This window comes from Microcoleus sp. ARI1-B5, assembly GCF_036705795.1.
Lineage (GTDB): Bacteria > Cyanobacteriota > Cyanobacteriia > Cyanobacteriales > Microcoleaceae > Microcoleus.
Map to the genome: position 1 here is coordinate 115,343 of NZ_JAUBVK010000007.1, position 115,343 is coordinate 230,685.

The window sequence follows — 115,343 nt, forward strand, 5'->3', positions numbered from 1 at the left end:
ATTTATCGTCCCGACGGACTGAAGTTTTTATCTTATGTGGAGTTGTCAAGACAAATGGAACAAGAAAGACAGGAGAAAGAGTTAGCACAGCAAAAAGCCGATCGCCTTTCTGAAAAACTGCGAGAAATGGGGATAAATCCTGAGCAAATTTGAAACTGAATTATCTCTAAAACGGTTTAATTTAACAGGAGTTACGCACTCCGATCGAGAAACCGGGTTTTTTCAGAATCGGTCGCCTACAGCGCGTCTTCTCAGCAAAAACCCGGTTTCTGCGCTGCCACTCCGACAAAGAAACCGGGTTTTTTCCGAACCTCTCACCTATCGCGAGTCTTCTCAGTAAAAACCCGGTTTCTGGACTCTGATGCGTAAGTCCTATTAAACCATTTTAAACAACCGCCGCAACCTTATCTACAGGCTTTACTTGAGTCAGGAAGTCGTGCAGTTTCTCACCTTCAATCACCTCAGTTTCCAAAAGTTGCGAGGTAATTGTTTCTAACAACTCTCGATTTTCCTTGAGAATATTTAAGGCTTGCTGGTGCGCCGTTTCGACAATTTCTTTGACTTCTTGGTCGATCGCCTCAGCAGTTTGGGCACTGACAGCGCGGCGGGCATTTCCCATACCGTCGTTGAGGAACATCGCCTGCTGGCCTCGATCGTAAGCTAGAGGCCCCAAAACCTTGCTCATACCGTAAGTTGTGACCATTCTTTCAGCTAAATCTGTGGCCCTTTGCAAGTCATTCGAGGCGCCGGTGGTGATGCTACCAAACACCACTTCCTCAGCCGATCGCCCACCCAACAGTGTAGCAATCTGACCGCGCAACTCCGACTCATCCAACAAGAAACGGTCTTCAGTCGGAACCTGTAACGTGTAACCCAATGCAGCCATACCGCGCGGGACGATCGAGATTTTCGCAACTTCGCCGCCGCCAGTCATCGCAGCCCCAACCATCGCGTGCCCGACTTCGTGGTAAGCCACAATCTTTTTCTCCTTCTCGTTGAGCACCCGGCTCTTCTTTTCCAAGCCAGCCACAACGCGCTCAAACGCCTCAAAAAAGTCTTCCTGCGCTATGGCGAGGCGCTTGTTGCGCGCAGCCAGCAAGGCAGCTTCATTGACCAAATTTGCCAAATCTGCGCCCGAAAAACCGGGGGTACGAGTGGCGATCGCCTTCAAGTCAATATCCGGGCCCAACTTGACTTTTTGAGAGTGAATGTTCAAAATTGCTTCGCGGCCAGATAAATCCGGGCGATCGACTAAAACTTGGCGATCGAAACGGCCCGGGCGCAACAAAGCAGCATCCAAACTTTCCGGGCGGTTAGTTGCAGCCAGGACAATTACCGTAGTATTACCCACAGCAAAACCGTCCATTTCAGTTAACAGTTGATTGAGAGTTTGTTCGCGTTCGTCATTCCCGCCGTACATACCGTTGCTGCTGCGAGATTTGCCGATCGCATCCAATTCATCTATGAAAATAATACAAGGAGCCTGTTTTTTTGCCTGCTCGAATAAATCTCTGACTCTCGCAGAACCGACACCCACAAACAGTTCCACAAACTCCGAACCGGAGATGCTAAAAAACGGCACGCCAGCTTCACCAGCCACAGCCTTTGCTAACAAAGTTTTGCCAGTTCCCGGAGGCCCGACTAACAGCACGCCCTTCGGAATGCGCGCGCCAATTGCGGTAAATTTGTCGGGAGTTTTCAGGAATTCCACAACTTCGACTAATTCAGTTTTAGCCTCTTCTACTCCGGCCACGTCAGCAAAAGTAATCTTAGCCGATTCGCCTTCTACGTAGACCTTAGCTTTGCTTTTGCCGATCGAGAGCGCACCCTGAGGCCCGCCACCGCCCCGGTTCATGAAAAATTGAAAAATCGCCACAAAAATCAGCGGCGGAACCACCCAGCTTAAAACACTGCCGATCCAGCCATTTTTAGCTGGGGGAGTTGCCGCAAATTCAACGCCTTTTTCTTCCAAAAGTTTAGGAAGTTCCAGGTCAAAAATCGGCGTAGTTGACAGCACTTGACCGGGTTTGTCCGCTTCGCCTTTAAGTTGGTAGCGAATTTCATTTTGGCCTACCGAAGCTCGCACTACATCTTGTTCTTGAACTTGGTGGACGAACAAGCTGTAAGGAACTTGCGGAATTTGCGGCCCGAACAAATTGGGCAAAAAGATATTTGCCAGCAGAAATAAGCTTGATAGCAATAACAAGACATTGCTAATTTGCCTAAAACGAGGCGGTTGGGGCTGGTCTTTAATTGCCATTGATAACTGTCATCCTTTAATTTTAAGCAGTTTAATTCATTTATTTTCTCATCAAATGCGGACGCGGTGTCAAGCGGATTTCCTCACTCGATCGGTTCGGTTAACTGGGCTGCACCTATTTGGTATTATTAAAAACGAAAGCAAGAAGACGCGAAGATGCGAAGGAAGAGAAGAGAAGAGCGTTATATTTATGAATAGTTGGTTGAGAGCTACTTAATGGTTATTATTTCCGAATCGTTTCAAGATTCTCTCGCTTTTTTCTGACTTCGCGTTCTTTGCGTCTTCTTGCTGTCGTTATATTATGCAGCTTCCGGGTTTAACTGAATCATTTCCCAAGTAGTATAAGTGCCGATCGCACCCCAAATCGCGTAAGGTAAGAGTAACAAAGCCGCAGTTTGAGAAATCGGCAAAACAGCCAGCAGCAGCACAACTCCCAAAATCTCGCCAACGCCCCCCAAAATTGTCCCTACTTTCAGACTTTTCGCTCTGAGAGTCGCGGGAATATAAGCAACTGTGACAATTTCTAAAAGCAAGTACAAAGCCATCAGCAGCCAAGTTGTGAGACTTCCCGGATCGCGTTCCCACACGAGGGTAGCGCTACCGGCCCCCATCGCAAAAATCACAGTCCAAATTAACGGAATCGCAGGCTCAAAAAACATCCAGTTTGGTCTTTGAAGTTTGACCGCCCAGTTAATATCGCGGAGTTTGAAAAATAGAGTGCCGAAGGCGACTGAGAAAGTCACGCCGCCGATAATCATCCAAGATTGCATCATGGTTCTTAACTTTCAAATTGGTCGATCGCTCATTAAGTCGATCGTGCCAACTCACACCCGAACTTCCATCCGCCTTTAGCAATAATTTTTGTAAATCCAGACGCAACAATAGCTAACCGCCCGAGACATTCTTAGCAAACTCTTCGCGTCCAGAAACTAAATTAGCTGGAACACCGTTAGGGAAATTTTGCGCGATTAAAGCTTGCAACTTTTCTACTCGGTTTTCAGGGTTCGGGTGAGAACTCAAAAACTCCGGCGGCGCTTCGCCATTCCTAGCAGAACCGAGAATTTGCATCACCTCAACAATACCTCTAGGATCGTAACCCGCTTCGGTCATAAACCGAAAACCGAGGCGATCGCTCTCAAGTTCATCTGCTCTACCGTACCGCAAACTAACAACTTGATTGACAGCTTGAGCAATTAATGCTGCTTGTTGTCCGCCACCGCGATCGTCGCTAGCAGCCACCCCAACCGCCGTTACCAAAGACCTGCCCAACTGCTGTTTTGCAAGGTGTTCCGCAGCGTGGCGCCCCACAACGTGACCGCTTTCGTGCCCCAGTACAGCGGCCAACTGAGCCTCGGAATTCAGCCGCCGCAGCAGTCCGGCGGTAATGAAAACTTGTCCGCCCGGGAGAGCAAAAGCATTGACAGTTTGGGGATCTCGCAGCAGGTGGAATTGAAACGGATAACCCGCTTTTTTCGCCTCCGAACCGTTGACAACTCGTTCTCCTACTCGATCGACATATTGCTGAATACTCTGGCTGGGATAAAGCCCGCCGTATTGAGCCGCCATTTTGTCTCGCGCCTCCAATCCCAAAACCACCTCTTGGCGCGGAGAAAGCTGCACCCGCTGTTTCTCTCCAGTTACAGGATTTTGTACGTTGCTGGTAAAATAGGTGATTGCCCCAAAAAATGCCATTAATAAGCCGATCGCGAATCGGAATAAAAATCTATTCACAGGCGTTTACCTAAAAAGTTTAGCCTGTACGCTACCAGACAGACAGCTACCTCCACATCTATCTGAAGTATCAATAATCGAAAGTTGTTAGAGATTTTTTTGGATGATTTGCAAACAAGGCTTTTTTGACGAACCGCGAAGACGCGAAGGACACGAAGGAAGAGAAGAAGAGAAGAACGTTATAGTTGTGAATGGTTCGTTAATAGTTACTTAATGATTATTAGTTCAGCATCGCTTGAAGATGATCTCGCTCTTCTCTTCCCTCTTCCTTCTTCCCTCTTCCTTCTTCCTTCTTCCTTCGCAATATGTTTCAAGCTACCCGCCGCCGCCTTGCTATTTGGTACACTGCTGTTACTGCTGTATTGTTACTTGTATTCGCCACGGGTTTCTATTTCTACGTTCGCAATACTTTAATCGATCGCATCGATGACACTCTCAATCACGTTGTGGAAATAGTCGAGCGAACTCTCGTGATCGAACCGCTAGCTTCCCCGAGTAGGGGAGATCAAACTAAGTTGCAAGTTAATATTCAAGCGAGTTTTCGAGACAGCAGCGATGCTGTAGAAGACGACCACATTGATTTAGAATGGTTCAGTCCTACGGGGGAGTTGCTGTGGTCTACTTTGTCGGAACCGCTGAATGTTCCGATTCACGCTAACCGCACGGGCGAAACGGTTTGGGTAATTAACAATAAGTTGCAGTCGGATCAAAACTATTCTCTCAGACAAGTTACGCAGCGTGTGGAAATCGGCCGCCAAGTTTTGGGATATTTGCGAGTCAGCCATCCTTGGTTTGAAGTGACAAAACCGATCCGACAATTAATTTTTGATTTGATTTTGGGTGCGGGTTTAACTTTAATTTGCGTGGCGGCTATTGGCTGGTTGCTTTCGGGATTGGCGATCGCACCTGTGCGGGAATCTTACGGGCGTCTCAAACAGTTTACGGCCGATGCTTCCCACGAACTCAGAAATCCGATCGCCACTATTCAAACTAACGTCCAAGTAGCTTTGGCGGAACCGGATATCGAACCGCAGCAACACCAACAGCTACAGGTTATCGAACGCCTGACGCGCCGTTTGGGGCGGTTGGTTGACGATTTGCTGTTTTTAGCCAGACAAGACAGCGGAATCGTCCAGCAGCAGTGGGTGGATGTTCCTCTGGATGCTTTGTTGATGGAGGTAATTGAAGAACAACTGGCGATCGCGACTACCCAAAATCTGTCTCTTTCCCTCGAAATTGTCGATTCGCCCGACGCTGAGGATAACTTTACAGTCTTAGGCGACTGGGATCAACTAGCGCGACTGTTTACCAATCTCGTCAGCAACGCCGTGCAGTACACGCCCTCTGGCGGCGAAATTGAAGTAGAATTGCAGCTTGCAGCTAAAAACAAAAGAAATTCGCCGATGTTAAATCCTGCACTGCAAATCAAAGTAACAGACACCGGCATCGGCATTTCCGCAGAAGCGCTACCGCATTTGTTCGATCGATTCTACCGCGCCGATCCCGCCCGCACCCACCGCAGCGCCGCCGGTTCCGGTTTGGGATTAGCTATCGCCAAAGCCATTGTCGAAAATCACCGCGGCCAAATCCGCATTGACAGCCAAGTCGATCGGGGAACTGCTGTTACCGTCACCCTCCCCGCCCACAAATCAGCAGAAATCCGCCTCTAAACCTCTCTTCCTCTGTGTCCTCTGCGCCCTCTGCGGTTCATCCAAAAAATCTATCCCTCAAACCCCGATCATTTCTACCTCTGGCCCAAACTCAGCTATTAAAATTCAATTCGGGCATAGATTAACATAAACTTTGTTGGAAATCTCGATCGAACTTGTGAGGAGTTATTTATGTTTCGCCACAATCTACCGTTGAAAAAAATCAGCTTGCTAGCAGCCACCTGCGGGTGTGTACTCGTCAGTCTGGCGACACTTTCCCAAGCAGGCGGCCCGCCGCCCCAACAAGGAAAACCCGTTTCCCAACCGAGTCCCGCAGCCACTCCGGGAACAGGAAAGCCCGTGGGCGAACCGAGTCCCGCTGTGAGTCCCAGCCCCAACGGGATGCCCTCTCCATCAGCAGACGCGCCTCCCCGCTTCCCGATGCCGAGTGCGCGAGTTACGCCGACAGAGGGCATGGTAGTAATTAAACTGGTGAATACCACCAATGCCCTCATCAATTATCAAGTCGTAGGCGTTACTCAACCGCGTACTCTGGGCGAACAATCGGAAATTTTGCTCACAAACATCAAAGTGCCAATCACCCTCACTTACCAGCGCCCAGACGGCGGATTGATGCTGGTTCGGCCGCAAGCCACGGCGATGCCGGGAATGTTGCAAGTCAGTTTTGGCGCGACAACTGACTTGGGCGCTGATACAAAATCGCTGGAAATTCAAGAAGACGGGAGAGTATTTTTGAATTAGTCATTGGTCATTAGTCATTGGTCATTAGTCCTGCCGTCATTAGTCATTAGTCATTGGTTATTACTCTTAAAGATATCCAATGTCCAATGTCTAATGTCTGACTTTCTACCAAATGAAATAGAGAAATAGAGGACACGGCAGTGCCGTTTCCCTACAGATGAAATAGAAAAATAACTGGTTCCTAGGCTCTGCCTGGGAACCGATATCACTCTTGCTCTGCCTCGCCGGGAAAGAGGAGGCTCTTCAAGAGTGATCTGCGTTCCCCGGCTCTGCGTGGGAACGAGTAATTACATATTATCAATCATCAAGAATCATCCCGATCGAACGGCAAATCCTGATTGACTAAATCAATTTCCTCCTGTTCCCTTTCATTAATTTGACCGATATAAGACTTAAGAATTTGCGCCAGACGGTTGTTGTAAAATCTGTGCAGACTGTAGTTGGGCATCGCAGGAAAACCGCGCCGTTTTTTGTGCCGCCCGCCCGCACCAGGATCGAAAGTTTGGATGCCGCGATCGATCGCCCATTCGATCGGCGTATAATAACAAGCATCGAAGTGCAAGCAGTCGATTTCCTGCAAACTGCCCCAATAACGCCCGTAAAGTCGATCGCCCTTATACAAACAAAACGACATACCCACAGGCTGTCTGTCATCTTCCTTGTCGTAGGCGGCTACAAACAAAACGCGATCGCGGTAATTGTGGTGCAACTGTTCAAAAAACCGCTTAGTCAGATACTTGCTGCCCCACCAACCAAATTTATCGCAAGTATTCTCATAAAAAGCATACATTTGACCAAACATCGGTTGGGGAATTTCATCGCCCGTCAGCGTTTTTACCAACAATCCCGCTTTGTCAACGGCTTTTCGTTCGCGTTTGATATTGCGGCGCTGGTTGGCATTAAATGCGCCTAAATAACCGTCAAAATTTTGATAGCCTTGATTTTGCCAAATATAGCTGTGGTGCAGCCAAGTGCTGAAACCGTGTTTTTCCATGCGCTGCCGCCATGCCGGATCGACATACAGGAAATTGCAGCCGGAGATATTGTGGCGATCGCAAAAATGGTCGATCGCGCTTACCATTACTCCCGTTAACTCATCCTCATCTTCCCCCGGCGCAATCAAAAACCGATAGCCTTCAGCGGGAGTAAACGGCGTCATTCCCATCAACTTCGGATAATATTTTACACCCAAACGCTGAGCTAAATCGGCCCACTGATTGTCAAACACAAATTCGCCGTAGCTGTGGCTTTTGACATAAAGCGGGGCGCAAGCAATCAACTGTTTGTCTCGCCACACAGTCAAGTGATGCGGCAGCCAGCCGGTTTTACCTGTCGCACTACCGGAGGTTTCGAGATTGTTAAGCCAATCCCATTCCAGAAATGGAGTTTTTAGCGGCATCGCCAAGGCATCCCACGAGGCTTGCGGGATTTCGCCTATTTTGCTAATCCAGGCTACAGAATATTGAGTTTTTGGCTGTTCCAGCATAGGGAGATTTGTGCGTAGAGCGATCGAACTTCATTTAAGTTAATACAATTATTCGATCGCTGGGAAAGCTGAGTGGCAATTGTTGTCAACTGAATCTTGAAACCTGACAAATCTCGCTTTTGTCCGAAACCTGATCCCCCTCGCATCCCCCTTAAGAAGGGGAGTAGGGGTCGACTTTGATCGGAAGGGGGACTTTGAGTACCTCTTGTCCCCCCCTTAAGAAGGGGGGCTAGGGGGGATCGGAGGCCTTAATCGTCAAACCCTAGTCTGGGAGTACGTTTGAGCTTCAGTTAGTTCGATCGACCTTATAATGCAAAAACACCTCTTGTCCCACCTGTTTTACCGCCAAAAGCTCCAATTTCGGAGCAAAATCCGCCAAAAAACCTTTCCCCTCAACAGGAGTGGGTGCATCCGCGCCGCCCAAAATTAACGGGCACACCGTCAGCCAAAGTTCGTCTACCAAGCCCGCAGCCAGCACAGACGCTATTAGTTTCCCCCCGCCCAGAATCGCCAACCGTTTGATACCCAAGCTGGCTAGCTGTTGAAACGCATCAATCCAATCAATCTCTCCACCTGCGGTTTTAGCATAGATTGTGCGATCGAACTTAGAAGGAAGAAGGAATGAGGAAGAAAGAAGAGGCGAATTAGTTGGAGTTTGACTCTCCCCCTCTCCCCCTCTCCCCCTCTCCCCATCTTCCCCTTCCGCAGTCAGCAGCCATCGAGGCACCGGTTGCTGGAAAAATCGCAAGTTTGGGTCAAATTTGGGCGATGGCGAACACACGATTTGCACGGGTTGTGGGGGCTTCCCTGCGAGTTCCCGCTGTTTGAGCAATTCCGGCGAAATTACTCGCATCGTCGTTCCATAAGCCTGTAAAGTGCCGTTGCCGAACAAAACGCCGTCGCTTGCTGCGACTTGTTGTTCGAGGTGGGCTTTGTCGTTGGCAGAACCGAATCTCGCGGGCGATCGTACTGCATCCGCAATTTTACCGTCAGCGCTGATCGCGAGTATTACTGTTGCGTAAGGTCGATCGATTTTATCTGTCATTAATTTATCAGTCCTGGACGCACCGGTGCTCAGAAACCGGGTTTTTTAGCAAATTCTTTCGTTGTCGCCCACAAATTAGGTAAAAAACCCGGTTTCTTTGGGAAAAATGCGTGAGTCCTGTTTATCAAATTTTCAACATCATAACGGCAAAAGAGGACAGGGCGGTGCCGTTTCCCTATCCCAAAAGAGCGATCGGCCGTTTGCCCAAAAGTGCGCGCGTAGCTATCCCGTAGGGAATCGCCCGTTTCCACTAAAACCTTTTGTATCTGTCGTCGATCGCTGAGGCCAGATCCCCCTAAATCCCCCTTAAGAAGGGGGACTTTGAGCGCTTCTTGTCCCCCCCTTTCTTAAGGGGGGCTAGGGGGGATCTGGCCTCAGCGGTAAACAGCAATCTATGAGTACGTTTGACCTTAAATTGACACTGGGCACTGCCCTGTCCTAATTTTCGGTAACTCCCTTTCCCAACAACTCCTGAAACCGAACATCGCCGCGAATCCCATCAAAATCGCTATCAGTTTTTGCCAATTCTCGACATCTTTCCGGTTTCAACTCAATCGCGCGCTGCAAATTTTCCAGCGCTAACTCAATCTGATTCTGCAATGCCCAATAGCAAGCTTTATTATAATAAGCACCTGTACAATTTGGATCTATTTGTAAAGCTTTATCGCAATTAGCCATTGCCTCCTCATGACGACCTAATTTTAATAAACAATAAGCTCGATGAGCCAAGATGTCAGCATCATCAGGCTGCAATTCTAAAGCGCGATCGTGGCTGGAGATTGCCTCCTCAGCGCGTCCGTTTTTTTGCAGGACGACACCGCGGGAATACCATAAATAGGCTTTATTTTGTTCGATTTTAATCGCTAAATCAAGACAGCAAATCGCTTGCTCGTAGCGTTCTGAATTGAATAGGGTCTTGGCTTTTTCCCACCAAAAATCCCAGTCATAGGGCTGAATGTTAATTGCAAAATCCCAGCTTTCTCGGGCTGCTTCTTGATTGTCGCACTTCATTTGTGCAAAGCCTTGGCAAAACCAAAAATTGCGGTCTTTGCCTGCTATTTTTTTTGCTTGGTCGAGACTGGCAACAGCTTCTGCATAACGCTCTAATTCATACAAAATCTGACATCGTTCTAGCAAACAAACGATCGGCGCATCCGGCCTCATTTCTGCAACTTCAGTTAATTTTGCTAGGGCGGCTTCATACTGCCCTTGTTTTGCCAACGCTAAACCACTGTAAAACAAAGAAACGGGATTATTTAGCCCAGCAGCATCGCCCAAATCCCCCATTCCCTCCAAACGCAGGAAATGCACCCGGCCCGACGCTTCGCCGGCTACAACTGTCACTCCATCAGGCGCAAAAGCACAGCCAGAAAACGCACCTTCTCCGCTGAAACTAGCAACCTCTTTACCTGTGAGCAAATCCCAGACTTTCAGGGTTCTATCATCGGAAGCGGAAATCGCTGTTTTTCCGTCGGGTGCGATCGCCACTGCTAGTACCCCGTTACTATGACCCGTGAGAGTTTTCAGTTCCCGGCCTGTCTCGGTGTCCCAGATTTTCATGGTTTTATCATATGAAGCCGAAATCGCTATTTTACCGTCGGGTGCGATCGCCACTGCCTTTACCCAGAAACTATGATTCGTGAGAGTTTTCAGTTTCCGGCCTGTTTCGGTGTCCCAGATTTTCAGGGTTTCATCCTCGGAAGCCGAAATCGCTATTTTACCGTCCGGCGCGATCGCAACAGCATTTACCCACTTACTATGACCCGTGAGAGTTTTCATTTCCCGGCCTGTCTCGGTGTCCCAGATTTTCAGCGTTTTATCATATGAAGCCGAAATCGCTGTTTTACCGTCGGGTGCGATCGCCACTGCTGTTACATTGGAACTATGACCCGTGAGAGTTTTCAGTTCCCGGCCTGTCTCGGTGTCCCAGATTTTCAGCGTTTTATCCCTTGATGCGGAAATCGCTGTTTTGCCGTTGGGTGCGATCGCCACGGCATTTACCCCGGAACTATGACCCGTGAGAGTTTGTAGTTCCCGGCCTGTCTCGGTGTCCCAGATTTTCAGGGTTTCATCGTTGGAAGCGGAAATCACTGTTTTTCCGTCGGGTGCGATCGTCACTGCTGTTACATACTCACTATGACCGGTGAAAGTTTTCAGTTCCCGGCCTGTCTCGGTGTCCCAGATTTTCAGAGTATTATTCTCGGAAGCGGAAATCACTGTTTTTCCGTCGGCTGCGAGCGCCACTGCTGTTCCATACTCACTAGGACCGGTGAAAGTTTTCAGTTCCCGGCCTGTCTCGGTGTCCCAGATTTTCATGGTTTTATCACATGAAGCCGAAATCGCTGTTTTTCCGTCGGCTGCGATCGCCACTGCAAATACCGATTCACTATGACCCGTGAGAGTTTTCAGTTCCCGGCCTGTCTCGGTGTCCCAGATTTTCATGGTTTTATCACATGAAGCCGAAATCGCTATTTTACCGTCCGGCGCGAGCGCCACTGCATTTACCCTGTCACTATGACCCGTGAGAGTTTTCAGCTCCCGGCCTGTCTCGGTGTCCCAGATTTTCAGCGTTTTATCCCTTGATGCGGAAATCGCGGTTTTTCCATCCGGTGCGATCGCCACTGCCCATACCGACTTACTATGACCGGTCAAAGTTTTCAGTTCCCGGCCTGTCTCGGTGTCCCAGATTTTCAGGGTGTTATCCCATGAAGCGGAAATCGCGGTTTTGCCGTCCGGTGCGATCGCCACTGCAAATACCAAGGAAGTATGAGCGACAAGCGTCCGCAGCGCACCCTCATTTGCCCTTTCTAGATTAGGCTTCAAAGGCCACAGGCAGGAACTATTTCTCGACTGCTTAGCTTGTTTCACGACCCCCTGAATTTCAGGTGTTTCAAAATCCACCAACCGACTCCACAAATGTACTGCAAGCTGAGTTTTATCTTTCTCCACAACGTGCGCCGACTTCCGAATTGCCGCTTGAATCAATCTCAGAGTTTGACTTTGCTCTTCCGACAGCAACACATCAGAATTTTTCGCCAAATCGTAATCATCAATTAGCGCTTGTACCCCCAACAATTCCAGTTTCGCCTCAATGAAATCGAAATCAGTTAACAACTGATGCAAACGTTGCCCTTTACTTCTCTCTGCTAGCGAACTCGGCAGAGTTTCCAGCGTATAACTCTGCTTTTCCGCCGAGATTCTTGCCAACCCATCTTTTAACTTACCCATCGCCGTACAAATCTCCCCACATATCATCTTCCAAATCGTCGTCTATATCTGACAGAGACACTCCAGCTTTTTTGACCGCCTCCTGACTGTGGAGAAATCTTTGAAAACTAGCATGATAAATACTGTATTTCGGGGGATTCTCGCTGCTGCGCCGCACAAATCCCTCCCACCCATCCAACACATCCTGCACATCTAATTCATCTTCCTTAGCAAAATTTGCCAACAACTCGCAGGATACAGGCTTGCGAGTTCTGCTCAACACATAAATGACTTTGAGCTTGCGACGGCGCGACTCTTTATCTTTTACATCCATCCGATCCAGATGCTTGTAATAATATTTCTCCAAACCCGCAGGCAAATCGTTCAAATTCACATCCCGATACGTGCCGCTGTTAATCTCCTTCAACACGTAGCGCAAATACATAAAATTGTTCTTGCTTCTTTCAGCAAGCACCCTCACAAACTGTTCCAGACTTAAATTTTGAGGCTTAATCCAATTCTCAATCCCCGCCGAATTTTTAGCGAAGTTGTGAATATAAGCCTTGACATCTTCCACACTTTCTGCGCTGTGCTGCATCAAATCAAACAAAAGGTAATTGTCATTTTCCGGCATAGGCAGCAATTCCGGCCGCTTCGAGACAATAAAGTAAACGTTATCGGGCAAATCATTAGGCAAATAAAGGACATTGCTACCGCTAGTTTGCTCCTTCAAATCAACTTCATCCAGCGCATCCACCACAAAAATCAACTTTTTGCTGCCCAACTTAGCGCTAACTTCCCCCAGCAACCTGCCTAGAAAGTTGCCGTTTTCCAGGGCATTTTCCGGCAGACGCGGGTACTTATCCTTAAGATTAAAACCTTCAATTAACTGAATGCAAGCATTTTCCAAAAAAGTTTTAGCGCTGACAATCCCGTCCGGTTGCGAGTTGAAATGAGTAACGCAGCGTCGCTTCAGCAGCACCACACAGGCTGCCATAATCGCGCTTTTCCCAACTCCCGGTTCCGCCTCCAAAACAAAATAGCCTTTCCGATTTGTCCTCAGAAACTCGTTAATTGCTTCAAACACAAATTTCCGACCGGTAAAGTCTTTAATTCTGTCCTGAATAATCGTTTCGGATTTGAGGGAAATCGGCAAACTCGGCGCAGCAGCATCGATATATCTTTCCAGCAATGCCCGAATCTGCGCCAAATCAGATCGGATGCCAATCTCCATCGATCCCAATTTCGCCATCACTTGACAAATCTGCTGCCCAGTTGCCACCGCCTCCAACTTGCCCAGAATCTCCCCATTTTGCAGCCCCAAATCCTTGAGTTGGGCCAAAGCAATTTGGTGCAGATTCAACAGCATCGCCGCAAACTTTTCTCCTCCCTTGGCTGCATCTTGTTTCAGCACTTCCCGGTACGCCTTCGGAAATGTTTCGTAGAGTCTTTGCGCCACAAATTCCACGATTTCTGCATCAAAAGATTTCCCCTCACTGGCCGCGAATTCCCCGATGAATCTTGCCCAATCTTCCGGTGTCAATCCCGTAACTCGATCGAACTCCGCAGCATCCGCCGAAAAAATCAGAGTCAGTTGGTCTTCCGAAATATTTAAACCCCTTGACAAATCAGCCGTTTGTGTGTTAATGTTCAGCCAATATTCAGGAGTCTTCTCGGCTAATTTATCTAAATCCCTGGCAGACGAATTTTTACTAAGGGCTAGTGCGATAAACTGAGGTGACTTAGCAACATCTTTCAAAATATAGCCGATCGCCTCACCCGCCGCCTTAATCAAATCGTGATTGTCGAGAATATTCGGATTTTTTGCCAACTTTTCGGCCATCCGATTCCCCAAATCGTTAGCCGCAATATTCCCCGCTATACCGCCGGCGATCGTTGCTAAAATCGAAATGCCCCCAACGGTTGGATTGGCCATTATACCCAATGCTGCAGTCACTCCCGGATTGGCGATCGCGCTGGCAATCATTGGCGCAACACCCATCACCGCACTGCATCCAATTACCCTAACTTTAGTATTAGCTAAATCAACTAACGACATACTTTAAATATTCCCCGCACTTTGCAATAGTTTAGCGCGGTCATATAATTAAATACAACCGTAATTAATATCAGCTATTCAGTCGTCTTTAGACGACTTTAGCTATGAGACAGGGGTTTTCAACCGACAGTCGGCCCCCGCAACCGACAGTCGGCCCCCGCAACCAACTGTCGGCCCCGGCAACCAACTGTCGGCCCCGGCAACCGACAGTCGGCCCCGGCAACGGTTTGTAAAGTTTTTTTTCAACTCGATCGCACAGCTTGTATATAACGGATAATGTCTGTTTATTTATTTTTGTCCCCAGCGATCGCCCCCAAAAAACTTTACTTTTCTTTACAAACCCGAACCCAAAAACGGCGACCAAAACAATAATTCCGTTACAGACTTTAAATGCGCCGCGCGATCGACTAAAGTAAAAAAAATGGCTTTATCCGTTTATTCATCGCAAAGGAAACAAAGCTCATGGTTCAACGCGGTTCGACAGTCCGGATTCTCCGCAAAGAATCCTACTGGTATCAACAAGTGGGCACCGTAGCAACGGTAGACCAAAGCGGCATTAAATACCCAGTTATCGTTCGCTTTAACAACGTAAATTATGCAGGCGTCAACACCAACAACTACGCCCAAAGCGAATTAGTGGAAGTGGCAGCACCCACAGCAAAAACGAAAGCAGGGACTCCAGTAGCTTCCGGCGGCAAACAAACCACGCTCGACGAGAGGACTCGGAAAACCGGCCAGGGTACCCCCTCGCAGCAGCCGAAAACTGCTACGGACAGCAAACCGGGCGCCGAAATCCCCGGCACCGTCGAAGGTTCGCCTCAGGGTCAGGGAACAGAACAGCGCTAATTGTGCCAGAACTGCCAGAAGTTGAAACTATTTGCCGGGGTTTGAATCAAGCAACCCTCGATCGAGAAATTTTGGGCGGGGACGTGCTGTTAAACAGCTCGATCGCCCGCTCAATCTCCGCGACCGATTTTTTGACAAAACTCAAAGGAAAGTCGATCGCATCTTGGTACAGGCGCGGCAAATACCTCCTGGCAGAACTATCGCAATTGAGAGGGGGAGAATTTCTCACTCAAACTTCCCATTCTTCTCCTTTCCCTTCTTCCTTGTCCCTTGGGCCTTCCAAAGCCGGCTGGTTGGGCGTGCACCTGCGGATGACCGGACAATTGCTGTGGGTAAACCAATCCGAACCGCTGCAAAAACACGCGCGAGTCCGGCTGTTCTTTGAGGGAAACCGAGAACTGCGGTTTGTAGACCAGCGCACCTTCGGTCAAATGTGGTACGTGCCCGCAGAAACAGAAGTGGACAGCACAGTCATCGGTCTGAAACTCCTAGGCCCCGAACCGTTTTCCGACGAATTTACAACAGAATATTTGGCCCGCAAGCTGCACCGGCGGGCGCGACCAATTAAAACAGCTTTGCTAGACCAGTCACTGGTAGCGGGTTTGGGCAATATTTATGCAGACGAAACTTTGTTCTTGTCGGGAGTGATGCCGACAACTCTGTGCGCGGATTTGACAAGAGAGCAAATCGATCGCATCCATTCAGCTATTATTCAAGTTCTACAGCAGGCGATCGCCTCCGGCGGCACCACATTCAGCAATTTTCTCAACGTCCAAGGCGTAAACGGCAACTACGGCGGCGTCGCTTGGGTGTACAATAGGGCCGGTCAACCCTGCCGCACTTGCTCCACAACTATCGAACGGATAAAATTAGCAGGGCGATCGACTCATTTTTGCCCCGCCTGTCAGAAATAAGTCGATCGGCAACGGATTGTTTAACAGATTTAACTAATTTACCAAGTCTCAGGTTCCCACTCTTGAGTCGGCGGAGGCAGACTTCGCTTGTGTAGTCCTGGTTTCAACCGCCGACTCTATCAACCGCCGACTCTTTTAACTGGTATTAAAGCCAAATCGGCATTAAAATTTATATACTTTTATAAACTCAATAGAGCAAGTCATGGCAATCAAAAAAGGTAGCATAGTCCGCGCTGTACGCGAAAAATTGGAAAACAGTCTAGAAGCCCAAGCCAGCGATCGGCGCTTTTCCTCCTATATATTTGAAACCAAGGGCGAAGTGATGGATGTTCGCGGCGACTACGCCTTCGTCAAATTTGGCAAAGTCCCCACCCCGAATATTTGGCTGCGCGTAGACCAACTCGAAGATTTTAAGTAATATCAGATCGGCACGAAAAAACAATAATATCTTGTAGAGGGGCGAGTTTTGGAGGTTCTGGAATTTGATTTGAAATTCGGGTGAACCCGCCCCTTCTATCTTGCATATTGGCGAATCTGTAGGGGCGGGTTCACCCTCATCTCTAATTCACATCCAGAGTATTTATAAACCCGCCCCAACCCAACCTACAAACTCTGACTAGGGGTGGTTTTTTGGATATCTGCGATGGGAGAGGGGCGGGTTTTTGGATCTCTGAGATTTGATTGGGAATTAGGGTGAACCCGCCCCTACCAATCTTGACATTGGCGAATCAGATTGGGGTGGGTAAAACATGGATCTTTACTAGCACGCAGTTGATTATTGCAAAACCCGCCCGAACCGCAGGCCAGTTTATTTGCACATACCTACTTAATCGAATGAATTATCCATCAACCCGCGTCTCAATTATTGGTGCAGGCAAAGTCGGCAGTACCTTAGCCCAGCGAATTGCCGAGAAAAATCTGGCAGATGTAGTATTGCTAGATATCGTCGAAGGTTGGCCGCAGGGTGTTGCTTTGGACTTGATGCAAGCAAGGGGAGTCGAACGCCACGATCGCAAAATCATCGGTACAAACGATTATACAGATACAGCTAACTCAAATATCATCGTCATTGCCGCCGGCATCCCCCGCAAACCAGGTATCAATCGCGAAGATTTAATTAAAATCAATGCTCGAATTGTCACAGAAGCCGCCAAACAGGCGATCGCCCATTCCCCCCAAGCAATCTTAATCGCCATCACAAATCCCCTAGACATTATGACATATTTAGCGTGGGAAGCTGTGGATTTGCCAAAACACCGAGTTATGGGGATGGGCGGCATTCTCGACTCCGCCCGCTTTCAAACTTTTATTGCAATGGAATTGGGCGTTTCCATTGCTGAAGTCTGTGCAACAGTCATCGGTTCCCACGGCGATTTGATGGTTCCTTTGCCGCGCTATTCCACTGTTAACGGCATTCCTATCGATCGACTTATGGATGCTGGGGCGATCGATCGCATCGTACAGCGGACTCGCCACGGCGGCGCAGAAGTTGTCTCATTGATGAAGACTTCTAGTGCTTATTTTGCACCCGCATCTTCTGCCTGTTTGATGGTAGAATCAATTTTACTCAATCAGTCGCGACTCTTGCCTTGCTGCGTTTATTTGGACGGCGAATACGGCGTGCAAGATATCTTTTTAGGTGTTCCCTGCAGCTTGGGATATCAGGGAGTAGAACAGGTAGTGGAACTAGAACTCAGCGATACGGAAACAGTCGCCTTGATCGAATCCGGCAAAGTGGTTTCCCAAAATATTGAGGAAGCAAAGAGGATACTGAAGAATGCTGCGGCCAGCAAGAAGTAATCGCGAGTCTACAGAAAGTATAAGGGTTTTGAACCCATACAAAAATCTATCCCCTCAATATTTCGGGTTAGACAATTTCATCAATAGGACTTGCGCCGTCTCGACTCAAGAAACCAGGTTGATTTTTCTCACCGCTCTTGCTTCCCTCACTTAATTATGTTAAGAAACTGGGTTTCTGTCTCAGCCAGAATTATACCTAAACGCCTTGACTTTAAGCCAAAATGTGATATACTTAACTAGGAAATATTTATAAAAAATGCAATAATTCCTAACAAACGCAATCAAAAGGAAAAAAGTCCTAGATAGCCCGCTTTGTTGGTTTAATTTAACCAGCTCCTACAACGAAAGCCAACTGTTTGACAGAAAAGTCAGCTTGAATTAGGTGGATTTGAATAAGTTTAAAAAATAACAGCCATAACCTAAAAGAATGACAAGGGTCGAAAAATTATCTCAAAGATTGGAGGGCTCCCAACACAGTAGAAAATCGAAGTTAGAATAGATAAATCGAGAATTAGCGAAAACTAGAGAAAAGGCGATCGGCTGAATTTAAACAAATTTTAATAGAGGCGCTCCCAACAGGATAGTCGATCGCAAAACTAAGGCAAACATCGAGGGAGTTGGCGATAATCATAAAAAGGTGAGAATTGCAACAGCAGGCGAGCGAAAAAAAATGTCAAAATTAGTCAGGACTCCGGGCGCGCTAGGACCATGAAACCGGGTTTCTCGTTTCCACTATCTGAGCTTCCGTGACTTAATTACGTTAAGAAACCGGGTTTATGCTTAAGTTTGGTGAGTAAAATTCTCAATAATTGACAATTTATGCAGTAGCCAATCACCGATCGCCCGCTTTATCAGTAAATATACGGAGTTAAGATGCTCGCTCGACCTCCGAATCTAGAAAAAATACGGAAATGTAGCGCGAGTAGCTGGTAATTGCTAGGAGAAGGAGGAGAATTTGTCCTTTGCCTTTTTGATTTACAGCAACCGCGCCCCTGATGCGTTAGGACGTTCTCACATTGCTGAAACCCTTGCGTTCGATTGCTTCTTCCTTCCTTCTTCCTTCTTCCGACTTCCTTCTTCCTTCGGTCAAGTGTCAACTGTCAACTCTCAACTGTCAACTGTCAACTTTCAACTTTCAACTGTCAACTCTCAACTGTCAACTCTCAACTCTCAACTGTCAACTGTCAACTGTCAACTGCTATACCAGGCTCAACTTGCAGAGCGCTATGGGGATGCTATATACCTCGATACCAAACCGCAAAATAACTAAACAAATAACATTATGTTTCATGAATATTTGTATCAAGAAGTAACCGACTTGCGCCAAAAGCTAGCTCACCTAGAAAGAGAAATGCAGTCTCAAACCTGGTTCAAAAAGCTGCAAGCGCTGATGGGAGTGATTGGCAAAATTCGCCAATCCTTAGACTTAGAAACAATATTCAAAATCACAGCCACCGAAGTCCGGCAACTCCTAAATGCCGATCGAGTCGCCGTCTACCGCTTCCTCCCCGAATCCGAGTGGAACGAGGGCGAAGTAGTATCCGAAGACGTACTTCCCCAATACAGCCCATCTTTGGGAACAAAAGTCCGCGACTACTGCTTCGGCGAACAATTTGCCGCCAACTATGCCAAAGGTTACGTTCAATCTGTCAGCGACATCTACAAAGCCCGGTTGAGCCCCTGTCACCTCAAAATCCTCAAGCGATTTCAAATCAGAGCAAACTTAGTCGTACCTCTGCTGCAAGGGCAACATTTGTGGGGATTGCTGTGCATTCACTCCTGCGGCCAACCCCGCGATTGGCAGGAAGACGAAATCGAATTTGCCAAACAAGTAGGAGAACACCTAGCAGTCGCAATTTATCAAGCCGAATTGCACTCGCAAACCCAAAGACAATTAGCAGAAATCGCATCGGCGCAGCAGAAACTCCGCGACAGCGAGCAAAAATATCACCAAATTCTCGATTCGATCGCCGACATGGTATTAGTCAAAGGCCCGGAATCGAAAATCGTCTGGGCAAATCAAGCATTCCGCGACTATTACGGCATGACTGAAGAGGAACTTCAAGGCATCCTAGACGCACCTTTCAACAATCCTGACTATACCCTCCAGTACATCCAAGATGACGCCTTCGTATTTAAAACCGGACAAACTCTGCAAATTCCCGAAGAACCCGTCGTGCGACACGATGGAGAAGTGCGGCTGTTCAGCACAGTCAAAACACCCATCCGCAGCGAAGAGGGTCAAGTAACAATGACCGTCGGCGTCTCCCGGGACATGACGGAACGCAAACAAGCAGAAGAAGCCGTCAAAGCCAGCGAAACCAAATACCGCAGTCTGGTAGAAACCTCCCAAGACATGATTTGGTCGGTCGATGCGATCGGGCGCTACACCTTCGTCAACCCAGCAGTGAAGTACATCTACGGTTACGAACCAGAAGAAATGATCGGTAGGGCCTTCTCTGACTTTGTGACACCAGAACAAAGCCAGAAAGATTTAGAAGTTTTCGCCCGCCTGCTTGCGGGAGAATCAGTTTTCCAGTACGAAACGACCCAAATCGCCTCTGACGGCAGCATGAAACATTTGATGTTCAATGCGATCGCCCTGTACGACGAAACCGGCAACATCATCGGTACCACTGGTACAGCCACCGACATTACCGATCGCAAACGGGCAGAAGAAGCATTGCAGCGGGCCAATGCAGAACTAGAAACCAGAGTAGAAGAACGCACCGCCGAACTGCGCCAGACTTTTGCCGCCCTCACGGCCAGCGAAGCCAAGTTTCGGACGATCGCGGCCACCATCCCCGGTGCTCTGTTTCAATTTTGCAGCCGCGATGGAGTGTGGAGAGTTGACTACGTGAGCGAGCGCATCGCAGATATCACCGGCATCACAGCAGCAGAAATGATGGGAGACTTCACCTCCTTCATTTCCCGCGTCCACCCCGAAGACAAGGATGGCTACATCGCTTCGGTGAACCAGGTCGTAGAAAACCTCTCTCCCTGGCACTACGAAGGGCGAGTAGTCAAGCCCGACGGTGAGATTCGCTGGTGGCAGGGCGACTCCGTGCCCACCCGCAGCGATAACGGCGAAATCGTATTTTGCGGCGTATTGTTCGACATTACCGATCGCAAAATTGGCGAAACAGCCATCCGCGAAAGCCAGCGGCAGCTAAAAGAAGCCCAGAGACTCGCCCGCGTCGGCAATTGGGAACTCGACGCAGCCACCGAAACCGTCACTTGGTCGGAAGAACTCTTCCGCATCTTCGGGATCGAACCGGCCGCCTTTGCACCCAGCCTAGCCGAACAAGTCGCTCTGATCCATCCAGAAGATTTGGAAATGTGGCAGACTCAAGTACAGCGGGGACTCGACGCGGGCATCCCCTTTGATTTTGACCTCCGCCTTTACCGTCCCGACGGCACGCTGCGGCACCTCAACGCCTTAGGCCGCGCCGAAACCGATGCCAGCGGCAAGGTACTCAAGTTGTTCGGCACGGCGCTCGACATTACCGATCGCAAAGCCGCTGAAGCAGCGCTGCGGCAAGCAGCAGCCGAGTTGGAAGACAGAGTGAGCGATCGCACGGCCGAACTTTCCCAAGCAGTCGCCCAGTTAGAACAAGAAATCGGCGAGCGCTTCCTTGCAGAAGCAGCGCTGCAAGTTTCCGAGCAAAACCTGCGAACCATATTTAACAATGTCTACGACGCTATCTTCATTCACGATTTAGAAGGCAACATTCTCGATGTCAACAATCGAATGTTAGAAATGTACGGAGTGAGCCAGGAACAAGCAACAATATTATCCATTAAAAACGACTATTCAAGCGGTGACAATCCCATAGAACAATGCGGAGAACTTTGGGAAAGAGTATTAGCCGGTGAAACAGGCCGCGTGGAATGGAAAGCGAGGCGTCCCAACGACGGTTCAACCTTTGATGCAGAAATTGCCCTGTCCAGAATTCATCTCAACGGCAATCTCAGCGTCATTGCCAACGTGCGAGATATTAGCGATCGCAAAAAAGCAGAAGCAGAACTGCAACGCGCTCAACAGTTTATGGAATCAGTGCTCAAAACCATACCCGTAGGAGTAGTGGCCAAGGAAGCCCAAGAATTGCGGTATGTACTCTGGAACCCAGTAGCCGAAGAGTTGCTCGGTTTCCGTGCAGCAGAAGTTATCGGCAAAAATGATTGCGACTTGTTCCCGACAGAACAAGCTGATGCTTTTACTGCCAAAGACAGGGAAGTGCTCAACAGCGGGCAAATTGTAGAAATCGCCGAAGAAGAGGTTCAAACCAGCCAAGGAGAATCGCGGATATTTCACACCAAGAAAACATCCATACTCGATGCTGACGGCACTCCGCAATATCTTTTAGCTGTCACCGAAGATATTACCGATCGCAAGCTAGCAGAAATTGCCTTGAGGCGATCGTCAGCCCAACTCAAGCAGCAAGCCGATCGAGAAAGATTGCTCAACAGTCTCACCGCTCAAATCCGCAATTCCCTCGACTTCGACAGCATCCTTACAGCCGCCGTTAAGGAAATTCGCGCTTTCCTGAAGATCGATCGCTGCAATTTTGCCTGGTATCGCGAAGACGGCCAGGAGCCTTTCTGGGAAATTATTAAAGAATCTCGCCGCGCCCAACTTCCCGATTTAAGAGGTCGCTATCCGGCTTCCGACTTCGGCCCAGTGGCAGAAAAACTCTTGCATATGGAAATGGTGCGAGTGGATGATGTCGAAACAGTTGCAGATCCTGCTTGGAAACAAACCATTCGAGCGATCGGCTACCAATCTGTATTAGCCATCCCCATGCAGGCACTTTCCGGGGTAATGAGCGCAATTACCTGCTGCAACAGCAATTCTGTGCGGCCCTGGAGCGACAGCGAAGTTGAATTGTTGCAAGCGATCGCAGTTCAATTGGCGATCGCCCTCAACCAAGCCGATCTTTACGCCCAAACTCGCAATAAAGCTCGCGAATTAGAGCAAACCTTGCAGCAATTAACCAGCGCTCAATCGCAGTTAATTCAAAGCGAAAAAATGTCATCTCTCGGTCAACTCGTGGCAGGAGTCGCCCACGAAATCAACAACCCAGTCAACTTTATTTACGGCAATCTCAGCCACGCCAACGAATATACTCAAGACTTGCTGCACCTGATCGAACTTTACCAAAACCACTATCCCGAACCCGTCCCGGAAATTCAAGAGGAAGTAGAAGCGATTGAACTCGAATTTCTGATGGATGACTTGCCGAAACTGTTGACCTCAATGAAAGTCGGTGCAGACAGAATTCAGCTAATCGTGGCATCTCTCCGCACCTTCTCCCGCATGGACGAAGCAGAAATGAAAGCAGTCAACATTCACGAGGGAATAGATAGCACTCTGATGATTTTGCAGCACCGGCTCAAAGCCAAACACAATCATCGAGAAATTGAGGTGATTAAAGAATACAGTCAATTGCCGTTAGTAGAATGTTATGCGGGACAGCTCAATCAAGTATTTATGAATATCTTGAGCAATGCTTTGGATGCTTTGGAAGAAAGAGACTCGCGGCTTTCTGCCGACCAAATGCGGCAAAATCCTAGTATCATCTCCATCAAAACTGAAATGCCAAAACCCGATCGAGTCCTGGTTCGGATTGCTGACAACGGGCCGGGAATGACAGAGACTGTCCGCAATCAACTTTTTAACCCATTTTTTACCACTAAGCCTGTGGGAAAAGGCACTGGGATGGGCTTGTCAATTAGCTATCAAATTGTTACAGACAGACACAACGGCTCGCTGCAATGCACTTCATCGCCGGGAAATGGTGCAGAATTTGCGATCGAGATTCCGCTCAAAGCTAATTGCTATAGCAGTTGACAGTTGACCTGGGACAGTTGACAGTTACCAGAAAGAATTGGTTTAAAGCCTCTTCCCAATCGGGAGAAATTAAAAGAAGACTATTCATTACTCCAATCCTCTTCCTTCCAGGTAGAGGTCGCCCCGCATGCGGTCAACTGTCAACTATCAACTGTCCCAGGTCAACTGAAATAGTACGAGAATCAAACCGTTTATGCTAAGTAGCTGGACATAAACAAATATAATAATGTCCGAAGAGAGGAACGAAGCACTTCGCTTGCGTTTTGGGATTACTTCGTTTTCTCGAAGGACAGGAAATATATATGTCCATCTACTTAAAAGGCTACTAGGATCTATTCATGACATTATTTATTGTTGTCCATTTCTTCGGACATGATATAATACTAAATCCGAGTTACCCACCCCTTTTATGATTCGGCGGTTAAAAGCGCTTCTCGACAGACTTGCGCCCGCCGACGCGGGCTAAGAAATAAAGGGGATATTGAGCCAGGATTTGGTATAATTGGTCATCGAAGTCACAAACTGGCGATTTGTGATGCGGCGACTGAAGGAAGCCTATGCACTTTCACTATCTAGCATCTTCATCTGATGTTCGTCGTAGCGCGTGCCAGCGATCGCAGATGGAGAAATCACCGCTTCAATCTGAGTCAAATCCTCAGAGGATAAGTTTATCTCAAGGGCTGCCAAAGATTCCGACAATTGAGTGCGTTTGCGAGCACCCATTACTGGTACAATGTTTGTACTTTTGGCAAGTACCCAAGCAATAGCAATTTGGGTCGGGCTAACTTTTTTCTCCGCAGCAATTTGCTTGAGTTGTTCAACTAAACGCTGGTTCTGAACCAGGTTTTCACCGCTGAATCGGGGCAAGAAGGCACGGAAGTCATTGGGTGCGGTGGGGATGGAACCACTCAGCAATCCCCGCGAGAGCACGCCATAGGCTGTCACTCCAATGCCGAGTTCTTCAAGCACCGGAAAGATTTCAGTTTCAGGGCCGCGGCTAATCAGGGAATATTCGATTTGAAGGTCACTGATGGGGTGCACCGCGTGAGCGCGGCGAATTGTTTCTGCACCCACCTCCGACAGCCCGATATGGCGGACGTAGCCTGCTTTGACGAGATCGGCGATCGCGCCAATGGTATCCTCGATCGGCACATTGGGATCGAGTCGCGCCAGACGGTAGATGTCGATATGCTCGACTCCAAGCCGATTCAGGCTATAGGCTGCAAAGTTTTTCACAGATGCGGGTCGCCCATCTACACCAGTCCAGCCGCCATCAGGCGATCGCAAAGCACCGAATTTGACAGAGATCGTAGCGCGATCGCGGCGGTCTTTGAGCGCCCGACCAATCAGCATCTCGTTGTGTCCGCATCCATAAAAGTCACCTGTATCCAATAACGTGATACCGCGATCGATCGCAGCATGGATCGTAGCAATGCTTTCAACATCGTCTGATGAACCATATAGCCCAGACATCCCCATACATCCGAGGGCTAACGGGAAAATAGTTGGACCTGTGGAGCCGAGTTGACGGGGTTGGATGGTATTTTTAGCAGTCATTGTTTTATGGTTTTTTGGTTGAGTGTTTTGCGTTTACTGATATCCAATGCTTCACAATCAGTAAGGGCTAGCCGTGGGGCGGACAATTATCTCGCTGACATCGACATCATCGGGTTGTTCGATCGCAAATACAATCGATCGCGCGATCGCATCCGCCGGAATACAGATTCTTCGGAATTCTTTCATCCCAATTCTGGCATTTTCATCACTGATGCTATCGGCTAATTCCGATTCCGTAACTCCCGGAGAAATCACAGTCACCCGCAGATCGCCGCCGACTTCTTGTCTCAATCCTTCGGAGATTGCTCCCACAGCAAATTTAGTAGCACAGTAAACCGCAGCAGTAGGAGACACCGCGTGTCCGCCGATCGAGGAAATATTGATAATCTGCCCCGATTTTTGCGCTTTCATCACCGGCAGGACTGCCGCGATGCCGTAGAGAACGCCTTTGATGTTAACATCGATCGTGCGATCCCATTCCTCAACCTTCAGTCGATCGAGCGTAGAGAGTGGCATCACGCCAGCATTGTTAATCAAGACATCCACGCGACCAAACTTATGCTGGGTAAATTCAACAATTTCTTTCAATTGACTTTGTTTTGTCACATCAAGCGCCTGGTATTCAGCAGTTCCACCCGCAGCGCGAATGTCTGTGGTAATTGCGTTTAGGCGATCGGTGCGACGTGCGCCCAAAACCACTTTTGCACCTTGATGGGCCAACATCCGAGCAGTGGCTTCACCAATGCCACTGCTGGCTCCTGTAATAATAATCACCTTTCCATTGACATTCGACATTGAAAACTCCTTTGATGGTTTCATTCGGATGTGTTCATCCTATGAGTAAAAGCAAGCATTTCCAATGCACAGACCTCGCGCTTTATTGCCTAATCCTCCAAAACACACTCTATAATGCTCAGAAGAAAGCGATTAAATTAGTCAAAAAAACAGCATGGCGATTGAAATACTCAACCACGATGCGTTAGCGAAGCCCTCGAAGAGGATCGGCAATCAGTGTAAAGAACTCACAGCATTGCTAACCCGAAACACCAACGGCAAGGGAGACGGTTTTCATAAAACAGATATAGACAAGCTGGAATTTATGCGGGGATCTTCTGTCTGTGCCGCACCACCCGTTCTCAGTGAACCTGTTCTTGGCATAGTCGTTCAGGGCAAGAAAAAAGCATTGTTGGGTGAGGAAACCTATCTTTATGGTGCGGCTCAATATATTGTGCTCTCGGTTGATTTGCCCCTGTGCGGATTTGTGGTAGAGGCAACTTCAGACAAGCCGTATTTGGGATTTAAGCTGAATCTAGATCCGCGCCAACTCTGCGATATTATTGCCCAAACCAGTCCCAGCGTGCGTCAGAAAGAAGACTCGGTTAGAGGCTTGTTCGTCAGCAACGCCGATGCACCGTTACTCGATTGTGCGATCCGACTGACAAGACTGTTGGATACGCCCCAGGATATTTCTATCTTGGCACCGATGATTATCCGCGAAATTTATTATCGCCTGTTAATAGGTGAACAAGGCGAAGCTGTCCGCCAGATTGCGACATCCGGCAGCAATATGCAGCGCATTGCTGAGGTGATACAACTCATCAAAGCCGATTTTACACAGCCGATACGGGTTGAGGCTCTAGCCGATCGGGTTAATATGTCTCCTTCGTCTTTCCATCACCATTTCAAGCAAGTGACATCTATGAGTCCAATTCAATATCAAAAGCAATTAAGACTATTAGAAGCGCGCCGCCTGATGCTTGCCGAAAACTCCAATGCAGCCCGTGCTGCCTATGATGTGGGTTATGAAAGCCCGTCACAGTTCAGCCGTGAATACAGGCGGTTATTCGGTGCGCCTCCGTCTCGCGATATTGCTCGGATCAAAAGTAGTTAAGAAGCTTGATGGTGCAGCGAAAGTCTTTAATAAGATTTCTATTTTCAAGGGTGTCTTTAGCACTATTTAACCAGACTTGATATTACCGAGATTTATCAGCATTTTTGTCATCGTTAAACTGTCGAAAGGTTTAGAAAACCAATATCCCTGAGCTAATTCGCAGTCGAGTTCCCGAAGCTGGGCTAATTGTTCGGCTGTCTCAACACCTTCGGCGATCGCATTTAATCCCAAATTGTGAGCCAAAGTTACGATCGCCCGCACAATCTGCAAAGGCTGACCCCCGCTGTCGCCGTTTTCCACAGCCCCCAAGCGGCTCACAAAAGAGCGATCGATCTTCAGCGTATCCAGCGGAAAGCGGTGCAAGTAACTCAGAGACGAATAGCCCGTACCAAAATCGTCGATCGACAATCGAATATTTCTACCTTTTAATTGGGCGAGCACAATATTGGCTTTCTTCACATTTTCCACGATCGCGCTTTCAGTAATCTCCAATTTTAAACAGCTCGGATCGCAGCCTGTTTCTGCCAAAATTTCCTCGATTTGTTCGATTAAATTCGGCAAACCTAACTGTTTCGGAGAAAGATTGACGCTCATTGTTAATTGTGAAGGGTCAATAATTGGGAATTGGAAATTGGTAACTGGTAATTGGGCATTGGGCATTGGGCATTGGGCATTGGGAATCGGGAATTGGGAATTGGGAATTGGGAAGTGGGAATTTGTTACCTGTTCCTTCTTCCTTGTTCCCTGTTCCTCCTTCCTTATATCTGTTAAATCCGTTAAATCCGTTAAATCCGTTACAAAATCCGCTGCCGAACTTCCTTCTTCCTTCATCAACATTTCTTGCCAAATGCGCAATTGCCGGCAAGCTTCCCGCAGCACCCAGGCTCCCAGAGGCACGATCAAACCTGTTTCCTCAGCTACAGGAATAAAAGCAGACGGCGGCACTAGACCCCGAACCGGGTGGTGCCAGCGCACCAAAGCCTCAAAACCCTCGATCGCACCGCTGGCGATCGAAACAATCGGTTGGTAGTGCACAATAAAGTGCGAACATTCATCCTTACTCGAACCTAATTCCTGCTTGCCAAAAATAGCCAACCGCAGGTCAGTTTCTAACTGCAACAGCGACAGAGTTTGGTCGTGCATCGCCAAATTAAACACCTCGTGGCGGGCCTTGCCCAAAGCTTTAGCGCGGTACATAGCAATGTCAGCATCGCGCAGGAATTCTTCCGGGTGAGCGATCGCGTTCGATTCGTCGCTGTCGGCTGCTGCGACTTCGCCTCCACTGAAAACAATGCCAATGCTAGCAGTGGTAAATACTTCGTGCCCTTCGAGATTAAACGGTAAAGTCAGTTCTGTTTGTATCCTGTTAGCTGCTTGGGTGGCGTCGCTGAGGCTCTGAATGTGGTCTAGCAGGATGGTGAATTCGTCTCCCCCCAGCCGGGCGACGGTATCAGAAGCCCGCACGCAGGTTAGCAGCCGATCCGCGAGGGCGACTAGCAGTTTGTCTCCTAGAACGTGTCCTAAAGAATCATTAACTACTTTGAAGCGGTCTAAATCTAGGAAAAGTAAACCAAATTTGTAATCGGGGGATTGATTGGATCGGCGGATGGCTTGTCCTAGTCTGTCGATGAACAAAACGCGGTTGGGCAAACCCGTCAGCGCGTCGTGAAAAGCGCCGTGCAGCAGTTGCCGTTCTACTCGCTTGCGCTCAGTCACGTCTCTGATAATAATCTGGGCGGCGGCCGAGCCTTGATAAGTAGCGGGGATGCCGGCAACTTCAACGTCGATTATTTGTCCGTCGAGCCGCATCAGTTTTTCTTCGGCAAGCTCGATCGGCTTATTTTCTTTCTCGACTTGCCGAATGCGCTCTCTGGCTGTTTCCACATAGTTTGGATGGACGAAATGCAATACCGGAAAGCCGATTAGCGCCTCGGGAGAGCTCGCGCCGAGCAGTTTAGCGCCTGCTGCATTGATGTAGGCGATTTTCCCTTGACTGTGAACCGCGATCGCTTCGGGAGATAGTTCTACTAAACGGCGATAGCGTTCTTCACTTTCTTGGAGAGATACTATCAACTCGCAGCGCTCTTTTTCGACTTGCTGGCGTTCGACTTCCATTTGGTGAACCGCCAGAATTTTACCAATGCTTTGAGCCATCAATTCTATGATTTCTATTTCCTGGTACTCAAAATCTTTTTTCTTGATTTCTCGCGAACTAAAACTCAACGTTCCGTAAATTTTATCGTTAACGAATATCGGCGTTCCGATGTAAGATTCCGACTTGCATTTTTGATAAGCAGGACGGTCGCGCATCTCAATTTTTGCTCCCATATGAGAACACGCAACAGTTTTTTGAAGTTCGATCGCCGCAGCGCAGTAAGTATCGCTGAGCTTCAGTTCTAAGCCGGGCACGAAAAAATCTAAATCTGTTTTTGCCGCCCGCACAATATAATTTTCCCCCTCAACTTCAGCCATGATACCGATAGAAAGTCCAAACATCAAACAGCCTGCTGTTAGATAATCGTCCACCAGTTCTTCAAAGTTTTGATAATGATAAGTTGTAATCCGGTGCAAGTGTTTGAGATTAGCGCTAAAAGCTGCTAAAGCTTGAGACTTTAAAAATAATTCTTCTTCCCAGCGCTGGCGGTCGGTGATGTCTGTTTGCACTCCAATAAAGTGGGTTAAGTGTCGCCGCGAGTTGTACACCGGAGCGATCGACAGTTCGTGCCAAAAAGCCGTCCCGTCTTTCCGAAAATTGTGCAAGATAACTTGAGATTCTCTGCCTTCTTCAATCGCAATTCGCAATTGTTTGGCAGCGGCGGTGTCCGTGTCGCCCCCCAGCAAAAATCGGCAATTTTTCCCAATTAACTCGTCTCTGCTATAACCGGTGATCCGCTCAAAACTGGGATTGACATAAATAATCGGATTATCTGCAACGGTGGCGTCGGTGATTGCAATGCCGTTGCTGCAACTTTCGATCGCCCGTTCCATTATTTGCAAGCGCTCTTGCGATCGAATGCGCTCGATCGCCGCAGCTAACAGGTTGGCGATCGCTTCTACAAAATAAACGTCATCTTGACTGAAAACCCGCCCTTGGTTGGTGTGAACCCCCAAAACGCCCCAGGCCTGCGAGGAAGAAGTGTTCGCTGGTTCTGCTTGTCCCCAGTTCCTTTTCTCGGGCCCCCGATTGCCGGGAACGATGACAGTCACGCCGCTGACAGCCCGGTGGTTGTGCAGCAGCGGCAACTCGCTAAAGCGCGTTTCCACCCGCAAATCTTCGACGATCGTCGCTTGGCCCACTAGCAATGTGTAACCTGCTTGCGATCGGGCAGAAGCGGTAACAGTGGCCCTGCCGACGAGCCCGGGCTGCCAGCCAACCCCGGAGCGCAGCAGAAAAGCATGGCCTGAGGGCAACAGTTCTAACAACTGACAATAATCAACGTCCAGCGTTTGAGCAATTAAAACCGCAGCTTTGTCCATCAGTGCGGACAAATCTGTTTCGGCCAGGGCCTGCTGCCCCAAGTAAGCGACGGCCGCTTGCTGGCGGGCCCGCAAGTGGATTGACGCGAGCAATTCCTGTTCCTTCTTGCAGGCTCGCTTGCGCTCGGTAATGTCGCAGAACACCGACAGCACAGCTTTTTCCGACAGCAATGTCAAATACCGCATCGATACAGTTGCCCAAAACAGCGTGCCGTCAGCTTTTTTGAGGCGGACTTCTGTCTCGCGGACCTGTCCGTTACGGGCGAGAACATCCAGCAGTTCCTGGCGGTCTGCGGGATTGTTGTAGAGCATGGAGGCTTTTTGGCGGTCGATCGATTGGAATGCTTTGATCTCGAAAGCCTGATGACATAAATCGTTGCTATAAAGAATTGTGCCGTCAGCCAGACTGCTGACGATCAGGGGCATCGGCATCGAATTGGCGATCGTCAGCAGCAATTCTTTGGTTCCTTGCAGTTCTTCGTACAAGTCTGGCTTGGAGGCACAGCCCTGATAGTGTTCACAGTTTTCAGGGATAAAACTTTCCATTTTTTAATTGATCCATTGAGCGGATAACTTTTTTAAAGTTGTGGTAACTGGCGATTTCAGACGATTTCAGATGCAGAGGACGATCGACAGTACCCCCACAACATTAATCTTAACCAGAACAATGCAACTAAACGCCCCAAAACTGCTCGGCTGGAGTTTGAGCTGCACTCCAGATGGAGAACACATCTGTCTTTAGTATGAATATCTACAGTTTCTCAAGTTGCGTTAAGTTTTCATGTATGGCGGGGCACTTTGCCCAAGAAGAGAGCACCAGCCCCTAATCTAAAAAGTAATGTCACTTGCTTGCCAACCACCGAACACTATCCGAGGAGAAAAGACAAATGCTTGAATCTTACCGCCGTAACGCTGCCGAACGCGCCGCATTGGGAATTCCACCGCTGCCGCTAGACGCCCAGCAAACCTCAGAACTTTGCGAATTGCTGAAAAATCCGCCACCGGGGGAAGAAGAAGCCTTAATCGAATTATTGCGCGATCGCGTGCCCCCCGGCGTAGACAGCGCCGCCTACGTCAAAGCAGGTTTTTTAACCGGCATCGCCAAAGGCGAAATCCACAGCCCCCTAATTGCTCCCAAATGGGCAGTTTACCTGCTGGGGACAATGATGGGCGGTTACAACGTCCAATCATTAATCGATTTGCTCAATCCTACTGCCGAAGTCGCCATTCCCGCCACCGCAGCCCGCGCATTGAGCAAAACGCTGTTAGTATTCGACGCCTTCCACGACATTCTCGCCCTGTCGGATACCAATCCCTACGCCAAGCAAGTAGTCGATTCTTGGGCTGATGCCGAGTGGTTTACCGGCCGCCCCGAACTGCCGCAGGCCATTACCGTTACAGTCTTCAAAGTGCCCGGAGAAACCAATACCGACGATTTGTCTCCCGCACCTCAGGCTACCACGCGGCCGGACATTCCTTTGCACGCTTTGGCGATGCTCGAAAGCAAGATGCCCGGAGCCTTAGAAACGATCGCCCAATTGAAGCAAAAAGGCCATCCCGTCGCCTACGTCGGCGATGTTGTCGGTACCGGTTCCTCGCGGAAATCGGCGATTAACTCCGTGCTGTGGCACATCGGCAACGATATTCCGTTTGTGCCCAACAAGCGCAGCGGCGGATATATTCTCGGAAGCGCGATCGCCCCGATTTTCTTCAATACCGCTGAAGATTCCGGCGCATTGCCGATCGAATGCGATGTCGCCAAAATGGAAACCGGCATGGTAATCACCATCCATCCCTACAAAGGCGAAATCACCAACGAAGCCGGAGAAATCATCTCCACCTTCACCCTCAAACCCGACACAATATTAGACGAAGTTCGCGCCGGCGGCCGAATTCCGCTATTAATCGGACGCACCTTAACCGACAAAATCCGCGCCGCTTTAGGACTAGAACCAAGCACAATTTTCACCCGCCCAACTATTCCCGCAGATACCGGAAAAGGCTTCACCTTAGCCCAAAAAATGGTAGGGAAAGCTTGCGGTTTGTCCGGCGTCCGTCCCGGTACATCTTGCGAACCAGTCATGACTACAGTCGGCTCCCAAGATACCACCGGCCCGATGACACGCGACGAATTGAAAGAACTTGCTTGTTTGGGATTTAGCGCCGATTTGGTAATTCAAAGTTTCTGCCACACCGCCGCTTATCCGAAACCAGTCGATGTCAAAACTCACCACGAATTGCCCGATTTTATGGCACAGCGGGGCGGCATAGCTTTGCGTCCCGGAGACGGCATCATTCACTCTTGGCTGAACCGGATGTTATTGCCGGATACAGTGGGAACCGGCGGCGATTCTCACACTCGTTTTCCTTTAGGAATTTCCTTTCCTGCGGGTTCGGGATTAGTAGCTTTTGCTGCTGCTTTGGGCGTCATGCCTTTGGATATGCCGGAATCGGTCTTAGTCCGGTTCAAAGGCGAATTGCAGCCGGGAGTAACGCTGCGGGATGTTGTGAATGCAATTCCCTATGTGGCAATTCAAAAAGGTTTGCTAACAGTCTCGAAACAGAATAAGAAGAATGTCTTTTCTGGGCGGATTATGGAGATTGAAGGTTTGCCGGATTTGAAGGTCGAGCAGGCTTTTGAATTGACCGATGCCTCGGCCGAGCGTTCTTGCGCCGGATGCACGATTAAATTGAGCGTGGAGACTGTTTCTGAGTACATTCGTTCTAACGTCGCGCTGCTGAAAAACATGGTGGCGCGGGGCTATGAAGATGCGCGGACGATGATGCGCCGGGTGGCGAAGATGGAGGAATGGCTGGCGAATCCGGTGCTGCTAGAAGCTGATGCTGATGCGGAGTACGTTGAAATCATCGAAATCGATCTCAACGAGATTACTGAACCGATTGTGGCTGCGCCGAATGACCCGGATAATGTCAAGCTGTTGAGTGAGGTTGCGGGCGATCGGGTTGACGAAGTATTTGTCGGTTCTTGCATGACAAATATCGGTCACTACCGCGCCACTGCGAAGGTGTTGGAAGGTGCGGGAGAAGTGAAAACTCGCCTGTGGATTTGTCCGCCAACTCGCATGGACGAACAGCAACTGAAAGAAGAAGGTTATTACAGCATTTTTGGAGCCGCTGGAGCGCGCACAGAAATGCCGGGATGCAGTCTTTGTATGGGAAATCAAGCGCGGGTTAAAGATGCGACGACGGTGTTTTCAACTTCGACTCGCAACTTTAACAACCGCATGGGCAAAGACGCACAAGTTTATCTCGGTTCAGCCGAATTAGCCGCTGTTTGTTCGCTGTTGGGGAGCATTCCCACAGTCGAAGAATACCAGGAGATTGTCGCGAAGAAAATCAATCCTTTTGCTGACGATTTGTATCGGTATTTGAATTTCGATCGGATTGCTGGTTTTGAGGATGAAGGGCGAGTGATTGCTTTGGAAGATATGCCTCGGATTGAGGATATTTTGGGAATTCCCGATGGTGTGTTGAGCAATTAATTCAGTTGACAGTTGACAGTTGACAGTTGACAGTTGACAGTTGACAGTTGACCGCTTGAGGGCGATCTCTACCTTGAAGTCCGAGGATTGGAGTAATGAATAGTCGGATTTTAATTTCTCCCGCTCAAGCCGGCTTTAAACCAATTCTTTTTGGTAATATGAGCGAAGCTTAGTGAGATGGTTATTTTGAACCGCAGATAAACGCTGATGTACGCAGATGAATTAATTTTATCTGCGTACATCTGTGTTCATCCGCTGACATCTGCGGTTCAAAAAAATCCCCGAATTTGGATGAATCATCCCCCGCCTTTTGTTTACAATATGAGTAGGGGCGGGTTCACCAACAATCTCTGGCTTCACATTCAGGATATCGATAAACCCGCCCCGGGCCGCACTTCAAATATCCGAGAAAGGAGAAAAGTGATTATGTCTGAACAAGCTTTGATCGGTGAAAGTCCAGCGACAGCAACTTCAGCGCCCGAACCTCGCATTGGCAATGAAATGGTAGAATTTCTCAGTGTAATTCAGCAAACTCCGAGAGAATATTGGCCGAATTTGCTTAAAATGATGCGGTTATTTCTGGAAACTGTGACGGTTAAGCCCGGATTATCGGAACCCGCCGAGACACCTGAAAACGTAGATTTTACTAAACTGTCTAAGGAGGAAAGGATCAAAAGAAATCAACCTGCGATCGAATTATTGCGATCGTGGCGAGAAGAAGAAGATGATGATGATAAGGATGAACAACCAGAAACTATCGATCCTGTACAGCAGCACGAAGCTCTGAGCAAGCTGCTACAGTCTTGGGTAGACGATGGAGATGAACAGGAACAAACAGAAACTGCTGAAGTTCTCCGCAAGGCACTAGAAGAAAACCCGGTGCATATATAGTCCATGAGCAAAATAGTTTTGTTAGATTCTGGGCCTTTAGGAATTGTTACAAATCCCAAAGCCGCCTCTCCTTTATATCAAGAGGGTAAGCTCTGGCTGCAATCTTTGCCACTTAAAGGTTATATTGTAATGCTTCGTGAAATTGCTGACTATGAGGTAAGGCGCGAATTAATTCGTGCAGGTAAGGCGGCAGGTATTAGACGACTTGATGAACTTAAATCGCAAATCCCCTACCGTCCTTTGACTACGGAGGTAATGCTTCTAGCTGCTCAGTTGTGGGCGGATGCACGAAAGAGAGGAAGGCCGACAGCAGAACCCAATGCACTTGACGGCGATGTGATTCTGGCTGCTCAAGCAATATTGGAGGCAAATGCAGGGAATGAGGTGGTAATTGCTACAACAAATGTGGGGCATTTGTCTCAGTTTGTGGATGCTCGTGAATGGCGATTAATCTCGTAAAGTTCAAGTTGTGACGAGTAACAAATTTCAACATAGACTATTTTGCTAAACTAAAGAGTAAGTGATACTAAGGAGATGATTATGTCTGAACAAGTAAAAGAAAGCGAACTCCCGCCAGCTAGCTCTGTTTCATCCCCGGAAGCATCCGCAGCTATTTCTGTAGCGGAGAAAGAAAGCGAATCTCCTCCTGCTAGCTCTGTTTCAGGGCCCAAAGCGTCTATGGAATGGCTCGTTTTAGAGATTGATAAAATTCCTCAAGCATATTGGCCGAATTTACTAGAGATTATTCGCCTGTTTCGCGAAAGTGTGATGATTAAAGCCGAACCAGTAGATGCTTGGGAAAAAGTTAAGCACGATCTGAAAAACCCCGATCCAGTTGTGGATGCAGCAAGGCAGAAAGCTTTGAGCGAAACGCTGAGGTTATGGCGAGAAGAGGGAGACGAACAGGAGCAAAAAGAAACCTGGGAAATTCTCAGTAAGGCTTTAGATGAAGGTGGTGTTTCTATCTAATAAACTAGATCTATGAGCAGAATAGTTTTACTGGATTCAGGCCCTCTCGGAATGGTAACAAATCCCAGATCCACGCCCCTAACTTTAGAGTGCCAACTTTGGCTGGACTCTTTACCGTTGAGGGGCTACAAACCTGTACTGCCTGAACTTGCTGACTATGAGGTGCGACGCGAGTTAATTCGTGCTGGTAAGGTGGCCGGTATCCGACAGCTTGATTTACTCAAAACTCTCATTCAATACCTTCCTATTTCTACAGACGCAATGCTTCTCGCGGCTCAGTTGTGGGCGGATGCACGACTGAGGGGAAGGCCAACTGCAGATCCCAATTCACTTGACGGTGATGTGATTCTGGCGGCTCAAGCAATATTGCAAGCAAATGAGGGGAATGAGGTTGTAATTGCGACAACAAATATGGGGCATTTGGATCAGTTTGTGGATGCTCGCGAGTGGCGATTAATTTCATAAAGCTGGATTAGGAGAGAAAAACTTAAGCCAAAGCCCGTTAGCGAAGCCCTCGAAGAGGATCGCACTTACGTTCTGATATACTTTCAACTACAGATATTTTTACAGACACCGTTAGCGAGATCAACAGCATGGTGGAAACAGTGGACACAATCGAAAAAACGGACGATCGCACGCAAACCCGGTTTTGGGGTAAAGTTACAGTCATAGACGCGGGTGATCGTTACAAGATCAATCGCATCGAAGTCAAACCCGGACACCACATCAGCACCCAAATGCACTATCACCGCAGCGAGCACTGGGTTGTCGTCTCCGGAACCGCTAAAGTTATCTGCGACGATAAAGAGACGATTCTCATGCAGAAACAGTCAACCTATGTTCCCATGAACACGGCTCACCGCGTGGAAAACCCAGGTGTTATTCCCCTGGTGATGATTGAAATCCAAAATGGCGAATATCTCGGAGATGATGACATTATCCGTTTCGCGCAAGACGCTGACGACGAAGATTGATATCGAGTCCGGTTAAATAATTCTAATTAGGTTCGTAGTGAGGACTTCAGTCCTCTCTCATCCCAAACTTAACGGAAAAGTAAAATTACCAGAAAGAATTGGTTTAAAGCCCCAAGCCCCGGGAGAAATTAAAAGAAGACGATTCATTAATCTCATCCTCTTCCTTCTAGGTAGAGGTAGCCCTCAAGCGGTCAACTGTCAACCTGGAAAGCTGTCAAGCGGTCAACTGTCAAGCGGTCAACTGTCAACTGAATGAAGGCAATTAAAATTATAGGGGCAATTAAGAAATTGCCCCTAGATAATTATATTAAGCTTGTTAAACACGAGAGTCTGATATAGCAATTGGCGATCGTCCTACGGCAAAGCAGCGTTTTTCAAATCTACGTTTGCCATATTAGCATCCTTTAGATTAGCACCAGTCAAGTCCGAACCGTTCAAATTAGCACCAGTCAAATTTGCACCGGTCAAATTTGCATCCCGCAAGTTAACCCCCAGCACATCTATTCCCGACAAACTGCCACCCCGGAGGCTGACATTCGCTAGATTCGATACAGACTGGCGAGCATTTCTCAGGTTCGCACCTGCCAAATTAGCACTTTCTAAATTAGCGCCCACTAAATTAGCGCTGGTGAGGTTGGTATTTTTCAAACTGGCAATCACTAAACCAGCCAGACTCAAGTTAGCGCGAGTCAAATCAGCACCCTCCAAATTTGCACCGTGCATTTTAGCCCCAATTAGGCTCGCACCTTGCAATTTAGCTTGTGTCAGATTTACTTCGTTCAATTTGGCTTCGTTGAGGTTAGCGCCGTTCAAATTTGCACCGCTCAAATTCGCACCGCTCAAATTCGCACCGCTAAGATTTATACCAGAAAGCTGCGCTCCTGTCAAGTCACATTTGCTGCAATTTTTAGTTTCTAATAGTTGCTTGACTTGTGATACGTTTTCTGCTTTGACTCCAGAAGCAAAACCGATCGCAATTAGCAGCCCTGTTGTTGTTAAAATTCCAAATTTCATATACTCACCCTCAGCGATATCTCTCTCTCTAATAATATCCAACATTTTTGGAGAGAGGGGGGTGATCGGTCTCTTCGATAAACTGTGACAATCATCACCCTGTTGTGCACAAAAGATGATAAAATTATGGACGTTTCAACTCACCAAATTTCTTGTAAACAATTATTGCTTTTTCAGGAACCAAAAGGGGAAGGATTGCGTCGGTTCTAGACGGACGCCGGTGATGTTATTCAGAGCAAAAGTATAGTCCTTATCCTGCCAAAGAGGGATGAAAGGTACATCTTGACCTAGTATGTCCTGAATTTCGGCAAACAAAGCTTTGCGGATTTGAGGGTTTGCTTCTTTTCGCTGCTTGGCGATCAGTTGATTTACCCGATCGCTATAATAAAACGAACCCTGACCCTGACTTGCACCCTTTTCGCACCCGCTGGCCGCCGAACCTGTGGCACAATCTAAAAACGGCTGAATGTAATTGTCAGCGTCGAAAAAGTCGGCGTACCAATCGACTAGCACCGCAGGATAAATCCCCTTCTCTATATTTTGAAACAAAGTCGGAGATTCGACGCTGTTAACTTCTACCTGCATGATCCCGTCCATTTTGAGTTGGGCTAAAGCTTTGATCGTGCTCGCCACTAAAGCCCGTTTTGTGGAACCAGTAGGATGCCAAATTTGCAGAATAAACGGATTCGCGACCGAATATCCCGCTTTTGTTAACAATTCCTTAGCTTTTGCCATGTTCGCGTCGCCGTACATTTCTTTAAAAACGGGTTTGTTAACGTCGAAGGTTGTGGGAATCAGAGTGTAAAGCGGCTGCGCTTGTCCCCGCAGTACGCGATCGTTAATCAGCGGCCGATCCATCGCCGCCGCGATCGCCTGTCTCACCTCTAACTTGTCCAGCGGTTGAGACTTGAGATTCAGCGTCATATAACTAACTGTACTGCTCTCCCCCGCAATTTCCTGCCATTTCCCTTTTTTCGCTCCCTCATCCAAGCTGCGAACTTGGTCTGCATCGAGGGATAAATAAGCTACATCGATCGCACCTGTCCGAAAAGTATTAAACAAATTTGACGAACTAGAAAGCAGCAAAAGGTCAATTCCTTTATTAACTGGTTTTTCCCCCCAATACTTGTCAAATGTCTCAAACTTCAGAGAATCGCTGCCGTACTTCGCCAGTTTGTAGCGTCCAGTTCCCACAAACGTATCCGGTTTAAATTTACCGTCTCCAATCTCGTAAGCTTTCGGAGAAACCGCACAAATACCGCCAAATGTCAACAGGGAAGGAAAAGCAGCAAAAGGCTTTTTGAGTTGAAAAGTTAATTCGTATTCGCCCGTCGCTTTCACCGATTCTACTGCATCGCTCAACAAGAAAGCCGGACGGCCGCCATTTTTGATAAACCGCTGCAAGGAAAATTCCATCGCTGCGGCGTTAAACGGTGTGTCGTCGTGAAAAATAACGCCTTGACGCAAGGGAATTGTATATGTCAATCCGTCTTTGCTAACTTTTGGCATTGCTGTCGCTAAGTGGGGGATTAATTCAGTAGTTCCCGACTTGTAAGTGTAGAGAGTGTCGCCCAAATTTTGCAGCACTTGCCCTGATAGAGTTTCGTAAGCGTCGGCGGGGTCGATCGTCCGCAATTTCAAGGTTGTGCCAATAGTGACGCGATCGTTGTTGCCATTGTTGGCCGAATTTGGCGATCGAGAGGCCCCCTGTCCGCAGCTTGCAGTTAACAAGCAGCACAGGCAGAACAGAGCTATAACTTTAATTACTGAAGGTTTTATAGATATTCTCGGCTGCCGCTTGTTGATTCCCATCGTCTTTTCTTAACGCTCCAAATTAGTTATTATATTATCAGAACTTACAGGCTTTTAGACTATAAACCCGGTTTCTTGGTAAATCCTCTGTCGCGAAACCTCTAAAGCTGACTAATGTCAACGGTCACAGGTCAACTGTCAACTGACTCTAAATTCCCTTGAGGAGCGAGCGCCAATCCCGACAGCGTTTCAGGTAAATGCGAGCTACCCTATCGCTCGGATTTGTCCGCAAACACTCTTCAAACAATTTTCCCGCTTCTCGGAACTCCTGGCGATCGCACAGTGACATCGCTTCATTATATACGGGCAAATTTGCTAGCTTAGCCGATCGCATGGACGGCGGATCGGCATCAAATACCTCATAGACTATGACATATTGAGATTTTCCTTTTACCTGTACTTTATCCACAACCCGAATAGCATAATCATCGGGATTTCGCAACCGTTCCAAAGTCTGCTGAGAAATTAACAGAGGAACGCCGTATTCTTTGGTCAATCCTTCAATCCGAGATGCCAAATTAACAGCATCACTAATCACAGTGCTGTCCATTCGGCTTTTGCCACCAACTGTCCCCAGCATCAAAGAACCAGAATTGATGCCAATGCCAATTTGAATTGGGATGTAGCCAACTCTTAGACGATATTCATTGTAATCAGTCAGAATATTTAGCATCGCAATACCCGCTTTCACTGCATCATCTGCACAGTCGCTAAACAAAGCCATAATTGCATCGCCGATGTATTTGTCAATAAATCCGTGATTCCTAGTAATAGCCGGCTCCATCCGCGACAGGTAAGCATTGATAAAACTAAAATTTTCTTGCGGCGTCATAGTTTCCGAAAGCGTCGTGAAGTCGCGGATATCCGCAAACAGCACCGACATTTCCTCCTGCACTTGGTCGCCTAAATTGACATCGATAATACTTTCAGATCCCAATAAATTTAGAAATTGATGCGGCACAAATCGCCCGTAAGAATCTGTTAATTCTGATTCGGCATCCAGGGATTTTTCCAAATTTTGATTGACTTCAAATAGTTGCTTAATAAATTTTTGGCGGTCGGCTTCAGCTTGTTTGCGTTCCGTGACATCTTGAAAAACTGCGATCGCAAAAGCAACTTTCCCACCGTCAAAAATTGGCGTCCCCCAAGTCTCAAGGGGAATTTTCTTGTCGGGTTTATGAATTTCCAGATCGTCAGCACTCGAACTTTCTCCCGTCAAAGCTCGGACGAGAGGCAAATTCTCGGAAGGGTAAATAATATCAGTTCCCGCGATATAAAATTGATAACTTTTTGACAAATCCTCAACAGAATTTAACGGCAAAACCCCTTTGCCGAGTAACTGCTCTCCGGCGTGATTGACGTAGTAAGGTCTACCTTGAGAATCGAGCACGGCCACGCCTACCGGAATCGCTTCCAGAAATTTAACCAGCTTGGCTTCCCCTTCCCGCACCGCCTCCAATGCCCGATAGCGCAACTCACTTTCCACCGTATCGGAATGTTCCGCAGTATTTTCCAGCAAAATTTCCAGATCCGCTTTTTCCTCCTTCAAGTCTTCCACTTGCTGGCGCAATCTTTCTATCTCTAAAAGTAGCTGTTCTCTAGATGGTTGTTCTTCCAGCATAACCCGAGAATTTGCGCCTCGACTAACAGAAAATTGGTCAACAGCCCATACCCTAAAACTCATCATGTGTCTATACTAATTCCAACTGCAAACCAGGCATCAGGCGCTGAAAATTTTTCAAAGATTTACCTTGCCAAGCTATACGTTGAGAGCCTTGTACCGCCATTTGCACCCGGGCTTTTTTGCGCACCTCAATAATAAACTTCGACAGCATATTGATGCCTGAACTGTTCAAAAATTCTAACTGCTGCAAATTAAGGGTTATTTTCGCCAGTTCCATATCGGCAACCTCGCCCAGCAACTGCACTATCGGCGCGTAGTCTTCAGGCCCGCTCAGCCTTAGAGAGCCAACAAAACTCACTGTTGCCGTTGATGGATCGTAACAGATCCGGTAATCTTCTGTCTTAATTTCCATTGCAGCCCAAAAAAGTCCCTTATATATTATCGATCGCCGCGCCCGGCTTATACTCTTAATTGCACCATAGTTGTCACCGTAATTACTTCCGGGTCTTTTTGCACGGTCTGGAACTTCCAGCCTATTTTAGCGCTATAATCGCTCAGCATCGTCAGCAAACCCAATCCAGAATCGGTACAGCTTTCGTCAGCAGCATTTTTTTCCAACTGTTGAATGTACAGCTCGCTAGGGTCTCCCGCCAGCAACTGGTGAATGTAAGCCTGAAACTTGCCCACAGCTTGCTCCGGGATGGTGTTAGCAACTGAGAAAATCAGTCCGTCGCTCTTTAATTCCAGTTTAATGTCGATCGGGAACTCCGAGGTTTCATCATTAAACTTCATTGCATTCTCTAATAACTCGTTAGCAATGTAGCTAACAGCGCTTTTAATTTCAGCTTGTCTGTCAATTGTCGAGGGGTCGTCTTCGTTTCCCGGAAAAAAAGTCGTCAAGTAGTCAGCCAGAAAATCCGCCGACAAACCGTTGTTTCGCCACCGCTGCTTGAGGGGAATCGAACTCGGGGAAAATCCAATTATTAAGTATTCGTGGCTGGGAGTGGACTCTATGAAATCGCCGAAGGTTTGAATCATCTTATTTGTTGTTTGTTAGTTGTTATTTGTTGATTGACTGTTGACTGTTGACTGTTGACTGTTGACTGTTGTTATTGGTTATTAGTTATTGGTTATTAGTTATTGGCGAGTTGCTACCAATGCCCAACGACCTGGGAAGGCCCATGACCTGGGAAGGCCTGCGCGAGCCCATCCCTCCGCTTCGCCCTGGGAAGCCCAATTCCCAATTCCCTATTTTTGTTTTAGCACCAGCAATGTGATGTCATCAAAAACTTTTTGTTCGCCGATATGCGATCGCACGTCCTTAATTACAGCGTGCCTAATTTCAGCGGCCGTTCGCTGCCAATTAATCTGTATTACCTCAATTAACCTCTCTAAACCGTAAAGCACTTTATCCATATTTTCTGCTTCGGTAATCCCGTCAGTATACAGCACCACCACATCTCCTGAATGCAACTGCACAATAGTTTCAGCAACAAAATCAGCAATATCTGCATCCAGCCCGATCGGGAAACCCAAATCGATCGTATCAAACCGCTCGACAGAACCGTTACACCGCACGACAATCATTTCTTCGTGCTGGCCGCTCAACTTCAGCATTCCCTCCTGATAGTCTAGCAAAGCAAGGCTGGCGTTTTTCTCGCATTTCATCCGCTGCACGTTATCGTAAATTGCACTGTTAATAGCGCTTAAAAATTTCACCGGATCTGGTTCGTCGTAGGCGAGCAAAGTTCGCACTGCCGTTTGAACCATAATCATTAAAACCCCGCTCTCCAATCCGTGTCCCGTCACGTCGCCAATACCAATTTTAACTCTACCTTCGTGCTGGAGTACGTCGTAATAGTCGCCGCCTACTTCATCAGCAGCTTCCATAAATCCGGCAATATCTAAGCCGATAACTTCCTTCAGTTCTCGGTCTTTCGGCAGCAGCATTTGCTGAATCTTGCGAGTAACCTCTAGTTCGGCACTCATCCGCATATTTTCTGCTTTTAGGCGATCGTTGAGAACAGTAATTTCTTGATTTGCCATAACTAAGGCATCGGCAATATTGTTAAACGCACCCACAACTTGCCCTAGTTCATCTCTGTTATCCAAAATAATTTTGTGGTCTAGATTGCCACCAGCCATCTTTTTTGACGCTTCCTCAAGCACAAATACAGTTTGCATAACGGCTCTGTAGAAAGAGACAAATAAATAAATAACTAACGCTAAAATTATTAAAACAAAAATAGCAATTAGGCGCTTTTTAAGCGCAAAACTCTTAATTCGTTTTTGCAGGAGAAAGTCTAATTCATTGACACTCTCGTCCCACAGTTCAAAACTCGAATTCAGAACTCGATCGCTCGCATCGAGATAGGCATAATATTCCACTAAGGCTGTGGGATAAATCAGTTTATCTATTTGCCCAGTTAGCTGCTCTACTACCGAGTTAAATTTTGTCAAATGCTCGCTTAATTTCGGGATCAGATTCCCGTGAGGATTATTGTTAAATCCTACCTCCATATTGATTGCTAAATCCTGATTAATTTCTCTCAATTTGCCCGCCAAGGTAATCAGTTTCGCTCTTTCTTCAGGTGTGGCATCGGAACGCGCGCTACTTTTTTGAGAAATTAGCCTAATCTCTGACAAGATTTTTTGCATTTCGGGAAGCTTCAGCAAAGTAGCATCCATCAAATAATAGGTATCTAAATCGGGGTCTAATATTAGATTGGAAGTATCGCCGACGCGAGCGCTCAATCTATTAATGTCAGATGCTAATTTTTGATAGACAACATCGTAAGTTTCTATACTCCACTGGCTGCGGCGAAGTTTAAAATTTTGCCAAGTTTGATAAATGTTATTAAACTTTTCTGTAGAAACTAAAATTTGTCCTGACTGGCGATCGATATTGGCCAGAGATTCAAAGTTCGCGTCTATCTTAGCTTCTAAATTAGCCCGAGGATCTGGATTGCTTAAATTGGGATTTAAACCCTGATAATTTAACTGTTGAAGTTTCGGTATGTGTTCCCTCAACTGTCGCAGCGGCCGCAGGTATTCATTACCGTAGATTTCTTTTTGGGCAAAATCAACCCTGCTGTTAATTTCGGAAATCAGCAAGTACATGACCAAAGTTAAGGGCATCGCAAATAGAAAACCGATCGAGGTGAATTTTTGAGGATAGCTCAGGCGATTCATTAAATGGATTCCGAGGGATTTTCTGTTCATAATTGATACATTTCAACAATATTTTACTAAAAAAGTAGCGATCGCTACTAAAGTATTTTTGGAATTGCTCTTGAAAACCTGAATGCTATAATTTATCAGCGATAGCTTGCTTAATTTATAATACGTTCCCGTCCTGTTGCAACAGATTGTGCAGCAGCCATTCGATCTCACTGGCTCAGCTCGCCTCCCGCAGTCTAAAACACCTTCTTCTGTTTTGGCACGATGAATAGTCATTTATACTGAGATGCTCCGCCAGAATCAGCTTTTTTTCAGAAGATTTACGCAGGCATAAATTTTTATCAATACTCCGACACTAAGACTAAAAATTAAGTAATAACTGGATAGTGCAAGTTTCCGGAAACACAAGTGCCCGCAGCGAGTATAAAATACTTGTGCCGCACTAGCAATCAAGTCGGTTCTGCACAAAGGAACAAACAGCACCAGCAGCAGTGTCTAAATAAGTATCTGCATTTGAGCGATCCAGAGCGATCGCGCCAGAGTGTAAAGTGAGGAAGAGAGCGTATGATGAAACCAATCTCCGAAAATAACTCTCAAAACAATCAAAACCGAGCCGAAAAGCAGCCCAATCCTTTAATCTTGGCTTTGGTGCTGACAGGAATTCTCGCCTGGGAAATGTATCCGGCGCTAATACACACCGCTGCGGCTAACGCGGGCGCCCTCAAACATTCCCTCGCTCAGTTGGAAAGCCAAGAACAGCAAACGGCGGTGTCCAAAAAAATTAGCTATTCTGGATTGGCACTAAATAGTCTAACTTCCGAACCTGGAAATTTGGCCGAGGGTACGCGCCAAAATCCCCCGAACCAATTGCCCGCAACCGTAGCAGCAGCAGTTCGCCAAGACTTGTCGCGCCAAACTGGGATTGCTGCTGACAAGTTGAAAGTCACTGAATCGAGCCGGCAAAGTTGGCCGAATACTTGTTTGGGAATCGCGAAATCTGATGAAATTTGCGGCCAAATGATTGTTGAAGGTTGGCGGGTTGTGGTTTCTGACGGCCGTCAAACTTGGGTTTACCGCACCAATGCTAGGGGGAATGTGTGGCGCTTGGAAAAGAAAGGATGAGGAGGGCGGGCGGTTGAAACCGCCGTCTTATCTTATCTTGGGAGTTGTTTTCTTTCAATGATGCCGCCGCCCAACAGCACGTCTGAGTCATACCAAACAGCGGCTTGTCCGGGGGTAATGCTCAACTGCGGTTCGTCAAAAATCACCTTGACTCTTGTACCGCTGGCTTTTTCCTCTGCTTCGGATGGTTCGACAGGAATAATTGTAGCGGGGACGGGTTGCGATCGATAGCGAATCTGCACGGAAGCCCGAATCGGAGCCGCCGGTTCCGCCACAGAAACCCAATTTACTTTCTGCACCGTACACTCAGATTCTACCGCCAACTGGCGATCGCCCACAATTACCCGATTTCCAGCAGCATCGAGTTCAATCACATACAGCGGTTCCGGTGCAGCAATCCCGAGTCCCTTCCGCTGGCCGATGGTGTAGTGGTGCACGCCGTCGTGCTGTCCGAGCACCCGCCCTGCTTTGTCCACAATGTCACCCTTTTGCGGCGCGATGTACTTGTCCAGAAAAGCCCGCATCGAACCGTTACTTTCCACCAAGCACAAATCCTGACTTTCCGGCTTATCAGCAGTGCTCAAGCCAAATTCCGCCGCAATTCTGCGAGTTTCTGTCTTGGTAATTTCCCCCAAGGGAAACTCCGTACCCGCCAGCAAATCCTGTGTTAAATCGTACAAGAAATAAGACTGATCTTTCGCAGGGTCGATCGCCCGCAGCAACTGATAGCGACCTGTAGCAGTATCATAAGTAATGCGAGCGTAGTGCCCCGTAGCAATCTTTTCAATACCCAGTTCTTCGCGAGCATACTCGAGCATCGGCCCGAACTTCACAGTTTTATTGCACTGCGAACAAGGCAGAGGCGTAACTCCTGCACTGTAGCCGTCCACCAAATAATCGACAATACTTGCCTGAAAGACCTCGCGGCTGTCAACAATGTGGTGGGGAACGCCCAAATTTTCGCAAATTTTAGCAGCATCGACCATTCCCTCAGAGCAGCACTGACCTTTGCCCTTCATCAACCACAGCGTTAAACCCACCACTTCATAGCCTTGATGGTGTAAAATTGCGGCTGCTGCGGAACTATCGACCCCGCCGGAGAGGCCTACGACAATCTTGTTCATGATTCGGAGAAATTGCTATTTTACTGTTACTTCGTTCGATCGAGCTAATTGATTATACCACAAAAATACTACAATTTGCTACTGCTGCTGTTAGCTGAAATTTTAGCACTAATAAGTAAATCCACCTAATTAAGCCTCAAATCCAGATCGCTCCAAGGCTTGCTGTGTATCTTTTCTTCCGACTTCCTTCTTCCTTCTTCCTTCTTCCTTCTACTTATGACTATTCAAAAATTTGTTGTCACCGCCGCCCAAATGCGGCAAATAGAAACCAGAATCTTTGCCGCTGGAATGCCCGTAGCAGCTTTAATGGAAAAAGTCGCCGGACTGATTGCCAAACGCATTCAGGAGCTTTTGAAGGCAGAGGGAGGTTCGGCAACGGATTCTATAACGGATGTAACGGATTTAACAGATAGAAGGAAAAGGGGATTCGGGAAAGATATTGTTAATTTTCACTTGGCAGTTATCGGAGTGTTGGTTGGGCCGGGACATAACGGCGGCGATGCTTTAGTTGTGGCCCGCGAATTGCACTTTCAAGGATTCCCAGTAGTTATTTACTGCCCGTTTTCTCAACTTAAAGAACTTACAAAAAGTCACGCTGATTATGCGCGTTCTTTAAATATTCCATTTGTTGACAAAGTTGAATCGCTGAACAACTGCGATTGGCTGATTGATGGTTTATTTGGGTTTGGCTTGGAACGAGAAATTATTAACTCCACAGCCGCCGCGATTAATGAAATCAATAATTTAAATATACCCATTTTTAGTATAGACATTCCCTCGGGAATTCATACAGATAGCGGAGCAGTTTTGGGGACGGCAATCCGGGCAAAACATACATTGTGTTTGGGTTTGTGGAAAATGGCATTTCTGCAAGACAGAGCGTTAGAATATATCGGTACGTCAGAATTAATTGATTTTGATATTCCCGTCGCAGATATTGCAGCGGTATTGGGCGAGCCGCCAGCAATACAACGCATTACAAAAGCATCGGTCATTCAGCATTTGCCTTTGCCCCGCTCGCCAATTTCGCACAAATACACTAACGGTAACTTACTAATTATTGCAGGTTCGGGCCGCTACAGCGGAGCGGCAATTTTGTCAGCATTGGGAGCAAGAGCCAGCGGAGTCGGAATGCTGTCAATTGCTGTTCCTGAGTCGATTAAACCGATGTTGAGCAGTCATTTGCCAGAGGCTTTAGTTATAGGATGTCCCGAAACTCAAAGCGGTGCAATTAGGGAGTTGCCGGTAGCAGTTGATTTGAGCGCCTACGATGCGATCGCCGCAGGGCCAGGTCTGACATTGGAAGCGGCAATAGCTGTAGAATCTGTACTGGAGAGCGATCGACCTTTAGTTCTCGATGCCGACGGTTTAAATATCCTCGCTCAACTCGGCACAGTCCCGATTTTGTCCGAACGCTGTGCACTGACAATTATCACCCCTCATCCGGGCGAATTCAAGCGTTTGTTTCCCGAATTAGCCGGCGCAACGGGCGATCGAATTGCCGCAACTCAAGCAGCGGCGCAGCTTTGCGGTGCAACGGTATTGCTCAAAGGAGCCAGAGTTTGCATAAGTTGGAAGGATGAGGGCGATTCCCTACGGGATAGCTACGCTTCACGTACCATCACCTATCTCAATCCCGAAAGCACCCCAGCCCTCGCCAGAGGCGGCAGCGGCGACGTTCTCACAGGCTTGTTAGGGGGACTGTTAGCAAGTGCGATCGCCCGCAAATCCCCCCCCGAATCAGTTGCAGCAACAGCAGCGTGGTGGCACGCTCGAGCCGGAATCGCGGCAGCCAAAGAACGGACGGAATTAGGAGTAGATGCCTTTACTTTGACACAGTATTTAATTCCTACATTGCGAGAATTTTGAGTGCGATCGTCCCCCTCGCTGTCATGCTTACCCATTGGTTCGATCGTGAGGACTTCAGTCCTCTGATTTTTATCAGGACTTGCATTCCGAACGATCGAACCCATTTGTTTGGTTTGATCGTGAGGACTTCAGTCCTCTAATTTTTATCAGCACTTGCATTCCGAACGATCGAACCCATTTGTGTGGTTTGTCACTTTTTCGAGTGACACTGAAATGAGTGACACTCGAAAAAGTGACTGTGAAGCCATCAATCGCACCAGTTATACCTGAAATATCAAAGACCACAACTTAAATATTGACAGGAATCACATTATGTACACCGAAGAAAGAAGCACGAACAATGAAACAATGGCGATCGCCGCCGCCGATACTACAGCTCAATCAAATCTTGCAGTTGGTCTGACAACTGGACTCAACAAACCCACGTTACAAATGGGTTCAACAGGTCAAGCTGTCAAAGAACTAGAAACTCTCCTAGCTCATTGGGGATATTATTTCGGCCCGATTGACGGTATCTTCGGCGTCCAAGTTCAAAAAGCAGTCAAAGGCTATCAACACCGCGTCTTCTTAATTGAAGATGGGATTGTCGGTTCTATAACTTGGCAAGCACTGTACTCTGGTGCACCTGTGAATATGCCGACTCTGATGAATGGCAGTTCTGGTAATGCAGTGAAAATTGTTCAGAATGTCCTGAAATTGAATGGATACTATTTCGGTTTTATTGACGGATATTTTGGGACGATGACAGATGTAGCAGTGCGCTATTTCCAACTCAGCAAGGGTTTACCGCAAGATGGAATTGTCGGCTATAAAACTTGGCACGCCCTCAGCAAGTTACCCCACTAAGTTGGGTTCTGCCCCCCACAAGCACCTTACCAGTTGGTTCGATCGTTCGGACTTCAGTCCTCATAAAAATCTGAGGACTGGTATTCCGAACGATCGAACACATGACGGCTAACTCAAATGAGTGACACTCGAAAAAGTGACTGTGCAGTCAGAAATCCCACCAGTTATACCTGAAATATCAAACACCACAACTTAAACCTGAAGAGGAATCACATTATGTACACCGAAGAAAGAAGCACGAACAATGAAACTGTCGCTATCGCCACTGCTACTGCTGCTGAATCAACTGTTGCAGTTGCTCAAACCACTGGACTGAACAAACCCACTTTACAAATGGGTTCAACAGGTCAAGCTGTCAAGGAACTACAACAGCTTCTATATCATTGGGGATATTATTCTGGCGCGATGGACGGTATCTTCGCCGTCCAAGTTCAAAAAGCAGTCAAAGGCTATCAACACCGCGTCTTTTTAACTGAAGATGGGATTGTCGCTTCTATAACTTGGCAAGCACTGTACTCTGGTGCACCTGTGAATATGCCCATCTTGATGAATGGCAGTTCTGGTAATGCAGTGAAAATTGTTCAGAATGTCTTGAAAATCAATGGATACTATTTCGGTATGATTGACGGCTTTTTTGGGACGATGACAGATGTAGCAGTGCGCCAGTTCCAACTCAGCAAGAATTTACCGCAAGATGGAATTGTCGGCGCTAAAACTTGGTACGGGCTCAGCAAGTTACCGCACTAAGTTGGGTTCGGTGCGCAGTGCGCACCCTACATAATTAGTTTAAGTTGTTTAAATGCTGCGCACGGGAAGGGCGATCGCAAATTCGGTTCCCCTTCCCGGCGAGGAAAAACATTCTAAACTTCCCCGGTGTTTTTTTGTGACTATATCGTGGCAAATTGGCAGTCCCAATCCGGTTCCTTTGCCTTCAGCTTTAGTTGTGAAGAATGGCGTAAACAATTTTTCTTTGATGTGTTTTGACATTCCAATTCCATTGTCAGATATCCTAATTTTTACTGTACGATTTATTTGTTTTCCGCTGCTATTGTCCGCTGAGGTAGAAATTGTAATCACATTAGGATTGCTCTCAATCTGTTTGTAGGTTTTACCCAAATTAGATTCTTCCAGAGCATCGATCGCATTAGCTATCAAATTCATAAATACCTGATTCAGTTGCCCAGGATAGCATTCTATGTTAGGCAATTCCCCGTAGTTTTTGATGACTTTAATCGCCGGTCGATCGCCCGACGCTTTCAGTCGGTGCGACAAAATCATTAATGTGGTATCAATTCCTTCGTGAATATTTGCGGATTTTTTCTCAATCCCGTCGCTACGCGAGTAATTTCGCAAAGATTGCATGATGTCGCGGATGCGCTCTGTTCCCAATCTCATCGAGTCAATCATCTTCGGCAAATCTTCTACTAAATAGTCTAATTCAATCGCTTCTATTTCATCTAAAACTTGTTGTCCCGGCTCGGGAAAGTTGTCTTGATAAACCTGGACTAAACTTATCAAATCGCTAATATAGTCTTTGGCATGATGCAAGTTACCAGAAATAAAGCTCACGGGATTGTTCACTTCGTGAGCAACTCCAGCAACCAGTTGTCCGAGTTGCGAGATTTTTTCTGTTTGAACTAATTGTGCCTGAGTTTGTTGCAGTTGAACGAGTATTGCTTCTAAATCTTCAGCTTTTTGTCTCAATTGAACTTGCGATGTTTGCAGAGCTTTTTCGGCGCGCTTGCGATCGCTAATATCGCGATTAATTACCAGGGCGTGGGGTTTGCCGCCGTACTCAAAGAAGTTCGATTTGATCTCAATATCGCACAGCGTACCGTCTTTTCTCTGTATGACAGCTTGACAGTTAAATTCTTGGCGTTTTATGACAGTTTGTTGGAATTCGGCGAATAAATGCAGATACTCGGGGAGAATATAATCTGGCGGATTTAAATGCACAAACTCCTCCTGAGAATAGCCAAAAATTTGACAGAGTGCGGGGTTAGCTGCGATGACTTTACCGCTATCCAAATCTATCAGCGAAAGTCCGTCTGCTACCGTCTCAAATATGCTGCGGTACTGCTGTTCTTTTTGGAGGACTTCGCCTTGGAACTGTTGCAGGCTTTCGAGAGATTCAGCCAACTGGCGGGATTTGTGTTGTTCCCGGGCGTAGAGGCGGGCGTTTTCAATGGCGATCGCCGCTTGTGCCGTTAACAGTTGCAACAGTTCCAGCCGATCGCGCGTAAAAGCTCCCGCCGCCAGATTATTCTCTAAATACACAATGCCAATCAACTTACTTTGATACAAAATCGGCGCGCATAAAACCGACTTTGGCTGGCAATTCTGAATGTAAGTATCCGCTTGGTAAATTGTTTCTCGACTTGCATCGCTCAACACCAACGGCTGCTGAGTTCTCGCTACATACTTAACTAGAGAAATAGGAACATCTGAGCTCTTTTCAACCCGCATAGACTCCTGAAATGTTGCTGAGTCGTGCTGGTTAGTATCCGACACTTCCACAAACAACAGCCCCTCTCGTTCTAAAATAATACAGCCTTTCTGCGCGCCAGCATTTTCTAAGATAATGTGGAGCAGTTTTTTCAACAATTTTTCTAAGACAATTTCACTGTAAATTGCCCCAGAAGCTTTGATTACCGTTGCTAAATCCAAGATATTAGCATGACTGGATGTACTCGCAGTTACAGTTGCAGCAATCCGCGACTCTACAGCTTCTGGAAATAAATTGCTATAGTATTGTTCGAGTTGACGGACTTTCGCTGTGGCGCCCCACTGGATGTAGCAAACTCGGGCATCGTTGAGATAATTTTTGACAAAAATGAGCCGATTTTGCGATAAATAAAATCTGGCTGCTAATTCGTTAACGAGTGCAGCATCTTGAATGAAGCCGTTTTCTATCGCGAGGGCGATCGCACTATCGTAGCATTCTGACGCCTCATAGTTTTGTCCCGACAACCGCGCCGCTTGGGCCCGGATGGCTAAATATTTGTGCTGGTAATTCGCAGGGCAGTTTTTGGCAAATTCTCGAAGTTCTTCCAGGCTGATGTTAAGCTGTTCTAGGTAGATTTCGCGATCGCCCTCGCTGGCATTTGTACAAGCCGCAGCCAGCGCTATAGCCCGGTGGAAGCAAAAAACCGGACTCAGAAAAGTCCCGACAGCACCTGCCAAAAATTTAGCACCAATATTGGCATATTCTAATGCTCGATCGACTTCGCCAAACCAATTCGCCCGGGCTAGTCTGTACAGATAAACCATAAAAGAAGTCGTCAAATCTGCCGAGGCTTCAGCAAATTCTAAAAGCGATTGTTCGTCGATGAAACTTGGGAGATTTTCCGCAGTATCGGCAGGACAAGTAAGTTGATAAATTGCCTGTTTGTTGAGGAAAAAATATGCTAGCATATTGCGGTCTCTTTTCTCCAAAACCGGAATATATTCATCTATAATATCGGCGGATTTTTGCAGCGATTCATTGCCAAAAAAGCTGAACCACAGATAATTAACCGCAGCATATCCCGACCACTGATAAGCACCTGTCTCTAGACCGCTATTAAAAGCTTTGAGGATAAAAACCTTGGACTCATCAATATATTTGATGTGGTGCAAAGTCAAAGCCCCCCACACAAGCAAAATATAAGCGCCTAACTCTTTAGCATCCCAGCGTTCGTAGAGATTTAGACCCAGTTCTCCAGCTTCGCAACCCTGCTCAATTTCGCCATATTTAACAATCAAAGTAAAGGCATACAAAATGTAGCCAAAGGCAGAAATCCGGCAGTTGCCGTGCTCGATTGTCGCCTGCACCAACTTCATGGCGCACAAGAATTGAGCGTTGCGACTTGTCAAGAAAGCAATTGGAAAAAGTTCTTTCAAAATCCGGTGGGCGGCGAGTTGCAGCGGATCGGTGAACTCTGGTAAATCTGCTAAATCGGCGATCGGGCGTTGGCGAAGCCCTCGAAGAGGATCGCCAATCATCCTTTTCGTCTTCGCCAACTCCCGCAGCAAATACTCATCATCCGGGTACGCTTCAAACTCAATCCCCAAAAATTGCAGCGTATCGATACCTAACCGATAAGCTGCAGGCAAATCATTTTTCATCCGCAGACAAGTCATTTTCAACTCATTAACCCGACACCGTTCTAACAATGTCCTAGTTTGCGGCAAAATCCCATCTAAAATTACCAAAGCTGCGTCATTTTCCCCATTCAAATATTCTGCTTCGCCCAATTCAAAATGCAGCGCCCAAGTTAACGCATAATTATCTTCCCAGCTTTGTGGCGGCAAACTATTGCAGCCCGACTGAAAAAAACTCAGCGCCGTTTCAAACGCAGAAGCAGCTTTCGCAGTTTTGCCCGCCTGCAAGTTTAACTGAGCTAATTCATAGCGTTGACTCAACTCGCAAATCAACCCGCCAGCAAAATTCAAATGATTGACAATATCAAAAATTCGTTCTTGTCGTTGGGCTTTGCTGCTTCCGTGCAATAACAAACGCCCGATCGCCAAATGAACCGGTGCTTTCTCTGCATCAGGAATCATGGCATAAGCAGCTTGCTGAACGCGATCGTGCATAAATTTGTAGCACACCTGTCGGGCCGTTTTGCCCAACTTCTCCAACTCTTCGGGCTCAAATACTTGCGGTATCCGATAGGTATTGCCTACAGGTAAAATCAACCCCACTTGCAGCGCTTCCCACAAATCCTGTGCTGTTTGGGTCCAAGATTGTCCGCTGGCTACCGACAGCAGATCCAAACTAAACTGATTGTCAATACAAGCAGCTAACTGCAAAACTCGCTGAGTTGAGGTTGACAAACTTTGAATTCTCTTCACCATCAAATCAACAACGTTCTCCGAAATATCCTGCCGTTCAATATGTTTAATATCCCACTGCCAATGAGCCGCCTGCGGGTTAAATCTTAACCAGCCTTTGTGATGCAAATACTTCAGCATTTGTTTGAGAAAAAATGGATTTCCGTCAGTTTTTTCCACGAGCAAATTTGCCAGCGGTGTCGCTGACGCGGCGGCACAGTTGAAACTTTCAGCAACCAGTTGAGTAGCGCGGCCAATTGCTAGCGGTTGTAAAGTAATAGCTGTCATCGGAACTCCTGCGGCCCTCATTGCCTCATTTGCCAGCATAAACGGATGCGTCGGGCTGATTTCGTTATCCCGGTAAGCAACAATCACCAGCAAGTAAGGGATTTTTTTGAGGCAACTTTGTTGGTACAAATTGACTGTTGCAGCATCTATCCACTGGCAGTCATCTAGAAACATTACTAAGGGATGTTCGGCAGTGGCAATTGCTCGCAGGAACTGCTGCATCACTCGGTTGAAGCGGTTTTGAGATTCGATCGCGCCGAGTTCCGGTACTTCGGGTTGCGGGCCTAAAATTAACTCTAATTCGGGGATGGCTTCGATCGCAATTCCAGCATTAGCCTCCAAAACTTGCAGCAGTTTTTCTCGCCACAAGTCAATCCGATCTTGGCTTTCGGTCAAAATCTGCTGCACCAAACTCCGCATGGCTTGATTGAAACAAGTGTAGGGAACATTGCGCTTAAATTGGTCAAATTTTCCCGATATCAAGTAGCCGCGCTGCCTGGTTAAATTGCGCAGAATTTCGTGCACCAATGCTGATTTGCCAATCCCGGAGTAGCCACCTACCAAGACAATTTCACCGCTGCCGTCGCTGACGCGATCGAAGGCTTGTAATAATTGTTCTATTTGTTCTTCCCGCCCGTAAAGTTTTTGCGGAATTAACAACTGACTCATCGCATCCAGTTGTCCGGGGATAAAATTAGAAATTGTACCTGAATTCTCGATTTGATTCTGGCAGCGTTCTAAATCTGCTAACAATCCCGCTGCACTTTGATACCTGTCTTCGGCATTTTTTGCCATCAGTTTTGTCACAATTTGGGCCAATACTTCGGGAATTTTCGGATTTAATTCTTGAAGAGGAATCGGTTGTTTGGCAATGTGACAGTGGACTAATTGCAGGGGCTCGCTGCTGCGAAATGGCAATTTTCCTGTCAGCAGTTCGTAAAAGCTGACACCGAGAGAGTAGAAGTCGCTGCGGTAGTCTACGCCCCGATTCATCCGCCCGGTTTGTTCCGGCGACATATAGGCGAGAGTTCCTTCTAGGCGATCGGGATTTTTTAAGTTTGGCGTTTCTTTATTTAACCGCGAGGCGATGCTGAAATCAGCGATTTTTACTTGCTTTGTTTCGGGATTTATGATAATATTATCAGGCTTGATATCTTTATGAATAATTTGATTTTGATGTATAAATACTAAAGCTTTTGCTAATTGGACGGCAATGTTTAAGAAGTGGGCGATCGGCAATTGGTAGCGCGCGGTTGCTGCTTGCACAGCAGTTGTGCGAATCGCAGCGCTTGGCCCGCCGCCTGCAAGTGATTGTGTATCGCGCATTGCAAAAATGCTGCTGCTAGCATTCCCAGCCCTTGCCATCCACTGTTTGAGCGAGATGCCACCAAAATCCTCTAAGACTAATACTAAGCAGTTTGGGTGAGTTTCTAGGCGATCGACTTTGACAGTATGCTCGCAATCGAGATATGCCGTTATCTGATATTCGTGTTTTAAGCGAGTTATCTGTTCTAGGGTAGGATATTCTGTATTTAAAACTTTGAGAATCGCAGGCTGTCGGTTTGTTAGGGATACCGCCCGATATATAACCGTGTTAGTTCCTTGGTGGATGAGTTCTTGCAAGTCATAGCCAGAAATCCTTAAAGCTGGGAGCATAAAATTTGATTCCCGTCCATAAATTCGTTTCTAATTCTATAGTGCACCATGCAGGATAGAAACGAACTGATAGAAATCAAGGAGACAAAAAATAGTAGTTGCCAAACTGCTACCGCAGCTATAAAGCTAAGCTCGCTCGCTGTCAAACACCCGGACATAATATAACAGAGGTTCTCTTGACTGAAAAACTGTGGAAATACTTACGTAATAAAACTTACGTATGGCGGCTGATTCCCGGTACGCAAAATCAGAGGTTTAGTAACGAGAAATACATGAAGAAACCGGGAATCAGCGATCGCGCGCCAGTCCCAAACTAGCCTTTGATGAACTTTTCTAATTTGTGAGCCATCTTCTCTACAATTCCCTCCGAAGTATCTGCAGCCGATGCTTCTGCTTCAATACGCTTGACAGCATCCTCTGGAAGATTCAGCAACTGCACTAATTTTTGATAAGCTGCGGCTTCGTCAGCGTTAATTTTTGGTTCGTCGGGAGTGCGAGAACTAGATGAAATCACTTCATAGCCGAGTTGCAAAACTAATTCTTTTTCATCTTGAGTTTCTAGTTGGTGAATCAACTCATCAAGGGGGATATTTTGCATGATGTAATCCCGCAGTTCCTGTTGCATTTGTTGTCCGTCGGCATCGGGCGCAAACAAACTGCAAAAGCGATCGAGCATTAAATTAACTTCTTCTGTCGCTAGTTCGCCGTCAGCCCAGGCCATAGAAGCAACAATTCTCAGCAGGTTCATCTGGCGGGGCGTAATTGATGGAGGTGGTGGGGTTTGCATAATTAAAATTGGGAATTGCTAATTGGGAATTGGTCATTAGTCATTAGTCATTAGTGTCAACTTAACATCTTATGCAGTACCAGTCTGCTGTTTGACGATTAAGGCTTCGATCCCCCCGGCGCCCCCCTTAAAAAGGGGGGAGTAGGGGGCAACCGGAATATCTCAAAGTCGGTCTTCTTAAGGGGGATTTAGGGGGATCGAGACGGCGCTACAAGCGAGATTTCTCTGGGTTTTAGGCGATTGTTGACACTAATTGAGAATTGGGAATTGAAAATTGGGAATTGAGCGTAATTCCTTTTTGTCTTCCCCTTCCCCTTCCCCTTCATTTATGTCACAAATTCGATAGCGGAACACCCAGCCATCCAGTAAAGTTTTGTTTCTGAATAGTGCTTGGTCGATCGACTGGTACGATCGAGTAACGTGTCGGGCGCGCGGGGGCGAGAGTAACAGAACAAGTCCGCAGTTCGTCTTGGTGAAACACTGTCACCTCCACCGTGTCCCCTGGCTGATAATCTTTCAGCCTCTCGCCCGCTTGTTCGGCATTTACCCGAAAACCTGCGATCGCCAGCAACTCATCCCCAGCGTCAATTCCGGCCAATTGTGCGGGCGATCCTGCTTCCACAAATTTAACCGTTTGCCGCCCGTTTTCCACCCCCAACATCCAACCAATCCGAGGCGTTTGGTCAGTTTCATCTACCAAAATTTGCAGCCCGAAAGGTTCCAGATATTTGTTGTAAGGCAACTCTTCTGTGCCGTCTACATAGCGCGCAAAAAAGTCGCTCAAATCGATGCCGGCTACAGACTCGATCGCACCTTGCAACTCTTCGGGAGTAAAGCCTATTTCTGTTGGGAGCGAGTGAGAATTTAACTCTCCGTTTGATGTCAGATTCGCAGGCTTGGCGTCTGTTCCCGACTTCTGGTCAAAATCGCCGTTTTCAGCAGCACGACCCTTGCCAAACTGCTGCCACATCAAACGCATCACATCGTCGAGCGATCGGGCGTTGCCGTGTTTGGCTCGAATCAACAAATCCAGCAAAAACGAAACTACTTCCCCTTTCAAATAATAGGAAATCTGCGAATTGTCGCTATTAGCATCCCGGCGATAAAGTTTAATCCAAGCATCCCAACTAGACTCGCTCGCAGGCTGCACGTTCCGCCCCGGAGTCGTCTGCAAGCGAGTGATTTCCTTACCCAAATTTTGGAAATAACTTTTGACGTTGTAGATACCAGCTCGAAACGGAATCACCAAATCGTAATAACTGGTCGTGCCTTCCGAGAACCACAGAGAAGGAGTGTAGTTCTCATTTTCGTAGTCAAATACTTCGAGAGCTTTCGGTCGAATGCGTTTGACATTCCAGAGGTGAAAAAACTCGTGAGCCACCAATTGAATGAACCGTTCGTACTTGTCCTTAGCCCGAAAACCAAAACGCGAATAGTTAAGAGTGCAGCTATCTTTGTGTTCCAAACCGCCAAAACCCGAGCCGGACAAATGCAGCAAAAACACATAGCGGTCGTAGGGCAAACCGCCGAACATTTGAGCCTCGACTTCGATCACTTTTTGGATGTCTCGAATCGCCCGATCTGGTTCAAAATTGCCTTTTCCCCAAACCACAAGCTGGTGGGGTTTTCCCATCACTTCAAAATCGTAGGAATCGTGACAGCCAATTTCAAAAGGACTATCGACAAGGGTGTCAAAATCCGCAGCAGCGAAAGTAAGATTCTGCCCGGAAACAGGCTGCAAAGTAGTCACCGTGCGCCATTGGGGCTGCGGCGGCACAACTGTGAGGGTGTAGCAGTTGCGCTCAAAACCGGGCAAGAAAAAGCACAGAGCCGCTGGGTTGAAATAACCGTGAGTCGAGTCTAAATGATTGGTTCTTACTGTTAGTTCGTTGGCAAAAATGCGGTAGAAAACCGTGACATCTGACACCGAATTTGTCTCGATTTGCCAGTGATTTTTGCTAATCTTGCGCCAAGTTAAAGATCGATCGCCGGATAGCGAGCTAAAATCTTGCAGGTGGCGGGCGTACTCTCGAACCAAGTAAGAACCGGGAGTCCAGACAGGCATTTTTAAATCCAGCACCGGCTCCGACCAACCTTGCACGCGCAAAGTCACTTCAAACAGGTGGGATTCAGGATTGGGCATCGCCACCGAATAGTGAATTGTCGGTGCTGTTAGTTGTCCGCTCAGGTTGCCTGCAGCGGACGAGGTATCCTCATAAGTGACATCAGTCATTGACTTGCCAAATTCATCAAGTGCTTGAGGTTGATCAAATGGATAGTTTGGCGGTCGGGATCGATTTTGATCCAGCCTTTACTATCGAGTTTTTCCATAATTTTGCTGGTTTCATCTAGGGCGATACCTGTCACATCAGCTAAGTCTTCATAAGGGATATTGAAGATATCTCTGCCCTCAGCAGTTTTCTGACCGTAGTTTTCTCCCAGCTCGACTAAAGTATTTGCTAGTTTAACCGCTGGCTGGCGGTTCTGCAGTTGAGAGCGGAGATTGGTTTGGCGCAGCCGCCGCACCATCAGTTGCAGCATCCGGTGGTGCAATTGCGGGTCTTTAAACAGGGTTTGGATAAATCGCTGAGCCGTGACGCTGATCAGCCGCACGGGCGATAGAGCAAGTACGTCATTCGATCGGGGAGATTCGTCAAGAATGGCCATTTCGCCGAAGAATGCTCCCCGTCCTAAAATAGCCATTGATACAGCTCGATCGTTTGACAGGCGCCGGACTTTGACCCAGCCGGACACAACAAAATAAATCGCGTTGCCCCAAGAATCCTCCATCACCACAGCTCGGCCTGGGGGATACTCATGCTTGACGGCATTTGATAGCAGCCCTCCCAAGGTTTCTGGGTTAGCACCCTTAAATAGAGGGAACAGCTCACTGAAAGCTTCTGTCTTCATGCAAACTCGCGGAGGTGGGAAATTTGATTAGGCGACACCCAACAGCTAGGGAACGATCGCTGTTTGAGAAAACAAACAATCTGTTGCTGCTACATAAGATTGACACAAAGCGAACGAGACGGACATCTCAGACACAGGGGAAACTTACTTCTCATAGCTCCTGTAATTGATGATAAGGGTACAGAGGCGCGCTTCACCTAAAATTGGCAGATTCTTTAATCTTAGACGGGTTTACAAGCGTCCCACTGCCTGTTGAACTTTGCCCAACAGAGGTTCTATGTATTCCGGCCAGCCGATCGCGATTGACTGCGTGTGGGCCAGAGTCTCCGGCTCGATCGCATCTTTAGTCCACCTCAGCGGTTGACCTTGCAAGTCGCAACAAACCAATCCGGCTGCTTTTGCTAGGGCCAGAGGGCCGGCGGTATCCCACACTTTAACTCTGCCGTTTAAATACAGGTACAAACCGGCTCGACCGAGGATCACTTCCATCACTTTTAAGCCAAAGCTTCCCAGCGAGTAAAATTCGGCTCCCGGGATGCTTTGGGCGATCGCCCGGGCGTAGTTTTTCTGGTCTTTGTCTCCGAGAACAATTTTACAATTGAACGGTGTCGGAGCTGGGGGTTTGCACGGGGCGATCGGCTGCGGCGCGATCGTTCCCACAGTTTGGAACAATCCCCAATCTTTGCCCCCAAAATACATTTGGTCAAAAGCCGGGGCATAGATCCAGCCAGCCACCGGTTCGGCTTCCAGCAGCAGCCCCACCATCGAAGCGTAGTGCTGTTTTCCCTGAATAAATCCCTCCGTCCCGTCGAGGGGATCGATGCACCAGAGACGCCGGTAATTTGCCCGGTAAGCTGCTCTGGAGGTGGTGTTTTCCTCCGTGATCCTGCCGTCTTCAGGAAACAAAGCGCTAAATGCTGCTGATAGTTGTCGGTCTAAGTAGCGATCGATACTCGTCACGTAGTCGTCCGGGCCTTTCTCGGAAACTTCAAAAGGTTCCGCTGCCAGCTTGTAAGCTTCTTGACCGCACTCCCGCATGGTGTAGCGAATTTTTTGGTCTTGTTCTGGAGAAATATACATGAGGTTAAACATAAATGCTTCAGCTAACTTCAGCATAAAAGCTTAAGTCACGCGGGTCGATCGATCGACCCAGATCGCTATTTCCGACTCATACAGGATTTGCACTCTGCTGTCCTTCAAACCCGGTTTTACAACCCAATATCGGACAGCGGTTTCAACCGCCCCGTTTTTTGAACCCAAGCATATTGCTGTCTAGCGGGCAGTGCCTACCATAAATCACGTCCTCCGAGCGAGCAATCCCCACCATAAAGCTGACACAACAATCATCCGTAAAGTGCGCCCACAAGCACCCTACAATTATTTAACAGTCTCACACAAAAATCAAAACTAAGACTCCCGTCCGCTCGCCCACTTATCCCGCCATTTCACAGTCCCTTCCCAAGCCAAAACCCAGCGGCGACAAACCAAATTTTCTCGCAGCGGCGACAAACCTTCCCGCAGCAGCGCATACTTATAAGAAATCAACTTCCCCGCACTTTCATTAAAAGGAATTTCCCCAAACCAAGTATTAGTATTGATATACTCCAGCGGGTAAGCCTTGCTAATATCCCAATTCCCCAACTCAGGACAATCTCCAATCACCACAATTCTTTCCCCAGGCTGAGTTTTAACACTGTTAAGCTGGGCCCGCACAATAGTTTTCCCCTTAACTCGCTCTCCCACGCGGCTAAAAATCATTACTTCGCGATCGCCCAACTCTAAATTGTACAGCATCCCGTCTTTAACTTCAAACTTGCGGCGCGATAAAACCTCCGTATGCTCTCCATCAGGCAACTCAGTATCAACCGCTTCAACCGTCACAGAATTGCCGCGATTCATCGCTACAAACACCACAGAATCGCGATAGCGGCGCACGTAACAATAAACATCAGGAGTTAAATATTTTTGCCACTGACTCCCCATCGAAATAGCTGGATTCAGCCGCCGCAATCCAGACAGCAACCGCACATCTCGGTAAATCGGCGAATCAGTATCCCACTTTTCCATCATCGGGCGGTTGTAAGGGTCATTTCCCCCTTCAGTATCATCGTGCAGGTACTGTTCTGTACCGTAATAAATACAGGGAATGCCGCGAGTCGTCATAATTAAACCTATCGCCAACCGCAGCATTTCTGGATCGGGATTCAACGACTGAAACCTCGGCATATCGTGGTTGTCAATAAAAGTAATCAACTCCGTCGCCCCGTAGTAGTGGTAATCCAGATCCAGTACATCTTGGACTAAGCTAAATCCCGCTTCAGCACCCTTTCCCAATACTTCTCGAATTGCCACGCACAGACCAAAATCTAAAATAGTCATCCCTGACTCGTTGACAAATTCCACAGAACGCTCGTTTCTAGGGTCGCTGTAAATCCATTCGCCAAAAATGAAAACATCAGGTCTGTGTGTTAAAATGTCAGCATTAAATTCCTGCCAAAACCAAATAGGCATATGCTTGACTGTATCAACCCGCAAAGCATCAACACCTCTGTCCAGCCATTGTTTAATTGCTGACTTAATGTAATTGCGGTATGCAATATTGTTTTCGTTGAAAGTTGCTAAACCAGACAGTTCGCAGTTTTGGACTTGCCATTCATCTTCCCAGTTTTTGACTTCGCCGTAGTGGTGATACCAGTTATCTTTATCGTCGTTAAAGTCAGCTATTTTTACGCCGTCGTCGTAGAGTTCCCCTTTTTTGCCACTAAAATCTGGGTTGCTGTGATTGCAGACAATATCGAGCACCAGTTTCATTTTTCGTTGGTGCAACTCATCTACTAATTTGTCAAATACGGTATCTTTAGTTTCTTGTGTTTGGTTGATAGAAGGATTGTCGCCTTTGGCAATAAAGCGGGGATTTAGTCGTTTAAAATCTTTAATCCAGTAGCCGTGAATTGCCGCTTGTTCGACAAATAAGGCTTCAACTTGCTCGAATAAAGGAGTCAGCCACAGTGCGGTGACACCCATATCTTTCAAGTAGTCGAGTTTGTCGATAACTCCCTGCAAGTCGCCGCCCCAATATTTGCCCCAATTTTTGCCTTCTGGATCGTAAAGTTCTGGGTTTGGGCCTTCGTTGTTTGTGGAGTCGCCGTCGTAAAAGCGATCGACTACAATGAAATAAATTGTTTCTTGTCGGAATTCAATGTCTCTGGTGTAGAGGAATTCTAAATCCAGTTCAGTTTCTGGCTTAACTTCTTCTACCAGAGACTCAATTTTTTCTTCAGGTTTGGTAGTTTCGTATTGAGAGGAAGTTTGATTGGGAGTGACTGGCGTCATGAGATTTATTCTTTTATATTGTAAGATTGGTCAGTTATTGGGAGTTAGAGTCGGAGATAGCTTTCCCGTCTGACTGACTTTTACAGCATAATACGTAATTTACTCCTTTAATAAAATCTTCCTTTAGACAGATGGCAGAGTCGTCTATAGGTTTGTAGTGAGGACTTCAGTCCTCTCTCGTTCGATGAGGACTGAAGTCCTCACTACAAACCAATTTGATTGTGGTTTGTAGTGAGGACTTCAGTCCTGCCTTTCTATTCCTCCCGCAAATTTTGGACATCTTCAACACTCAAACCAGTAGTTTGACTAATAGTTTGATTGTCAAGCACATTGAGAAGTTGCCTAGCAATTTCCAGAGCCTTTTCTCTCATTCCTAGCGCGAGTCCTTCTTCTCTGCCTTCTTCTCTGCCTTCTTCTCGCCCTTGTTCTCGCCCTTGTTCTCGCCCTTGTGCGAGTCCTTCTTCAATTCCCTTTCGCAAGATTCCCTGCTGATCCATAATATACCTCTCGCGATCTTCTAAATCTTTCAACTCTTCAGCATTCAAGTTAGTTTCATTAGCAATCGCAAAAGCTTGTTGTATTTCCGAGACATTTTCCATTGTTGACGGTACAACTTCCAAACTGGGGGCATTTTTCATAAAATAAACCCACTTATCAGTCAAAGTTTCCAACCGATCCAATTGTTTGTTGAATTTTGGCAATTCAATAAATATCATTTCCATCCCTGGATCGGGATACTCAAATAAACGTTCTTTCTCCTTGAACAAAAAGTGAGAAATTACTTCTCGGTCATTGTCAAACATTTCAAAATCTGTAATTGTCAAAGCAATTACAGGTTTTAACTTAAAGTAACCTTCACCGCGAATCAGTTGTGTCGAGTAAGTTTTCGCAGTATTGTAAACCACCCGTTTCGCAAAAGATTCTACATTTAAAACTTGCATTTCGATAATTACAGTTTGACCTAATGCCAGCTTGGCTTTGACATCCAGGTAAGAGTCTTTGAGATAAGAGACTCTCGATGGTAAATACGGATCGATGATTTCTAAGTCGGTGATGGTGGGATTGCCGTCATAAATCATGGCATTAAGAAAGCTGATTAAAATTGGTTTGCTTTGATTGGAGCCGAATATTTTTTTGAAGGCAAAATCGATTTTGGGGTTAATGAATCTCATTGTTGGTTTTCGTTTTCTCAGCTTTTTAACGATTCAATCTATCTGGCAATGAGGAGCAAAACATTCTTATTCTGTCAAATCGACTTGTCGGATCTCTTCTAGCGTCAGATCCAAGCATTGCGCGATTTGCTCGTCGCTCAAACCTACTGCTTGCAAGCGATCGATCGCCTCAATTTTCGCCCGCTGCTTTCCCCGCAAAAACTCAGGCGACTCTTCCTGTGACGTGCAGACATTCACCGATCCGATTACATGATTATGAGCGACATGATGACCTGTAATGACGCTGCCAGTAACGTTGCTAATCCTCGACTTGCGGATCAGTGCCGATCGCAAATTTAATTTATTAACCTCTTCTCCAAAAGCATCAGAGAACAACTCCCATAGCTCGTAGCCCACATCTTTAGCATAACCCTCAGTACAATTCAGCGATCGGGCAATATCGCCGTACTTTTGCCGCTTCAAAACGCCCTCAATCACGCCAACTTGCATATCATCCAAATGCTTGCCAGTTTTCGCAAACACCACTTCATCAGCAAAAGCCAGTGCTTCTTTAACGTTCATCAGGTTTCCTCACAATATCCGAACGATCGAACTAAAACCGTCTAGATCCGACTATTTTCGCCTTTACCACAAAAGCGATTGAAGCTTTCTCAAAACTTTCTGCATTATACGACTTTATCCGACCTTTTTCGACTATACAAATCAATGTGCAAGTTGTAGCATTGTGAGTGTAAAACCTCGTTCAAAAGAATTAACTCATGACGACTACCCAACTCGCTCTCGACAAAAAAGCACATCCTTTGATGATGCACCTGAGCATCTCGCCGAAGTACGACATCTCCGAAGAGCCATCTAGCTACGATCCCAGCACGCAGACTTCTAATATCAAATCTATGGCTAGCAGCACATGTGAACGACAGGGTTCCTGGCGGAGTGACGACTAGCATTTTCTCGGAGTTTTACAATCGCACCCTAGTTTTTTGAAAGACCTGTGTATTTTTTTGTGTTACAGGTCTTTCATTGTCAACTTTATTTTAATTGATTTAGCTATGACCGACGTTTTGATCGTAACTTCCGAGACTGATATTCATGCAAGTGCCGTTATCAAGGAATTGCATAAATCAGATGTTCGAGCAATTCGATTGAATTCAGAAAGTTTTATTCAAAAAAGTAAATACTTTTATGAGTGGCAAGCTTCTGGCAATCCCAGTCAAAGTTTTTTGTCTTTTGAAGACTCCTTGAGAGAAGTTCAAGATATTGGCGTGATTTGGTGGCGAAAACCAGAAGATTATGGGGTATTTCCAGAAGTTAACGATGATTGGGCAATCAAGTATTGTCGAGAAGAAACAGAATATTTGATTTATTCTCTATCTGGACTCTATCCGAAAGCTAGATGGCTCAATAACTACTACAAGATGAGATTACAATCTCATCGAATCAATCAACTTCCTACTGCTCACAAGCTGGGAATTACTATCCCTCCAACACTCGTAACTAATTCATACGAAGCTGCTTGCGACTTTGTGGCACAACAGGGAAAGTGCATTGTTAAAGCGATGCGCTACGCTGGATTTGTACATGATGAAAAGCAGTATGCTTGCTATACTCGCCCCATTGATGTAGAAACACTTGAAGCATTTCGAGAGAGCATTCGATTGGCACCCGTTTTTATTCAAAAACGCATTCAAAAGAAAGCAGAATATCGCGTTACATTAATTGGTAAGCATGATTTTGTCTGCCGCATTGATGCCAAACATACCAACGATGCAGACGTGACTTTAGATTGGCGCGTCACCGAACCGGATAAACTCGTTCACGTTCCCGACAAGCTACCAATGGATTACCTCAACAAACTTCATCAAATGCTTGACGAGTTTGGTTTAAATTTTGGTGCATTCGACATCATTCGCGACGAGGACGACACGCTCTATTTTATCGAACTCAATCCCAACGGACAGTGGTATTGGATCGAAATTCTCACTAAAATGCCTATGGTTCGCGCAATGGTTGAACTCATCGAAGATTTAGCGCTGCAATATCAACAGGATTGCTGAATTTTATCAGGAATTACACATTTTATTGGCATTGCTTCGTTCCTCGTGGCGGACAAGGAATCAGATTGACCATAATATCGTGGCCGGGGCGGGTTTATTATATTGTAGATTATAGGCAATTATGGTTGGTGAACCCGCCCCTACAGGAATTATGTCAATTGACCGGACATGATATGAGATTGCTTCGTTCCTCGTGGCGGACAAGGAATCAACGAACTACAGCCACATCCTCAACTCCCACTTCAGAATGCTCCACCCGGAACACATTTGCGTTCAGATTAGCAACAATTTGTTTCCCCTGCTGCGTCAGTTCCAAATAGCCGATCGCATCTTTCACATACCGATAAACCACATTCCAATAAAACTTAGGATACCCCTCCCGCAAATCCGCCGGATTGCGATACCCCAAAACCTGATTTTGACCAGTCTCCTCAAACTCGTAAAACAGCCCAGAAACCTTTTGCAAATATCGCGGATCGCTCAACTGACCGATTAAATCCGCCGCCCGCACCAAACCCGGATAATTCACAGTATCTTGATAGTCTTCATCCCGAGGAACCGGGAAACGAGTTAACTCAATATTCCGCTTAACCAAGTCGGCATCAATCAGTCTGTGACACCCAAAACGCTCTTCAACAAACATTTTTCCGCGATCGACATGATAAGGCGTCAAACTCGCATCAGTCGCCCCCCGAGGCAGCATTAATTTCATGTCGCCTATTCCCGTCGCATACAGTCCCAAATCATTTCTATCTTGACGGCAAACGCCCTTAACATATCCGATATCGTGGCACAGCAAAGCAATGTGGAAATGCAGCCAATGTTCGCAGGAAACACCACCCTCCCGGATGTGCTTCCCGCGCAGAATTTGTTGTCCCACCAATGTCACTAAAATAGTGTGTTCCACATTGTGGTAAAGAGCATCGCTATTGGCAATATTTTCCAAAGCCATACTCGCTACCCAAGCAATAATCTCGGCATAGTCAGATTTGAACCCGCCGTAGGTGTGGCGGTAGCCTTCAATCAGCCGATTTACAAAATCGTTAATTAGCAGTTCAGTTGCGTTAAACATATTCACTTCCCTGTGCAAAAGTAGCTGGTTAAATTATTTTTATAGTTATTATTTTTGCTGCGATCGTTTGATCTTATTTTTGATTTAACCGCAACGGTGGATGCCCGCTCCTATATAGAGGCATCCACTGATATTATCAAGGATTATGGCTTAAATTAGCGCTCTCGCCACTAGCTGGTTCACGCACCCTGTAAATAATTGATATCAATGGGCGATCGAGGTATGACACCCCTCAATCAGCAGTAGGGCGTTACATCTTCCCCGCATACGTCAGCCAAAAAAGAGAGCGATCGAAAACGCAACCCCACTAATTCCTCATATACCGGATTCAGCTTGCACATCGGGGGTATGTGGAAAAGATGGTGTCCCCATAGCTGAATATCTCTCTCAACAGGACACCGTGCGGGTATAAGTTGGCACAACCACTCTCGCATTTGCCGAGATCCCACTGCAATGCTGTCGAGCCACTTTCGCACTGGTTGCACGAGGCTCTCGCCAAAACTTAAGTATTGGCACCGATTTTCAGGTAAAATATTTGTAGTCGAGTTCATGATTGACCTCAGTAATCCTGATTAACAAAAAGTTATGAATCACCCTTCTCAATCATCAACCGAACCCGCCGTTACCACAGTGACGTGAATACGTCTTTCGGGTGACACTCGCGGCCCCAAAGCGTGATAAGGCCAGCTCACAGTTGTGATTGCAAGTCCGCAAAAGTGTGAGACAGATCACTTGCTTTACTCGATACATCATGTATCTTAAGACATATCAAAAAAATAAATATAACTTGTAACTCCCCGCCTCTACTTTACCATCTTACTTACCTGCGATATATTACCCGGTCAATTTACTAAAATAAGGTTTTAGGCAATGATTAAACAAAAATATAAATATGCCGACCTTTCTCAACGCCCCCACACAGATACTGTGCTGGAAAAACTCCCTGTAGAAGTTAAGGAGTGGGCCGAAAGCTTGCCTTGGAACCAGCGGCGCTACGTCTTGTCCCTCTCCTACATATTGTGCGCATCTACTCCCGAGTTGCAAGCAGAATTTTTAGATGACTACACCGCCGACGGTCTAGTCTCAAAAATGTTTGAAGATGTAGACACTCTACACCGAGTCAAAGAGTATTTAATCAGATTCCGAGTCAAAAAAGAATTAAACGAATCTGATTTAAGAAGCTACATCAAACAATTTTATATCCACTCATCTCAACAAGCCCGACGGGAAACTGACCAATATTTAGAATCGGCGCTCCGCTTCGTCTTGAGTACAGAAGAACGCAATAATGTTTTTAACTACATTTTGGGTTTTGAATTTATTAAAATTGTGTTTCAAATGAGCTGGTTGCAACACGAAAGATTAGCCCGACTGCAACAAAATCAGTCGCAGTTTATTGAAAGCTATATCAAGCCGATTCAACACGCACACAAAATTAATGCCATAATTGTACCGAAAGATGAGCGAATCTTTTTTGCCAGACGCGCCTATTACGTTCAACGGCCTAACATTTCTTACAGAAAACTCATTGAGTTAGTCATGGCAACTTTTACTACAGAAATGGTGACTAACTGCGGATTTTCTATAAGTCGCCACTCTCAAGCTCTGCGCTTTGACTGCGATTACATTTACGATCCCGAACCTGAAGAAGAAAGATTTCCTACTGACTTGCAATTTATTCATTGACTGTACGCCGTCAGGTGTGCGCGGAGTGGCACACCCTACGTTACTTTTTTTCTCTTTACTTTTAGTTGCGCGTTGCGCCAAGGAGAGCTTTTGAAGCATCGGACTTATAGTCGGCAGGTTAAAACCGGGTTTTTAAGCCGGATTTGACATTAAATAGGATGGCTGTATCAATTAACCTTCCGCTTGCATTTCTTCAATTTCAAACCAGCTAACTATCACTCCCGCTAGCGGAATAGCCAGAAATATCCCTAAAAGTCCTGCTGCTCTCGCGCCTACTAACAGTGCAAAAAACACCACTACCGGATTGAGGTTAAGCGAATTTTGCATGAGTCTCGGATGAATAAAGTTGTCTTGAAGTTGCTGCAAAACAATGCAAGCTGCTAATACTTTTAAAGCCAGCCACACATTTTGAGACAATACAATAAAACAAACTAAGCTAATTCCCAGCGTCGCTCCTATCCCCGGAACTAAATCAAACAATCCGATAATAAATGCTAAAATTAAAGGAAATCTCACACCTAACAGCAGGAAAACTACAAAGCTTGCTGTTGTCAAAAATAACATTAACAGAATTTGTGCCTGAAAAAATCCTAAAAAGTTTCGCTCTATTGTTAAACTTAAACGCCTGTGCAGGTGTCGGGGTATAAATTTGAGAACCAACAGCCACAGCCTCTCTCCATCAAGTAACATGAAAGAAGCCACCACCATAATTAATATTAAATTCAATAAATTGGTTAAAAATACTTGTAAAAAAGCAATACTCGAAACAACTCCAGCCAAAGCTTGATTTCGCAGTTGTTCCTCAATAACTCGCAGGTTAACTTGCAGGTTTCTTGCTCGCAGGAATGCTTCGAGGCGCTCCGACAGAGGCGCTAGAGCATTCACAAATTCAGTCATGCTGTCAATTAATTGCTGTCCTTGAGATAAAAGAGTGACGCCTACGGTGACGGTGAGACCGCCAAAAACTAAAATGGTGAGCAAGACAACTAAGGCGACAGCTAAACTTCTGGGTAACACTCGCTGGAGAGTTCGCACTGGATAGTTGAGCAAAAAAGCCACGAGTGCAGCAATCGTGAAAACTGCGACTGCGGTTTCAAAGTAAGCTAAAAGTTGCAGTCCAGCCCAACCCGAAGCAAATAAAAGCAAAAACCGGACTAAGGCTAAATTGCTTAGCATATTCCAAAAATTGGGAGGGGTTCTTTCTTGCTCTTTCACAGGGATTTCCAGGGGTTGATAATAGCTCAAAAATATTGCAGAGTCCTCTTTTAGAATCGCACCCAAGCTATGTCTGCGGCTATCCCCCTCAAGGCAGAAAATATATGTCGAAGGAAGAGGTTCGAGGTTCGAGGGAAGAAGGTAGTGCTTTCTCACTTCTGTCTGTGGTAAGGGTGGGTTCTGTTTACGATAAGTACGATCGCGCCGCGAATGCCGAATCAAACACGCAAACGCGATCGCACAAACAGCCTTTCTGACTCAAAAACCGCCTCGGAAACTCTTTGCGGTGCCAGCATTTGCCGCGACGGGTGCGGCAACTAACACAAAAACGCTCAAACAAAGCTGACACCGAAACACCCGCTCCCGGTGCCCTGGAGCGAAAAATTTCAACTCTGCCTCGTGGCAGATAGTACGAACAGCTCAATTTTTGGGATACTAGAAACTAGCACTCAACTTAGCTGAGGAACAAACGTGCTGCTATCAAAAGGCTTTGAAGTAGAAATGTATACCGGCACGCCCGAAGGCGAGGTTGTCGGTCTCTCCGATCGCATAGTTGCCGATCTAGAGGGATTTGTGCGGGAGCCTGATAGCCGCAATGTGGAGTACACGACCGCCCCGCTGTGCAGCTACGATCGCCTGCTGTGCGCCTTAGTCAAGCCGCGAGTCCGGCTGCGCGAGTATCTCAAACAATTGGGCGACTATACCTTGCTGCCGGGAAGTACCCTGTCTCTCGGGGGGAGCGATCGATTTTACCGATCCGATCCCAACAACCCCTACCACACCTACATCGAGCAAACCTACGGCACCAAAGTCGTCACCGCCAGCATTCACATCAACATCGGCATCTCGCAACCAGAAATGCTGATGCGCGCCATCCGCCTCGCCCGCGTCGAAGCACCGCTATACCTGGCATTGAGCGCCTCTTCCCCCTTCCTCGACGGCGCAGCCACGGGCTACCATTCCACTCGCTGGGGTTTGTTTCCCAAAACTCCCGCCGTCGTCCCCTTGTTTGAAAGTCACAAGCATTACATCCAGTGGACCCAAGAACAGCTAGAACTCGGTACTATGCAAAATGTCCGCCATTTGTGGTCTGCTGTGCGGCCCAACGGCGATCGTCGCCCCTACTGTCTCAACCGCCTCGAACTGAGAATTTGTGACCTCGAAGTCAATCCTCTGGCTTTGTTGGCCATCACGGCCTTGCTAGAAGCTCGCATTTGGCAGATGATGGAAGACCCCAGCTTAGACCCCTTAGAACTGTGCACCTTGCCCGCAGCCACCCGCAACCAAGACTTAGTTGCCCTCACAGACGCCAACGAAATTTCTGCATCCCGGCACAGTTTGGATGCCGAACTCACCCACTGGCAAGATGGCCGAAAGATTTTGGCGCGAGATTGGATTGAGGAAATTTATCAGGAAGTTTGGCCGATCGCCAAAAAACGCGGCTTTAGTTGCTTTCTCTCGCCGCTCAAAAAGATTCTCCGGGAAGGCAACACCGCCCAGCAGTGGTTGAAACTGCACGAGGGCGGTTTGGACGCCCGCAGTATTATTCTCCAAGGAATTGATGGCATGGCTCACCAGGAATGGGAGCTCGAAGATAACTTGTGCGCCCAGTTAGTTGCGTGAAGTACCCGCAGCGATCGTCTCGGGGGCTTTCAGTAGCCCCCTGCCTGTGCGTACTGGGCCCACAATCCAAATAGCCCGAACTTACTGCCAAAAAGTTGAAAAGCGCCGTCCAAACAAATCAGAATATTTAATCAATGGAACTCGATAGAAGTTATAACTAAAAGCTATAAGTTGTATCTACCTTTGGGTAGATTTCTACGTTTCCCAATTGCTGTATTTTTCGCTTTTAATTAGCTTCATGCCCCAACTTGTCTTGATTCACCCGCAAATCCCCCCCAATACTGGCAATATCGCCCGCACTTGTGCTGCCACAGGCACGGAACTGCATTTAGTCGGCCCGCTGGGGTTTGAAATTAGCGATCGCTACCTGAAACGGGCCGGCTTAGATTACTGGCCCTACGTCAACCTCCACTGTCACGAAGACTTAGCGGCTTTTCTGGCTTGTCGCCAGCAACGAGGAGGGCGATCGATCGGATTCAGCACTGGCGGGCGATGCAGTTACGCCCAATTCCAATTTCAGCCCAGCGACTGGCTGATGTTTGGCTCGGAAACTGTCGGCATTCCCCAATTCGTCTTGGATGCCTGCGACGCCACAGTTTTTATTCCCATGAGCCAGCCTGGAGTCAGGAGTTTGAACCTCTCCGTCAGCGCCGCTGTAGGTTTATTTGAGGCTAAACGACAGTTGGGCGAGCTGGGATAAATCATCATCAACACATACACATATAGATATTTAATCGCTGTCGGGGGCTGCCAAATCTCGCTTTAAATATAAGAAATTTGTATCAAAGCTGTGAGAATTTAGATAGCCGAGATTAATATATTTTATTCATCCAAAAACATATTGTTATCAGCAATACCAAATTACTCACAAGATGATTTAGCTACAAAAACAGAGGATTTCAGGGAGTTAAGGCGTCAGGGATCGCCTGAAGAGACCTGAAGGCTATTGATATCTAGTAAATATACGGTTGTAGGTAGTCCGGAAATTAGCATAGAGTCGGATAATAGGTGAGAGTCTTAGCCGGTGCGGGAACGCATATTTTATGTATTCGTTCCAGCTATTGCGGTGTAAGGCTTTTGGGGTGAAATTGCAGCGGGTTTGACCGAGAAGTTAAAAAATTCTGACGGTTCGAGCTTGTCTAAATTAAAAAAGCAAGGTAATCTTGCCTAAGCACGATCGCTGTCAACAATCAGAATATTTTTGGTGGTTGATTTAAATTCAGCGTCATGCGATCCCCTTGAGTGTTTCCAAGGACAGTTAGCGCTTCTCAGTAGGAGGTCGTTTTTTTGAAACGAACATATCCCCAAAAAAATCAGCCTGTTCAGGCTAGTGAAATCGACAGAGACGGTTCTGCGGAACCGTCCAAGCAGACAACGCTCAGCACTGGCTCCTTTCGCTCTCTCGCCACGCTCGGGCTGGCAATATCGGTAGGTGCTTCTGGCATCCTGCTGCCGAGAAACGGAGACAGCGCTCGCGCGTCTGAACTCGCACCGACAGCAGAATCCACCGCTGAAGTACAGCCAATCTCGGCCAACGGGCCCGCTACCTCCGCACAAGTTGACGGTTCCTGGGCCCAACAGGCAGGGGTTAAGGTTCAGCAGGGACAAACCCTTTGGGATCTGTCTCGGGACTATGAAGTTGAACCGAAGGCACTAGCAACTGCCAACGGCATCAAACCCGATACCGTACTCCAAGTTGACCGAGAACTCACAATTTTGCAGGCGACGGAAGCCGCACCACAACAGAACGCTGGCAATACTGCTGCGGTCAATCCCGAACAAAAATTAAATCTGACTGGCTCCGAGTCGTTGGATAGTGCAGCCTCTGGGCAGCAAACCGCAGCGCCTGAGCTGGCGACGACAATACCGGCACAAAGCTCGATCGAGGGCCCGAACGCAGACGGGGCGATCGACAGTTTGAAAAAACAGGAAAACCGCACCACAGCATCAGGTCGGCCCCTGTTGGAATCTGAAGGGGTAGCAAATTCATCTACACCTGCTGCCTTGAGACCGGAGCCAGCACCGACGCTGGCATCCCCCGCCGTGCTCCTGCAGACAACAATTCCCGACCTCTCGACTACACCTGTAATTCCCAATGCCAGGGTCGGTCAAGCAGCATCGCCCGATCGAGCATTAGAGTCAATAGAACAGTCTCTGGCAACACCGAGTTTGCCCTCGGCTGTGGTAGTCCCCCCAGCAGGCAGTAACGCCGGGCCGGAAACGGCGCTCTACAGCGTGCGTCCGGGAGATACCTTAGATGCGATCGCAAGTAGTCACGGCGTATCGCCCAAAGAGCTGATCGCCGTCAACAAGCTCGGCAACCCCAACTTGCTCAACGTCAATCAACGGCTGAAAATTCCCCAAGTAGGGTCAAATAATCCAGCGGTGCAGGCGGCAGCCTCGGATGGAGCCTCTAACTCTACATCTGCCTGGTCGGCGGCTTCGGTTCCCGCATCTTTGAACAAGAGCTCGTCTACCCCGTCCACAGCCGGTGCTGGCGTTGCTTCCAGAGCGCCAACAGTGGAGGTTGTCTCTCCCTTGGCGAACTTGGAAGGTCTGAACAATATTTCAGCCCCGATGGTTCCCAAAATAAACAGCATTCCGCTAACTCAAGTTTCTCAAACCATTAGCGACACCAAGAAGCTGGAGCTTCAAGGCGAACCAACATTTACAGGTGCAGTTGACACCAGCGCCCTGCCAATGCGATCGAGTGCCACTGCTACCGCCATCGCTACGGGAGAATACCCGCAGCCGGTCAGCTTGCAAAATGTTAGCGCCCAGGGTTTAAATGCCGCTCCAACTAACGCTTTACTTGAGTCGAATTCCCAGGATCTACCCACCGCTACCGCTCTCAACCCTTATTCCGAACGCTTGAGGGCAGAAGTTGTCAGGCTGCGAGAGGAATATCGCGCCGAGCGCAATTCGATCGGCGCAAATGCAGTGTCTCTGGCTCCAACAGACGCCCTGGAGACGCAAGTCGCATCGGGCAACCCGTCGGAGGATCTCCCCAGTGTCAATCCCGACCTCTACACCCCGGAGTACGCTGGGGCGGTGCAGAATGAAGTCAGCAGACCGCCGTCGAGAGCGTGGTCCCAGCAGGTTCAGAAGCAGCAGCAAGAGCGTTTTGACCCAGCTCGCGCAGCCGAACTGCAACCGATTAACCTGACCCCGACAAGCGCTGCTGAGCCTCCTGTAGTGGCAACTGCTCCTTTGGGATCTGAGGGTTACGACCCCCTGAGCAACCCGTCTTTGGGACGCATGGTTTCTCCAGAACTGCCTCCGCTTTCGGGCGCTGATACTTATCTGCCTAACGGCGGCAAACAGCAGTCGGCTAACGGGTTTATTTGGCCGGCTAAGGGCGTTCTCACTTCTGGCTACGGCTGGCGCTGGGGACGGATGCACAAGGGAATTGATATTGCAGGGCCGATCGGCACGCCAATTATGGCCGCCGACAGTGGGGTGGTTACCTATGCAGAGTGGAATGACGGGGGCTACGGCTATCTGGTGGAAATTACCCATGCAGACGGCTCAGAGACGGTCTACGCCCACAACAGCCGAATTTTGGTGCAAAAGGGTCAGAAGGTCGAGCGAGGCGAACAGATTTCAGAAATGGGCAGCACCGGCTTCAGTACCGGGCCGCACTTGCACTTTGAAGTCCATCCCGCCGGACAGGGTGCCGTCAATCCCATGGCTTTTCTGCCTGACGATACTTCCAGCGCTTCTCGGTAACGACTGGTCGGAAGTTATGGGTTTTGAATGATTAGCAAAACTCATAACTTTTTGGGGAGGTTATTAGAAATTCTGGTTTTTGAGACCGAGACAGAGCTCCCCCTACCGTGCTACGATAGTAAATCGTGAAGTAGGTTTGGCTCAGTGGCGCAGTGGTTAGCGCAGGGGACTCATAAGCCCAAGGTCGCAGGTTCAAATCCCGCCTGAGCCATGATTTAATGGAAAAAATCGCGCTCTCAATTTTGAGAGCGTGTTTTTTTGACTTGGCGAGAACATACTTGTAGTCGTTATGACTATGATATATTTGTAACAGTTCGTAAAAAAGGAAACAAAATTTATGACGAGTGAATGCCTCCGGGTTGGTCAAGCTGCACCCGATTTCGCAGCCACAGCCGTAGTGGATCAGGAATTCAAGACAGTTAAACTGTCAGACTATAAAGGCAAAAAGTATGTAGTCCTGTTCTTCTATCCCTTGGACTTCACCTTTGTGTGCCCGACTGAGATTACAGCATTTAGCGATCGCTTCGAGGACTTCAAGAAAATCGATACCGAAATCCTCGGCGTATCCGTTGACAGCGAATTCTCTCACCTCGCTTGGATACAAACAGACCGCAAATCAGGCGGTGTCGGCGACCTCAACTATCCCTTAGTTGCTGACCTCAAAAAAACCATCAGTTCCGACTACAACGTTCTCGACCCAGAAGCAGGCATTGCCCTCAGAGGTCTGTTCATCATCGACAAAGAAGGCATCATCCAACACTCTACTATCAACAATCTTGCCTTCGGCCGCAACGTAGACGAAACTCTCCGCACTCTGCAAGCTATTCAGTACGTCCAGTCTCACCCCGATGAAGTTTGTCCCGCCGGCTGGCAGCCCGGTGACAAGACCATGACTCCCGATCCGGTTAAGTCTAAGGTATTCTTTGCTGCTGTTTAAGCACATTGTATATTTGTAGGGACGCGGCGCCGTGCCCAGTGGTGTCAACTTAAGGTCAAAGGAAGCGCCGGTCTTCTCTTTGACGATGAGGCCTCGATCCCCCCTAACCCCCCTTTAGAAGGGGGGGACAAGAAGCACTCTTGCGTCAACCCCTACTCCCCTTTTTAAGGGGAGTAGGGGTCGAGTAGGGGGTATGCGAGGGGGATCTAGACTCGGCAACAAACCAGAGATACAAAGGTTTTATGGCGATTGTTGACACTTTCCCAAAGGCAATGTCGTGTCCCTACCCGCAGAGACATTCGTTGCACCGGATTTTCAATTACCAATTAGCAATTAGCGATTACCAAATTAGGAAATATGCTGACTTCTACTGATTTTAGCGGCTTGTTAAATCAGCGGTTTTTCCAAAATTTATTGCCTGTTCCCGCGACTAATGTTCTGAAGCTGGGACAGATGACGCCAGATTTTGAATTGCCGGATATTAATAATGGCAAATTGGTGCGGCTGTCAAATTATCGGGGCGATAAGCCTGTGGTTTTGGCTTTCACTCGAATTTTTACTGAAAAGCAATATTGCCCCTTTTGTTTTCCTCACATTAAAGCTTTGAATGAAAACTGGGAACAGTTTGCCGATCGCAATATAGAATTATTGATGGTTACGAGCACCGACGACCGCCAAAGCCAAATTGTGGTTAGAGATTTAGGCTTGAAAATGCCTCTGCTGTCCGATCCAGGCGTAAGAGTGTTCCGGGCTTATGAAACCGGTCAAGCTTTGGGTGCCCCTTTGCCCGCTCAGTTTGTTTTGGATGCAGATGGCAAACTCCTCTTCAAGCATTTGTTTTCTTTCATAGACCACAATGCTAGTGTAGAAACTTTGCTGAAATCTATCGATAAGTAAGAACACGGCAATTCTGGCTCCAATGCTGTCTCCTAATTTGGAGTTTTTAACCGCAGATACACGCAGATGTACGCGGTTAATTTTTTGTTTTGCGATAATTACTTATTGTGCCAATTCTCAGGGCGGAATACTCGGATGTTCGCTCGACAGAAATCTAGGCTATAGCTGGAATGTAGCTAGTACCAGTTTAATCCGATGTCGTCTCCTAAAGGTCGATCGAGCAAAATAGAATTCAGCATCTTAGCCTCCCATCCTGAGTTATTGACAGGTTTGGATGCGTGGCTGCGGCTGGGCTTGATTTCGCCCGCTGAGGTTGAGCAATTGTGCCGGCAGCATTTAGTCTGCCCGCTGCCCGATCCCGCTGTAGGCCTTTCTGAAATTGACGATCGCCGCCTCGCTCCTATTCCCCAACCAAAAGTACCTGCTCTATCAACACAAAAAGCATTGCCCAGCACCGCAAAAAACGTTGCGGAGCGCGCAGAAACCCCTCAAACCCCAACTTTTATCAGTCAGATTTTGCAGTCGCTAATAGCCGAAATTAGCGTGGTGTGGCTGTTGTTTTTAGGAGTGTTCATGGTAGTTGTCTCCTCAGGAGTCTTAGCTGCCAGTCAGTGGGAAAGATTTCCGGCTGCCGGACAATACGGAGTTTTATTAGCTTATACTTTAACTTTTTGGGCAATTAGCAGTTGGGCGAAAAAACAGTCGAATTTGCGCTTGACTGCTCAAACTTTGCAAGAAGTGACGCTGTTGCTAGTGCCGATCAATTTTTGGGCGATGGATACTTTTGGATTGTGGCAATATCCCTGGAATTGGGCGGTAGCAATCGCAGCCGCACTTATTTTGACTTGGATAACCCGCGGGATTATCAAAGATCAGTATCAAAGTTTGTGGGGGAAAAATGTAACTCGCTCGATCGCCCTAAATCACTTGGGATTGAGTTATTTGCACTCTTGTTGGGCATTTTCCTGCTTGTCCCTAGCTGCGGTTTATTTGGGTACGGTGGGAACTGCTGCTGCTACAGTTTATCAAGTTCAGCAACAACGCTTGCAATCCATCACACCCGGGGGAAACACTGAAACTATCGCCGCTGCTTTCAGTTCCAGCCGAGATTTTCTCACTTACAAAAAAGCGGCTTTAGTCGCTTATTCTTTAGGAATTTTACTCGGTAGGGCGATATTTGTCAAGAATGTAAATATCCCTGAAATGGGTTTAGCTTTGGGAATTTGCGGCCTCCTTTTAGCGTGGATCGATTGGCAGCAACCCCTCGCATCTGGGACTATTAGAAACAATATATCCGATCGGTCAAAGCCCACCAACTTTTTTAACTGGCAATTAGCCGGAGGGGCTTTGTTGGGTTTGGGATGGCTGGTTTGTTTTCGCGAAATTCCGCTACAGGCGATCGCAGTTAGCGGATTGGCTGTGTGGTTTTTTTATAACCGCTTAGTGCGGTTTTGGCAAGAGTTTGATTTGCTAATGCTTTTCGCCGTGGGACTTCAGAGTATTTGGCTGTTTTGGCGAGTGGTTCCTTTAGGGATTCAAACACAATTTGTTGCATTTTTAACTCAGCTTACCAACTCTCAGGAAACTCCTTGGGCTGTTTGGGGCGTTCTGCTATTGCCTTATTTAATTTTAACCGCAAGTGCCGCGCAGTGGCTCTACCGATCGCGAAAATTTCAACTTGCCCGTTTTGGCGAAAATCTTGCTCTCGGTTTGGGGAGTGTTTTAACTGTTATTAGTTTCGTCAATCCCTTTTGGCGATCGCTCAATTTATTGGTTTCTACTTTAACTTTAGCTTGGATTACTTGGAAATACGTAATTCCCGAGAATTCCCGGCGAGTTTCGATGCCAGATTCTGCTGTTGGCAAACATCCAAATCCGGCAATTTGGGTTTCCCTGACTCACATTATTGGTTTGTGCGCGATCGCTTCGGGAATTGACTTGTTTTTTCCCAACCAGACACCCAATATTTGGGCGGCAATTTTATTAATTTTCATGGCGGCTGAATGGGGATTTTTTGTCTGGATGAAAGCCGCAAATGCCCGAGAAAGTTCTGCATTTTTCCGCTGGCATCCTGCGTCGTTCCAAAGTTCCTGGTATCTGGGCTTAGGATTAGCAGGATTCAGCTTTATCTTGTTACAAAATTATTTTTATGGAGGTAATATCGCTCATCATCCTCAGTGGAGTTTGCTTTGGTTGGCGGCGCCTTTGGCTTTGACTGCTGTTGCTAAATATAGTGAGGTTTCGCACAAACAACTTGCCAGTACCTTGAGTGCGATCGCCCTAATAGTCGCACAATTTCTGATTTTTGATTTTCCGGGATATCGGTTAATTGGTTTGGGTTTTGCGGCGCTGTTGATGTTAGTCAATACTTACTATTTAATTGAACTACCAGCGGCTGCAATAGAAGTCGGATTTGGCTTGAGCTTCGTAGCTGCGGTAATTTATCAATTAGGTTTTGTGTCTGGTTGGGCTTGGGCAATTGCTGGGGCGATCGCACTTTTGTGTCTCTGGTTGCTTCGCAGCACGATAGTTCGTTATTCTAGCACGTTGCCTGAACCTTCGACCTTAGCTCAAATTTACGATCGAGCTTTGGATGGTTGGGCCATCTTACTCACCAGCTTGCTGTTGACAAACATCACTCTTTATTCCTTTCAACTCTACGATGCAGGAAGTACCTTGAGTTTACCAGCCTCTACTCAAGTGTTGGCTGCTACTTTGGTAACTGTGGCTGCGATTGTTTTCCGAAGTGTGGGCCAACTTTCCCCTCTGGCAATTTATGCCATGGCTTGGAGTTTGGAGTTGTTTACAGCAGTCGGTTTGAGCTTTATTGGACGCAATACGATTAATTTAGCAGTAGCGAATATTGCGATCGGCTTATTTACGCAATTGTTGGGCGATTGGTGGCGGCGGCGCAATCCCGATTATCGCCAAATTTTACCCAGCATTCACGTTATACCTCTACTTTACGGGCTGTTGGGCTTGATTTTGCGATCGCACACTTTTACCAATAGCACCGGTTTAATCTCGTTAGGTGCGTCTTTAATTGCGATCGGCATTGGTAGGCGGCAGCAAGAATTTAAACCTTTGGTTTATTTAGGATTAATAGGCGTGTCAGCTTCCGCTTACGAATCGCTACTATATCAACTTTCTCAAACACCGGGAGGAGCTTTTGGCGACGGCTTAATTGTCCTAGCAACTCTCGGCACAACTTTAACATATATCTATCGCATTTTATCTCCTTGGCTCAGCAGCTATTTACATTTAACTAATGCGGAGTTAAAAATATTTGCTCACCTGCACTGGGTTGCGAGCAGCGTACTCCTGATTTCAGCTTCTACCCACGATCTTAAATCCGGGCTAAATTTAGGATTAGTCACCGGTGCTTTATTAGTTCAATACGCTTTCTTGCAAGGGCGAAACAATCTCGATCGCCAACGGGCAGAAATTTGGATTTACTTGGGTTGGCTAGAAGCCTTTGGCATCCGGCTTTACTGGATCAATACGCCTTTAGTCAAGTACATTTCCGGGCCGCTGGCGCCGTGGAAAGTTGCCCTCGCTTCTCTATTTGCCTATTTCATTTACATCTTACCTTGGGATAACTGGGGTTGGTCAAAAAAACCTTGGCAGATAATTGCTTCTCTGATTCCAATAGTCGCTATTGTGGAATCTCCGGCTAAGTTTTATCCGATTAGCTTCCTCATAGCTGCCGCCTTCTATGTTTTCCTAGCTTGGGAAAAGCGCGAAGTCCGTTTTACCTACGTGAGTGTGGCAATAATTGACTGGATCTTGCTGCGGTGGTTTGGACAAATCGGATTGACTCAACCCGAATGGTATTTTACTCCTTTGGGGCTTTCTTTCCTTTACGTTGCTCAGTTCGTGAAGCGTAGCTATCCCGTAGGGAATCGCGCTTTGCAACTATCAGCCCAAAAAACCCTGCGCCACAATCTGCGAATGCTAGCCACGGCGCTGATTTGCGGGATACCTCTTTTGACTCAGCACAACCACGGTTTAGTTGCAGGATTTTTTAGCTTGGTGGCGATTGCTGCGGGTTTGGCGCTGCGAGTGCGGGCATTTTTGTTTGTGGGGACAGGAATTTTCTTAATCAATGTTTTCTATCAGTTGGTGGTGCTGATTTTTGACTATCCGCTGATTAAATGGGCGATCGGCTTGGCTTTCGGGATTGTGTTTATCTGGATTGCTGCTACTTTTGAAACTCGGCGCGATCGCATTTCGGCATTTGTCCAGCATTGGATTGTACAATTCCAATCGTGGGATTGACTCTTCCGCCATCAAATCCTGTCGCGCGGGGAAGCCCGGTTTACCAAAACAATATTTTTTTGTGATAACATCTAAAAAAAACGCCCTTTTTTTTCGGGTCAAAAGCTTGACAGGCCCGGCTTAAAAAGGTATTATATGATAATGGAAGTGGTGGCAATTTTCAAACTGAAGCCACCACTTCCATTATCTAAAATCTACCTTAAAAATCAACTTAAATCAATAGGTAAAAATTCCTTTTTTTGCGCCGCGATTTGAGATTGTGAAAGCAGCAAAAGCGATGGAACCGAAAAAGGGCAACTAAAAGGAGCGCAAAATAAATGATGACAACTCAGTTAATCAAGCGCCTGTTCACAGTAAAAGAATATCATCTGATGATTGAATCTGGCATCTTTACCAAAGATGACCGAGTTGAATTGATTCGAGGAGAAATTGTTCAAATGGCCGCCGTCGGTAGAAGGCACACATCCCATGTCAAGCGTCTGACAGAGTTATTCTATATCCGCTTATTATCAAGAGTAACCATTGGAGTCCAAGATCCGGTAGAATTGGACGATCGCTCTGAACCTGAACCGGATATTTCCTTACTGCGGCGGCGCGATGATTTTTATGAATTGGGACATCCTCAGTCGGAGGATATTTTACTAATTGTGGAAGTAGCGGATACAACCGCTGAAACTGACAGAAATATCAAAATTCCTCTTTATGCCGAAGCGGGTATTGCAGAAGTTTGGCTGGTAGATATTAACGAGCAATGTGTCGTAGTTTATCGGGAACCTTCTCCATCGGAATACCAAAATATTCAAAGATTCCAAAGGGGTCAGACTTTATCCATTCTAGCTTTTCCAGATATAGAAATTCCTGTGGATGCGGTATTGGGATAAAAAGCTGGACTCATACCATTTTTTGTGTGGCGCGACTTGAGAGTCTAAATTAACAAGAATCAGCAAACAATTATAGGCAAAGGTGGGCCGAAACCCACCGTAAAGCAGAGCTATTAATGTTTAATCTAACTCTGGATCGCTTGTGTGCGATCGAACACAATCTCAAAGATTCCCGATCGCACAAACCGCCGCAACGCTCTTAAATGATCGTCAGCGTCTTGGCGGTTGCAAAAACGGGCAACAGTGTGGTTTCGAGCATTGGGCAAAATCCGCACGATTGCCCAAGGTTTGGAATAGTCACCTGCTTTTCTCAGAGTGTTGAGGTAGCTGGCGATGAGACTGCCTTTGAGATTGGCGACTAGCTGTTCGATTAAATGGGCTGCTAAGCTGTGGAGCTCTTTTTGCTTCAACTGCATCCGCTGCGTATCGAAATCGGCATCGGAGTAGTTGCGGATGCACAATAGCAGTTGCGAAATGCCGAAGTCGTCTAAGGCCTGCTGATAGCCGCAGGAAAATTCGCTCCCGTCGCTGGAAGGTTCTATCATGGTGATAACTCCTGATATTTGGATATCTCCTTGTATTTGTGGAGCCACGAGCCAGCGTCGAACTTTCCTAGGGCACGCGCTGGCTTTTGACTTTTCCGAGTATAGCACCAATATAGCCTATATAGGGCTGTAAACGATCTAAACTCGACAGAATAGCCTAGATACATCACACTAACGATCGACCCAGACCAGAAAATAGTGAATCTCTGATGACGAAACGCTTATCAACATATTTAGCAGACGGAATTTACACCCGCCTTGAGGAATGGGCAAAGCAAGAAGGTCGATCGACTAGCAATTTGGCAGCATTCCTGTTAGAGAAAGCTCTTGTAGACCATGAGGAGAAACTGCTAAAACAGCAGTCTTTGTCTGATGAAAAGCAGGGGCGACAATAAAGTGGATGCGAAATAGCCCGCAATAGACTACGATCGGCTTAAACAAAACTAAATCTCCGATGACTAAACGTTTAACCACCTATTTAGCAGAAGGAATCTATGACATCCTTGAAGATTGGGCCGATCGAGAACGCCGTTCAATCAGCAGCTTAGCAGCATTCCTTTTAGAAAAAGCTGCGAGAGAAGAACAGGAAAAAATCCAAAAACAGCCACCACCCCCATCTGATGAAAAGCAGGGGCGACAGTAAAATTGCTGTGAAACTGTTTATTACAAATATTTCCTAACCCACGCTGAATACGATAAAAACAAATGGAAAAATGACCCTTACTTTCGAGCGAGCTAATTATAACAATTTGCTGGCAGAAGTCGCTCCGCGGGCGATCGAAACCGAGGCAGAATACGATCGCCTCCTAGCAGTCGCAGAGGGGCTGACGTTCGCCAAAAACCGCACTCCCGAAGAAAAAGCTTTATACAAGTTATTGGTAACGCTAATTGAAGTTTACGAGGCCCAAAATTATCCGATTGACAAATCCGAACCTCACGAGATTTTGCAACACATCATGGAAGCCAGCGGCACCCGTCAAGCTGACGAGAGTGGGCATCATTGGATCGAGTGGCGTAGTTTCTGAGGTTGTCAATGGCAAGCGGGCAATTAGCAAAGCACAAGCTAAGGCACTCGGCGATTATTTTAAAGTGTCGCCTAGTTTGTTCATTTAATATGATGTAAATGCCAATTTTCAACACTCATGCAGCAGTCTTCCGTAGGGTGTGTCGCTATTCCACCATCTTTAAGAAAGACCGATAATCTAATAGCGACGCACCTGGGAGGTTAAATAAATCAAGAAGCAAGCCCAATATTTTTTTAGCAAACTTTTTTATTGGGCATGAAATGTTGGGTTTGTTTCCTCACCAATTGCAAAGAATAAGGTGCGTCGCTATCAGATTGTCGCTTTTTTTGAGGATTGTTGATGTATCCGCACCTTACAGTTACTGTTACTAAACCTGTTTCAAAAATGCTTTAAATTAAATTTTCGGACGGGCTCTCCGGCCCATCCCACAAGAAAAAATTATTTTTGTGGGATGGGCCGGAGAGCCCGTCCTAGTTATTTTTGCAATAGGTCTATTGCATTCTTTTTTTCAACTGGCATTTTTCAATTAAAAACCCGGTTCCTCCAAGAAACCGGGTTTTTAATCAGACGTTATTTATCCGCGTGTCATCGGATTAATGACTCAATGCGAATTCAGGTAATCTCGGTTCAGACTCGCCACCGGGCAATATCTTAACCTGACCGTTTTCATCCACATCAACGATCGCACTTTGACCGTCTTTCAGCTTCCCAGACAGCATTTCCTCAGCCAGTACATCCTCCAACAACCGCATGATGGCGCGGCGCAAAGGTCGAGCACCGTAGCTGGGATTGTAGCCTTCTGTAACTAACAAATCCTTGAACTTGTCTGTCACCGACAAAGTAATACCCTGTTCGGTTAAGCGGCTGAAGACTTGCTGCAACATGATGTCTGCAATCTGCTTCACTTCTTCCCTGTTCAACTGGCGGAAGACGATAATCTCATCCAAGCGGTTGATAAATTCGGGACGGAAGAACTGTTTCAATTCTTCGTTTACCAAGCTGCGAACGCGGTTGTACTGCCCGTCTGCTGCACTTTCGGCAAACTCGAAGCCTAAACCGCCGCCGCCTTTTTCAATCACTCGCGAACCGATGTTTGATGTCATGATCAGCAGCGTATTCTTGAAGTCAACTGTGCGACCTTTAGCATCTGTCAAACGGCCGTCTTCCAAGATTTGCAGCATCATGTTAAAGACATCCGGGTGAGCTTTTTCGATTTCGTCGAACAAGATGACCGTGTAAGGACGGCGCCGGACTGCTTCTGTTAGTTGGCCGCCTTCGTCGTAGCCGACGTAACCCGGAGGCGAACCGATGAGTTTAGAAACAGTGTGGCGTTCCATGAACTCCGACATATCTAAGCGAATCATCGCTTCTTCGGAACCGAAGAAATATGTTGCTAAGGCTTTTGTAAGTTCCGTTTTGCCGACGCCTGTCGGGCCGGAAAAGATGAAACTGGCGATCGGGCGATTGGGATTTTTCAAGCCTACCCGCGCGCGGCGGATGGCCCGAGAAACTGCGGTGACAGCTTCTTCTTGACCGATCAAGCGCTGGTGCAGCGTGTCTTCCATGTGCAGCAGCAATTCAGATTCGGATTCTGTCAGCTTGCTGACCGGTACTCCCGTCCAATTTGCCACGATGTGGGCGATGTCTTCTTCGGTAACGATGGGAGAGGTTTTGACTTGGCTTTTGTTGATCGTAGCTGCGGCGATTTCGGTTTCAATTTCTAATTCGCGATCGCGCAATTTACCAGCTTTGTCGAAGTCTTGCTCGCGCACTGCTGCATCTTTTTCTTTGGTAACAGCCGGCAGTTGTTTCTTGAGCTCTTTAACTTCGGGCGGGGTTTGCGAGTTCATCACGCGGACCCGGGAACCTGCTTCGTCAATTAAGTCGATCGCCTTGTCTGGCAAAAATCGATCGTTAATGTACCTGTCTGACAGTGTAGCCGCTGCTTCTAAAGCTGCGTCGGAAATTGTCAGTCGGTGGTGCTGTTCGTAAGCCGATCGCAAACCGTACAATATTTCTATTGTTTCAGCCACGCTCGGTTCGCCGACTTTAATCGGTTGGAAGCGGCGTTCTAGGGCTGCGTCGCGCTCGATGTGCTTGCGGTATTCGTCCAAGGTAGTCGCGCCGACACACTGCAATTCGCCTCGGGCGAGGGCGGGTTTGAGCATATTGGAAGCGTCCATGCTGCCTTGGATCGCGCCTGCACCGACTAAGGTGTGAATTTCATCGATTACCAGAATGATGTTGCCTGCTGCGCGAATTTCCGCCATGATTTTCGTCAGCCGTTCCTCAAATTCGCCTCGGAATTTTGTACCGGCAATCAGCGAACCCATATCGAGGCTGATTACTTGTTTGTCTTCTAAAATTTCCGGGACGTTTCTGTTAACAATTCGCTGGGCGAGGCCTTCGGCGAGGGCTGTTTTGCCGACTCCCGGTTCGCCTACTAACACTGGATTGTTCTTCGTGCGGCGCCCCAACACTTGGATCACGCGCTCGATTTCATTTTCGCGGCCCACGACAGGATCGAGTTTGCCGGTGGCTGCTAGCTTGGTGAGGTTGGTGCCGAATTCTTCTAAAGTCGGGATTTTGCGATCGCCACCGCTATCTCCTCGGCCTCCGGGTACTGCCGCGACTTCTCCCACAGCACGAATTACCTGCGTGCGAACTCTCTGGCGATCGATTCCCAGATTTTGCAGCACCTTCGCCGCCACGCCTTCGTCGTCTTGAATCAAGCCAAGCAGGATGTGCTCGGTACCGATGTAATTGTGGCCTAACTGCCGCGCTTCGTTAAGCGCCGTCTCAAAAATGCGCTTGACGCGGGGTGTAAACGGAATTTCAGGCGGGAGAAACCCGGAACCTCTACCGATGATATTTTCGATTTCATTGCGCGCCTCTTTCAAGTTGAGGCCCATATCCAGTAATACTTTTGCAGCGATGCCAGTGCCTTCGCCTACGAGTCCCAGAAGGATTTGCTCGGTGCCTACAAAATTGTGACCGAGGCGCCGCGCTTCCTCTTGGGCTAGCATGATTGCTTTAATGGCTTGTTCTGTAAAGCGTTCAAACATATTTTTTCCTTCCTACTGTCTTGGCGAGGGCTGTATCGCTGCTGGTGAGGAGCGATTTGGAACACTACACAAATTATATATGTAAATTTTTGTGTATTTCCTTCTTTAACAATGTATCGCTGGTAACGGGGGGCGGACAGTGGGGAGAGCCGAATAGTAAGGGTGTGGTTGCCGTCTCGCAGTACGAGCTAGAGTACGATCTACAAGTGGCAATGCAAATTAAGGCTAAGAATGTTGTATCTTACTCTACTTGGCTGCTGCCACCCTGTCAAGCATTTTCTCAAAGAAAGCAAGGCAAAGTGCCTCTTCGGGCGATCGGGGAATGCTTTTGTTCCAAATGACGTGCTTTGAGCAAAAGTATTTCACCCCAAAGCAATTTTATTTTAACAGGTTAAGGGATTGCTGCGGGCGTGCGATCGCAATTGCCAAATCGGCAGCGTTTTTTAATTTTTATTAGTCGCCTACTTCCAGAATAAATTAGGAGGGCTTGAGACTCAGCATTTTTTGCGGCGATTTTGCCTTTTAGATTATGACAATTTACCTCATTTTACCAGAAAGAATTGGTTTAAAGCCTCTCCCCGAGCGGGAGAAATTAAAAGAAGACGATTCATTACTCCAATCCTCTTCCTTATAGGTAGAGGTCGCTGTCAACTGTCAACTGTCAATTGTCAACTGAATGAAAGCCATTGCGAAAGCAACTGTTCAATAACTTTCACGAAGCCGATCGCAATTTGAATCAGCGGCCAACCCACAAAACAAATTAACACCGCCCAGCGAGTTTGAATATCCAAACCTTGGCGAACCGCCACAATTACAGCTAGCAAACTCCACACAGCTAATATCCGCTCTATGCCTTCTCCCAGCAACGGAATTAACGTTAAGAAATTCAGCACTTGGGGAGCGTAGGCAAATCCGATCGGCACCAACAACTCCCCATAAGTTACGTGACCCGGTTTCAGCCACTGCCCGATTTTAAAGATAGTGAAACTCCAAAAATAATAACCCCCCACGATTGCCAAAGCATCTATCCAAAGTGCTAAAAACAACACCGATAGTTCAGTTCGATTGATTAACAAAATAACGGCACTGCCCAAAACGCGGGACACCGCTGCTAAAATTACGATCGTTAAAGCTATCCGCTTAGTTCTGCGAGTGTAGGGAGTTTTTTCGTAAAAATTGCTGTTCAAAGAAAGTGCGTTCCACAGCGTTGCCCGCAAACCTGTAATTGAATCTTCTCCCTTCACCTTAAACTCCTGCTCCTCAAGATAGTTGACAACTTTAACAAAATAAGCTCTAATACAGCACAATCACCGAAATATTTCTAGGTAATTAGGTAATTAATCAGCATTCTACCAGATTTTATTAAATGCTAAGATTGATTTTGCAGATACTTGCGTGGCTGCGCGGGGGAAGTTTAAATTTGTTGACCATCGCAGGTGTAATCCTGATAATTTGGGGCATTCTTTCGCCGGTGGGAACTGTGATCTGGTGGCTGGGTCAAAGCGCCGAAACTTTCGGTATCAAGAAAAATCCGCCGGAGATATTGCCCTCAAACAACGGCAATCTAGAAGCGCGCAAGTCTTCGCCGCTCAATTGTTATATCATCTTTTTACCGGGAGTTGGCGATTTTTCGGGGAACGAATTAACGCCGGGAGAAGAGTTTTTTCTCAAGCGTTTAGTTAAAAATCACCCGCAGTGCGTAGCAGTGGGCGATATTTTTCCTTATTCAGCTTCTAACAAAAGTTTGGGAGGAGAGCGGTGGCTAGCTCCTTTTTGGCGGTTTGCAGAACAGGCCAAAAGCGGGCCGATTGCGGGAGATGTATTCATCAAAATTCGCAATCTTTGGAGGTTTGCAATTTCTCTAGATTATCGCTACGGTTTTGCATACAATCAGGGAATTGCTAATGCAATTATCGATCGCATGAATGCTAAATCTCCGATTGCAGCTAATCCTCAAAAACCTTTGAAAGTTATTTTAATTGGCACTAGCGGCGGCGCACAAGTTGCTTTGGGTGCTACTCGTTATCTTAAAGAATGGCTGAAGGCAGAAATTACAGTTGTTTCGGTTGGGGGCGTGTTTTCGGGAGAAAATGGTTTTGCAGAAGCCGATCGCATTTTCCATTTTCGCGGCACTCGCGATTCAATTGAGGATATTGGCGGCATAGTTTTTCCGACTCGCTGGTACTGGTACGCGACTTCACCGTTCAATCAAGCCCGTTCGCAAGGCCGCTATTCAGAAGCTTTCAGCGGCCCTCACAAGCACGACGGCGATGATGGATATTTTGGGGAAAATCTGGCGGCGGACAATCAAAAGTATGTAGATATAACGCTGGGGAAAATTAATCAATTGCCTGTTTGGTCTGAGGGCGCGTCCGAAAGAGAGGACTAAAGTCCGAACGATCGAACCAATTTTATCGCGGTCGATCGACCGCGCATCATCTCAATCGATAACATATACCTTTGTCAAATTGCACCAGCTCAAAAGCAGGGTCAAGATTTACAGTGGTTTCTCCTCCCCCTAGGAATAAGTAGCCCTTGGGGCGCAACACCCGCCGCACTCTTGCTAAAATCGATTGCTTTGTCTGAACATCAAAATATATTAAGACGTTTCGCAGAAAAATAATGTCCATTTGAGGCACCGATCCAAAGGGTTCTGTCAAGTTAATTTGGCGAAATTCGATCGCCTTGCGGAGGTCTTCTTTAATCTGCCATTCCTTGCCGCACTGCTGGAAGTATTTGTGTAACAATGCTGTTGGTAAACCGCGCACTACTTCGTGCTGCGCGTAGCATCCAGAATTTGCTCGCTTCAGCATTGCTGTAGAGATGTCGCTACCAAGTATCTGTACTTGATTTCTCGCTAACTGCGGAAAGTATTCGCGCAGCAGCATCGCAATACTGTAGGGTTCTTGGCCGCTGGAACAAGCAGCACACCAAATATTCAAACGGCCCTCGCCCTGGATCTGTTTTAACAATTCCGGCACTACCGATGTTTTTAATATCTCGAAGGGGTTGACATCTCGGAAAAAAAATGTCTCGTTTGTCATCATTGCTTCGACAGTCGATTCGTAAAGCGGGTTAAAACGCTGTTGTTTGATTTGTTTTAACTCTGCAACTAATCCGCTGACGGAGTTCGCTCCGGCTTCTTTAGCTAACATCGCTAAACGCGATTCAACGAGGTACATTTTATCTTCGGACAAAAATACACCGGTGCGATCGTACACGAGTTTGCGGATGTAATCAAAATCTGCAATAGTTATCGGCATGGTAATTGACAGTTGACAGTTGACAGTTGACAGTTGACAGTTGACAATTGACAATTGACAGTTGACAGTTGACAGTTGACAGTTGGTTCAAATTACCAATTACCAATTACCAATTACCAATTACCAATTACCAATTCCTACTGACTAATGACTAATGACTGATGACTAATGACTAATGACTATTGACTGTTGACTAATGACTGTTAAAATCTACAACTTTATCAACATCTAAAAATAGCAGCAACTGCCCTTGCAGCTTGTACGCTCCTCGAATTAGCGGGCGTATTTTGCTGGTAAAAGTATCTGGAGGAGTTTCAAAATCAGCTTGAGATACTTCTAAGACATCTCCAATATCGTCTACTAACCAACTGACTGTTTCATCGCCACTTCTCACAATCACATTTAAGGGCAATTGTTCTACAGGCCGATCGCACAAATCCAACCGCCTCCGCAAATCAATCGCCGTGACAATTTGTCCCCTCAAATTTATCAATCCGCCTACTACTTCGGGTGCTAGCGGCACTCGCGTCATTTCCTGATAGCGGATGATTTCTTGAACTTTCTCAACCTCGATGCCAAAAAATAAGCCGTCAACCAAAAAAGTACAAAGTAGAGTTTCTTCAGGCATTTTCAATTATTCCTTTAATGGCATTATCTTGCGGTTGCCAACATCTGCTTGACTCCGAATAAATTGTCGCTAATTACTGCATCGACATCGAGGATTTCAGTAACTTGACCCTGAATCACAGCACAATATGAAATTCCTGCTTGAGTAGCTGCACCTTTAATGTCGATCGCCTGTTCTACAATATCCAGGATGCGATCGACTACCAGACCGACTTGATGCTCTGAGCCGATCGACACCACGACTAACGGTAGTTTATCATCTGCAGCGCGCGATCGCCCGTCAAGACCATTCTGCCCCAAATTAGCCACATCTGCGCCGCCACCAAACACCGCCGATAAATAAATCACCGGCATAATTTGGCTGCGGTACTGTACCACATCCTGCTTCCCGACTCGCTCTAAAAGATGGCGGGAAAACTCTTCCAAGCGGCAAACTCGCGATAGGTGAATGGCCATCCGCCGACAGTCGGGGCCCTGAAATACTAGCAACTGCTGCGGCGGTTCCGAAGATTCTCGCCGGCTGTTTTCGTCAGCTAAAATAGCCTTTTCCTGAGCCTCCGTTATATGGGTTTTCTGAGCAATCCCCTGTACGTCCAAAATCAAAGCAACTTTACCGTCGCCCATAATAGTTGCTCCCGCAAAACAAGCTAGAGATTTTAGTTGTTTTCCTAAAGGTTTAACCACAATTTCTTGCGTGTCGTTGATGGCATCCACCACCAATCCAAAAGGTTTGTCCGTAGCTTGCACCACAACAATATTCAGAGCCTCATCTAAGTCAAACTGGGATTTTTGGCCGCTTGCCAAATTCCCCCCCTCAATCTGCAATTCCCGGTTTAAATAAATCAGCGGCAGCAGTCGCCCCCGCAACCTATAGACGGGCGTTCCGTGAAACATTTCGATGCTTTTAATTTGTTCTCCTTCCAACCGCACCAGTTCTAGCAAATTGACTTGAGGAATCGCGTAGCGGGAGCCTCCGGTAGTAATAATTAATGTCGGAATAATCGCCAGGGTTAACGGAATTTTGAGCTTGAAAGTCGTGCCTTTACCTACTTGACTGTGAACCTCGATCGTGCCGCTGATTTTTTCAATATTTGTCTGCACCACGTCCATCCCCACTCCCCTACCGGAGATATTGGTGATTTTTTCTGCCGTCGAGAAACTGGGCAGAAAAATTAAATTTAGTGCTTCGCGATCGCTCATTTTCGCCGCGTCAACAGCAGAGAAAATTCCTTTTTGCACCGCCTTACTTTTAATCCGTTCCGGGTCGATTCCCCCGCCGTCATCGGAGATTTCAATGTTTACCTGGCCGCTTTCGTGATAGGCTCGGAGCAGCAGCCTCCCGATGGCGGGCTTGCCTTTAGCGGCGCGCACTTCTGATGTTTCGATGCCGTGATCCAGACAGTTGCGGACTAAGTGGGTTAGCGGGTTGGCGATCGCCTCAATTAAGGTTTTATCTAATTCCGTTTCTTCGCCTTCCATCTCTAATTGTACCTGTTTGCCCAAGGCGAATGCTGTGTCGCGCACTACGCGGGGAAATTTATTCCAAATAGTGCGAATTGGCTGCATTCTGGTCTTCATTACTCCTTCTTGCAATTCGGAAGTAACTAAGTTTAAGCGGCTTGATACTGATTTTAATGTATCGTCATTTTGGGCGTTTGCTGTTTGTGTATTGGCAAATTCTAAGATTTGGTTGCGGCACAAAACGAGTTCGCCTACTAAGTTCATTAATTTGTCGAGCAAGCCGACATCTACTCGGATTGCAGCGTCTGAAATTTTGAATTTATCGCCCTCGGTATCCGCAGCATTTACCTGTTCTGTGGCAGTATTGGTAGCGGCGGAAACTGGCAATTGGTCGATCGACAATAAATCATCTACACACAAAGGCTCTGCTGTCAAGTCTAATTTTTCCGGTTCCTGGGCGGCAACTTCTGGGATGGCGGATTCAAGGGCGAGATCACTCGGCTGCAATTGGGATTGGCCAGCACCGGATTCTTGCAGTTGCAAAAGTCGATCGAGCAATTGGGTGTGGGCGATCGGGCTTTCTTGGCCTGTCTTTTCCAGCGCCTCCATGTGCGATCGCACCGCGTCGATTGTCGAGAGCAAAGCGCTAGTAATATCGGGAGTCATCGCAATTGTGCGATCGCGCAAACGGCTGAGCAAATTTTCTCCCGCGTGGGCCACTGATTCGAGTTTTTCCACACCCAAAAAACCGCTATTGCCTTTAATCGTGTGCAAGCTGCGGTAAATCCGGTTCATCACCTCTGGATCGGAATCGCTTTGTTCTAAAGCTACTAAATCCTCCTCAATTTGGTTCAGGTATTCGTAGCCTTCAATCAAAAATTCCTTTACATCTTCATCAATTTCCATCGATCCCGTTCCTTTTCATCGGTTTGACGCTGGGTTACAATAAATTATCGAATAGTTGAAAACTGTAGTGCGCACACAGAGGCATTGCTCTCGATCGGGCGATCGTAGGTAGATGATTGCCAACTTTACCCCATCAGTATACTATATCTATACGAATTAGGAAAAATCATTAACATCGCAGCCTCGCAGCCCTGTTGTTGAACTCTGGCCACAGAAAATATGTATCATAGTTTACGGGACAAAGTGCAAAAGGCGATGCAAGACTTATACACTCTGAGCGCGCCGAAACCCGGTTTCTTCCTAAATATTTGTCCCCAAACCTCTTATTTATCGTAGAAACCTGGTTTATTGCGTAAGTGATAAGATAGCATTTTGCCGAAGAACTCGATCCAAATTACTCGGCATTTTAACCTCCGAAGCAACATTTTTGAGAACTTCTAAATTATACATAAATTTTGTAACGTCTTCACCTACAGAAAATGCTAGAACAAATAGAACAAGCGCAACAAAAATTCAGCGTCCTCGATCGAGTCCCCATCGGATTGTGCGTCATCACTCGCGATTTTACCGTGCTGTTTTGGAACCGCACTCTAGAGCAGTGGACAAAAAGAGTCAAAAAAGAAATAATAGGAACAAACCTAAAAACTCACTTTCCCCAACTCGACGAACCTAAATATCAAACTCGCTTAAAACAAGTATTTAACAATGGCTTGCCCGCCGTATTTTCTCCCCAACTGCACCAGTCGCTGATTTCATCAAATCTACCCAACGGCCAACCGCGAATTCACAACACCAACGTCACTCCCATACCAGCGATTAAAGGAGAAGGTTTTTATGCTTTAATCGCGGTTCAAGATGTTTCCGAAGTGACGCACCGCATCCAAACATACCAGCAAGAAATTAAGCACCGATTAGTAATAGAAGAAGAACTCAAACGCGCCAAAACCGACGCCGAAGCTGCCAACCGAGCCAAAAGTGAATTTTTGGCAATGATGAGCCACGAAATCCGCACGCCGATGAACGGAGTTATCGGCATGACTGAGCTGCTGCTAGACACGCAACTGTCGCCAAACCAGCGCAATTTTGTGAATACAATTCGCACCAGCGGCGATGCTTTGCTGGCAATTATTAACGACATCCTCGACTTTTCTAAGATAGAAGCAGGCAAGCTGGATTTAGAACAAGCACCGTTTAATCTGAGAAACTGTGTCGAAGAAGCTTTAGATTTAGTCGCGATGAAAGCTGCTGAAAAACAGCTTGACTTGGCCTGCGAATTCGATGTCAGCGCCCCCGCTTTCCTGTACGGAGATGTCACCCGACTGCGGCAAATATTGATAAATTTGCTGGGGAATGCTACCAAATTTACCGAAGCAGGAGAAGTGGTAGTTAAAGTAACAGCAAAATTGATTCCCGACACTGCTGGAGAAGTTACGCAAACCAACTCGGTTTCTGAGATAAATCTTGAGTTTGACAGCGAAGCATCCAGTCAAAAACCTGTTTTGAATCTCCCTGAAACACACTCCGGCGCTGCCGATTGTAAATATCTAGAACAATCTGAAATTAGCAATTACGAAATTCAATTTACTGTCAGGGATACAGGCATCGGAATTTCGCCCGATCGCACAAACATACTATTTAGAGCCTTCAGTCAAGTTGACAGTTCCACAACTCGCAAATACGGCGGTACAGGCTTAGGTTTGGCCATCAGCAAACGCCTCAGCGAAATCATGGGCGGCACTATGTGGGTAGAAAGCGAAATCGGCAAAGGTTCTAAATTTTCTTTTAGCATCAAAGCTCAGGCAGCACCAGCTCATGGAGAAATATTAAACCTGAATGCACCGCAGCCTCAACTAGCAGGTTTGCGGCTGCTGCTAGTAGATGATAATGCCACTAACCGCAAAATTCTTACCCTGCAAGCTAAGTCTTGGGGCATGGTTGTCCGCGCTGCAAAATCCGGATTCCAAGCGCTGAAAGTGCTGCAACATGAAACTATGTTTGATTTAGCGATTTTAGACTTTCATATGCCTGGAATGGACGGCATTACTTTAGCCGAAAAAATTCGGGAATTTCCTCAAGGTAAAAATTTACCTTTAATGATTTTGAGTTCTGGCGGCAGGCCATCGACGCGGGAAGTTCAAGGGCGAGTTGAATTCGCAGCTTTTGTATACAAACCAATTAAGCAAGCGCAGCTCCATGAAGTTTTGATCCGCATCCTCGGCGGGGAATGCACCGCAAATCAACCGTGTTTTTCTCAACCTCAATTTACTCCGCAATTAGCCGAAAAATTGCCTTTAAAAATTTTGTTAGTAGACGATGTAGAAGTCAATCAAATGGTGGGCGGGCAGATTTTAAACAAGTTAGGTTACAGTGCAGATTTTGCCAGCAGCGGACAAGCAGCTTTGGATGCTTTGGAGCGTTCAGAATACGATATTGTGTTTATGGATATGCAGATGCCAGAAATGGACGGGCTGGAAACTACCCGCCTCATCCGCCAGCGATTTTCGGTAGATTTTCCCTTAGAAAATAATGGAGAAAAATCAGAAATTTATGCTTCTGAAATTACGGCAATTGATGAGCAATTTAACAATCAAAAATCGCAAATCGCAAATCCCAAATCGACTCGTCCTTGGATTATTGCGATGACGGCTAATGCGATGCAGGGCGATCGCGAACTTTGTTTGGAAGCTGGGATGAATGATTATATCACTAAGCCGGTGCGAGTGCAGGCAATAGTTCAGGCGATCGCTCAGTACGATCGAGAAACCGGGCGATCTAAATTCAATTCTGAGGTGAACAATCCGCAGGCGGCGCCGACAGACTCTTATTCCCAAGCTGGGGCTGCTGGAAACGAGATTAAAAATGTTGCGCCTGCGATCGACGAGATGGCCTTAGCAGAGTTAAAGAATTTAATCGCCCGCGCAGGCGTTTTGATTTCACAAATTGAAGCTGGAACTCAATCGGGAGCGCCAAAAGATCCTCCTAATCTTGGGGAAATTATAGCGGGTACTGGCAATATTCATTTTCCGACTTTACCTGCTGTGACACATCCCAAGTTAGAGGAAGAGAAATCCGAAATTTCACCGCCAGCAGCGCCGGAAAATTATCTACTGGAAACAGCCAAATCAGAAATCGAAGTGCCGCCTCTTGACAGTCAAACTTTTGAAGAATTGAGGGAGTTATTGGGAGAAGAAGCCGAAGAATTTTGGATCGAGCTAGTTGAGAAATTTCGGGAAGTAGCACCGCCAAAATTGCAGGAACTCGCAGATGCTGTCAAGGGCGCGGATGCTCCCGCAATTAAAGCCTCAGCTCACGCTCTTAGAGGTGCTTGTACCACAGTCGGAGCTATGCCTTTGTTTCAATTGTGCGCGCAGCTCGAACAGTTGGCCAGAAATGAAACTCTCGCCGGCTGCGATGTTCTGATGTGCAAAATTGCAGCCGAGTATCAGCGGGTAAAAGCGGCTTTGGCATCTAGTTACTGATAAGCTGTACTGCATTTAAATTGTATATTTCAATGAACTATTCCCCACTCGCCGTGAATCCTCTAACCCTTCTCCCCTTCTTTCCCTCGAACCCTCGAACATAACAGACAATCTAGATGCACAGCACCAAGCGCGACGCGGGACGATCGATCGCCCGCTGCGTTCGATCGCCCGTTTTCCCCAAAATCTTCAACATTTTAGGCCATTTAGCCAATGACAAAACTTTAGACTTTCTGACATAATCTGATACAATTCTCAACAGAATCTCAACAGCAACGCGGCGACTAAATCGCTAACTTTTCAGATACTGCCACCAATTGCTAGTATAAAAAGTTACAGTCGATCCCTTCAGTTGGTGAAAGTTAAGTGTTCGAGGGAGTATGAGATTATACAAGTGTTGAAAATGACCTGTGCATCGATCGAGGGTGAACTTATCTATCTCAACGCAGAAATTAAATCTGCTTCTGGCTTTGAACTTGATGCTATTTTCACAATACTATGATTAGCGCTGACTTTAGAAGAAACTCGCAAACCACACCCAAAATTCTGATCGTCGATGACGAAGCAACCCAGCAGCTATTTACCCGCCGGATCATGGAAAAAGAAGGCTACCGGGTAATTGAGGCATCAAACGGACAAGAATGTTTGGATATTTGTCAAAAAAATCTCCCAGATATTGTCTTATTGGATGCCATGATGCCTGTAATGGACGGCTTTACTTGCTGCGCTCAACTCCAGGCCAATCCCCTAACGCAAAACATCCCGGTGCTGATGATTACAGCACTAGACGACAAAAAATCTGTCAATCAAGCTTTTGAAGTAGGAGCAACAGATTATGTGACGAAGCCCATTCACTGGCCAGTGCTGATTCAGCGAGTGCGGCGCTTGATTCAGCAGTCTCTACTTTACAGGCAGTTGATTGAAAGTCAAGAGAAAACTCAAAAATTATTGCTGAATATTTTACCAGAGTCGATCGCGCGGCGGCTGCAAGAAGAATCAACCCCAGACTTAGTAATTGCGGATCACTTCCCCAATGTCAGCGTCTTATTTGCTGATATGGTAGGCTTTACCAAGCTAGCCTCAGAAATTCCTCCTATTGAATTAATTTTCAAACTAAATTCTATTTTCTCAGAATTTGACAAACTAACCGAGGAATACGGGTTAGAAAAAATTAAGACAATTGGGGACGGCTATATGGTAGCATCTGGATTGCCAATCCTCCGGGACGATCATGCCGACGCGATCGTACAAATGGCCCTAGCCATGCAGCAAGCTATGGCGCGGTTAAACGCGCAAACAAAAGAATTCCACAGCCTGCGAATTGGCATTCACTCCGGGCCTGTGGTTGCAGGGGTCATCGGAACTAAAAAGTTTAGCTACGACCTTTGGGGCGACACCGTAAACACGGCAAGCCGCATGGAACAGTACAGTTTTCCAAGCTGCATTCAAGTGACAGAAGACACCTACAAGCAGTTGTCAAAAAAACATTTGTTTGCTGAAAGGGGAATGATTGATGTTAAAGGCAAAGGTAAGATGAAAACTTACCTGTTAGATTGTTCGGAACATCTCAACAGATATACTGCCTGAATCGTTCATTCAGTTGACAGTTGACAGTTGACAGTTGACCTGTGAGAGCGACCTCTACCTGGCAGGAAGAGGATTGGAGTAATGAATAGTCGGATTTTAATTTCTCAAGGGCGAAAAAGCTTGGGGCTTTAAACCAATTCTTTCTGGTAATGAATAATGGCCAATGGAAAATGTGAAGTCGTACAAAGCGTGTCAACAACCACCTCAAACTTAGTATCAATCTACTGTTTGATGCTGAGGTCTAGATCCCCCCTAGCCCCCCTTAACAAGGGGGGGACAGGAGCATTCTCTTTCGGCAACCCCTACTCCCCTTTTTAAAGGGGGGACAGGAGCCTTCTCAAAGTCCCTCTTCTTAAGGGGGATTTAGGGGGATCGAAACTCGGATATAAACCAGAGATACAAAGGTTTTCAGCCAATTATTGACACCAAGGGAATTCGTATAATACGAAACTATCCATTACCAATTCCCAATTCCCAATTCCCAATTCCCAATTCCCAATTCCCAATTCCCAATTCCCAATTCTCAATTACTAAAGTTAAGGAGCGCGCAAAAATGGGTTTAGTTTTAATTACAGACGATGCAGCATTTTCTCGGCGGATGATTCGCAAAGCTGTCGAAGAAGCCGGACATCAAGTCATAGAAGCAGCCAACGGACAAGAAGGCTTAGATATGGCAGCATCCCAGTCGCCAGACTGCATCATGACAGATTTGTTGATGCCAGAAATGGACGGTTTCGCCCTGCTAAAAGCTCTGCGCGAAAAAGGATCGAAAATTCCAGTAATCGTACTTTCTGCAGATATTCAAGACAGCGCACGGCACAAGTGCGAAGAATTGGGAGCATTTATGATGCTGAAAAAGCCCCCAAAAGCTCCAGACATTCAGGCTGCAATTCAAAAAGCTCTGGATAGCAAATAGGAGATATGAGGTGGAGCTAACAGCAGATGAAATAGATGCTTTGAAGGAGCTGATCAATATAGGCGTGGGAAGTGCCGCTGGAATGTTGAATGAAATGATTCAATTTCCCATCCAGTTGCAGATTCCAGATATTGAGCTTTTATCGGCTCGGGAGCTGCGAAGCGAATTAAAAAAACGCTTCGGTATAGAGCCTCTTTCCACCGTGCAGCTAGGCTTCAGCGGCTCATTTAGCGGCAGCGCCCAGCTACTTTTTCCTACCGACAGTGCGGTGAATTTAGTCTCTGTTCTCACTGGCGAAGAAAAGGGAAGTCCTGACCTTGATTCTCTCAAAATTAGTACCCTCAGCGAGGTGGGGAATATGGTCATTAACGGCGTCATGGGTTCCATTGGCAACATTTTAGACCAACCGTTAGACTATGCGGTTCCCTATTACGCAGAGGAAGAGATTGAGGAATTGCTGTTAAAGGAACAGTCGGTGGATTGCGGCAGCGTACTGTTAGCTCCGGCTCACTTTAGTATTGAAGAACTGCAAATTCAAGGAGACATTCTGCTGTTTTTCGATGTAGGTTCCTTTCAGATGCTGCTGAAGGCGATCGCCGCAGCATCTTAATACCCCTCTCCCGGAGGCTCGCCCAAACCGGGTTCGGACAGCAAGTGCAGAGAATCTGCTACAAAGTGCGATCGGTCTTTTTCCCAGATAAATTGTATAAAATTAGCTAAAACATGGATACACAAAATCAATCAACAGCCTCAGAATCTCCAGACATTGACTCGGATGCCAGCGGGGATTTGGTAGGGACAATAGTTGCAGAAACCGGCGCCAACGGGGTGACAGCAGAGATTGTCAACAACCAGTACCGGCAGCAACTCATTATCGCTCTAGCAGCAGTCAGAGATGGGGACTTTAGCGTTCGTTTGTCGGCTGACAACGGCTGGGGTGAAATTGCCAAAGTATTTAATGAAATGGTGAGTGTCAATGAAAAATTTGCTGAGGAAGTAGAGCGCGTCAGCCAAGCAGTTGCCGAAGAAGGAAAAGTGCCAAAACCAACAGCAATCAAAGAATTTAAAGGTTCTTGGGTTAGCAGTATTGAGGCGGTGAATGCGACGCTAAACAGTTTAGTTGCGCCGACAATAGACATGGCGCGAGTGCTGCACGCTGTAGCTAAAGGCGATTTGTCACAAAAATTTAGCTTAGAATTTGAAGGCAAACCGATCAAAGGATTGTTCCGCCGCATTGGGACTACTCTCAACAAAATGGTAGACCAATTAAATGGTTTTGCCTTAGAAGTAACTCGCGTCGCCCGCGAAGTTGGCAGCGAAGGCAACTTGGGAACCCAAGCACGGGTAGAAGGGCTATCGGGTATTTGGAAAGAACTTACCGAAAGCGTGAACTTGATGGCGGCAAATCTCACCAATCAAGTGCGGAATATTACCAAAGTTGCAACTGCGATTAGTGTCGGCGATTTGAACGAAAAAATTACAGTTGAAGCCGAAGGGGAAATTTTGCAACTGAAAGATACTCTCAATCAAATGGTTGACAGTCTCAACGACTTTGCAAAAGAGGTGACGCGGGTAGCAAAAGAGGTGGGAACTGAGGGCAAACTCGGCGGTCAAGCACAAGTGCACGGAGTGGCTGGTGTCTGGAAAGATTTAACACAAAATGTTAATTTAATGGCGAGCAATCTTACGAGTCAGGTACGCAATATTGCGGAAGTTACTACGGCGGTAGCTCAGGGAGATTTGTCTAAGAAAATTACTGTGGAAGCTGAAGGGGAAATTCTCGAACTGAAGAATACGATTAATGAAATGACTGTTCAGCTTAACGAGTTTGCTTTAGAAGTGACGCGAGTTGCTAGAGAGGTTGGCGTTGAAGGCAAACTGGGAGGTCAAGCAAAAGTTGAGGGTTTGTCGGGTACTTGGCTGAGTTTGGCTGGCAATGTGAATATTATGGCGGCTAATCTTACGGAACAAGTTCGGAGTATTGCGGAAGTTTCTACGGCTGTGGCTAAGGGAGATTTGTCTAAGAAAATTATTGTAGAAGTTCAAGGAGAAGTTCTGGAACTGAAAGATACGCTGAATACAATGGTTGACCAGCTCAATACTTTTGCAGATGAAGTAACGGGGCTGGCCAAACAGGTAGTTGCAGGACAGTTGGGAGGCCAGGCGACAGTACCTGATATCGGCGGTACTTGGAAAGATTTGACGGATAATGTTAATTTGATGGCGGCTAATTTGACTGCTCAGGTACAACAGATTTCCCAAGTGGCGATCGCCGTTAGCAGTGCTTCGGAGGAATTGATTATCGAAAGCCAAAATATGGGGGCTGCGGCTGAAGAAACTTCGGCTCAAGCGGGGACGGTATCTGCGGCGGCGGATTTAGTTAATAGCAATACTCAATCGGTGGCTACTGGTATCGAGGAGATGAATGTGAGTATTAAGGAAATTGCTAAGAATGCTTCGGAAGCTGCGACGGTTGCTAATTCGGCGGTGAGGATGGCCCAAAGTACGAATCAAACTATTACTAAACTCGGCGTTAGCAGTGCAGAAATTGGTAATGTTGTCAAGGTGATTACTTCGATCGCCCAACAAACTAATTTGCTGGCTCTGAATGCTACAATCGAGGCGGCGCGGGCTGGAGAGGCGGGCAAAGGTTTTGCGGTGGTGGCGAATGAGGTGAAGGAGTTGGCGAAACAAACGGCGGCGGCGACTGAGGATATCAGCAAGAAGGTGGAGGCGATTCAAGCTGATACTAAAAGTTCCGTGCAGGCGATCGCCCAAATTACTTCTATTATCAACCAAATCAGCGATTTTCAAACTACGATCGCCAGTGCAGTTGAGGAACAAACGGCTACAACTACCGAAATTGCGCGCAATGTCAATCAAGTTGCGATCGGTTCTTCGGAAATTGCCCGCAATATTACCAGCGTCGCCGATGCAGCGGGAAGTACCGCCACCAGTGCTAGCAATACTCAAAATTCTGCGATCGAACTGTCGAAAACCGCAGCTCAATTGCAAGGACTTGTCAATCAGTTTAAGTATTGACAGTTGACAGTTGACAGTTGACAGTTGACAGTTGACATTAGTCATTAGTCATTAGTCATTAGTCATTAGTCAGCAGCGCGAGCGTCCTCGAAGAGCGAACGTCATTAGTCATTAGTCATTAGTCATTAGTGCTAACTTAACGTCTTATGCAGTACCGGTCTTCTGTCTGGCGATTAAGGTCCAGATCCCCCCTAACCCCCCTTCCCAAGGGGGGGACAAGAAGCTCTCAAAGTGGGTCTTCTTAAGGGGGATTTAGGGGGATCTGGCAAGAGGATAAAAGCCAGATTTTTCAATGGTTTCAGGCTTAAGTTGACACTAATGCACACCCTACATGGGACTAGAAACCAGTTAAAGATGAAGCAAAAGTCAATTAGCAGGATATCGAAATGTTAACCGAGACACGCCACCGATTTTATACTCCAGAGGAGTATCGGCAGTTAGAAAAAACTGCTGAATTCAGAAGTGAATATCGCGATGGAGCAATTGTATCAATGACGGGAGGCACGATTAATCACAACCGGATAACAGGCAATATCTATGCCTTCTTGAAATATGCTTTGCGGGGAAATAATGCCGAAGCATTTATGAACGATTTGCGGTTGTGGATTCCTCGACATCGCCGGGGAACTTACCCCGAGGTCATGGTAATTTCTGGACAACCAGTTTTTAGCGAAGGACGTAAAGATGAAATCCTCAATCCTGTGCTGATTGTGGAAGTGCTTTCTAACTCTACAGAAGATTTTGATAGAGAGAACAAGTTTCGCTTTTATCGATCTATTCCTGAGTTACGCGAGTATATTTTAGTCGATCAATATGAGTTTTTGGTTGAGCAGTATATTAAGAATGAATCAGGACAATGGTTATTTCAGGAGTATCAGGGAGAAACCTCTACAGTTTCCTTTGCTTCTGTGGGAGTACAAATGTCTGTGAGCGATATTTATGAAGCCGTTGTATTCGAGACGGAGGAGACGGAATAACATCAACATCCACGGTAAAGTTAAGGTACACATTGCGAACCCTACACGATTAGTCCAAGACTGCTTAAAATTAATTCCCCATTACCAATTCCCAATTCCCAATTCTCAATTCCATAAAATGAAAACCTACTCAAAACCCATTTCTTTAATTCTGATTGGAGGCTTTTCGGATTCAGAAAATCAGAGATTGCGCGAAACTTTAAAAGCAGACGAATATGTATTTGCCGCAGCTACCGATTTATACAATTGCTTAGATATCGCTGAGTGCCACCATCCCAAAGCTGTCATCCTAGATTTTGCAGCCATAGAACACAATTATTTAGCGATCGTCCAATTCTTGCAGTTGTTAGAAATACCCACGATCGTGCTCAGCGACGACTTAGCAAAAAATATGATTCAGTATTTGTCGCTAGCAGGAATATTCGCCACTCTCAAAAAAACTAACAATGAATTAGAATTGCGGCGCACCGTGGCAATTGCTGCCTACCCAAACGGTGGCGGTGCAATTGATTCCCACAGTCAAATGCGGAATTTCAACTTAGGCAAGCTCGAAACAGGAAAACACACTAAATTACAGGATGTTGTCAACAAAGCTATCGGCACAGCAGTTTCTCAGATGAGCGAAATGATCGACTGTGAGGTAGAATTTGAAATGCCTTCATCTCAAGCGCTGTCCCCGCTATTTTTGCAACAAAACTTGATTCAAACCTTGGGAAAAAACCTAGTAGCTGTAGCGCAAATTGATTTTAACGGCAATTTATCCGGTTCGGCTCAGATGTTGTTTTCCTGCGAGGCTGCTGATGCTCTTGTTTTAGCTCTCAACGGTGGCGGCGATGTCGCCAGCGAGGAATTCAAGCAAGATAAAGCCGACATCATGGGGGAAATTGGCAATTTAGCTATTAGCGGTATCGTTGGCACGTTTAGCAATACATTAAAATACAATCTCGGTTATGTAGTTCCCCACTATATAGAAGGTTCGGCAGATGAAATTTTTAGCGCTATGAATTTTAATATGAGGTCAACAATTATACTGTTTGTGTCTCATTTCAAAATTATTGATGTTCGCGTAGACGGCGATTTTATTCTGTTTTTTCAAGCTCGCTTACTGCTCGATTTGTTATTTCGAGTTTAATCCAAAATGCCCAGAATTAAGATTTTAATTGTTGATGATTCGGTAGTGGTGCGCCGATTGTTAAGTAACGTACTCGACGGCGATGCAGCACTGGAAGTTGTGGGGACTGCACCCAACGGTAAAATTGCTTTAGCCAAGATTTCTCAGGTGAATCCTGATTTGATTGTGCTGGATGTGGAAATGCCGGAAATGGACGGTTTGGAGACGCTGGCGGCAATCCGAAAACTTGACGGGAATATTCCTGTAATTATGTTTAGCGCGCTCACAGAGTTGGGCGCTGTTGCTACTTTAAATGCTCTGGCGCTGGGTGCTACGGATTACGTGACTAAGCCTCACAATATGAAGAGCAAGGAAGCGGCGCTAGAGCACATCCGCGAGCAATTGATTCCGAAAATTAAGGCTTTTTGCACTGGCGGCAAGAGGCCTAATTTGGGGAATATTGCAGTGCCCCAAAAGCAGAATGTTGCTACTACACAATCGCCAAGCCAACCGCGTTTAATTTCGTCGAATTCAGCGGTAAATTTTAAATCAAAAGTCGAAATTGTGGCGGTTGGGGTTTCGACGGGTGGGCCAAATGCTTTGGAAATTATTTTGCAGGATTTGCCGGCTAATTTCCCTGTACCAATTGTAATTGTGCAGCATATGCCTCCGGTTTTTACGAAGCGTTTGGCCGATCGACTGACCGAAAAGTGCAAAATTAGAGTGGAGGAAGCTGTGACGGGAGGTATTGTCGAGCCTGGGCGGGCTTGGATAGCGCCCGGTGATTACCACATGGTGCTGGAAAAACAGGGCTTTGGGGCGCGAATTCGCACGCATCAAGAGGCGCGGGAAAATTCTTGCCGCCCTGCGGTTGACGTGCTGTTTCGATCGGCTGCTAAGATTTACGGTGCTGGGGTTTTGGGTGTGGTGCTGACTGGAATGGGGCAGGATGGGCTGCTGGGCTGTCAGAATATTCGGGAGGCTGGGGGTAAGATTATCGTTCAAGATGAGGCTAGCAGCGTTGTCTGGGGGATGCCGGGAAGTGTGGTTAATTCTGGTTTTGCCGATCGAGTGGTATCCTTGCAAGATATGGCTGCCGAAATTATCGATCGAGTTAGTTGACAGTTGACAGTTGACAGTTGACAGTTGACAGTTGACAGTTGTTATTTGTTATTTGTTATTTGTTATTGTAAGTCCCTGTGCCTTGTTGCCTGATTGCTTCTAGTTCCAATGCCCTGTTTGGCCGATGCCCTGTTTGGCCGATGCCCTGTTTGGCCAATGCCCTGTTTGGCCGATGCCCAATTCCCAATTCCCAATTCCCAATTCCCAATGTCTCGACCAACATTATATATTGCCATCACGAATCACGGATTCGGTCACGCTGTCCGAGTTTCTTCAGTAGCTGCCAAAATTCAAGAATTAAATCCAGATATTTTACTAATTATCACCACAACAGCACCTCGCTGGCTGCTAGAATGTTATATTACTGGCGATTTTATCCTCCGTCCCCGCGCTTTTGATGTCGGAGTCGTGCAAGCTGACAGTTTGCATATGGATAAAGAGGCGACGCTGGAAAAATTGCGGGAAATTCGGAAAAACCAAAATTCGATTATTGCCGGCGAAGTGAATTTTATTAAGCAAAATCGGGTGGGTTTGGTGCTGGCAGATATTCCTCCTTTGGCAACGCGAATGGCAGCAGCGGCTGGGGTTCCTTGCTGGATGATGAGCAATTTTGGGTGGGATTTTATCTATCGAGATTGGGGCGGGGAGTTTGACGAAATGGCGGATTGGATTGGTGAATGCTTCGGAAAGTGCGATCGGCTTTTTCGTCTGCCTTTGCACGAACCGATGCCAGCTTTCCCAAATATTCAAGATGTCGGGTTGACTGGCGGCAATCCTCGCTACAGTAACGCTCAAATTAGAGAAGTATTCGGAATCGAAACACCGCTGGAAAAAACTGTATTGCTGACTTTTGGCGGACTGGGTTTAGAGGAAATTCCTTATCAAAATCTACAGCAATTTAGCGACTGGCAATTTATTACTTTTGATGCGGGAGCTCCCGATTTGCCGAATTTGATTAAAGTCAAAAATCAGGAGTTTGCAAAATCTTTCCCAATTTTACCGCGACCGGTTGATATGATGCCTGTCTGCGGGCGCTTGGTTTCTAAACCGGGATACAGCACTTTTTCGGAAGCTTTGCGCTTGGAAATACCTGTTGTTTCTATTATGAGAGATGGTTTTGCGGAAGCTGCGGTGTTGTTGGAATGGCTTGAAAATTATGCGGAACATCAAGTTGTGACGGCGGCGGAGTTTTTTGAGGGGGATTGGGGGTTTTTGCACAAGCCGCTGCACCCGCCGCGTTTGTCGGATAAGTTGGATAAAAATGGTACGGAGGATCTCGCCCAAGCTGTTGTAGACTATTTTAAAGATGAGGATTAGGACGACGGTGATTGAATAGTTTTGCAAACAATCTCATCCAAAATCTCAAGTCTAAAATCTAAAATCGAGTGACGGCGATTGAAATCGCGCCTACACAAACAATGTCGGCCTCCGCCGACTCAAGAGTTTACAAGAGTCTCAGGCACAATCCACAATTCACAATTCAAAATCTAAAATCTAAAATCTAAAATCTAAAATCGAATGCTTCATCACCAGGAAATACTCAAAATTAAAACTACAGGCAAGTCTCTGTACAATATCAGTCTTAAGATAGAAGATGTGGTAGCGAATTCGGGTATTAAAACGGGACTTTGTAGCTTGTTTTTGCGCCACACTTCTGCTAGCTTGGTGATTCAAGAAAATGCTGACCCGGATGTACTGACGGATTTGGCTAATTTTTTGGCTAAACTTGTACCGGAGGGCGCGAGTTACATTCACGATGCGGAAGGCCCAGACGATATGCCGGCGCACATTCGCACTGCGCTGACTCATACTTCCGAACAAATCCCGATCGCACGCGGTAGATTATTGTTAGGAACTTGGCAGGGAATTTATCTCTGGGAACACCGCCAGCGGGGCCACATTCGCGAATTGGTTGTTCATGTCAGCGGCGTTTGATCGGAATTTGTACCTCGCTGATTTTAGTTGCTTCGGGCGTCATCGGCGAGTTGTAAAAAAAGCGGCGCGGCGGCCCGACTATTTCGTATTCGGGATGTTCTTGAAGCCAATCTTTGAGTTTCTGGAGGTTATTTTCGTAGCTTTCCCAAGTGTAGGCGCCGCCCACGCCGATGCTGACAACTGTCATCGGTGAAGTATCCGTGACTTCCACAGCAGAGTTAACGCTGCTTGGGGCGATATTTGGTGCGGGATACAGGAACGAAACGAATGCCACAGGAACTGCATCGATTTGCCCGGAAGTTTCTGTGTAGCGCGCTTCTACTGGCGTTGTCATCGCAATTTGGTTGTTGCTGATGTATTCAAATAATGTCCGCTGTTGCTGAAAACGCTCGGAAAATTGAATTTGTCGCAGACGCGACTGGATTTGAACCGTTGCTCGAATCTGAGCAACTTCCAGTTTGTTTTAGTATTTACGAAGGTCACAAAGGTTTTGGAAAAAAAGAGCCTAAAAAGATTAACATATCAAAGGCCAAGACAGACGCAGAGGTTGAAAAGATACTAGGCACAATGTTAAACCCAAGTTTAGTGCCGATTGTTAAGTGGAAGTTCAGACCGGGAGAAATTTCAATAAAGGAGGCGCTAGAACGTGGCTAAATCAAGTAAAAGTGCATCGGGCAAGAAAAGCACAAGCGTCCCCGGTGGCAGTAGTGGTGACAGCAACAAAGGAAGTACGGAGCGAGATAAAGCAGGAGCCACTAAAGGTGCAATTCGAGAGGAATTTCTCAGAAAAAAAGATGAACTACTCAAACTAAAATCATTAGACATTTTTCTTGTAAAAGATGCCATGGGCATTAATCCTAAAAAAAGTGACATGAAACCAGAACTAAAAGAGATAATTAAACGCCTTAAACTAAAAAACTCAAAGCTGGTTTAATAGTGTATTTCTGAGTCAAGCCGCCCCACTTGGGCGGCTACTTGTAAAAATGGACTCAAAAGAACTGAGATAAGCCACTATTCTTAAATATTTTGTATAAAACTATACATTAACTTTCGGTTCAACCGTATAAGCCGTAGTTTTTGGAATTGAGATAAACGAAGCGTGTTATATTTGATACGTCAGCAAAATGCGTAAGGACGGTTAAAATGAACGTTTGGAGCCTGATTATTGAGCTTTTCAGAGCGCTTGTAGAACGTGACTCAATTCTTTCTGAAAGAATTGCAAAACTCGAAGAAGAGAACGGACTGGACGTAACAGAAGAAAGCGCCACTCAGTCGCAGTTGCAAGAGCTAGTATCTAAACTATCCGAACAGACCGTTCCACCTGCGGTATAAAGTTTGTTGGTTTACCGATTAAGGGTTTAGTTTTCCCCGGCATAACAGCCGGGTTTTTGTTTGCCTACTTACTTTCATTTCTGAGTCAAGCCGCCCAACGTAGCCGCCCAAGTAGGGCGGCTTGACTCAGAAATACACTTAAATACAAGGAAGCCAAGAGAAACTTTCCGCTTCATTCACACTATGCACACGACGTGACCGAAACATTTTGACTTCCGTGCCGGCGCTCGGGCAATAAAAAACCGCCCCGGTGGTCGGTGAGGGAGAGGGTAGGTTAAACTTCGGTTATTTCATCAGCCTCACTTACCCCTAGGTAGTGTCGCAATATTACATCGACACTATTGCCACAAGCTGTAGCTATGTGAAGTAGTGCATTATTGTTGTGCTTGTTCGCATGAGCGGTAAGAGTGATGTAAGTATGCCTGGTATGATACTGGGGCAAATAGCCTGAAATTTTACCTTCATCCACTAACCGAGCAACGATACCAGGATAGTAATACTTCTTCCTAGTTCCATCAGCGAGAATCTTTGTACTCTTTCTGCCCAGCCAAATATCTCTGATAGAAGTTGACGAAATAAACTTCCTTTTCTGACTAGGAAAAACTAAGTGATCTAGGTTTTTAGCCTTTAACTCGTGTAGCAACTCTTTTAGTCGCAATGCTTTGTTGAAATAGAAAAGCCGTATTTCACCAGTTTTCGTGTCTTTGACCTTGTTTGTTGATTGCCCCAGTGATTTGTTGAACCGAATTATACTGCGAGTAAAATCGATATCCTTCCAGGTTAATGCCAGCGCTTCAGAAGTACGACAGCCTGTCAAAAAGTAGAACTCAATTAACGGTGCATACATCTTTGTCGCTACAGAATCGGACTCATAGAATGCCTTGATAATGATGTCTCGCTCCTCCTTGGTAAATGCACGTCGGTCTTCTTCCAGTTTTTTTTCATCTAATACCTCATGCCATTCTTTTTCCTCCCCGTTGACGACTTTAGAAGCATACTTTTGTTGAGTTGTAACAGCCGGTGTACTGAATTTGTCAAAAACAAAAGGACTTTCTGTAGTTGAATTAATCAGTATCCCTTTTGATTTGCAAAACTCAAAAGCTTTGTTTAGCTCGCTTAGAAGATACGCTTTTGAACGAATTGATATCGCGTTTAACGCCAATTGAATCTCTAATTTATCATCACATTTGAATAATGATAAATCTAGATTGTTTTGCGAGTGTTTGCCTAAAGACCTATCCCATACCAACCCTTTGAGTGCATTAGAAAATACTCCGAAAGTCACTTTAAAAGTAGTCTCTTCAACTACAGTTTTTTTCCACTCCAGATACGCTTCCCACATCTCCCCAACGGTGATTTCAGGTTCTGACTGTTTAGCGCCTGGTAGTTGGAGTACATCTGCTAACTTTGCGTATTTGCCACCACCCAAGCCGTACTTAGCAAGGGTAAGGTCAAACAGTTTCTCCCACTCTGGGTGGTCAAGGTCGGCTTCAATTGCGATCGCTAATTGGGTTGCTCGCTTCCAATCCTCCGGGTTGTCCTTGTAGCCGTACTTGCCTATTCCTAGGCACTTTGGCTTGCCGTTAAGCGATTTACCGTCCAATTGTTCCCACAGTGGGTTATGGCGCTTAGGAAAGCGTAACGCTAAAGAACCCTTGTCAGAGTAAACGGTTACATCACACGGTTGGGGACGCTTATCGACTCTCATGGTTGTTTCTCCTGAAACTATTGTTTTATCAAGGTTCTAGTTTTCTAGACAGTTTCTAGACTTTTGATCGAGTCTGCATTTCCTGACCAAGCCGCCCAAGTAGGGCGGCTACGTTGGGCGGCTTGACTTAGAACACTATAACATGGTTGTTGCTGATGGTTGACAATAAGGGATTGAATGCAATTCCTGTCGCTTGTCGCAAATCGCCCGCGTGGGTGTAGGTGACAGCGCGGTACTGAGGATATTGCTTAACTTCTATGACGCCAATCTGTGCGGGATCGGGGAATCCACTAGGTAATGCCATTTGAGATTTTATATTTGAGATTTTACACTAAAGAATGAGGAAAGATTTACTGCACAACGGTTTGGAACTTGCTTGCAGTTGCATTGCTTGTGGCAACTGTTATAAATAGGCTGAGATTGTTTGCAGACGATCGATCGACTGTCACAACCAGTTTACCAGTTATTCAGGGCGCTGCTAACTGTCGATCGCCTAGAATTAGTTAGAGATTTATTAATTAACCTCGTAATAATACGGACGGCCCTCAGCAAGCAAAGAAACATTAATCTAGTTGTCCTTGAAAAATTAGCGTTTTTCAGGGGCGTCTGCTATTTTTGTCGGAAAATATGCGGCTGTTGTGCCGATCGAGCTGTGCGTTTTCAGTTATTGCCACGGTTATCGCGTTCAGCAACGCCGGTCTATTATACCGCTTTCAGGGAATGACGTATGAAAAAGATTCTAGTGATTGAGGACGACCAAGTAATTCGGGAGAATATTCTCAAACTCCTCAAAGCGGAAGGTTTCGACGTGACCGGTGCAGAAAATGGATCGCAAGGTTTATATGCGGCGGTGTCAAATCTTCCCGACGTGATTATTTGCGACGTGATGATGCCGGAACTTGACGGGTACGGGGTGCTGGCGGCCTTGCGATCGCATCCTGTTACTGCTACAGTACCTTTTGTTTTTCTCACCGGTAAAGCCGATCGATCCGAAGTGCGGCAAGGCATGGAATTGGGAGCAGATGATTACCTGACTAAACCTTTTACTAAAGCTGAGCTTGTGGGCGCGGTATCGAGCCGCTTGAAAAAACAAGCAGCTTTGGCCCAACAGCAGCATTATTTGCGATCGCAAAGCAGCGAATTACTTCAAGAAGCCGCCGATAAATTAGAGCAGATCAAAACAAGTTTGTGCGACGCCTTGGAACGAGAAGAATTCCAAGTTTACTATCAGCCGCAGGTCAATGTCCAGACTGGTCAAATTATGAGTGCAGAAGCTTTAGTGCGCTGGCTGCATCCAGAAAAAGGGCTGATTTCGCCCGCACAATTTATTCCAGATGCCGAAGAAACTGGTTTCATCGTACAATTAGGTGAGTGGGTTTTGCAGACAGCTTGCAGGCAAATGCGGGTTTGGCAAAATGCTGGTTTTTCGGAGCTGCGGGTAGCGGTGAATCTGTCGCCGCGCCAATTTTACCAGGCGGATCTCAGCAGCAGAGTTGCCGAAATTTTAGGAGAAATTGGTTTGGAACCGAGCTGTTTGGAATTAGAGCTGACAGAAAGTATGATGGTGGAGGATGCCGAAAGTGCGATCGCTACTTTGCAGCAATTGAAAGATTTAGGAGTTTCTATATCTATTGACGATTTCGGCACAGGCTATTCTTCCCTAAGCTATCTGACACAATACCCCTTCGATGTTTTAAAAATCGATCGCTGTTTTATCAGCAACATCACCGACGGTTGCACAAATGCAGCGATTGTGAAAGCGATTATTGAAATGGCTCACAGTCTCTGTCTAGAAGTAATTGCCGAAGGAGTTGAGACGGAAGCAGAAAAAGATTTTCTCTGGCGCTACGAGTGCGATGCCATGCAAGGATATTTGTTCAGTCCTCCTTTGTCGGCAGCGGATTTTGAACAGTTGTTGGTCGAAGGCAAATAGAATATCGGTTAAGTCAATATTTGTCCTATAATTAAGTTCGTTCGGGGTGGAATATGGTTTTAGAATCCAGCAGTAACGTTGACTCACTCAAATCAAGCACTAAGAAAAATAAGGATGTTTACATAGCTCTTAAACTAGCTCTAGTGATAGTGTTTTTAGCTATTTTGTCCAAATTTTTTGTGATTGTAAACGCCGGAGAACGGGGCGTGCTGATGCAGTTTGGTAAAGTGCAAGAACAGGTACTCGGAGAAGGAATTCACGTAATAGTCCCCACAGTTTATACTGTAAAAAAGTTGAGCGTCAGGGTACAAAAACAGGAAAGTTCCGCTGAAGCTTCCTCAAAAGATTTGCAAGATGTTTTCACGGATGTAGCGCTAAACTGGCACATTATCCCAGAAGAAGCTAATGCTATTTTTCAACAAATAGGTGACGAAAAAGAAGTCGTCGATCGCATTATCGCTCCGGCAGTTGAAGAAGTATTAAAAGCAGTTATGGCAAAATACACGGCTGAAGAAATTATTACTAAACGCGGAGAAGTTAAAGCAGCAGTTGATGAGTTTTTAACCTTGAGGCTGGTTACATATCACATTGCTGTTGACGATATTTCTTTAGTACACGTTCACTTTTCTGAGCGGTTTAGCGATGCGGTGGAGGCGAAACAAATTGCCGAACAGGAGGCAAAAACAGGGGAGTTTTTAGCGCTGAAGGCAGTAAAAGAGGCCGATGCTAAGATAAATTTAGCCAAGGGAGAAGCCGAAGTGCAAAGGTTGCTGCGGGACAATTTGACTCCGGAACTTTTGGAAAGGCAGGCTATAGAAAAATGGAATGGGAATTTGCCGCTGATTGTTGGTGATGGGGGTAAAAATTTATTGGACTTGAGGAAATTGGTTGAGAGATAACAGCCCTGGACGCCTCAGCCCAAAGAAACCGGGTTTTTTACCTAATCTGTGACCTACAACGAAGGATTTTCGGAAAAAAACCCGGTTTCTGACCATCGGTGCACAAGTCCCGTACAAAAATACACGGCGTTTAGCTTTTTATGTCGGTAAAAAAACTGGTTTCTTGAGTATTGGTGCGTAAGTCCTGAATTACCAATTACCAGCACCTTGAGTTAATATCTGTTCAAAAGCTTTAGTAATTCCAGTTTGAAAACGCTGTCGGTGCTTCAGTTTTAAAACAGGTTTAATTATTTCCAAACATAGATTAGAACTTGGTTGGCTATCTATAATTTTAATCGATCGCAGTGTAGATAGCTGCAATTCTTTTTTTACCATCAATTCAGGAATAGCCGCTGCACCTGGGCCGCTTTCGACCACTGCTTTTACCATTTCACTGCTGTTCAAAACTAAAGTTACATTCAATTCATCGGGATTAATGCCCCAACTTTGCAAAGCTTGTTCCAACATTTGCTGAACTCCAGAACCAGCTTCTCGCATCACCCAATCCGTTTTCACAATTTCCGTTAAACTCACCTCTGCACGTTCAAACCAAGGGTGAGATTGACCAACTACAATCAGCAAGCGTTCGCTGCCTACAACTTCTTCCTCCAGAATCTTCTTAAGCGAAGCTTTGATATCTCCCGTCACTAAACCCAAATCAAATGTTCCCGTCGCCGTCCCCGCACAAATTTCTTCGGCATTTGCCAGAGTACAATTCACGGAAATACCAGGATATTGCTGTTTGAACTTGCTAAGTTTATCAGGCAACCAATAATTGCCAATGGTCAGACTGCAACCCAAGTTTAAATCGCCTCGCTGCAAGTCGTTCAACTCCCGCAAACCTCTCTCAGTCAAAGCAACTTGGTCGAGAATTTTCTGAGTTTCAACTTGCAGCAACTTCCCAGCATCTGTGATTTCGATGCGGCGGCCGATGCGGTGAAATAGTTTTACTCCGTATTGCGCCTCTAAGCTTTGGATTGCCGCACTGACAGCGGGTTGAGTGATGTAAAGTTCTTCCGCCGCGCGGCTGAAGTGCAGGTGTTCCGCCACAGCTAGAAAAACTCGCAGTTGGTCAAGTGTCATTCCGGCCATTCTGAGGGTCCCTTTACTAAATACAGTTATTTTTTGAGATGAAAATCTCTGGCGGCTAAGCTTTGACCTGAACTTTTCGATCGACTCTCTGGTACAGGCTGGAATTACCAAAAAAGCACGGTTGCCAGCCGCTATTTAAATTTTCCTTTTAACGTCAAGGGTTTGAGCTTGTGGCGACAGATTGCGTCTGGTATTCCAACCGTTGTTTTGCGGCGGCACTGCATCACTTGTATTTATTAATTCGATAAAAAACAACATTTGATTCTACCCCAGAAGGGGATTACAGTTATATTCAAGCTTCTAACGCAGGGCCCAATGCTGAAGCAGCACCGACAAGTTTAAGCCGATCGCCAAAAGTCGATCGACAAAAAGAGAGAAGATAAATGACCAAGAAAACGCCAAAAAATCAGAGTGCACACGGCTTAAAGCCGGACTGCCTATCCTTCGGGGAGGTTTTAGCTCAATCCTTTGCCGTCATTGCAC

92 protein-coding genes and 1 tRNA gene (2 of these 93 running past the window's edge) are annotated in these 115,343 nt (G+C 46.7%); 55 read left to right on the top strand and 38 right to left on the bottom strand.

What is annotated here, in order from left to right; genetic code table 11:
- Positions 1–153: the 3' end of a Uma2 family endonuclease gene (locus QUB63_RS13610; RefSeq protein WP_332945763.1), read on the top strand. It extends 522 nt beyond the left edge of the window; the window shows 153 of its 675 coding nt (coding positions 523–675); its start codon lies beyond the left edge, outside the window; its stop codon occupies positions 151–153.
- 232 nt (positions 154–385) lie between these two features.
- Here the strand turns inward: QUB63_RS13610 and ftsH4 are convergent, their stop codons facing one another.
- The 3 genes from ftsH4 to QUB63_RS13625 form a co-directional block, all read right to left on the bottom strand.
- Positions 386–2,260: an ATP-dependent zinc metalloprotease FtsH4 gene (ftsH4, locus tag QUB63_RS13615; RefSeq protein ID WP_332945764.1), complete on the bottom strand. Its 1,875-nt coding sequence runs from the start codon at positions 2,258–2,260 to the stop codon at positions 386–388.
- Between the two features lie 299 nt (positions 2,261–2,559).
- Positions 2,560–3,033: a TspO/MBR family protein gene (locus QUB63_RS13620; RefSeq protein WP_332945766.1), complete on the bottom strand. Its 474-nt coding sequence runs from the start codon at positions 3,031–3,033 to the stop codon at positions 2,560–2,562.
- Positions 3,034–3,145: 112 nt separating this feature from the next.
- Positions 3,146–3,991, bottom strand: coding sequence for a M48 family metalloprotease (locus tag QUB63_RS13625; protein WP_332945768.1), 846 nt, complete (start codon positions 3,989–3,991; stop codon positions 3,146–3,148).
- 305 nt (positions 3,992–4,296) lie between these two features.
- On the opposite strand from QUB63_RS13625, the gene QUB63_RS13630 reads away from it, so the two are divergent.
- Together QUB63_RS13630 and QUB63_RS13635 are read left to right on the top strand one after the other, a co-directional pair.
- Entirely contained in the window at positions 4,297–5,661 is a 1,365-nt protein-coding gene (locus tag QUB63_RS13630; protein ID WP_332945769.1) for a sensor histidine kinase, read from the top strand.
- A gap of 171 nt (positions 5,662–5,832) precedes the next feature.
- Complete coding sequence (locus tag QUB63_RS13635; protein ID WP_332945770.1) at positions 5,833–6,402, top strand: hypothetical protein; 570 nt, start codon at positions 5,833–5,835, stop codon at positions 6,400–6,402.
- Between the two features lie 304 nt (positions 6,403–6,706).
- Here the strand turns inward: QUB63_RS13635 and QUB63_RS13640 are convergent, their stop codons facing one another.
- The 4 genes from QUB63_RS13640 to QUB63_RS13655 all read right to left on the bottom strand — a co-directional run bounded on the left by QUB63_RS13640 (position 6,707) and on the right by QUB63_RS13655 (position 14,199).
- The gene (locus QUB63_RS13640; RefSeq protein ID WP_332945771.1) at positions 6,707–7,888 is read right to left on the bottom strand and encodes a GNAT family N-acetyltransferase; all 1,182 of its coding nucleotides are present in this window, start codon (positions 7,886–7,888) and stop codon (positions 6,707–6,709) included.
- A gap of 286 nt (positions 7,889–8,174) precedes the next feature.
- Positions 8,175–8,933 carry a RibD family protein gene (locus tag QUB63_RS13645; protein ID WP_332945772.1) on the bottom strand — a complete coding sequence of 253 codons (759 nt, stop codon included), beginning with the start codon at positions 8,931–8,933 and terminating at the stop codon, positions 8,175–8,177.
- A 438-nt stretch (positions 8,934–9,371) separates the two neighbouring features.
- Positions 9,372–12,161 carry a TPR end-of-group domain-containing protein gene (locus tag QUB63_RS13650; protein ID WP_332945773.1) on the bottom strand — a complete coding sequence of 930 codons (2,790 nt, stop codon included), beginning with the start codon at positions 12,159–12,161 and terminating at the stop codon, positions 9,372–9,374.
- Complete coding sequence (locus tag QUB63_RS13655) at positions 12,154–14,199, bottom strand: ATP-binding protein (RefSeq protein WP_332945774.1); 2,046 nt, start codon at positions 14,197–14,199, stop codon at positions 12,154–12,156. Before QUB63_RS13655 ends, QUB63_RS13650 begins: the two co-directional genes overlap by 8 nt.
- Before the next feature lie 462 nt (positions 14,200–14,661).
- Here QUB63_RS13655 and QUB63_RS13660 point away from each other — a divergent pair, with 462 nt between their 5' ends.
- From QUB63_RS13660 to QUB63_RS13685, 6 genes are all read left to right on the top strand, one after another.
- The gene (locus QUB63_RS13660; RefSeq protein ID WP_332945776.1) at positions 14,662–15,045 is read left to right on the top strand and encodes a photosystem I reaction center subunit IV; all 384 of its coding nucleotides are present in this window, start codon (positions 14,662–14,664) and stop codon (positions 15,043–15,045) included.
- Positions 15,046–15,047: 2 nt separating this feature from the next.
- On the top strand, positions 15,048–15,959 hold the full coding sequence (locus QUB63_RS13665) for a DNA-formamidopyrimidine glycosylase (RefSeq protein ID WP_332945777.1): 912 nt from the start codon (positions 15,048–15,050) through the stop codon (positions 15,957–15,959).
- 202 nt (positions 15,960–16,161) lie between these two features.
- On the top strand, positions 16,162–16,377 hold the full coding sequence (locus tag QUB63_RS13670; RefSeq protein WP_332945778.1) for an NAD(P)H-quinone oxidoreductase subunit O: 216 nt from the start codon (positions 16,162–16,164) through the stop codon (positions 16,375–16,377).
- 416 nt (positions 16,378–16,793) lie between these two features.
- Entirely contained in the window at positions 16,794–17,759 is a 966-nt protein-coding gene (mdh, locus tag QUB63_RS13675) for a malate dehydrogenase (protein WP_332945779.1), read from the top strand.
- 955 nt (positions 17,760–18,714) lie between these two features.
- Positions 18,715–19,029, top strand: coding sequence for a hypothetical protein (locus QUB63_RS13680; RefSeq protein WP_332945780.1), 315 nt, complete (start codon positions 18,715–18,717; stop codon positions 19,027–19,029).
- A gap of 12 nt (positions 19,030–19,041) precedes the next feature.
- The gene (locus QUB63_RS13685; RefSeq protein ID WP_332945781.1) at positions 19,042–23,610 is read left to right on the top strand and encodes a PAS domain S-box protein; all 4,569 of its coding nucleotides are present in this window, start codon (positions 19,042–19,044) and stop codon (positions 23,608–23,610) included.
- A gap of 555 nt (positions 23,611–24,165) precedes the next feature.
- On the opposite strand, the gene QUB63_RS13690 is transcribed toward QUB63_RS13685, so the two are convergent.
- Both QUB63_RS13690 and QUB63_RS13695 read right to left on the bottom strand, forming a co-directional pair.
- The gene (locus QUB63_RS13690) at positions 24,166–25,167 is read right to left on the bottom strand and encodes an aldo/keto reductase (RefSeq protein ID WP_332945783.1); all 1,002 of its coding nucleotides are present in this window, start codon (positions 25,165–25,167) and stop codon (positions 24,166–24,168) included.
- 57 nt (positions 25,168–25,224) lie between these two features.
- Entirely contained in the window at positions 25,225–25,962 is a 738-nt protein-coding gene (locus tag QUB63_RS13695) for an SDR family oxidoreductase (protein ID WP_332945785.1), read from the bottom strand.
- A gap of 154 nt (positions 25,963–26,116) precedes the next feature.
- Here QUB63_RS13695 and QUB63_RS13700 point away from each other — a divergent pair, with 154 nt between their 5' ends.
- Positions 26,117–27,058 carry an AraC family transcriptional regulator gene (locus QUB63_RS13700; protein ID WP_332945786.1) on the top strand — a complete coding sequence of 314 codons (942 nt, stop codon included), beginning with the start codon at positions 26,117–26,119 and terminating at the stop codon, positions 27,056–27,058.
- 66 nt (positions 27,059–27,124) lie between these two features.
- Here QUB63_RS13700 and QUB63_RS13705 read toward each other — a convergent pair whose 3' ends face one another.
- Positions 27,125–31,081, bottom strand: a complete 3,957-nt coding sequence (locus tag QUB63_RS13705; RefSeq protein WP_332945787.1) for an EAL domain-containing protein — start codon at positions 31,079–31,081, stop codon at positions 27,125–27,127.
- A gap of 341 nt (positions 31,082–31,422) precedes the next feature.
- Between QUB63_RS13705 and acnB the strand changes: the two genes are divergently transcribed.
- From acnB to QUB63_RS13735, 6 genes are all read left to right on the top strand, one after another.
- On the top strand, positions 31,423–34,038 hold the full coding sequence (acnB, locus tag QUB63_RS13710; protein WP_332945788.1) for a bifunctional aconitate hydratase 2/2-methylisocitrate dehydratase: 2,616 nt from the start codon (positions 31,423–31,425) through the stop codon (positions 34,036–34,038).
- A gap of 207 nt (positions 34,039–34,245) precedes the next feature.
- Complete coding sequence (locus QUB63_RS13715; RefSeq protein ID WP_332945790.1) at positions 34,246–34,929, top strand: hypothetical protein; 684 nt, start codon at positions 34,246–34,248, stop codon at positions 34,927–34,929.
- A 3-nt stretch (positions 34,930–34,932) separates the two neighbouring features.
- Positions 34,933–35,388: a nucleic acid-binding protein gene (locus tag QUB63_RS13720; RefSeq protein WP_332945791.1), complete on the top strand. Its 456-nt coding sequence runs from the start codon at positions 34,933–34,935 to the stop codon at positions 35,386–35,388.
- Between the two features lie 81 nt (positions 35,389–35,469).
- Positions 35,470–35,898 (top strand): hypothetical protein, encoded by a 429-nt coding sequence (locus tag QUB63_RS13725; RefSeq protein WP_332945792.1) that lies wholly within the window; start codon positions 35,470–35,472, stop codon positions 35,896–35,898.
- Between the two features lie 51 nt (positions 35,899–35,949).
- Positions 35,950–36,363: a type II toxin-antitoxin system VapC family toxin gene (locus QUB63_RS13730; protein WP_332945793.1), complete on the top strand. Its 414-nt coding sequence runs from the start codon at positions 35,950–35,952 to the stop codon at positions 36,361–36,363.
- A 128-nt stretch (positions 36,364–36,491) separates the two neighbouring features.
- The gene (locus QUB63_RS13735) at positions 36,492–36,872 is read left to right on the top strand and encodes a cupin domain-containing protein (RefSeq protein WP_442921780.1); all 381 of its coding nucleotides are present in this window, start codon (positions 36,492–36,494) and stop codon (positions 36,870–36,872) included.
- A gap of 354 nt (positions 36,873–37,226) precedes the next feature.
- Here QUB63_RS13735 and QUB63_RS13740 read toward each other — a convergent pair whose 3' ends face one another.
- From QUB63_RS13740 to QUB63_RS13765, 6 genes are all read right to left on the bottom strand, one after another.
- Entirely contained in the window at positions 37,227–37,886 is a 660-nt protein-coding gene (locus QUB63_RS13740; RefSeq protein WP_332945794.1) for a pentapeptide repeat-containing protein, read from the bottom strand.
- A 162-nt stretch (positions 37,887–38,048) separates the two neighbouring features.
- The gene (locus QUB63_RS13745; RefSeq protein WP_332945795.1) at positions 38,049–39,698 is read right to left on the bottom strand and encodes an ABC transporter substrate-binding protein; all 1,650 of its coding nucleotides are present in this window, start codon (positions 39,696–39,698) and stop codon (positions 38,049–38,051) included.
- Between the two features lie 148 nt (positions 39,699–39,846).
- The gene (locus tag QUB63_RS13750) at positions 39,847–41,319 is read right to left on the bottom strand and encodes an adenylate/guanylate cyclase domain-containing protein (RefSeq protein ID WP_332945796.1); all 1,473 of its coding nucleotides are present in this window, start codon (positions 41,317–41,319) and stop codon (positions 39,847–39,849) included.
- Between the two features lie 70 nt (positions 41,320–41,389).
- Positions 41,390–41,734 carry a slr1659 superfamily regulator gene (locus tag QUB63_RS13755; RefSeq protein ID WP_332945797.1) on the bottom strand — a complete coding sequence of 115 codons (345 nt, stop codon included), beginning with the start codon at positions 41,732–41,734 and terminating at the stop codon, positions 41,390–41,392.
- A 47-nt stretch (positions 41,735–41,781) separates the two neighbouring features.
- Entirely contained in the window at positions 41,782–42,360 is a 579-nt protein-coding gene (locus QUB63_RS13760) for a DUF6272 family protein (protein WP_332945799.1), read from the bottom strand.
- A 210-nt stretch (positions 42,361–42,570) separates the two neighbouring features.
- Entirely contained in the window at positions 42,571–44,544 is a 1,974-nt protein-coding gene (locus QUB63_RS13765; RefSeq protein WP_332945800.1) for a SpoIIE family protein phosphatase, read from the bottom strand.
- 522 nt (positions 44,545–45,066) lie between these two features.
- Here QUB63_RS13765 and QUB63_RS13770 point away from each other — a divergent pair.
- Positions 45,067–45,624 (top strand): hypothetical protein, encoded by a 558-nt coding sequence (locus QUB63_RS13770; protein ID WP_332945801.1) that lies wholly within the window; start codon positions 45,067–45,069, stop codon positions 45,622–45,624.
- A gap of 32 nt (positions 45,625–45,656) precedes the next feature.
- On the opposite strand, the gene mnmA is transcribed toward QUB63_RS13770, so the two are convergent.
- Positions 45,657–46,748 carry a tRNA 2-thiouridine(34) synthase MnmA gene (mnmA, locus tag QUB63_RS13775; RefSeq protein WP_332945802.1) on the bottom strand — a complete coding sequence of 364 codons (1,092 nt, stop codon included), beginning with the start codon at positions 46,746–46,748 and terminating at the stop codon, positions 45,657–45,659.
- Positions 46,749–46,964: 216 nt separating this feature from the next.
- On the opposite strand from mnmA, the gene QUB63_RS13780 reads away from it, so the two are divergent.
- The 3 genes from QUB63_RS13780 to QUB63_RS13790 all read left to right on the top strand — a co-directional run bounded on the left by QUB63_RS13780 (position 46,965) and on the right by QUB63_RS13790 (position 50,210).
- Positions 46,965–48,617 carry an NAD(P)H-hydrate dehydratase gene (locus tag QUB63_RS13780; RefSeq protein WP_332945803.1) on the top strand — a complete coding sequence of 551 codons (1,653 nt, stop codon included), beginning with the start codon at positions 46,965–46,967 and terminating at the stop codon, positions 48,615–48,617.
- A gap of 312 nt (positions 48,618–48,929) precedes the next feature.
- Positions 48,930–49,463: a peptidoglycan-binding domain-containing protein gene (locus QUB63_RS13785; RefSeq protein WP_332945804.1), complete on the top strand. Its 534-nt coding sequence runs from the start codon at positions 48,930–48,932 to the stop codon at positions 49,461–49,463.
- A 216-nt stretch (positions 49,464–49,679) separates the two neighbouring features.
- Positions 49,680–50,210: a peptidoglycan-binding domain-containing protein gene (locus QUB63_RS13790; RefSeq protein ID WP_332945805.1), complete on the top strand. Its 531-nt coding sequence runs from the start codon at positions 49,680–49,682 to the stop codon at positions 50,208–50,210.
- Between the two features lie 48 nt (positions 50,211–50,258).
- Here QUB63_RS13790 and QUB63_RS13795 read toward each other — a convergent pair whose 3' ends face one another.
- The gene (locus tag QUB63_RS13795) at positions 50,259–56,222 is read right to left on the bottom strand and encodes an AAA family ATPase (RefSeq protein ID WP_332945806.1); all 5,964 of its coding nucleotides are present in this window, start codon (positions 56,220–56,222) and stop codon (positions 50,259–50,261) included.
- Between the two features lie 98 nt (positions 56,223–56,320).
- Between QUB63_RS13795 and QUB63_RS13800 the strand changes: the two genes are divergently transcribed.
- Positions 56,321–56,539 (top strand): hypothetical protein, encoded by a 219-nt coding sequence (locus QUB63_RS13800; protein ID WP_332945808.1) that lies wholly within the window; start codon positions 56,321–56,323, stop codon positions 56,537–56,539.
- Here QUB63_RS13800 and QUB63_RS13805 read toward each other — a convergent pair.
- From QUB63_RS13805 to QUB63_RS13835, 7 genes are all read right to left on the bottom strand, one after another.
- Complete coding sequence (locus QUB63_RS13805) at positions 56,536–57,009, bottom strand: tellurite resistance TerB family protein (protein WP_332945810.1); 474 nt, start codon at positions 57,007–57,009, stop codon at positions 56,536–56,538. The genes QUB63_RS13800 and QUB63_RS13805 overlap by 4 nt on opposite strands.
- A gap of 331 nt (positions 57,010–57,340) precedes the next feature.
- Positions 57,341–59,242 (bottom strand): M61 family metallopeptidase, encoded by a 1,902-nt coding sequence (locus tag QUB63_RS13810; protein ID WP_332945811.1) that lies wholly within the window; start codon positions 59,240–59,242, stop codon positions 57,341–57,343.
- Positions 59,239–59,919: a Crp/Fnr family transcriptional regulator gene (locus QUB63_RS13815; RefSeq protein ID WP_332945812.1), complete on the bottom strand. Its 681-nt coding sequence runs from the start codon at positions 59,917–59,919 to the stop codon at positions 59,239–59,241. The genes QUB63_RS13810 and QUB63_RS13815 overlap by 4 nt, the downstream gene beginning before the upstream one ends.
- Positions 59,920–60,150: 231 nt before the next feature.
- Positions 60,151–61,035 (bottom strand): 3'(2'),5'-bisphosphate nucleotidase CysQ family protein, encoded by an 885-nt coding sequence (locus QUB63_RS13820; RefSeq protein ID WP_332945813.1) that lies wholly within the window; start codon positions 61,033–61,035, stop codon positions 60,151–60,153.
- Between the two features lie 291 nt (positions 61,036–61,326).
- A complete protein-coding gene (locus QUB63_RS13825) occupies positions 61,327–63,252 on the bottom strand; it encodes an alpha-amylase family glycosyl hydrolase (RefSeq protein WP_332945815.1) in 1,926 nt (641 codons plus the stop codon).
- A gap of 254 nt (positions 63,253–63,506) precedes the next feature.
- Entirely contained in the window at positions 63,507–64,424 is a 918-nt protein-coding gene (locus tag QUB63_RS13830; RefSeq protein ID WP_332945816.1) for an Rpn family recombination-promoting nuclease/putative transposase, read from the bottom strand.
- 66 nt (positions 64,425–64,490) lie between these two features.
- Positions 64,491–64,985, bottom strand: coding sequence for a hypothetical protein (locus QUB63_RS13835; protein ID WP_332945817.1), 495 nt, complete (start codon positions 64,983–64,985; stop codon positions 64,491–64,493).
- A 197-nt stretch (positions 64,986–65,182) separates the two neighbouring features.
- On the opposite strand from QUB63_RS13835, the gene QUB63_RS13840 reads away from it, so the two are divergent.
- Together QUB63_RS13840 and QUB63_RS13845 are read left to right on the top strand one after the other, a co-directional pair.
- Positions 65,183–65,368, top strand: a complete 186-nt coding sequence (locus QUB63_RS13840; RefSeq protein WP_332945818.1) for a hypothetical protein — start codon at positions 65,183–65,185, stop codon at positions 65,366–65,368.
- 105 nt (positions 65,369–65,473) lie between these two features.
- Complete coding sequence (locus QUB63_RS13845; RefSeq protein ID WP_332945820.1) at positions 65,474–66,478, top strand: MvdC/MvdD family ATP grasp protein; 1,005 nt, start codon at positions 65,474–65,476, stop codon at positions 66,476–66,478.
- Between the two features lie 208 nt (positions 66,479–66,686).
- Here QUB63_RS13845 and QUB63_RS13850 read toward each other — a convergent pair whose 3' ends face one another.
- Together QUB63_RS13850 and QUB63_RS13855 are read right to left on the bottom strand one after the other, a co-directional pair.
- On the bottom strand, positions 66,687–67,550 hold the full coding sequence (locus QUB63_RS13850) for an Npun_R2479 family HD domain-containing metalloprotein (RefSeq protein ID WP_332945821.1): 864 nt from the start codon (positions 67,548–67,550) through the stop codon (positions 66,687–66,689).
- Between the two features lie 236 nt (positions 67,551–67,786).
- Positions 67,787–68,101, bottom strand: coding sequence for a Mo-dependent nitrogenase C-terminal domain-containing protein (locus QUB63_RS13855; RefSeq protein ID WP_332945822.1), 315 nt, complete (start codon positions 68,099–68,101; stop codon positions 67,787–67,789).
- 319 nt (positions 68,102–68,420) lie between these two features.
- Here QUB63_RS13855 and QUB63_RS13860 point away from each other — a divergent pair, with 319 nt between their 5' ends.
- Positions 68,421–69,236, top strand: a complete 816-nt coding sequence (locus QUB63_RS13860; protein WP_332945823.1) for a cobyrinic acid a,c-diamide synthase — start codon at positions 68,421–68,423, stop codon at positions 69,234–69,236.
- A 171-nt stretch (positions 69,237–69,407) separates the two neighbouring features.
- Here QUB63_RS13860 and QUB63_RS13865 read toward each other — a convergent pair whose 3' ends face one another.
- On the bottom strand, positions 69,408–70,451 hold the full coding sequence (locus tag QUB63_RS13865; RefSeq protein ID WP_332945825.1) for an AI-2E family transporter: 1,044 nt from the start codon (positions 70,449–70,451) through the stop codon (positions 69,408–69,410).
- Between the two features lie 104 nt (positions 70,452–70,555).
- Between QUB63_RS13865 and QUB63_RS13870 the strand changes: the two genes are divergently transcribed.
- The 9 genes from QUB63_RS13870 (at position 70,556) to QUB63_RS13910 (ending at position 82,796) form a co-directional block, all read left to right on the top strand.
- Positions 70,556–70,708: a hypothetical protein gene (locus QUB63_RS13870; RefSeq protein WP_332945827.1), complete on the top strand. Its 153-nt coding sequence runs from the start codon at positions 70,556–70,558 to the stop codon at positions 70,706–70,708.
- 214 nt (positions 70,709–70,922) lie between these two features.
- Positions 70,923–72,074 carry a glutamate--cysteine ligase gene (gene gshA / locus QUB63_RS13875; RefSeq protein ID WP_332945828.1) on the top strand — a complete coding sequence of 384 codons (1,152 nt, stop codon included), beginning with the start codon at positions 70,923–70,925 and terminating at the stop codon, positions 72,072–72,074.
- Between the two features lie 238 nt (positions 72,075–72,312).
- The gene (locus tag QUB63_RS13880) at positions 72,313–72,774 is read left to right on the top strand and encodes a tRNA (cytidine(34)-2'-O)-methyltransferase (RefSeq protein WP_006631733.1); all 462 of its coding nucleotides are present in this window, start codon (positions 72,313–72,315) and stop codon (positions 72,772–72,774) included.
- 587 nt (positions 72,775–73,361) lie between these two features.
- Positions 73,362–75,803 carry a peptidoglycan DD-metalloendopeptidase family protein gene (locus tag QUB63_RS13885; RefSeq protein WP_332945830.1) on the top strand — a complete coding sequence of 814 codons (2,442 nt, stop codon included), beginning with the start codon at positions 73,362–73,364 and terminating at the stop codon, positions 75,801–75,803.
- Positions 75,804–75,941: 138 nt separating this feature from the next.
- A tRNA-Met gene (locus QUB63_RS13890) sits at positions 75,942–76,014 on the top strand.
- A gap of 126 nt (positions 76,015–76,140) precedes the next feature.
- On the top strand, positions 76,141–76,740 hold the full coding sequence (locus QUB63_RS13895; RefSeq protein WP_172186299.1) for a peroxiredoxin: 600 nt from the start codon (positions 76,141–76,143) through the stop codon (positions 76,738–76,740).
- 357 nt (positions 76,741–77,097) lie between these two features.
- A complete protein-coding gene (locus QUB63_RS13900) occupies positions 77,098–77,637 on the top strand; it encodes a peroxiredoxin family protein (RefSeq protein ID WP_332945831.1) in 540 nt (179 codons plus the stop codon).
- A gap of 195 nt (positions 77,638–77,832) precedes the next feature.
- Positions 77,833–81,915 (top strand): hypothetical protein, encoded by a 4,083-nt coding sequence (locus tag QUB63_RS13905; protein WP_332945832.1) that lies wholly within the window; start codon positions 77,833–77,835, stop codon positions 81,913–81,915.
- 320 nt (positions 81,916–82,235) lie between these two features.
- Positions 82,236–82,796, top strand: coding sequence for a Uma2 family endonuclease (locus tag QUB63_RS13910; protein ID WP_332945943.1), 561 nt, complete (start codon positions 82,236–82,238; stop codon positions 82,794–82,796).
- 125 nt (positions 82,797–82,921) lie between these two features.
- Here QUB63_RS13910 and QUB63_RS13915 read toward each other — a convergent pair whose 3' ends face one another.
- A complete protein-coding gene (locus QUB63_RS13915) occupies positions 82,922–83,389 on the bottom strand; it encodes a hypothetical protein (RefSeq protein WP_332945834.1) in 468 nt (155 codons plus the stop codon).
- A gap of 161 nt (positions 83,390–83,550) precedes the next feature.
- Here QUB63_RS13915 and QUB63_RS13920 point away from each other — a divergent pair, with 161 nt between their 5' ends.
- From QUB63_RS13920 to QUB63_RS13930, 3 genes are all read left to right on the top strand, one after another.
- The gene (locus QUB63_RS13920; protein WP_293176592.1) at positions 83,551–83,736 is read left to right on the top strand and encodes a ribbon-helix-helix domain-containing protein; all 186 of its coding nucleotides are present in this window, start codon (positions 83,551–83,553) and stop codon (positions 83,734–83,736) included.
- Positions 83,737–83,795: 59 nt separating this feature from the next.
- Entirely contained in the window at positions 83,796–83,984 is a 189-nt protein-coding gene (locus QUB63_RS13925; protein WP_293189205.1) for a ribbon-helix-helix domain-containing protein, read from the top strand.
- Positions 83,985–84,054: 70 nt separating this feature from the next.
- Positions 84,055–84,366 carry a helix-turn-helix domain-containing protein gene (locus tag QUB63_RS13930; RefSeq protein WP_332945838.1) on the top strand — a complete coding sequence of 104 codons (312 nt, stop codon included), beginning with the start codon at positions 84,055–84,057 and terminating at the stop codon, positions 84,364–84,366.
- 593 nt (positions 84,367–84,959) lie between these two features.
- Here the strand turns inward: QUB63_RS13930 and QUB63_RS13935 are convergent.
- Positions 84,960–87,431: an ATP-dependent Clp protease ATP-binding subunit gene (locus QUB63_RS13935; protein WP_332945840.1), complete on the bottom strand. Its 2,472-nt coding sequence runs from the start codon at positions 87,429–87,431 to the stop codon at positions 84,960–84,962.
- 56 nt (positions 87,432–87,487) lie between these two features.
- Here QUB63_RS13935 and QUB63_RS13940 point away from each other — a divergent pair, with 56 nt between their 5' ends.
- Entirely contained in the window at positions 87,488–87,772 is a 285-nt protein-coding gene (locus tag QUB63_RS13940; RefSeq protein WP_332945842.1) for a hypothetical protein, read from the top strand.
- A 327-nt stretch (positions 87,773–88,099) separates the two neighbouring features.
- On the opposite strand, the gene QUB63_RS13945 is transcribed toward QUB63_RS13940, so the two are convergent.
- A complete protein-coding gene (locus QUB63_RS13945) occupies positions 88,100–88,675 on the bottom strand; it encodes a hypothetical protein (protein WP_332945844.1) in 576 nt (191 codons plus the stop codon).
- 122 nt (positions 88,676–88,797) lie between these two features.
- Here QUB63_RS13945 and QUB63_RS13950 point away from each other — a divergent pair, with 122 nt between their 5' ends.
- Positions 88,798–89,820 carry a hypothetical protein gene (locus tag QUB63_RS13950; RefSeq protein WP_332945845.1) on the top strand — a complete coding sequence of 341 codons (1,023 nt, stop codon included), beginning with the start codon at positions 88,798–88,800 and terminating at the stop codon, positions 89,818–89,820.
- A 46-nt stretch (positions 89,821–89,866) separates the two neighbouring features.
- Here the strand turns inward: QUB63_RS13950 and QUB63_RS13955 are convergent, their stop codons facing one another.
- The 3 genes from QUB63_RS13955 to QUB63_RS13965 form a co-directional block, all read right to left on the bottom strand.
- On the bottom strand, positions 89,867–90,694 hold the full coding sequence (locus QUB63_RS13955) for a CheR family methyltransferase (protein WP_332945846.1): 828 nt from the start codon (positions 90,692–90,694) through the stop codon (positions 89,867–89,869).
- Positions 90,695–90,887: 193 nt separating this feature from the next.
- Entirely contained in the window at positions 90,888–91,322 is a 435-nt protein-coding gene (locus tag QUB63_RS13960) for a chemotaxis protein CheW (protein ID WP_332945848.1), read from the bottom strand.
- A gap of 23 nt (positions 91,323–91,345) precedes the next feature.
- Positions 91,346–93,688, bottom strand: a complete 2,343-nt coding sequence (locus QUB63_RS13965) for a chemotaxis protein CheW (protein WP_332945850.1) — start codon at positions 93,686–93,688, stop codon at positions 91,346–91,348.
- 479 nt (positions 93,689–94,167) lie between these two features.
- Between QUB63_RS13965 and QUB63_RS13970 the strand changes: the two genes are divergently transcribed.
- The 11 genes from QUB63_RS13970 (at position 94,168) to QUB63_RS14020 (ending at position 107,857) form a co-directional block, all read left to right on the top strand.
- The gene (locus QUB63_RS13970) at positions 94,168–97,167 is read left to right on the top strand and encodes a response regulator (RefSeq protein WP_332945852.1); all 3,000 of its coding nucleotides are present in this window, start codon (positions 94,168–94,170) and stop codon (positions 97,165–97,167) included.
- 116 nt (positions 97,168–97,283) lie between these two features.
- Entirely contained in the window at positions 97,284–97,409 is a 126-nt protein-coding gene (locus tag QUB63_RS13975; RefSeq protein WP_332945853.1) for a hypothetical protein, read from the top strand.
- Positions 97,410–97,665: 256 nt separating this feature from the next.
- A complete protein-coding gene (locus QUB63_RS13980) occupies positions 97,666–98,754 on the top strand; it encodes an adenylate/guanylate cyclase domain-containing protein (protein WP_332945854.1) in 1,089 nt (362 codons plus the stop codon).
- A gap of 553 nt (positions 98,755–99,307) precedes the next feature.
- Complete coding sequence (locus QUB63_RS13985; RefSeq protein WP_332945855.1) at positions 99,308–99,670, top strand: response regulator; 363 nt, start codon at positions 99,308–99,310, stop codon at positions 99,668–99,670.
- A gap of 10 nt (positions 99,671–99,680) precedes the next feature.
- Entirely contained in the window at positions 99,681–100,280 is a 600-nt protein-coding gene (locus QUB63_RS13990) for a chemotaxis protein CheC (protein WP_332945856.1), read from the top strand.
- Between the two features lie 113 nt (positions 100,281–100,393).
- Positions 100,394–102,712, top strand: coding sequence for a methyl-accepting chemotaxis protein (locus tag QUB63_RS13995; RefSeq protein ID WP_332945857.1), 2,319 nt, complete (start codon positions 100,394–100,396; stop codon positions 102,710–102,712).
- Positions 102,713–103,098: 386 nt separating this feature from the next.
- A complete protein-coding gene (locus tag QUB63_RS14000; protein WP_332945858.1) occupies positions 103,099–103,689 on the top strand; it encodes a Uma2 family endonuclease in 591 nt (196 codons plus the stop codon).
- A gap of 118 nt (positions 103,690–103,807) precedes the next feature.
- Complete coding sequence (locus QUB63_RS14005; protein ID WP_332945859.1) at positions 103,808–104,821, top strand: hypothetical protein; 1,014 nt, start codon at positions 103,808–103,810, stop codon at positions 104,819–104,821.
- A 6-nt stretch (positions 104,822–104,827) separates the two neighbouring features.
- Positions 104,828–105,922: a protein-glutamate methylesterase/protein-glutamine glutaminase gene (locus tag QUB63_RS14010; RefSeq protein ID WP_332945860.1), complete on the top strand. Its 1,095-nt coding sequence runs from the start codon at positions 104,828–104,830 to the stop codon at positions 105,920–105,922.
- A gap of 207 nt (positions 105,923–106,129) precedes the next feature.
- Positions 106,130–107,239 carry a glycosyl transferase gene (locus QUB63_RS14015; RefSeq protein WP_332945861.1) on the top strand — a complete coding sequence of 370 codons (1,110 nt, stop codon included), beginning with the start codon at positions 106,130–106,132 and terminating at the stop codon, positions 107,237–107,239.
- 201 nt (positions 107,240–107,440) lie between these two features.
- Positions 107,441–107,857, top strand: a complete 417-nt coding sequence (locus tag QUB63_RS14020; RefSeq protein WP_332945862.1) for a secondary thiamine-phosphate synthase enzyme YjbQ — start codon at positions 107,441–107,443, stop codon at positions 107,855–107,857.
- Here the strand turns inward: QUB63_RS14020 and QUB63_RS14025 are convergent.
- Entirely contained in the window at positions 107,844–108,281 is a 438-nt protein-coding gene (locus QUB63_RS14025; RefSeq protein ID WP_332945944.1) for a heme-binding protein, read from the bottom strand. The two genes, QUB63_RS14020 and QUB63_RS14025, sit on opposite strands and share 14 nt — an antisense overlap.
- Here QUB63_RS14025 and QUB63_RS14030 point away from each other — a divergent pair.
- The 3 genes from QUB63_RS14030 to QUB63_RS14040 all read left to right on the top strand — a co-directional run bounded on the left by QUB63_RS14030 (position 108,224) and on the right by QUB63_RS14040 (position 109,189).
- Positions 108,224–108,511: a hypothetical protein gene (locus QUB63_RS14030; RefSeq protein ID WP_332945863.1), complete on the top strand. Its 288-nt coding sequence runs from the start codon at positions 108,224–108,226 to the stop codon at positions 108,509–108,511. The two genes, QUB63_RS14025 and QUB63_RS14030, sit on opposite strands and share 58 nt — an antisense overlap.
- Entirely contained in the window at positions 108,504–108,791 is a 288-nt protein-coding gene (locus QUB63_RS14035; RefSeq protein ID WP_332945864.1) for a hypothetical protein, read from the top strand. Before QUB63_RS14030 ends, QUB63_RS14035 begins: the two co-directional genes overlap by 8 nt.
- 209 nt (positions 108,792–109,000) lie before the next feature.
- Positions 109,001–109,189: a hypothetical protein gene (locus tag QUB63_RS14040; protein WP_332945865.1), complete on the top strand. Its 189-nt coding sequence runs from the start codon at positions 109,001–109,003 to the stop codon at positions 109,187–109,189.
- A 274-nt stretch (positions 109,190–109,463) separates the two neighbouring features.
- On the opposite strand, the gene QUB63_RS14045 is transcribed toward QUB63_RS14040, so the two are convergent.
- Positions 109,464–110,897, bottom strand: coding sequence for a tyrosine-type recombinase/integrase (locus QUB63_RS14045; RefSeq protein ID WP_332945866.1), 1,434 nt, complete (start codon positions 110,895–110,897; stop codon positions 109,464–109,466).
- A 127-nt stretch (positions 110,898–111,024) separates the two neighbouring features.
- The gene (locus QUB63_RS14050; protein ID WP_332945867.1) at positions 111,025–111,201 is read right to left on the bottom strand and encodes a hypothetical protein; all 177 of its coding nucleotides are present in this window, start codon (positions 111,199–111,201) and stop codon (positions 111,025–111,027) included.
- A gap of 423 nt (positions 111,202–111,624) precedes the next feature.
- Between QUB63_RS14050 and QUB63_RS14055 the strand changes: the two genes are divergently transcribed.
- Positions 111,625–112,830, top strand: a complete 1,206-nt coding sequence (locus QUB63_RS14055; RefSeq protein ID WP_332945868.1) for an EAL domain-containing response regulator — start codon at positions 111,625–111,627, stop codon at positions 112,828–112,830.
- 179 nt (positions 112,831–113,009) lie between these two features.
- Entirely contained in the window at positions 113,010–113,729 is a 720-nt protein-coding gene (locus QUB63_RS14060; RefSeq protein WP_332945869.1) for a prohibitin family protein, read from the top strand.
- Positions 113,730–113,918: 189 nt separating this feature from the next.
- On the opposite strand, the gene QUB63_RS14065 is transcribed toward QUB63_RS14060, so the two are convergent.
- On the bottom strand, positions 113,919–114,851 hold the full coding sequence (locus tag QUB63_RS14065) for a LysR family transcriptional regulator (RefSeq protein WP_332945870.1): 933 nt from the start codon (positions 114,849–114,851) through the stop codon (positions 113,919–113,921).
- A gap of 392 nt (positions 114,852–115,243) precedes the next feature.
- Between QUB63_RS14065 and QUB63_RS14070 the strand changes: the two genes are divergently transcribed.
- Positions 115,244–115,343, top strand: partial view of an APC family permease gene (locus QUB63_RS14070; protein WP_332945871.1) — the 5' end (the start) only. Its footprint extends 1,406 nt past the window's final position; the window shows 100 of its 1,506 coding nt (coding positions 1–100); it begins with the start codon at positions 115,244–115,246; its stop codon lies off the right edge, out of view.

Coding starts and splice junctions, on each gene's coding strand:
- QUB63_RS13815 (WP_332945812.1), bottom strand. CDS start 59,919: ATGAAGACAGAAGCTTTCAGTGAGCTGTTCCCTCTATTTAAGGGTGCT.
- QUB63_RS13830 (WP_332945816.1), bottom strand. CDS start 64,424: ATGAGATTCATTAACCCCAAAATCGATTTTGCCTTCAAAAAAATATTC.
- QUB63_RS13995 (WP_332945857.1), top strand. CDS start 100,394: ATGGATACACAAAATCAATCAACAGCCTCAGAATCTCCAGACATTGAC.
- QUB63_RS14055 (WP_332945868.1), top strand. CDS start 111,625: ATGAAAAAGATTCTAGTGATTGAGGACGACCAAGTAATTCGGGAGAAT.
- QUB63_RS13725 (WP_332945792.1), top strand. CDS start 35,470: ATGTCTGAACAAGTAAAAGAAAGCGAACTCCCGCCAGCTAGCTCTGTT.
- QUB63_RS13980 (WP_332945854.1), top strand. CDS start 97,666: ATGATTAGCGCTGACTTTAGAAGAAACTCGCAAACCACACCCAAAATT.
- QUB63_RS14010 (WP_332945860.1), top strand. CDS start 104,828: ATGCCCAGAATTAAGATTTTAATTGTTGATGATTCGGTAGTGGTGCGC.
- QUB63_RS13970 (WP_332945852.1), top strand. CDS start 94,168: ATGCTAGAACAAATAGAACAAGCGCAACAAAAATTCAGCGTCCTCGAT.
- QUB63_RS13660 (WP_332945776.1), top strand. CDS start 14,662: ATGGTTCAACGCGGTTCGACAGTCCGGATTCTCCGCAAAGAATCCTAC.
- QUB63_RS13790 (WP_332945805.1), top strand. CDS start 49,680: ATGTACACCGAAGAAAGAAGCACGAACAATGAAACTGTCGCTATCGCC.
- QUB63_RS13910 (WP_332945943.1), top strand. CDS start 82,236: ATGACAACTCAGTTAATCAAGCGCCTGTTCACAGTAAAAGAATATCAT.
- QUB63_RS13640 (WP_332945771.1), bottom strand. CDS start 7,888: ATGCTGGAACAGCCAAAAACTCAATATTCTGTAGCCTGGATTAGCAAA.
- QUB63_RS13785 (WP_332945804.1), top strand. CDS start 48,930: ATGTACACCGAAGAAAGAAGCACGAACAATGAAACAATGGCGATCGCC.
- QUB63_RS13855 (WP_332945822.1), bottom strand. CDS start 68,101: ATGAACTCGACTACAAATATTTTACCTGAAAATCGGTGCCAATACTTA.
- QUB63_RS13840 (WP_332945818.1), top strand. CDS start 65,183: ATGACGACTACCCAACTCGCTCTCGACAAAAAAGCACATCCTTTGATG.
- QUB63_RS13645 (WP_332945772.1), bottom strand. CDS start 8,933: ATGACAGATAAAATCGATCGACCTTACGCAACAGTAATACTCGCGATC.
- QUB63_RS14065 (WP_332945870.1), bottom strand. CDS start 114,851: ATGACACTTGACCAACTGCGAGTTTTTCTAGCTGTGGCGGAACACCTG.
- QUB63_RS13705 (WP_332945787.1), bottom strand. CDS start 31,081: ATGGAAAGTTTTATCCCTGAAAACTGTGAACACTATCAGGGCTGTGCC.
- QUB63_RS14030 (WP_332945863.1), top strand. CDS start 108,224: ATGTCCGCTGTTGCTGAAAACGCTCGGAAAATTGAATTTGTCGCAGAC.
- QUB63_RS13925 (WP_293189205.1), top strand. CDS start 83,796: ATGACTAAACGTTTAACCACCTATTTAGCAGAAGGAATCTATGACATC.
- QUB63_RS13700 (WP_332945786.1), top strand. CDS start 26,117: ATGGCGATTGAAATACTCAACCACGATGCGTTAGCGAAGCCCTCGAAG.
- QUB63_RS13835 (WP_332945817.1), bottom strand. CDS start 64,985: ATGAACGTTAAAGAAGCACTGGCTTTTGCTGATGAAGTGGTGTTTGCG.
- acnB (WP_332945788.1), top strand. CDS start 31,423: ATGCTTGAATCTTACCGCCGTAACGCTGCCGAACGCGCCGCATTGGGA.
- QUB63_RS13845 (WP_332945820.1), top strand. CDS start 65,474: ATGACCGACGTTTTGATCGTAACTTCCGAGACTGATATTCATGCAAGT.
- QUB63_RS13635 (WP_332945770.1), top strand. CDS start 5,833: ATGTTTCGCCACAATCTACCGTTGAAAAAAATCAGCTTGCTAGCAGCC.
- mnmA (WP_332945802.1), bottom strand. CDS start 46,748: ATGAACAAGATTGTCGTAGGCCTCTCCGGCGGGGTCGATAGTTCCGCA.
- QUB63_RS14020 (WP_332945862.1), top strand. CDS start 107,441: ATGCTTCATCACCAGGAAATACTCAAAATTAAAACTACAGGCAAGTCT.
- QUB63_RS13895 (WP_172186299.1), top strand. CDS start 76,141: ATGACGAGTGAATGCCTCCGGGTTGGTCAAGCTGCACCCGATTTCGCA.
- QUB63_RS14050 (WP_332945867.1), bottom strand. CDS start 111,201: ATGGCATTACCTAGTGGATTCCCCGATCCCGCACAGATTGGCGTCATA.
- QUB63_RS13955 (WP_332945846.1), bottom strand. CDS start 90,694: ATGCCGATAACTATTGCAGATTTTGATTACATCCGCAAACTCGTGTAC.
- QUB63_RS13820 (WP_332945813.1), bottom strand. CDS start 61,035: ATGCTGAAGTTAGCTGAAGCATTTATGTTTAACCTCATGTATATTTCT.
- QUB63_RS13620 (WP_332945766.1), bottom strand. CDS start 3,033: ATGATGCAATCTTGGATGATTATCGGCGGCGTGACTTTCTCAGTCGCC.
- QUB63_RS14015 (WP_332945861.1), top strand. CDS start 106,130: ATGTCTCGACCAACATTATATATTGCCATCACGAATCACGGATTCGGT.
- QUB63_RS13770 (WP_332945801.1), top strand. CDS start 45,067: ATGATGAAACCAATCTCCGAAAATAACTCTCAAAACAATCAAAACCGA.
- QUB63_RS14005 (WP_332945859.1), top strand. CDS start 103,808: ATGAAAACCTACTCAAAACCCATTTCTTTAATTCTGATTGGAGGCTTT.
- QUB63_RS13715 (WP_332945790.1), top strand. CDS start 34,246: ATGTACGCAGATGAATTAATTTTATCTGCGTACATCTGTGTTCATCCG.
- QUB63_RS13850 (WP_332945821.1), bottom strand. CDS start 67,550: ATGTTTAACGCAACTGAACTGCTAATTAACGATTTTGTAAATCGGCTG.
- QUB63_RS13745 (WP_332945795.1), bottom strand. CDS start 39,698: ATGGGAATCAACAAGCGGCAGCCGAGAATATCTATAAAACCTTCAGTA.
- QUB63_RS13650 (WP_332945773.1), bottom strand. CDS start 12,161: ATGGGTAAGTTAAAAGATGGGTTGGCAAGAATCTCGGCGGAAAAGCAG.
- QUB63_RS13685 (WP_332945781.1), top strand. CDS start 19,042: ATGTTTCATGAATATTTGTATCAAGAAGTAACCGACTTGCGCCAAAAG.
- QUB63_RS13695 (WP_332945785.1), bottom strand. CDS start 25,962: ATGTCGAATGTCAATGGAAAGGTGATTATTATTACAGGAGCCAGCAGT.
- QUB63_RS13765 (WP_332945800.1), bottom strand. CDS start 44,544: ATGAACAGAAAATCCCTCGGAATCCATTTAATGAATCGCCTGAGCTAT.
- QUB63_RS13670 (WP_332945778.1), top strand. CDS start 16,162: ATGGCAATCAAAAAAGGTAGCATAGTCCGCGCTGTACGCGAAAAATTG.
- QUB63_RS13805 (WP_332945810.1), bottom strand. CDS start 57,009: ATGCAAACCCCACCACCTCCATCAATTACGCCCCGCCAGATGAACCTG.
- QUB63_RS13985 (WP_332945855.1), top strand. CDS start 99,308: ATGGGTTTAGTTTTAATTACAGACGATGCAGCATTTTCTCGGCGGATG.
- QUB63_RS14040 (WP_332945865.1), top strand. CDS start 109,001: ATGAACGTTTGGAGCCTGATTATTGAGCTTTTCAGAGCGCTTGTAGAA.
- QUB63_RS13780 (WP_332945803.1), top strand. CDS start 46,965: ATGACTATTCAAAAATTTGTTGTCACCGCCGCCCAAATGCGGCAAATA.
- mdh (WP_332945779.1), top strand. CDS start 16,794: ATGAATTATCCATCAACCCGCGTCTCAATTATTGGTGCAGGCAAAGTC.
- QUB63_RS13965 (WP_332945850.1), bottom strand. CDS start 93,688: ATGGAAATTGATGAAGATGTAAAGGAATTTTTGATTGAAGGCTACGAA.
- QUB63_RS13905 (WP_332945832.1), top strand. CDS start 77,833: ATGTCGTCTCCTAAAGGTCGATCGAGCAAAATAGAATTCAGCATCTTA.
- QUB63_RS13720 (WP_332945791.1), top strand. CDS start 34,933: ATGAGCAAAATAGTTTTGTTAGATTCTGGGCCTTTAGGAATTGTTACA.
- QUB63_RS13960 (WP_332945848.1), bottom strand. CDS start 91,322: ATGCCTGAAGAAACTCTACTTTGTACTTTTTTGGTTGACGGCTTATTT.
- QUB63_RS14000 (WP_332945858.1), top strand. CDS start 103,099: ATGTTAACCGAGACACGCCACCGATTTTATACTCCAGAGGAGTATCGG.
- QUB63_RS13900 (WP_332945831.1), top strand. CDS start 77,098: ATGCTGACTTCTACTGATTTTAGCGGCTTGTTAAATCAGCGGTTTTTC.
- QUB63_RS13975 (WP_332945853.1), top strand. CDS start 97,284: ATGCACAGCACCAAGCGCGACGCGGGACGATCGATCGCCCGCTGCGTT.
- QUB63_RS13655 (WP_332945774.1), bottom strand. CDS start 14,199: ATGTCGTTAGTTGATTTAGCTAATACTAAAGTTAGGGTAATTGGATGC.
- QUB63_RS13880 (WP_006631733.1), top strand. CDS start 72,313: ATGCCCCAACTTGTCTTGATTCACCCGCAAATCCCCCCCAATACTGGC.
- QUB63_RS13760 (WP_332945799.1), bottom strand. CDS start 42,360: ATGATTCAAACCTTCGGCGATTTCATAGAGTCCACTCCCAGCCACGAA.
- QUB63_RS13930 (WP_332945838.1), top strand. CDS start 84,055: ATGACCCTTACTTTCGAGCGAGCTAATTATAACAATTTGCTGGCAGAA.
- QUB63_RS13870 (WP_332945827.1), top strand. CDS start 70,556: ATGTCGAAGGAAGAGGTTCGAGGTTCGAGGGAAGAAGGTAGTGCTTTC.
- QUB63_RS13750 (WP_332945796.1), bottom strand. CDS start 41,319: ATGCTGGAAGAACAACCATCTAGAGAACAGCTACTTTTAGAGATAGAA.
- QUB63_RS13755 (WP_332945797.1), bottom strand. CDS start 41,734: ATGGAAATTAAGACAGAAGATTACCGGATCTGTTACGATCCATCAACG.
- QUB63_RS13935 (WP_332945840.1), bottom strand. CDS start 87,431: ATGTTTGAACGCTTTACAGAACAAGCCATTAAAGCAATCATGCTAGCC.
- QUB63_RS13730 (WP_332945793.1), top strand. CDS start 35,950: ATGGTAACAAATCCCAGATCCACGCCCCTAACTTTAGAGTGCCAACTT.
- QUB63_RS13690 (WP_332945783.1), bottom strand. CDS start 25,167: ATGACTGCTAAAAATACCATCCAACCCCGTCAACTCGGCTCCACAGGT.
- QUB63_RS13860 (WP_332945823.1), top strand. CDS start 68,421: ATGATTAAACAAAAATATAAATATGCCGACCTTTCTCAACGCCCCCAC.
- QUB63_RS13950 (WP_332945845.1), top strand. CDS start 88,798: ATGCTAAGATTGATTTTGCAGATACTTGCGTGGCTGCGCGGGGGAAGT.
- QUB63_RS14045 (WP_332945866.1), bottom strand. CDS start 110,897: ATGAGAGTCGATAAGCGTCCCCAACCGTGTGATGTAACCGTTTACTCT.
- QUB63_RS13920 (WP_293176592.1), top strand. CDS start 83,551: ATGACGAAACGCTTATCAACATATTTAGCAGACGGAATTTACACCCGC.
- QUB63_RS13630 (WP_332945769.1), top strand. CDS start 4,297: ATGTTTCAAGCTACCCGCCGCCGCCTTGCTATTTGGTACACTGCTGTT.
- QUB63_RS13795 (WP_332945806.1), bottom strand. CDS start 56,222: ATGCTCCCAGCTTTAAGGATTTCTGGCTATGACTTGCAAGAACTCATC.
- QUB63_RS13740 (WP_332945794.1), bottom strand. CDS start 37,886: ATGAAATTTGGAATTTTAACAACAACAGGGCTGCTAATTGCGATCGGT.
- QUB63_RS13825 (WP_332945815.1), bottom strand. CDS start 63,252: ATGACGCCAGTCACTCCCAATCAAACTTCCTCTCAATACGAAACTACC.
- QUB63_RS13810 (WP_332945811.1), bottom strand. CDS start 59,242: ATGACTGATGTCACTTATGAGGATACCTCGTCCGCTGCAGGCAACCTG.
- QUB63_RS13735 (WP_442921780.1), top strand. CDS start 36,492: ATGGTGGAAACAGTGGACACAATCGAAAAAACGGACGATCGCACGCAA.
- ftsH4 (WP_332945764.1), bottom strand. CDS start 2,260: ATGGCAATTAAAGACCAGCCCCAACCGCCTCGTTTTAGGCAAATTAGC.